We start from the raw sequence: 98,534 nt of genomic DNA on the forward strand, positions 1-98,534 counted from the left end.
AATTTAGGGAATGGAGAGGAAACATATATGGGAATTATTGAGAAAATGCGCTTGGACGGCAAGAAGATCTTTGTTACAGGTGGCGCAAGGGGAATTGGTAAAAGTGTTGCAATCGCTTTCGCTGAAGCAGGAGCGGATCTGGCCATCGTGGACCTGGATATTGCTGAAGCGGAGAAGACTGCTGCAGAGCTTGAGCAGAACCATGGGATTAAAGCGATTGCGATCCAGACGGATGTAACGAAACCGGAAGATGTCGAGGCCATGATCGAGAAGATTCTGCATGTGTTTGGACGTCTGGATGTTGCCTTCTGCAATGCGGGGATATGCTTGAATATTCCGGCTGAAGAGATGACCTATGAGCAGTGGAAGAAAGTGATTGACATCAATCTGACCGGCGTATTCCTGACGGCGCAGGCGGCAGGCAAAGTAATGCTGAAGCAAGGCGGCGGCTCCATTATCAATACAGCCTCCATGTCCGGACATATCGTCAATGTTCCGCAGCCGCAGAGCTCGTACAACGCCTCTAAAGCCGGAGTTATCCAGTTGACGAAATCGCTGGCTGTTGAATGGGCTACCCGTAATGTGCGTGTGAATTGCATAAGCCCCGGTTATATCGGTACCGAGCTTACGCTGAATTCGCCCAGCCTGAAGCCGCTCATTGCGCAGTGGAACGAGATGGCCCCGCTCGGACGGATGGGAAGACCGGAAGAACTGCAATCGATCTGCGTGTATCTTGCGGGCGACACCAGCAGTTTTACAACAGGAGCCGACTTTGTGGTGGATGGAGCGTTTACTTGCATTTAACCGCGCAGCAACCGACGTTGTGCACATAAACAGGAGGACAACTCGATGAATTATTTACTTGGAACAGATATTGGCACGTCCGGCACCAAGACCATTCTGATGGATGTGGAGGGCAATCTCATCGCTCAGGATCTTCAGGAGTATGATGTGTTGACACCTAAACCGCTGTGGGCCGAGCAGTGGCCGGATGTTTGGCTCCAGGCAGCCAAAGCCTCGATTAAAAACACCGTTAGAAAATCACGCATCCCGCCAGAACACATTCGCGGCATCGCCATCAGCGGCCTGTACGGCGGCTCGGGCATTCCGCTGGATGAGAACATGGAGCCGGTGAGACCGTGCATGATCTGGATGGACCGGAGAGCTGAAAAGGAAGCGCAGTGGGTTCTTGACCATATCGGCGAGGAGAAGCTGCGCCGGATTACGCATAATGGAGCCGATCCTTACTATGGCTTTACCAAGATGCTGTGGATGAAAAACAATGAGCCTGATCATTGGAACAAAACGAAGCTGTTCTTGCCTCCGAATGATTATGTCATCTACAAACTGACCGGAGAGGTCGCCATCGATTATTCATCGGCTGGCAATATTGGCGGCATCTTTGATATGAATACGAGAACCTGGTCGTCCGAGATGATGGAGGCGATGGGCATTCCGCGGTCGATGATGCCGGACAGACTGGTGGAATCGACTGACGTGGTAGGCGGCTTGACGAAGGAAGCGGCAGCCGAATTGGGGCTGGCTCCAGGCATGCCGGTAGTCGCCAGCGGGATTGACTGCGGCGCAGCCAACATTGGGCTGGGCGTGTTCGAATCCGGCGTCTACGCGGCGGCCATCGGGACATCGATGTGCGCGGCGCTGATCTCCGACAAGCCGGTGAAGGGCAAGGACCTGATCGCCTGGCCTTATCTGTACGATGCGAAGCGTCTCTCTTATTATTTTGCAGGGGGAGCGACTGCCGGGGCGATTGTGAAATGGTTCCGCCAAACGATGTGCCAATTTGAGCTGGAAGCTGAACAGGCAGGCGGAAAAAAAGCGTACGACGTGCTGAATGAGCAGGCCGCTGCCATTAAGGCAGGAAGTGAAGGGCTGATTGTGCTCCCTTATTTTATGGGAGAGCGAAGTCCAATCTGGGATTCGGATGCCAAGGGAACGATTGTCGGGCTGTCGCTGGCCCATACGAAAGCGCATATCTACAGAGCCTTCATGGAAGCGGTTGCCTACTCCTTGCGCGATGCGATGGAAGCGACTGCGGAAGATCTGGGCGAGTATATTCTACTTGCTGGCGGGGTCACGAAATCGAGGCTGTGGAGACAGATTTTTGCCGATGTGACGGGTTATCCGATTGTATGTCCCGTGCACGATGTGGAGGCGAATATGGGGGATGTGATGCTGGCCGGTATCGGCACAGGGCTGCTGACCTACGAGGACGTGAAGAAGTGGCAGGTGCTGGATGAGAAGATCATGCCGGATCCGCACAATCATGATCAATACAATGAATATTACCAGGTGTATAAATCGGTTTACAATAATTTGAAGCTGGATATGAAGGCGTTGACGCGGCTGGCTTGATCGACTGATCACAGACCAATCGCTTCAGGAGGGAACCAAATTTGCTGGAAAAGGATATGTGAGCAGATGAACAAATGGAAGAAAAGAATCGGTTATGGTGTTGGTGATTTGGGCTGCAACCTTGTATTTAGCACTATGGCGTCTTATTTGATGTTTTTTTATACCGATGTGTTTGGCATTACTGCAGCCGCCGCCGGAACTTTAATGCTGGTAACCAAAATCTTTGATGCGATAACGGATACCGGCATGGGGCTACTGGTTGACCGGACGAAGACCAGATGGGGGCAAGGAAGGCCGTACTTTCTGATCGGCGCGCTCCCTTTTGCCGTGTTCACGGTGCTGACGTTTATCGTCCCTGATTTCAGCATGACGGGAAAAGTGATCTGGGCTTATGTGACGTATACGCTGTTATGCACGGCCTATACGGTGGTGAATATTCCGTTAAACACGATTGTGCCGCGGCTCACTTCGGATGTGCATGAGCGGAACTGGCTCGTCTCCACAAGAATGATCTGCGCATTGATTGGAACCGCTTTAGTGATGTCGATCACGATGCCGCTTGTTGAGTTTTTTGGCAAGGGAAATACCCAGCAGGGCTTCCTCATTACGATGTCGCTCTATGGTGTGATCGCGATGCTGATCTTTGTGTTCACCTTTATGAATACGGAAGAGGTTGTCCCTCCGTCCGTCAAGCGCACGAAATCGTCATTCCGTGAGGACTTTAAAGGTTTAACGGATCAGGCGTGGATCTTCTTTATCTTGAATTTTCTGTACTTTGCCTTGTTTGTTATCCGGAACACAACGGTCATCTATTATTTCACATACAATCTCGGGCGGACGGATTGGCTGACGTTTGTCGGACTGTTCGGCATTCTGTCCGGGCTGCCTATGCTGCTTGTGCTGCCTTGGCTGCAAAGAAGGATGTCGAAGAAACATGTGCTGCTGTTAAGCGCAGCCATTTATATTGTCGGTGATTTCATCATCTATTTCGGAAAAACATCACCTGTGATGCTTATTGCAGGGCTGGCGATCACCGGTCTTGGCATTTACGGGATATTCGGCACCACCTTTGCCATTCAGCCGGACGTGATCGACTATTCAGAGTATAAAAAGAAAAAGAGCATCTCTGGCATGATCGCGGCCTTCCAAGGCTTCTTCGTCAAAGGGAGCATGGGGCTTGCCAGCGCGCTGGTCGGCGCTTTCCTGAATATGGGCGGCTATGTCCCGAATATGACACAAACCGCTACCGCGTTAACGTATATTGAAATTTCGTTTATATGGGTTCCTTTGATGCTGTGCGTGCTGATCGGGATTACGACGCTCTTCTATAAGCTCGACCCGATGCGCTCGGAAATGGATGCAGAGCTTGAAGGAAGGCGCGCTGCCGTTAGCGGCCACGCGGTGAATATGTAATTGACCAAACGACAGCCCGTCTCGGCTGTCGTTTGTTGCTGTTGTGGGCCAGGACGCCGCGTTGGCGCTCCTGGCTTCTTTGTCCGAGGAACCGGAGCTTCCGTGTAATAAATTCCATATAATTCAATTAAATGAATTTATTTTACATGATGAGTACATCGGAAAAGCGTTATTGTAAATTTTTTCCGATAGTATATATAAGGATTCAGTCGCATGTTCTGCCGTAATAGACTTGTCAATTTTGACTTGCGATAGAATTGTCCGCTTCAAGCAACCGCAGACGAATCAGTTTCATCTCGAAGATATGGACACCGTCAGGTGCTCAGGATTCATGTGGATTGTTGTCACTTAGACGACGCGGATGGCGAATCGTGCAAGTGCAAATCGTAGTCAGAATGATGGGCATGTGAAGAAGCTTATGTAGCAGCAGTCCAGTTTGGATATTTGGAGAGGGGGGTGGAGAGAAGGGGATTCGAACGGGAAATGAACATGTTCCAGGTGCAGAACTTAACGGCTGAAGCGAACCGTGGGAAAAGATCCATAAATCGGCAAGTATGCTGCATTCGGCATGATGTCGAACGTTCCAAACCTTCCATTTCTCGTATCGCAATTTCTGTACCGTGGAACATCAACTTCCTCCCTCCCGAACTGTTCCTTTTAGAATGCTGCATTAGGATTATCGCAGTCAGTTTCGAGATTGCGCTCTGGAAATTTGAGAGAGTTTTGGCCACTGGCGGGTACCTTCATTGCTGGTGCTCGGGTTACACTGCTCGCTCGTGTCTTCACGGGGATCTTAAGTCGAAGTAGAGCGCTATACCCTCCTTGCCAATAAATGCAATGCTAACCGGACTGTGTTTATGCTCACTGAGAGTCAGGGAGGGACTGATGAAGGGACACAATCTTGATTATTGACAGGATCATCATGTCATGGCAAGGCTGGGATGTGAAATGATGCAAGGTGAGTGATGGTGAGGGCTAGGGAAGGCAAGCTATGAACGTGAATCTATAATGAAATGGGGTGGGTCTTTCAAATGTCTCAGTCCAATATTCCTAATATTACACCTGTCATTACTGTTAGCAGAGACGATGCAATCAATCTCCTTCTGTCATCAATTGCGATGGAGGAGCTTGGGCTCAGCCATATTATTAATGCAGAGGGAGAAAAACTGCAGTATGTGCTCGGCACTTTACCGGGATTAACAGGACCTGGTGCCACGCTTAGCGATCTTCTTTTAATGAATGAAAGTGTAAGGAGCACCCTTCAGGACTTGACGAAAAAAGAATGGCTGCTGTAGAGCAAACTGGAGAGCATTCTGTCAACTCCGATCTCTGTCGGGCCGCCTGGACCAACAGGTCCTACAGGATCGACGGGAGGACTTGAACCGGGTGCTTCTTTATTCACCGTTCAGGGAACAACGGGAGCAGCAACGATCGGGGTGGGGGACAGCTTTATTTTTCAGTCAGACACACTTGATGTATCGGTATCAAGCGGGTCTGCAATTGTGCAAATTGAAAACGTGTCATCTATAACCGGGGCCACGGGAATAACAGGGGCAACCGGAGTAACTGGTGAGCCGGGAGTGACTGGAGCTACCGGAGCCACTGGGGCTACGGGTGCAACCGGAGGGACCGGGGCGACAGGCGAAGCTGGAGTGACTGGTGAGACAGGAGCGACCGGGGCAACGGGAGTAACTGGGGTGACCGGAGAGACGGGAGCGACCGGAGCCACAGGAGAAGCTGGAGTGACTGGCGAGACCGGAGCGACCGGGGCTACAGGAGAAGCAGGAGTGACTGGCGAAACAGGAGCGACCGGGGCTACAGGAGAAGCAGGGGTGACTGGTGAGACAGGAGCGACCGGTGCCACGGGAGCAACTGGGGTGACCGGAGAAACGGGAGCGACCGGAGCCACAGGAGAAGCTGGAGTGACTGGCGAGACCGGAGCGACTGGGGCCACAGGAGAAGCTGGGGCGACTGGTGAAACGGGAGCGACTGGGGCAACTGGTGAAGCCGGGGTGACTGGCGAAACAGGAGCCACCGGAGCCACAGGAGAAGCTGGAGTGACTGGCGAGACAGGAGCGACCGGGGCCACAGGTGAAACCGGCCCAACAGGTCCGCCAGGACCGACAGGAGCACTTGAACCGGGCGCTACTTTATTCAGTGTTCAGGGTACAACAGGAGAAGCCACCATTGGCATGGGAGAGAGTTTTATTTTTGAGTCAGAAACACTCGATGTTTCAGTAACCAGCGGCTCAGCAGTGATACAGATTGAAAATATTTCTTCGATCACCGGAGCCACCGGAACGACCGGTGCTACAGGCGAGACGGGGGTCACGGGAGTGACCGGAGCAACAGGCGCTACAGGAGCAACAGGAGCAACTGGAGTAACTGGTGCTACCGGAGCGACCGGAGCCACTGGAACGACGGGAGCGACCGGCGTGGCTGGCCCGACTGGACCAGTTTTGGGGGTTGATGGGTTCTCGGCACTAGCAAGTGCTCCGACAATAGCGGATCGACGCAGTTAACTGGCTTTACCGTCACCAGTCCTTTTTATAACAATGGCACCTTCAATCCAGCAACCGGAAACTTTACCGTGCCGACCACCGGCAGGTACTCCGTTAAAGCGACCATCAATTATGCAACGACGGCAGCTCTGACGGTATCTTTAGGGACGGGAATCAACCCGGCATTTGTGATCCGCCGGACTTCGGCTCCTGTCACGAATTTATTGAATGGGCTTTTCCCGGTATTGAATGTGAATATTGCTCTAGTCTTATCCCTACGGGCTATTCTTGGGAGCGGCACAGTGACATTAGGGGGAGATGTGGAGCTGAATGCCGGCGATGTGATCGGATTGTTTTATGAAGCAAACGGCTTGACAATTCCGCTGAATATCGGCGGTCCGACCCCGGGCATTGTGTGGTCCATGCACCGAATTGTATGATGCATTCGTGTAGTTTGTAGATCTTAATGTAATCAGGTCGACCTCCATGGGACTGGAAGCCTTTGGGGGTCGATATTTTTGATCGTGAAGGATGTCTCCTGCGATCCTGCATTGAGCTGAGCATATGTCATTTCATAGAGAATTGGAACATTTTGTCGTAGCCGCAACCAACCTATTTTGATAAATTGGAACTATATGGATCAAATGGTTGAAAGTATGGGTTGGAAGATGCGGAGGGGACTGAAGAGGATGAGGAACGAAGTTTTGTCGATACGGGATTTACGGATGAAGTTTAATCAGCGTTATGTGCTGAATGGCATTGATCTGGATGTGAGGGAAGGGGAGATGATTGGCTATATCGGGCCGAACGGAGCTGGGAAGAGTACCACAGTAAAAATATTGCTCGGCTTGACGAAGGGATATACGGGGACGGTGCGTGTCTTCGGTGAAGATATTGATGCGGGAAGTTACGAATATAAGCGCAGAATCGGCTATGTTCCGGAGGTCGCAGAGCTGTATGATCAGTTGACCGCTTCAGAATATTTGACGTTTACCGGGGAGCTGTACGGGCTGTCGGCAGATGATGCGGATTCTAAGGCTCGACAGTTGATGGAATGCTTTGAACTGGAAAAGGTCTACCATTCCAGGATCGCTACGTTCTCCAAAGGGATGCGGCAGAAGGTGCTGCTCATTTCCAGCCTGCTGCATGACCCGGATCTGTTGTTTCTGGACGAGCCGCTAAGCGGGCTTGATGCCAATAGTGTGATGGTGGTGAAGGAGATTTTGGCGCTATTGTCAGCTCAGGGAAAAACGATCTTTTACTCCTCTCATATTATGGATGTAGTAGAGAAGATCAGCAGCCGGATCATTCTGCTTGCTGATGGCCGGATTGCGGCCGATGGCACCTTTCAGGAATTGCAGCAGCAATCCTCGGAGGGGACGCTGGAGGAAGTGTTCAATCAGTTGACCGGATTCCATGAACACGCCTCCATTGCCCAGCGGTTTGTTTCGATTGTTCGGGAGGGTGATTAATATGCGGGAAGCGGATCAACAGTTTCGAATCTTGCGTCTGCTGGACCGGCTTCAACCTCTTCTAAGGACAACCGGCATCCATTATCCGACCCTGCGCCGGATCCTTCAGGTAAAATTGCTGATGGATCGGCGAAGAGTTCCCACCCTCTTGTCGAACCGAAACCGGAGCGAGGACGAGGAAGTTAATTATTTTGTGCGTTCCTTGTGGTTGTATGCTCTGCTCGGCTTGATGCTTGTTCTGTTTATGATGCTGGAAACCCAATATATGCTGCTAATGAGTCTGGTAATGGGAATCCTGATGTTCTTCATCATGATGTCTATGATTTCGGATTTCTCAGCTGTCATGCTTGATGTAAGGGACCGAAGCATTATTATGACCCGGCCGGTTGATGGCAGAACTGTCGGCATGGCAAGGGCTATACATACCGCTATCTATTTGTTGATGCTAACAGGTTCACTGGCCGCTGCTTCGCTTGTTGCGGGGCTCATCAAGCACGGCGTTCTCTTTTTTGTTATATACGTTATCGAATTGGTGTTGGTGAATCTTCTGATTCTGGTTGTGACTTCGGTGACTTATCTGCTGCTGATGAAGTATTTAAATGGAGAGAAACTGAAGGACATTATTAATTATGTGCAAATCGGGCTGACGGTTGTCCTCGCGGTTGGCTATCAGTTTGTTATCCGATCTTTTAATTTTGCGGGGATGGATATGGCTTTTGAACCGGTTTGGTGGCAGCTGTTCCTTCCGCCTGTATGGTATGCAGCTCCGTATGAATGGCTGATAGGAAGCGGAGGCAGCGCATGGCTGTACTTGTTGTCAGCGCTGGCTTTGATTGTCCCGATTATTTTATTGATGCTGTATGTTCGGTTAATGGCCTCTTTCGAGCAGCATCTCGAAAAGCTGGCGCATAGCGATGCGGGAAGGGGGCGTCCCCGTGATCGCTTTGACCGCATGCTGTCCAAATTGGTCTGCCGGACGGAAGAGGAAAGATCCTGCTTTCGATTCTCCGCCATTATGCTGCGGACGGAGCGGGAGTTTAAGCTCAAGGTTTACCCGTCACTGGGGATGGCGCTTTTCTTCCCATACCTTTTTCTCTTTTCTATGTCGAATTCAGGGTCAGCTTGGTCGGAGGTTCGGGAAAGCAGCTTTTTCTATTTCCTGTACATGATGCCGCTGATGATCATTTCGGCTGTTTTCATGCTTAAATATTCAGGGAAATCAAAAGCGTTCTGGCTGTTTGGGGCAGCGCCTTTTTCGAATCTTGATCCGCTGTACAAAGGAGCACTTAAAGCATTCGTGGTCAAAATATACCTGCCGCTCTATTTCGTGAATGCCACCGTGTTTGCATTTATATTTGGATCTCGGATTATACCGGATCTGCTCGGTATTTTACTGGTTGGAACAGCTGTTGTACCGTTGTTTGGCAAGGTCATGCTCAGTGATCCGCCATTTTCGCGATCATTCTCCATGGCCAATCAGAGCGGCGGAGGAATGGTATTTGCCGCAATGTTCGTTCTTGGAGCGGTGGTGGCGATTCATATCGCGAGCCGCATCCATGTACTAGGCATGGCGGCCTTCATTCTCGCGCTGCTCATCATCAATGTATGGGGATGGAAGAGAACGTATAGCTCGGCTAAGTAATTAAGTTAGGATATTACTGAAGTTAAATTATATAATTGACATACAGTAAATTAATCCCAACGATTAACTTTACCTTCCATTTCGTGTTTCTTTTTTGTTACAACTGATAATATTCAAAATTGATTATCCCACAACTGTATTTATTTACCTGTGATAATCATGTTCAAGCCCTATATAATCGTTCTAGAATTATATAGAGGATGGTGTTTCGCTTGAATTTGGACTTACTAGGGTTCATGGTTTTTTCTTCCATCGAGGCGTTATCCTTGTACGTGCTGATTATGGCTTTATTCAGGTTGAAAGCCACGAGTTATGCTTGGCAGGCTGTTACCCTGGTTTTGTTAATTAATATACAAAGTTTTATTTTAAGAAGTGAGTTTGCCTTATCCGATCTCGTTCCGGTGATCAGCATTTTAATGTTCGTTTTTTTCTTCTCCGTTGTTGTGAAGATGCCGTTTGTATGGGCAGTGCTTGCTACAATACTCGGATACGTTATTTTTGCTGTGATACAGACAAGCATTATTGTTATGGTGTATGGATCAACAAACGAGATCCAGACATATGCGATAAAAGGTTACTTTCTTCAGGTGCTGAGTTCGGCGATCATGATTTTAATATCATGGTTATTGAAAGCAAGGAATCTGGGGTTTGCATTTGATATGGAGGTTTTAAGGTTTAAATTTGAGGATTATCTGGTCATGATATTTATCCTTATTTTTATAGGAGCAATTGCACTTTTTTTATACATAAATCAAACATGGCTTACCTTGTTGTTCTTCATTGTCAATGCAGGTTTTCTTCTTTTTTACGCCATCCGAAAGGAGAAAGTAAATGATTGATTCTCTATCACTAAAATTGGCTGAAGGAATTAAGAAATATGTGCCTGATCATAAGGCCTCCATACCTGTGCTTAAGCGCGGATTAGATGTCATTATCAATACCGTGGGCATAATTACGATATCGGTGGGTGTTTCTTTCCTAACAGGAAAAACTAAAGAAGTGATTATTCTCCTTATATCATTCGGTTTGCTCAGGCAATTGTCCGGAGGGTTCCATCTAAAGTCTAATATCGGATGCATCCTTTTATCTTCGCTTATGTTCACATCCTTGTCTTTTCTACATCCTGGGCAAGGAGTAACTGTCTTTCTTACTGGAATAAGTATTCTGCTTGTACTTCTCTTCGCACCATCGGGTATAACGGGATCTACACGAATTCGTCCCCAATATTATCCGGTCCTGCGTATAGCATCTGCTATCTTAGTTGCCGTCAATTTGATTATAATGTCGCCGATTCTAGCTGTTAGTTTCTTTGCCCAATCATTAACGCTTATTAACAAGAAAGGAGGTGAATCAAGAAATGGTTAATATCGCTCGTAAGCTTAATCACTCGGTTATGTCTGCTCTGGCTTCAGTTATCGCTTCCATTGCGGTTTTATCCGTAAGCACGGCCAGCATTCTGTTCGTTTATAAGGGAGAAGTGCCTGAGGAACTGCTCCGGAAGGAGGAGTAGGGAGATAGTCCTTTGCACCGCCATCTTACGTTTTATATCCATCGTGAAGGGGTCGTATTCGGCTCCTTCGTTTTTTTACTCATCGAATTCTATTGATTGGTAGTAAGTAACAAAGAAAAGAACCCTTGCTACGCAAGGGCTCTCGGCGATGATCTGTAGTGGGCTCGAACCACTGACCCCCACCCTGTCAAGATGGTGCTCTCCCAGCTGAGCTAACAGATCATGAATAATTTTCAAATGTATTAATTATATTAACACCCGTTTTGCCTGATGTCAATTGCTTTTCGTTATAAAAAATCGCTGTTCAGTCCAGAATAGATAAAGTATGATTTTTCCGGACAGGAGCGTGCTGAACACAGTGAAGATCAAGCGAGCAAGCCGTAGAAGCAGAACGATCAGTACTCTTGTACTATCGGCGCTACTTTGTAGCGGATGTAGCATAGCTGAAAGGACGTCCGTTGAGCTGGTTCCTCTTCATTCGCCTGCTGGGGCGGTGATGCTGGATGTGTATGATCGTTCGGTGGACAGTGAGGTATATTCTTCTCCGAAAATTGAAACCCTCGAAGAGGAAGAAACATTAAAGCCAGCAGATGACTGGGATACGCTGAAGCGCGTTCGATAATCGAGAGCTAGATTTTGATTCCCGTTGTAGATGGCAAAGGTCCAGAACCGCCTGCCTTCCAGCGCTGGCGGTTCTCCATAGTGAGGTGCTATTCTTCTTCATCCCACTTGCGGGAATATCCTTTTTTAATTGCGTAGAAGACAGGATAGATGATGGCGACCGAAATGATCACGGCCCAAAATATCGTGCTTCCCATGCTGCCGCTTTCCATGCAGGTACCCCTTTCCGATAGATGTCTGCTTACACTATACAGGAAATCGAATATTTTGTATAATATTGCGACCTGGTTTCTATATGAGACTGCGAACTTTTTACATAAAGAGGTGTTGTCCCATGGCGGCAGAGATTATTAATGTAACGACAGAAGAACAGTTGCAGCAGGCTCTGGACATTCGGAAGGATGTATTTGTGCTTGAACAGAAGGTTCCTATCGAGCTTGAAATTGATGAATACGACAGTCTGGAGGCCGATGCTCATCATATTCTGATCAAATCAGAAGGGCAGTACGCCGCAACCGGGCGGGTAACTTATTATAATAAAGATTCTGCTAAAATGCAGCGCATTGCCGTTCGTAAGCCGTTTCGCTCCAAAGGCATCGGAAGAGTGCTCATGATGGCTCTGGAATCGCAAGCACGAGAGCTGAAGCTGAAGTATGCCGTCCTGGATGCCCAGTGTCAAGCGGAAGAGTTTTATCAAAAGCTCGGATATGTTACCATTTCGGAGGAGCCGTTTGATGATGCAGGTATTCCACATGTTCGAATGAAGAAAGAACTTTAGTATCTACACGAGAAAGCTCCCCGAAGCATGATGGCTGCGGGGAGCTTCTGTGTCAGAATGTCGGAAGATTGTCCAGGTTGTTGCTCGGATCACCGTCAGCGTTGGAACGCAGGTGTTCGTCACCATCCCGGCCGCGGAAGACATTCAGGTTTTTGATCTCTTTATTTTTAACCATTGCTTGTGCCGTTTTGTAATCCACCACTGAACCGGAATCAAGCTGAAGTTCCACAATATCGCCGTCGCTATTTTTACGAACGGCCACAACCTCGGATTGCTGCATTTCATTTGCCATAGTCTATCGCCTCCCTGGGGATAGTGTTCCCATGGCAGCTTGCAGCCTATTCATCCCGATCCTTTATAGCACTATAATTCATATATCTTTTGCTGCTCAACAAACTCCATCTCGCCGGTTTTACCTACAAAGTCTTGCACATCATCACTGTAATGCATAAGGTATGTACGCTGCTGGATATGTTCAGGCAGGCTGAGCAGCTCTTGAAGCGTCGTATGAACTTCGCCGGGCCCCTGGAGCTGGCATTCATGTAATATCAGTTCACATTCCCGTTCATTCACCAGCTTGTTCAGCAGTTCGGGGTCAAACACCATATCGGCGCTATAAAAGATGCGGTCGTTCAAATAGAGGGAATAGCTGTCCTTGCCCGGAATATGGCGGGTCTGGATCAACTCGACCGTGATCCCTTTGGAAATGTCGGCCTTCACGCCGGGCTTCAGCGGACGAACATCAAAGATATCTTCCAGGCAAGAAATCTCTCCCTGTTGATACAAACCGCCCCGCAGCGTATGATCCCACAACGGGGCAGCCAGTGCCTCGCCGATGTACAGCGGGATTCTCCGCTTGAACTTCATCTTCATCATAAACGCAAGCTCTTCCAGCCCGCCCACGTGGTCGGCATGGATGTGGGTGATCAGGACAGCATCAATATCGTTGAGGGAGCGTCCCATTTCATGGAGCGCCAGAGGAGCTGTACTTCCACAATCAATGAGCAGGGTGAAATCATCGTCTAAGAGCAGTGCGTTGTTGTTATAGTATTTCTTGGCAAACGCACTGCCCGTGCCAAGCATTTGCAATTTCAAACTCAAGTTGGGCGACCTCCTGATGATGGTGTTGTAAAAATCCGTTAAGCCTACTATATTTTAAACGAAAACGCTCGCGATTACACGAGTTTATGCGAGATTGCGCATAGGACTACAGGCGGGTTTTGTCCGAATTTTCGCCATAAAGTCCGGTTTGGGGCGCAACTTGTGATGAGGCTTGTAGTATACACATATAACAACATGTGATTCGATGGAGGGACGCTTTCAATTATGAAATGGAAAAAGGTGCTGGTATGTGTACTTGTGCTATCTTTAATCGGAGGAAGCGGACTGTTATTTGCGGATTCCATTAATGATCGTGTGCGTGTATGGCTGAACGGACGTGAGTTGAAGGATGGGGGTTACTTGATTAATGGCACGACTTATGTGCCGGTTCGTGAATTTGATGGTGCGGTCCAATGGGATTCCAGAACGGGGAATGTTCAGGTCATCAAGCCGAATGTGCATATATTTTTGTTCAAGGGAGACACTGTATTCGGTAACGTCAATAAAGGAAAGCTGAAGTTCAACGTATTCAGCCAGATTGACAGCCTCAACAATGAGATCTATGCCGTGAAAGTTGCGATCGAAGATCCTGCGGGGAACATTAAGGACATTCAGTCACAGGTGATCAGAGACCCGAGCAAGGATAATTTCTGGTTCAGGACCTACGACTTCACCTACGATTTTAATACGGCAGGAAAATACTCGGTCGGATTCTACATCAGGACCAGTGCCAATGCCAGCTTTGTCAAGGTGGCGGAGAAGGTGATCACCGCACTGGATTAAGCGCTCGGCTTCCAGGCGGCAAATTGACCTGACAGATGCTTCCGTGATACGATACGGGAGTATGAATAATTTTAACCGAAGTGAGGTTTTCTTAATGAGCGAACATAACCATGAGCACGGCGAAGCATGCGGCTGTGGACATGATCACGACCATGATCATGAGCATGAGGAGTTTGTCCTGACTTTGACGGATGAGCAGGGAAAAGAAGTAGAAATGGTGCTCGTGGAGACATTTGATGTCGGCGAGAAGCTGTACGCCCTTCTGCTTGAGCGCGGCAATCCGGAAGCAGACGGTGTCATTTTGCGTATGGAAGAAGAGAACGAGGAAATGGTTCTTTACAATATCGAAGATGAAGACGAATGGAATGAAGTCGAAGCGGCTTATAACGAGCTTGTAGCGGCAGCATCCCAGGAGTAAACGGACGAACGAACAAGAGGTCAAGGAATGAAGGGAATTCATTCTTTGGCTTCTTTTTTTGCTTTTGTATAGAAAAAGTGCCCCTATCGCCAAACAGCTCAGGGACACTTTCTTGATGCGTACAACCGGCTTCACTGCAAGCGGTCAGAAGATCGGATTGGCCTCAACGATCACTTTGACGTTCTGGATGCTGCGGTCCTCCGGACCCTTCACCGGCAATCCGACATCGACATGATCAATAATGTAATCGATATTTTGCTGGGAGATAACCTCGCCCGGAAGGAGAATTGGGATCCCCGGCGGGTATACATAAATGAATTCTGCGATGATCCGCCCGGCAGACTCCTTGAACGGTACGACCTCCGTATCCCCGTAGAACGCATCGCGCGGGATGAGGGACAGCTGCGGAATCTCCGGTATTTTCACAATAAGCTCATTGCTTTCGTTCACATCCTTGTACTTCTCGGCCAGCTCGCGCAGCGCATGCAGCAGCGTTTCGATGGTCTCGGGAGTATCTCCCGGTGTAATCAGGCACAGGATGTTGTACATGTCGCTAAGCTCAACTTCGATATTGTAATGTTCGCGAAGCCAGTTCTCCGTCTCATATCCAGTAATCCCCAAATGGCGGACATGAATCGTCACCTTGGTCGGATCATAGGAATAGGTCGCTTCCGTACCCAAGATATCTTCCCCGAAGCAAACCAATCTTGGAATCTCGTTGATTTTCTTGCGGGCATACTGTGCCATGTCTATCGCTCTTTGGGCCATAGCTCGTCCGTTCAAAGCCAGGTTGCGGCGGGACGCATCTAGTGATGCAAGCAAGATATACGAGGTGGACGTCGTGGTCAGCATGCTGATAATCGTCTGCACCCGGTAAGGATTAATGTACCCGTTCTTGGTATTGAGATTAAGCACCGAACTCTGGGTCATTGAGCCGCCGAGCTTGTGAACGCTCGTTGCCGCCATATCCGCTCCGGCCTCCATCGCCGACATCGGAAGGTCCTCGTGAAAATGGATGAGCACGCCATGCGCTTCGTCAACGAGCACAGGGACGTTATAGCTGTGTGCCAGATCGACGATGTCCTTGAGATTGGTGCTCACGCCGAAATATGTCGGATTAATGACGAGCACGGCCTTTACATCCGGATGGCGCTTAAGCGCTTTTCGAACCGAACTGATTGTAATGCCGTGATCGATGCCGAAATTCTCATCTTGGGCAGGGGAAACAAACACCGGCTTGGCTCCTGTAAAAATGATGGCAGACAAGACCGATTTATGCACATTGCGCGGGACGATAATTTTCTCCCCGGGTCCGCAGACGGACATGATCATCGTCATGATGGCGCCGCTGGTCCCTTGCACGCTGAAAAACGTATAATCTGCTCCGAATGCGTCTGCCGCCAGCTTCTGGGCTTCCTCAATCACGCCTGTCGGCTGATGCAGGTCATCCAGCGGTGCAATGTTGATCAGGTCTATGGAAAGGGCATTATCCCCGATAAATTCACGAAATTCCGCATCGGTACCGAGACCCTTCTTGTGTCCCGGGATGTGAAATTGCACCGGGTTTTTGGCCGCATGTTCCTTCAGTGCGGTGAAGAGCGGTGTACGGCTATGGTCCATGGACATTTGTCACAACCTTTCTTGGTATGAGATCGAATTTTAGCTTTGCGTTTCATCCAAATGTATATTTTGCGAAAATCGAGCGGCTGCTTCCACATCGGACAATATATCGAGCCCAAACGGTTTGATCCATCTCCACCGACGTTGTCAGGGAGCGGAAAAAATCGAATTTTGCAAAAATCTGAAACAAAATTGAGTATAGCAAAATAGGTGGGGAATGCAAGCACATAATCTGCGGTTCCTCCCCGCCGGGCAGATCAGCCATCGCATGAAGTGAAGGGGGAAGAAGCTTGCGCCGCTGTTTCAGTATGAACGACGGGCGCCTGGAATATGCCGCTGACACCATGAAAAAGGAGCCTGCGTGATGATTCACACAAGCTCCCTGGAGGTTCATGGCTGCCGCTATCGGCCTGATCGATCGCAGGCAGATTCATAGCAGGCACGGGTTTCTCGGTCTCCTCGGATACGTGCACGAGTGGCCTCCCTCGCCTCTGCTGAAACGACTTGCAGTTATCTGACAGGATGCGGCGGTCCCGCGTCCGGTTAAAATGCCAACCGATATAGCGGCAGCAGCGTTTCGAATGTCTTCTGAATGGTTTCGATCAGTTCATCTCCGCTCAGCTTGACCGCTTCTTCACGCGGAATCTGCAAGCCGCACATCACTTCGGACTTCTTGACTTGTTGAAGCTTGCCGATCAGCGTCTGGAAGTCTTCCTTGTTCATCGCTTTGTGCGGTGTGCCCTGCGGACTCATGTGGTCCATGGACCAGTAGAAGGTATCGGGCAGCGCCTTGATCGTCTTGCTGAGCTGGCGCTCCAGATTCGCGGCGAACACGGTTTTGTTCGGGCTTTCATATATGATTGCAAAGATGATAAACAGATGGGACCCGAACATGCCGACCTCAAAATGGGGCAGCGCCTTGTATCCCCGCTTGTTGGCCGCCCAGGCGACCCAGGTGTCGATCGGCGGATTCACCGTTCTCCGGGCATGCTTGGCCACGTGAACATGCATTTCCTCCCCGGCCAAAGCGGATACATACGGTGCGAGCTCGGCGCCGAGCGTCTCCAGCTTCGGTCTGACCCGCTCGATCAGTGCCTCCATGCGCCCCTCAAGCCCCGGAACCGAGAATACGTCAAAATCCTGCTCGTTAAATCCGTTGAAATTCATCTATGTACAGCCTCCCTGTCTTCGTGAGCATATGATGCGCGTTTAGTGTACCCATTATACCATAGCGGAAATTGAAATAATGAGATGCTAGAACCACCTTCATGCGATATTCATGCAAGCAAAAATAGTCAATAAACCAAGTTACCCTTACATAAGATGGAGTATAAGATATAGATAAGACAACGTCAAAATCCAAGCATCCTCACCGCCGTTTTGAGATCGCTAGCAAACCAGAGGAGGGAGTGCCGTGAATAAGAGCGAGGAAGTGGAATATTGTAACCTGGAGCTCCGGTTTGACCGTCGGCATATCCAGGATCTGATCAAAGAGCTGATTCAGGAAGGGTATTCGCTGTACTGGAACGAGAATGAAGCTCAGTTTGTCATTTCAATCCGGACGGGGCGCAAGCTGGTGAAACTTCGGTTTCAGCGCACGGGTACCGGATATAAGCTGGTTGGCGATTACATGATCCGCGACCCGAAGCTGGCCGAGTGGATGGAGAAGCTGATTGAGAACACGCGGGGGCATGCGGTTGTCAAACGCTTTAAGGACCGCCAGATATTGATTGAGAATATTTTGTTCGGAGAGGTCATCCGTCTTGTTGAGATTTCGGGGTACCGGCAGCGGGTGCTGTTCCAGAAGGGGACGCCGATGACGGAGCAGGAGATGGTCAAATTATTCGAGTCAAGCGAGGGCGAGCGGCGGCTTCTGCTGTGCAGACTGGAAACCGATGATGAGCTGGAGAAGCTGCATGCCGCGATGCAGCGCGGTGATCAGGAAGAGATAGGCGCATGCAAACGAAAACTTGAAGAGCTGTGGCTCGAGCTGATGAGGCTTGAGTGGTGAGAACCATACAACATAGGGAGCACGAACAACACTCCGTTTCTAAAGGGGTGTTTTCGCGCGGTCTGATTTTGGGGCAGGGGTTCACTTCTATGCGGAAAAACGTTAATATAAGAGTATTGTAAATCATCTCGGTGCGAGGTGAGTTACTTACAAAAATATAATGGAGCAAAGGATGGAGAACCAGATGGCAAAACAACAAATTGGTGTCATTGGCCTTGCTGTAATGGGCAAAAACTTGGCCCTGAACATTGAGAGTAAAGGTTTTACCGTTTCCGTATATAACCGCTCTCCGCAAAAAACGGAAGAAATGCTCAAGGAAGCAGAAGGAAAGCAGGTTAAGGGAACGTTTTCGATTGAAGAGTTTGTCGATTCTCTGGAAACGCCTCGCAAAATTCTGATCATGGTTCAAGCCGGACAAGCTACCGACGCTACGATTGAGCAGCTTATTCCGCATTTGGACAAGGGCGACATCATCATCGACGGCGGCAACGCTTACTTCCCGGACACCCAGCGTCGCAGCAAACAGCTGGCAGACCTGGGCTTTAACTTTATCGGAGCCGGCGTATCCGGCGGCGAAGAAGGCGCACTGAAGGGCCCTTCCATCATGCCTGGCGGACAGGAAAGTGCCTACAAGCTGGTTGAGCCGATTCTGACAGCGATCTCTGCCAAAGTAAACGACGAGCCTTGCTGTACATATATTGGTCCGGACGGCGCGGGTCATTACGTGAAGATGGTTCACAACGGCATCGAATACGGCGACATGCAGCTCATCTGCGAAGCGTACCAACTGCTCAAGGATGTGCTTGGCCTGGATGCCAAGGAGCTTCATGAAATTTTCTCCGAATGGAATAAAGGTGAGCTTGACAGCTACCTGATCGAGATCACGGCAGACATCTTCTCCAAGTATGATGAGGAGACCGGCAAGCCGATGGTTGACGTTATTCTCGATACGGCCGGGCAGAAGGGCACAGGCAAATGGACAAGCCAAAGCTCCCTTGATCTGGGCGTGCCGCTGTCCATGATTACCGAGTCGGTATTCTCCCGCTTCCTCTCTGCACTGAAAGAAGAGCGCGTAGCAGCAAGCAAAATTTTGAACGGACCGAAAACGGCGTCTTTCGACGGCGACCGTGCGGAGTTCATCGAGAATGTGCGCAAAGCGCTCTTTGCGAGCAAAATCGTGTCTTACGCTCAAGGCTTCGCGCAACTGCGCGTGGCGTCCGATGAGTACGACTGGAACCTGCAATACGGCAAGCTGGCAAAAATCTGGCGCGGAGGCTGCATCATTCGTTCCCGCTTCCTGCAGAACATTACAGATGCCTACGAGAACAATCCGGAGCTGAAAAACCTGCTGCTGGATCCGTTCTTCAAGGACATTATCGAATCCTACCAGGACGCATGGCGTAAAGTCGTTGCCTCTGCGGTGACGCTCGGCATTCCGGTTCCGGGCTTTGCAAGCGCGCTGGCATACTACGACAGCTATCGCTCCGCTAACCTTCCTGCGAACCTGCTGCAGGCGCAGCGCGATTACTTTGGCGCGCATACGTTCCAGCGGGTGGACAAGGAAGGCACGTTCCACTTTAACTGGATGGGATAATCCGGTTCTGCTCCCTGATCTCAGGGGAAGCTTCCGGCGGTATGGCGGTCGCGCAGCCCGGGAGGCTGCGCTGTCCGTCCACCAGCCCATGCATCGCCTCAAGCAGGCAAGCGCGAAGATCATCGCTTCGGGTATGACAGTAGCCGCCGCTTCCGAGCAGGAGCAGGGCGGCTTCACAGTAACTGCTGAAGTTTTGCAGCAGACGTGGCTTGGAAAGGTCCAGCAAGGCCGGATCTTTCCGGGCCACTTTTTTTTGTACATAATGGAGCACCCACACAATATCCTCCCGGCATAGCGGATAAGACGGGTCCATAATCCGGCTGAGCCGCTTGGGGATGGGGAGACGGCTATCGTCCTCGCAGGAGACAGACATGCGCCCTCCTCCTTTCTTATAATCTCTCACTATGTAGCATATGAGTGTGGATGTTAAGATAGACATCGCATTTCGGGTCGCGACAAGCTTGCGGTGTCCTTTAGGCACGGCTGAACTGAAGCGACATGCATTGTCGAAAGATTTCTGCCTGTGGTATGATATGTTCAATCTAATTCCGGTGAAGGCAAACACCAGCCCTATCGGAAAGCATAAGAGGGGTGTAGGATTGAATCAGGTAAGCCAGAACATCATTCTGATCGGGATGATGGGGACGGGAAAGACCACCGTCGGTCGTCTCGTTGCAGAGCGGCTCGGCTTTCAGCTGCTCGACCTTGATGCCGAGATTGAGCGGATGGAGGGACGGACGATCCCCGAGATGTTTGCAGAGGAAGGCGAGGCTTATTTCCGCAAGGCGGAATCCAGAGCGCTTCATAACGTGCTTGCTGCCAAGCGGCTTGTCATCGCAACGGGCGGGGGAGCCGTCCTGAATCCAGACAATTGCGCAGCGATGAAGCAGGGCGGATGGGTAGCTGCTTTGACGGCGGATGCGGAGACCATTATCGAGCGGGTGCGGGGAGATGCGAATCGCCCATTGCTTGCGGGCGATGTGGAGGAGCGGGTGCGCCGGATTATGGCGGAGAGAGAAGACAAATATCGTTTCGCCGATGTGACCATCGATACGGTAGGGCGAAGCGCGGATGAAGTCGCGACCGAGATTTTAACGCATTACCGCGGCTAAGCTTGTTAGCAGATGTGATGCGTGGATCAGGGACTGTCGCTCCCGTATAGGCTTTCGGATGCAGTGAGGTGAGGCAGGCGTTCGGATGACAGTCACAGATTGGCACGGATTCCCGTGCTTGTACGAACATAAAAAAAAAGGCGGGGAACCGCAGTTCCCTCGCCTCAATCGCCGATGGCGGGCATCTTATTCTTCGTCAGCCGCCCACTGCAGCATGCCGCCCTTCATGTTCACCACATTGGCATGGCCTTGGTGGCTCAAATATTCGCACACATGCTGGCTGCGGCCGCCGCTGCGGCAGATGAAGATCACTTCCTGATCCTTCGGAATTTCGTTCAGTCTGGCGGGAATTTCCCCCATCGGGATGTGCTTGGCGCCGCTGATCATGCCTGCGGCCACTTCTTCATCCTCGCGGACGTCGATCATATAGATGTTCTCGCCGTTTTGCAGTCTCTCTCGAAGCTCTGAAGTTTCAATTTGAGGGATCGGTTTCATAAAGGTTGCCTCTTTTCTGAAGAAATATGTTTTGTATACTAAATTTTAGAATGGACTACAAGTTACATAGTCTATGATAACGAAGCGGCGTTTTCCCTGTCAATTTAAAGAAGAAACGCCTGCTCGGCAGCGGGGATTCATGCCCTATTCCAACCTAAAAGGAGCGTTACCAATCATGGATGTTATCGTAAGACCTACTGAGAAACTAAGCGGCGAAATTGGAGCCCTGTCTTCGAAAAATTACACGACACGCTATTTGCTGGTGGCCGCGCTCGCCGAAGGAACCAGCACGATCTATTATCCGGCCCACAGTGAGGACAGCGATGCGATGAGAAGATGCATCCAAGATCTCGGGGCGACGATTGTCGAGGATGACGAGAAGGCGGTCATCACCGGTTTTGGCAGCGCGCCTCGTGACGTTGCGGAACTGAACGTGGGCAATGCCGGTGCTGTGCTGCGATTCCTAATGGGCATTGCTGCCTTGTCTTCGGAAGTGAAGTTTGTCAACACATATCCGGATTCGCTCGGGAAGCGGCCGCATGACGACTTGATCGATGCGCTTGAGCAGCTCGGAGTGCAGGTGGAGCACCATAATGGGCGCCTGCCAATCACCATTCGCGGAGGGAAACCGAAGGGCGGTCGCATTACTGTCTCCGGTGAAGTCAGCTCCCAATATTTGAGCGCGCTGTTGTTCCTGACGCCGCTGCTGCCGGAGGACAGTGAAATTACGGTCACCGGTGACCTGAAATCCAAGGTGGTCGTTGGCCAGACGCTGGAAGTGCTGGCGCAGGCCGGTATTACGATCGAGGCTGCGGATGATTACACCTCCTTCCGCGTGCCTGGCCAACAGTCTTATAAAGCGCAGGTCTATACCGTGCAAGGCGATTACCCGGGCTCGGCGGCGGTGCTGGCGGCAGCGGCCGTGACGCAGTCGGATGTGACGATCCGGAACCTGTCCGAGGACAGCAAGCAAGGAGAGCGCGCCATTATCGATGTGCTTCGCACGATGGAGGTGCCGCTCACGCACGAGAATGGCAACGTTCGCGTGCAGGGCAACGGCAAGCTGAAAGCGCTGGAGTTTGACGGGGATACCGCCACGGATGCGGTGCTGGCGATGGTAGCCGCAGCTGTCTTTGCCGAAGGGACCTCCCGCTTCTACAATGTGGAGAATCTTCGTTATAAGGAATGCGACCGCATCACCGATTACTTGACGGAGCTTGCCAAGGCCGGAGCCCAGGTGGAGGAACGTCAGGCGGAGATCATCGTGCATGGGCGTCCGGAAGGGGTCGAGGGCGGCGTAGAGATCAACGCGCATTATGACCATCGCGTGATCATGGCTCTGACCGTTGTCGGCCTTCGCTCCCGGCAGCCGATCCGCATTAAAGATGCGCATCATGTAGCCAAATCGTACCCGCAATATTTTGATCATTTGCAGGCGCTTGGCGCCGATGTGGAATGGGTAAAATAAACAGACAGCAGGGAAATTGCTTGCTCAGTTTGATACAATGAGCCGAAAGGTGGGGTTTAACATGGCATTTGAAAATCCAAGCCGGGAACAAATTGCGGACATTTTGCGCAGTGCAGGCAACATCGCGGTTGTCGGGCTGTCCGACAAGCCGGAACGGACGTCTCACATGGTTGCCGGTGCAATGAAGGAGCGGGGCTACCGCATCATCCCGGTAAATCCCGGTGCGTCTGAAATTTTAGGGGAGAAAAGCTATCCGACCTTGAAGGATATCCCTGAGCCGGTGGACATCGTGAACGTGTTCAGAAGAAGCGAGTACTGCGCCGATGTGGCGCGTGAAGCGGTGGAGATTGGCGCTAAGGTGCTGTGGCTCCAGCAGGGAATCGTGAGCGAGGAGGCCGCGGCCATCGCGCAGGAGCATGGACTGACAGTCATCATGGACCGGTGCATCAAGGTCGAGGATGCCATCGCGCTTGCCGGAGGCAAATCGTAACGATATGTGAGGAAGGATGATCAGCAGGCCCTTGCCGATAATGCGGGTGGCGGATCGCGCGTGCCTTGACGAACAAGGCGGCAGAGCGTCCCGTGCAGGCACAGGGCTTGTTTTTTTCTGTATTTCTTTGACAAAAAACAAGGTTATCGCGTACCATCAAGGATAGAGAAAGGAGGGCTCGCCTTGAATTGGTTGGGATCATTACAGCAGCTGGGCAGAGCGGTTATGCTCCCTACGATGGCGCTACCTGCGGCAGCTCTCCTGCTTAGCATCGGGAGTTTGCCTTGGGCGGCGTGGGGGCTGGAATCCGTGGGCTCGGTTGCTCAGGCTGCCGGACATGGCGTGTTCTATTACATGCCCTATCTGTTTGCGATCGGAGTAGCCTGGGGGCTGTCAAATCAGGGGGGGCCGGCAGGACTTGCCGCGCTCGCGGGCATGTTCATCTATGATCAGGTTATTACCCGGTTGGGGGATGGCAGTGTACAGCCCTCGACCTTGGTCGGTATCATCTTCGGAATGCTATCCGGTTATGTATATAACCGGTTTAAACATATAAAGCTCCCGGAGGCTATCCAGTTTTTCGGCGGCTCCAGATTTGTGCTGCTGATTATGGGCCTGTTCTCGGCCTTGTTCGCCTGGATGATGCTGGGGGTGGCGCCGTTTGTCCAGAAGGGGCTTGATTCCTTTTACGTCCTCACGCTGGAGATGGGCGCATTCGGTCTGTTTTTATACGGTATCCTCTACCGGGTTTTGACCGCTTTCGGTCTGCATCATCTGCTAAACAATGTGTATTGGTTTCAGCTAGGTACATATGAGACGGAGGATGGGACGATCGTTCAGGGGGACCTGCCGCGTTTCTTTGCGGGGGATCCGACGGCGGGCGACTTTATGGCCGGTCTGTTTCCGATTATGATGTTCGCGCTGCCGGCGATTGCATTTGCCATCATTCAGGAGGCCCGTGAAGATCTGAAGCCCAAGGTGAAAAAAACGTTTATGCGGTCTGCGCTCGTCTGTTTTTTGACCGGGGTATCGGAGCAGATTGAGTTCGCGTTTTTGTTCGCTTCCCCGTTCCTGTATGTCGTGCATGCGTTGATGGCCGGATTTGCGATGGTGCTGACGTATATGCTGGACATTCACCACGGGTTTTCCTATTCCGCCGGATTTATCGATTTTGTGCTCAACTACCATCTGTCCCAAAATGCATGGATGCTGATTCCGATCGGGGTCGGCTATGGCCTGGTGTATTATTTTCTGTTCCGCTGGGCCATCCGTACCTTCGAAATACCGACCCCAGGCCGCGAGGAAGGCTCCGCGCTGGAAGGATGGGCCGGGGATATTCCTTACCAGGCGCCGCTTATTCTTGAGGCTCTGGGGGGCAAGGACAACATCGTCCAGGTGCAGTCCTGCATGACACGCCTGCGATTGACGGTACATAATGACCGTCAGATTGATTCCGACGCGCTCAAGCTTCTGGGCTCGGCAGGGATCATCAAGCTGGGCGGAGGCAATGTGCAGGTGGTGTTCGGCACGTATTCCGAGCTGATTCGGGAGGAGATCAACAAGCTGATGCAGCGCGATTTGCCGCGCGTATTGTTCAGTGCGCCTGTACAGGGGCGGATGATGCCGATTGATGAGGTGCCGGATGATATTTTTGCAGCCAAACTGGTCGGTAACGGGGTCGCCTTCCTTCCGGACAAGGGCGAACTGGTATCTCCGGTATACGGCACGGTGATGCATGTGTATCCGACGATGCATGCCATCGGCATTTCCACACCGGAAGGGCTCGAGGTGCTGATCCACATCGGTATTGATACTTCACAATTAAAAGGGCCGTTCACCGCGGTTGTCAGCGAAGGGGATGAAGTCGAGCCCGGGCAGCTGCTGGTGAAGTTTGATCTGGCGTATTTGAAGACACATGCCGCTTCATTGGCAACGCCGATGGTGATCACGAATCCGGACAAGGTTAGATCCTGGAGCTTCGCTCCGTTCAAGTCGGTCAAAAAAGGGCAGTCTTCCGTCATGTCCGTTGTTTTAAATGAGAGTCACGCTGGGGGTAGAGAATCATGATACAAGGCATTGGCGCAGCAGCAGGTGTCGCAATCGGAAAGGCTTTTGTGCTGCCGCACTGGGAACTGGATCTTCCGGATTCCGAGATGAATGCAGTCGATTTGGCCAAGGAGTTTGAGCGCCTTTATGAGGGCATCCGAACCTCCAAAAATGAAATCGAATATATCAAAAACGAATTCAAGGAGATGGTGGGGCCTGAGGAGTCTCAAATTTTCGATGCGCATCTGGCCATCCTTGAGGACCCTGTGTTCATGAATGAAATACAGGGCATTATCGAGCGTCAGTACAAGGCAGCCGAGGTGGCGGTCAAGGAAGCGATCGACCATTTTGTGTCCATGTTCGACCTGCTTGACGATGAGTACATGAAAGAACGTGCGCTTGATATCAAGGATGTCGGGAACCGGCTGCTCAAGCATTTGCTGGGTGCGCCGGAGGTGAAGCTGCCGGCCGATACGCAGCCCTATATTCTCGTGGCCAAGGAGCTCTCGCCATCACAGCTTGTGCATCTTAATCCCTCCCATGTGCTGGGGATCGTCACGATGAGCGGAGGCAAGACGTCCCACTCGGCCATTATGGCGCGTGCGCTTGGCATTCCGCTCGTCTCCGGGATCGAGAACAAGCTGGAACATCCGATACAGACCGGGGAGAAGCTGATCGTGGACGGGGATCAGGGGCTATTGTATCTGAATCCGGACGCGGCGGTGCTTGAACGCTATGAATTGATCCGCGACCAGCTGCTGAAGAAGAAGGAGCAGCTGCAGCTGCTCGCTTCAGTGGATGCAGTCACGAAGGACGGCGTGTATTTTAATCTGGCAGCGAACATGAACTCGATCAAGGAGCTGGATATCGCCCTGCAAAATGGTGCCAAGGGCGTCGGACTGTTCCGGACGGAGTTTCTGTATATGGATCGCCACAGCTTCCCGAGCGAGGAGGAGCAGTTCGAGGTTTACCGCCAAGTCGCAGAGAAGGCGGGCGGCTCATCGGTCGTCATCCGCACGCTCGATATCGGCGGCGACAAGCAGCTCGACTACTTCTCTCTGCCGGAGGAGGATAATCCATTTCTCGGCTACCGGGCAATCAGAATCAGCCTGGACCGGACGGAGCTGTTCCAGACGCAGCTGACCGCGATTCTTCGGGCCAGCGCATATGGCAACGTCAAGATTATGTATCCGATGATCTCCTCGGTGGAGGAGATCAGACAGGCCAACGTCATTCTGGCCCGGGCCAAAGCGGAGCTGGATCGCCGCGGCATCGACTACAACAAAGAGATCCAGGTCGGCATCATGATTGAGGTGCCGGCAGCCGTTACGATCTCGGATCTGCTCGCGGAAGAGGCGGATTTCTTCAGCATCGGCACCAATGATCTCGTACAGTATGTGCTCGCTGTAGACCGGATGAACGAACAGATTGCACATATGTATCATCCGTTTCATCCGGCCGTGCTGCGCATGCTGCGAACGACCGTGGAAGCAGCGAAGCAGGCGGGCATCCCTGTTAGCGTATGCGGCGAATTGGCCGGGGATGAGCGGGCGATTCCGTTGTGGCTGGAGCTTGGCGTGCATGATTTGAGCATGTCTACCCAGTCGCTGCTCCGGGTGAAGCATCGGATACTGAACACGAAGGCGTCTGAAGCGAAGGTGGAGGCAGCGGCCTGCTACAAGCTCCGGACCAGCTCGGCGGTCGAAGAGCGGCTGACGGCGTTTGCCCAGCGGAGCAGCTTTCAGTCCGGGGGCAATGGCACGGATTATTCCGCATCGTAATGTCTGCGGCTCTTGTGTGGACTGACGTGGCTTGTATCCTATACAGCTAAACGAAACTGCCAGTGGACCTATGGCGCCTATGTAGGCTATGCCGACTTGGGCTGCCGGACAGCATGGTGTGAAGCTTCCTCGGCGAGACGATGTAGAAGCCGAGTGTGCTGAGCTTCACTGTCGTTTATGCTGCTAGGAGCGAATCGATTGGATTGATGTTTTTATGATGCAGCTTCTTTGTCATAAGGACAAGCCTTGCACGACAAAGCGCGGCACAGCGAAAAGGCCGCCCTCGCAAAGGGAGAGGAAGATCCTCTTCTTATATGCGAGGGCGGCCTTTCTTGGTCTTGGTTCGCGCAATAGATAGGATGCAGTTTACCAGGCTGCGACCGTACCGTCGGTCCGGGACTCGGTTCCGCCACACAGCACGCCTGTGGATGGATCCCGCCATATGATCTGTCCCCGGCCGAAGGACCCGGAATCGAGGGTGACCCGGATATCATGGCCCCGGCGCGCCAGCGCCTGTGCTATAGCATTCGGGAATGAAGGCTCCACATGCACCGTTTTTCCGCTGGTCCATTGCCATCTAGGCGCATCCAGGGCAGCTTGCGGATGCAGTCCGTAATCAATGGTATTCATGACCACCTGCAGATGGCCTTGCGGCTGCATGTAGCCGCCCATGACGCCAAACGGCCCGACAGGCTGGCCATCTTTAGTCAGGAAGCCCGGGATAATCGTATGATAAGTCCGTTTCCCCGGCTCCAGGCGATTGTCGTGGCTCTCATCCAGCGAGAAGTCGCTGCCCCGGTTCTGGAGTGAAACTCCGGTTCCAGGCACAACCAGCCCTGATCCAAAGCCCATGTAGTTGCTTTGGATGAATGACACCATATTGCCCTCGCCATCGGCTGCGGCCAAATAGACGGTGCCGCTGCCGCTTGGATCGCCGGCCTCCGGCATGATGGCGGTATCGCCGATCTTCTGCCTGCGAATCGAAGCATACTCCTCGGACAGCATGCGGCCTAGATCCGCCTTCATATGGCGGCTGTCCGTAATATAGCGCTGTCCATCGGCAAAAGCGAGCTTCATCGCCTCAATCTGACGATGATAGTCGATGACGCTGTCTTTGCTCTGCGTATCAAAGCCCTTCATCATATTAAGCGCCATCAGGGTGACGAGGCCTTGCCCGTTTGGCGGAATTTCCCATACGTCATACCCGCGGTAGGACACGCTGATCGGCTGTACCCATTCAGGCTTGAAAGCAGCCAGATCGTCGGCCTCCAGGTAGCCGCCGGCTTCCTTGACATAAGAAGCGATTCGCTCCGCGAGCTCGCCGCGATAGAAAATCTCAGCGCCGGTCTCGCCGATGCTTGCCAGGGTGCGGGCATGATCCGGCAGCCGGAACAGCTCGCCCGGCCGAGGCGCACGGCCTGCGGGGGCAAACGTATCGAACCAGCCCTGGTAACAGTCTTCCTTGAAAATCTCTTTAAAGCGGGCGTAGGCCTTCTCCCAGAAAAAAGCCACCGTAGGCGACAGGGGGAAGCCTTCCTCCGCATATGTAATCGCCGGCTTCAATGTTTCCGCTAAGGGCAGGCGGCCAAATCTGCGAGACAGTTCGGCCCATGCAGCCGGAACCCCAGGGACGGTAACGGGTAAAGCGCCGAAGGTCGGCATTTTCTCATGGCCGGCTTCCTTCACCGCCTGAATTGATATCGAACGCGGGGCCGGTCCGCTGGCATTAAGCCCGTGAAGCGAGCCGCCCGTCCAGACGAGGGCAAAGGCGTCGCCCCCGATGCCGTTGGCATTGGGCTCCACGACGGTCAGCGCAGCAGCTGCCGCGATCGCCGCATCAATGGCGTTGCCGCCTTGCTTGAGGACATCAAGCCCGGCTTGAGCCGCGAGCGGCTGTGAAGTGGCCACCATGCCTTTGGCGGCATATACGGGCATTCGGTAGGATGGATAAGGATGATAATAGGAATCAAACAACAGAGGCAGCCTCCTTCCGCACATGGCGCAAATGTATTATTACTGGAATGACCTTTCTTTAAAAAAGGGGGTGAGGCGTAGAGCCTCACCTATGATTTGGACTGAGCAAGCGCATCGCAGAATGCGAGGCCGTATGGCGGAAGATCGGGAGGACGCCGCGCCGAGATGATGTGTCCATCAACCACGACAGCCTCATCCTTCCAAATGGCGCCGGCATTCTCCATGTCATCCCGGATTCCCGGTGTGGATGTGACGGTAGCGCCTTCCAAAATTTTAGCCGAAATTAGCACCCAGCCGGCGTGGCAGATTTGCCCGATCGGCTTCTTGGCTTCATGCATCTCTCGAACAAGCTCCAGCACCTTGTCATAGCGCCGCAGCTTGTCCGGCGCCCAGCCGCCCGGCACGAGAATGCCATCATAATCCTCGCTGCGCAGCTCCTCGAAGGAATACTCGGCCAGCGCGGGCACCCCGTATTTGCCGATATAGGTTTTGCCTTTTTCATAGCCGGCGAGATGAACCTCGGCGCCCTCTTCACGAACTCGGTATACCGGGTACCATAACTCTAAATCCTCGAATTCTTCGTCAACCAGAGCGATTACTTTTTTCCCTGAAAGTCTCATTCGTAAGATCAGCTCCTTTCTATACTCAAGAGCAGGCGTAATGTGAATACCACTCTTCTAAACGAGCTTATTGTAACAAAAAAACAAACGAAATTCATTTTTTGCGTGTTAGATAAAATAGATGGACCCAATGACCGAAGTATTATATATCTGGTAAATAAAGCATTCACCCAATTTTGGGACATTCTTTGTTATGATAGTCGGAGAGAACTAGTGCTTGATAGGTGTATCGAAGGCTTGTTGGGACTAAAGACAATACGCAATGAATTTGGGGTGGGCGATTTGTTCAAAGGTAGTCATTGTACTTGTGGGCAGAAGATGAATCTGGAATTGAGAATGTTAATCCACCAGAAGAAAACGAGAATCTACGATGTGCCGGTTTACGTATGTGAACATTGTGAACATTACGAAGTTTTGAAACCGGTAAAGCCTTACGTTGTTCAGTACATAGCAGCCATCGATGGCAGTCTCGAGCATGCCGACGTATCCTTGGCGGAGATGAATGAGTCGGTGCATGTCCTTTACAGCGTTCTCCAGGGAGCTGATCAAGAGACGGAAGCCGAAGTTTTTGCACGCTTCAAGGAGGCTTTTGACGACCGTGTCAATATGCTGCTGGATTTATTCGGCTGTGCCCGGAAGATGAAAGATGACGATTGGATGCGGGAAATCCAGGAACGACTGGAACAATTAAGTGAATTCGCAGTATTACTCCCTGAAAACTCGAACTTTTATGCCAGATAATTTTCAGAAAATTTTCGCGGTTGTTGGATTTTTCACGCACTTTTTGTTAGGATATAGGTAAGGTTAAGAACTTCAATACTGAAGGGAATGTATATTGAGTGGCGACCTTGACGAAAATGACTACTACCGAACAGCTGAACAACGCACTTGAAGCATCGGTACATAGACCGCTGCTGCTGTTCAAACACAGCACCAGATGTCCCATTAGTGCAGCCGCGTATAAGGAAGTAGTCTCGTATCTGAACGACCAGCCGAATGAGCGGGCAGATTACGCAATCATTGACGTTATCGCCGACCGCCCGGTGTCCAATCAGGCGGCAGACATCCTGGGCATTCGGCATGAATCGCCGCAGGTCATCCTGGTAACAAACGGAGTGCCAATCTGGCATGACTCCCATTCCCATATTACGATTGAAGCGCTAAAGGAACAAGTGGACGGCATTTGAGGCCGCGTGTTTGCACAAAGCAATATTTTGTCGTATCATATTTTCAATTAGTATTGAGCGAATAAAATCTATTGGCAATGGAGAGAAGGAATTTGACGGTAACCATTTACGATGTAGCGCGTGAAGCAGGCGTTTCCATGGCAACGGTTTCGCGGGTTGTTAACAATAACCCCAATGTTAAGCCCCAAACCCGGAAGAAAGTGTATGAAGCGATAGAGCGGTTGGGATATCGTCCGAATGCGGTGGCCAGAGGTCTGGCCAGCAAGAAGACAACCACTGTCGGGGTCGTCATCCCGGACATCTCGAACTCGATTTTTGCGGAAATTGCCCGCGGCATCGAGGATATCGCGAACATGTATCACTACAACATTATTTTGTGTAATGCGGACAAGCGCAAGGAGAAGGAGATTCGTGTCATCAACACCCTGCTTGAGAAGCAGGTGGACGGGCTTCTTTTCATGGGCGGTACGGTTACGGAGGAGCATATCCAGGCGTTCCAGACCTCGGCTGTGCCTATCGTATTGTGCGCAACGCGTGACGAGCAGGGCAACTATCCGTCTGTTGATATCGACCATGAGCAGGCGGCATTCGATGCGGTGAGCACGCTCATTCGTCACGGACATCGGGAAATTGCGATGATCAGTGGTACGCTGCAGGATCCGGCGAATGGTTATTCCCGTTTCCAGGGATACAAGCGTGCGCTTGAAGCGGCGGGCATCGAATATCAGGAGGATCTGGTGCGCATCGGCAACTATCGCTACGAGTCCGGTGTGGAAGCAATGAAGTATTTCCTCGGTCTGAAGAAGAAGCCGACGGCCATCTTCTCGGCAACCGATGAAATGGCGATCGGCGCGATCCACAGCATTCAGGATGAAGGCTATAAAGTGCCGGATGATTTCTCGATTATTAGTGTAGACAACATCCGCATGGCTTCGATGGTGCGTCCGCAGCTTACGACCGTGGCCCAACCGATGTATGATCTGGGAGCGGTGGCGATGCGTCTGTTGACCAAGCTGATGAAGAAGGAGAATGTGGACAACCCGCGGGTTATTTTGCCGCATGAAACGATCCTTCGCCTCTCGGTCAGCCATGTTAACGAATAGGCTGAATGCTGAAGGGTACAGTTGTATTCATACATGATGGAAATGAAGAAGGCTCCTTTTTAGAAGGAGCTTTTTTTCTGGGATTTGATGCGATCATCGCTGTACATTAACGGAATAACAGAAAGGGATGGATGATAGTGACAGAGCCGGTCATTGGGCTGATTGGGGCTATGGATGCAGAGATTGAGCTGCTGCTCGGGCAGCTGGAGAACCAGGAACAGATCGTGAAAGCGGGAATCTCTTATTTAACAGGCAGCATTCAAGGAAAGCGGGTCGTTGTATGCAAATCCGGTGTGGGCAAGGTGAATGCAGCGGTAACGACGCAGATTCTGATCGACACCTTTGGCGTGTCCAAAGTGGTGTTCACCGGCGTGGCAGGGGCGCTTCATCCGCAGCTGGATATCGGGGACATCGTCATTTCGGCGTCCTGTCTGCAGCATGATATGGATGTTTCGCCGCTCGGGTTTGCCCGTGGCGTCATTCCATATCAGGAGGTATCGGATTTTCCTGCGGATGCGGCATTGGTTCAGCTGGCTGAGGAAGCGTGCAAGGCGTTGTCTGTGGAGCGGTATGTAGTTGGCAAAGTGCTGTCCGGCGACCAGTTTATAGCCAGCAGAGACACAGTGAAGCTGCTGCATGAGCAGCTGGACGGGGCATGTGCCGAGATGGAAGGGGCTGCCGTGGCCCAGGTATGCTATATGAACGATGTGCCTTATGTTGTCATCCGTTCGATGTCCGATAAAGCCGACGGGTCGGCGCATATCAATTTTCCGGAATTTACGGCGAAAGCCTCTGAACGTTCCTACGACATTGTATATTATATGCTGAACCGGCTATAGATAATGCCAAAATCCCCGAGTCTCTCTTCATTGCAGAGCCCGGGGATTTACTGTTATTTAGACACTGTACGTTTCGAACGTTTCGAATATCCTTGACCGTGTTTATTCAATACATGAATCGTTGCCGGAAGCGCAGTCGGTCGAATTGCTCCTGGGAAGCTAAGGGGACTCTACTGCCGATCCGGACCATGAGGCAGTTGGCTGGATGCGAGCATATTTCCGGATCGTCGGTCGCGTACCACTCCATGTCGACAACTTTCATGAGCCGCTCCATCATTTTGCGGTACTCCCATACGTTCAAGCCGCTTCCCTTCAGATCCCAATGCCAATAATATTCCGTCGTAAACACAATGTATCGTTCCATCTGACCTTGCTCGAACGCGGTTCGAATCATCTGCTGACCAAGTCCGAGAGAACGGTATTCTGCAGCGACTTCGATGGCACCTAGCTCAATTAAATCTTCCATCTGGCCCTCCGACCATCGTTCCTGCTCATCGGGATAATGGAAGGTGACATAACCTACAATTTGGTTGCGATCGCGTGTGATAATAATTCTACCTTCCGGAAGAGCTGCGATTTCGATCAGCGCTTCATGCTGCTCTGCCGGACGGCGAAAAGCATGGAGGCCGGGATGAAAATCGAGCTGGGACAACTGCTCGGGGGGGACGGGTCCTTCAATGACGAGGTTCTGGTTCTCCGGAAACAGCACATGAGATTGGTACAGCTTGCAGTGTTCCATCCGTCAGACTCCTTTCAGTTCCATACCCTACTTATAGCAAAAAAATAAAAAAATGAAAAGCAATGACAGATAAACGCGTCCTATGATATAATCACTTCGACATAAATTTTTCACATTTTTTCCGTTGACAACAGGTGTCTGCTCCCTAAATAAAAGGGTTAAAGATTCGCCGCATGACTGAAGCTTCGGAATAACCCGGGATTTGGTGTGAAGTAGGTTTCATTCAATCATTTTGTAAGCGCTGTCCACCTATAAGGAGAACGATTGAAGAATGAGGAGGATGTAAACGATGAATCAAACGCATAGCGAAATATTGCCAAGTGAAGTTTCTTACTCCAATATGGGCCAATATGAGCAGGCGCGTTCCCAATTTTCCTGGGATGAGATCGAGCGGCACTTCACCTGGTACGAGACCGGCAAGGTGAACATGGCTTATGAAGCGATTGACCGGCATGTAGCCGAGGGAAGAGGAGACAAGGTTGCGTTGATGTACAGTGATGCTTCGCGCAATGAATCTCTTACCTATGCCCAGCTTAAGGAGCAGTCCGACAAGTTCGGGAATGTGCTTCGCAAGTACGGAATTGGAAAAGGCGACCGGGTATTTATATTCATGCCGCGCGGTCCGGAGCTTTATGTCAGCTTGCTGGGCATATTGAAAATCGGTGCCGTTGTCGGTCCATTGTTCGAAGCGTTCATGGAAACGGCGGTTAAGGACCGGCTGGAGGACAGCGGAGCCGTCGCATTGGTAACTACGCCTGCGCTCTTGCCGCGTGTAAAAAGAGACGAGCTGCCTGAACTGAAACATGTCATTGTGGTCGGTGATACGGAGCCGCTGAACGATTCATCGCTGATCGATTATTTCTCCGAGATGGAAGCTGCTTCATCAGAGCTGGAGCTGGAATGGCTGGGGCGCGAAGATGGACTGATCATGCACTACACTTCCGGTTCCACCGGCAAGCCCAAAGGCGTCTATCATGTTCAAAATGCGATGATTCAGCATTATTATACGGGCAAAGCGGTACTAGACTTGCAGGAGGATGACATCTACTGGTGCACAGCGGATCCGGGCTGGGTGACGGGTACCTCCTACGGCATATTCGCGCCTTGGCTGAACGGGGTGACGAATGTCGTTCGGGGCGGAAGATTCAGCCCGCAGGATTGGTACAGCACGCTTGAGAAGAATAAGGTAACGGTATGGTACAGTGCACCAACCGCGTTCCGGATGCTGATGGGGGCCGGCTCTGATCTGATCGATCAGTACAATTTGAGCTCCCTGCGGCATGTTCTCTCCGTCGGTGAACCTTTGAATCCAGAAGTGGTGCGCTGGGGGTATAAGGCCTATAAACAGCGGATTCACGATACGTGGTGGATGACGGAGACGGGCGGTCAATTGATCTGTAATTATCCGGGCATGGCAATCAAGCCGGGCTCCATGGGACGTCCGCTGCCAGGCATTACCGCTGCGATCCTCGACGATCAAGGGCGTGAGCTGCCGCCGAACACGATGGGCAACCTGGCGATCAAGACGCCGTGGCCATCCATGATGCGGGCGATCTGGAACAATGAAGCCAAGTATGAGGAGTATTTCCGCATCCCGGGCTGGTATATATCCGGTGACTCAGCTTACATGGATGAAGAGGGCTACTTCTGGTTCCAGGGCCGAATCGATGATGTAATCAATTCCTCTGGAGAGCGTATCGGTCCGTTTGAGGTCGAGAGCAAGCTTGTGGAGCATCCGGCGGTGGCAGAAGCCGGCGTTATCGGGAAGCCGGACGTTACCCGCGGCGAAATTATCAAAGCCTTTATCTCGCTGCGCGAAGGCTATGCTCCTTCCGATGAGCTTAAGGAAGAGATCTACCGGTTCGTGAAGGAAGGTCTGTCTGCACATGCTGCTCCGCGCGAGATTGAATTCAAGGATAAGCTGCCGAAGACCCGTTCCGGTAAAATCATGCGCCGCGTGTTGAAAGCATGGGAGCTGGATTTGCCGACAGGGGATCTGTCTACTATCGAGGACTAAGGATAACCAAAAGCCTTCCTTGCTGCGTATGGAAACATCGTTTCCATACGGCAAGGAAGGCTTTTTCTGTGCATCGTGAGGAGTGAGGAGTGAAGGCTACAGTTGGCGAGATTAAATTGAAGAGAGGGTGTGCCTGGCGAATACCGGGCACACCCTCGTGTTCATTATGGTTCAATTATTCACTCTTTTCGAAGAATACCGCGGAAGATGGCGATGATTCACCATAGGCATTCACGGCCGTAATTCGGAAGTAGCCACTGATCGGATTGCCGCTTGTGTAGTAGAACTCTGTGGAATGGCTAGATCCGATCTGCTGAAAATTGCCGTTGTCCGGACTGAAGTATACGTTGTAGCGAATCACTTCTTCCTGTCCGGCATTGCCCGGCCAAGTGGCGCTGAACCCTTCCGGTGTTGCCGACAACGTCGGTTGTCCCGGAGGGCTCGGCGGGATCATGGTATCCGCCTGGCCGCCTGTAGCCGGGTCCGTTATTTCTTCGCCGTCGGACTCCCCAGGTGTATCATCGGGGAAGGAGTCCAAATCCTCTTCATCGTCGCCTGGCATCGGCATGTGAATGCCGAGTGGACCAACAATTGCGCTTGGCTCGGATGTTTTGCCGACCACATCGACGGCCACCACGTAGTAGGCTGTAAATGGACTATCTGAGCCAAGGCCGGTAAATACCGTCGTTTCATCGGCCAGCACAACGCGATCCTGCACGAAGGCGCCGCCGTTTAGCGATTTGAAGAGGCGATAACCGACGACATCCGGTGATCCGCTAGGCGAGAAGCTGATGCTTCCTGCCGAGTAACTCACATTCTTCGGTGGTGTCGGCGCTTTGCCGTCATCAGTTCTCGGATCGATCTTAGTCGGCACTCCGGATTTGGCGTCAGCCGGCAAGTAGGATTCAAGCGATCCTTTCTCGCCCTTCATCACCCGCAGCGCTTCTTCCAGCTCTCTGATCAATTCATCGATCGGCTTAGGGCGCTTGATGACATTTTGTTCTTTGAGCATGTCTTCCGGCGTTTCCTCTCGCGGAATGTAGTTGACGCCTCGGTACGTAATGTACTTGGCTTTGACAATGCCGTCATCCACTTCGGTTGGCACATACTTCTGGTTGAACAGGTCTGTTACAAATCTGTCCGTCAAGCTTGAAGGCAGCTTGCCGCTGTATGCGGACACCGTCTTCGACACGATTCCTTCCGGTCTTTCGAAAGCGCTGGTCGGGAACAAGTCTGGTTTGGCATCTGTAACCTCGTTCATAATCCGGGCCCAAATCGCCTGTGCATGTCTTCGCTGATCACCAACCAGCGTATGGATCGGCTTCTCATAGCCCACCCAAACACCGAGTGTGATATCAGGGGAGTATCCCATGAACCAGACGTCGCCGTAGTTTTGCGTGGAGCCTGTTTTGCCGACAACCGGAATTTCATTAAATTTCTTGTAAGTATCGCGCACTTTGCTGCCTGTACCGTTCGTGATGACGGTGCGAAGCATATCGGTCATCAGATAAGCAGTCTGCTCGGAAAATACCTGTACAGGCTCCGCTTCGTGCTTATACACGATGTTGCCTTTGGAATCGACGATCTTCTCAATCATATAGGCATCGTTGAATTTGCCCTGATTTCCGATCGCACTATAGGCGTTGGTCAGCTCCTCGACCGTTACCCCGGTGCTAAGACCGCCCAGAACGCCGGTCGACGCCGCATAATCGCTCTCCTTCAGCGTGTTGATGCCCAGCTTCTTGGAGAACTCCCAAGCGTTCTCTATGCCGATGGTCTCGTTAAACAGCTTCAGCGCCACCGTATTGGTAGAATCGTTCAACGCCTGACGGGCGGTCATCAATCCTCTGTATCCGCTGTAAGAGTTCTTTGGAATATGATATACCTTGGAATAATCCTTCAAAATAATCGGCGAGTCATCCACGATGCTTGCAGGCTGAAGCGCACCTGATTCCAGCGCCGGCAGATAGGCGGCTACGGGCTTCATCGCCGAGCCTGGCTGTCTTTCCATCTGCGTAGCGTAGTTCATCTGCTCCTTGTAGAAATCGCGGCCTTCAATCATGCCGAGAATGGCGCCGGTCTTATTGTCAATCATCATCGCGGCCGTCTGCTCCATCCCTTTTTCCTCGCTGTCAGGGAAGAAGTTGCTGTCATCCTCGGCGATCGCGCGCATCGTCCGGTACACCGTCCGGTCGATGGTTGTATAGACTTTATAACCGCCGGTGCTTAATTGCACCAATGCGGCTTCCTTGGCAGCCTTGCTGTCTTCGTCGGCAGAGTCGTTCTCGGCGAGCTCCATCAAAATTTTGGATGCCTGACGCTCGACTTCTATCATCAGATATGGATAGGTAACATAAGCCTTCTGAGTTTTCGGAGCCAGCGAGCTTTTGATATCAAAGGCTTTGGCTTCTTCATACTCCGCTTGCGTAATCTTGCCTTCCTGCAGCATGCTGGCCAGCACTCGGGACTGACGGTTCAACGCTCGCTTGAACGCTTCCTCATCGAAATTGCCCTGCCCGTTATAGGCCGAGTAGGCTGAAGGAAGCTGAGGCAGACCCGCCAAATAGGCGGCTTGGGCAATGTTCAGCTCATTCAGATCGTTGATGTTAAAGATTCCTCGGGCTGCGGCTTTAATGCCGAATACTTGATAGCCGCTGGAGCCGTTGCCGAATGGAACTTTATTCAAATACCCGGTAACAATCTGCTCTTTCGTCAGAAAGCGCTCCATGCGCATGGACAGCAGAATCTCCTTGACCTTACGGTTGTCCGTCCGATCCCGGCTTAGAAATGTGAGCCTAGCCAACTGTTGGGTCAGCGTACTTCCCCCGGTTTGGGTAGGTTCGTTCAAGAGGCGCTCCTTCACCGCGCGGGCAGTTCCTCTGAAATCCACCCCTTTATGGGTAAAAAAGCGATTATCCTCGATTGAAACGATGGCATCTATGACGATCTGCGGAATATCCTCATAATTGACAGGACGTCTGTCTTCATCGGTCCTGAGCTGTCCGATAGGGGAGCCATCCCTGAAGTAGGCGAAGCCGGTTATGGCGTTTTCGTTGATCGTCTGTTCGATGACAGATCTCGATCTTACAGGTTCCTCCTTAACGATGGAGGTGACGTAGCCGCCAACGGCTCCTCCGACGAACAAGACGCCCATCATCCCCAGCACGAAGAGCCATCCGAAAACCGAACCCATGATCCGCCAAAAGGATCTTTTGGTCGGGGCTTTTTTCTTCTTAGCAGGCCCCTGTTTTTTCTCCTCAACCATGAAATGTTACTCCTCCTTTTAACGCACCTATTATAGCATAAATCGAAGGTTTTGAATCATATGTTCGTCTTTAGCATGTCCTTTTTTGCAGAAGATTGACTTTTCCGAAACGCTTGTGTTATAAATAATTGCAAAAGTTTCATACCGTTGAAAAGCGTTGAAGGACCTCAGTAAAAGGGCGAGCAAGCGTTGGCAGAGAGTCGGTGGCTGGTGCAAACCGATAACGATTCCCCTTTGAATTACCGTCCTGAGCTGGCCGTGGGAACCGTGCAATGGGCTTTAGGCTCACTTGCGCGCAGTAGTTCGGTACCGGGATTACATTCCCGTTATGGCAATGAAGTGAAAGTCTGTTCGCTGCAGGCTGGGATCAACCCTTTTTTGCAGCTGCCGGATTTTAACTAGGGTGGTAACGCGAGCGCTCCTTCTCGTCCCTTGGGATGAGAAGGAGCTTTTTTGTGCGCATAGCGATGGAAAACCAATCCGTTTAGAGAGGAAGTGTTGTTGGATGAAATGGGAAGAACTTACAGATGGGCAGCAACAGGAGGTTCAGCGTCAGCTTGACATCATCTCGCGCGGTGTCGTGGAGATCATTCCGGAAGAGGAGCTGAAGCAGAAGCTGGCGAAATCGGTGGTGACCGGTGAGCCGCTGCGCGTGAAGCTGGGTATGGACCCGTCCGCGCCGGATCTTCACCTCGGCCATACGGTTGTGCTGCAGAAACTGCGTCAATTCCAGAAGCTGGGGCACCAGGTTCAGCTCATTATCGGTGACTTTACCGGCCGGATCGGGGATCCGACAGGCAAATCGGAGACGCGGAAACAGCTGACCGAAGAAGATGTGAAACGAAATGCCGAAACTTACCAGAAACAGATCTACAAAATTCTGGATCCGGAGAAGACGAAGGTCTACTACAATTCCGAATGGCTTGCGCCGATGAGCTTTGCCGATGTCGTCAACCTGTCGGCGAAGGTGACGGTTGCGCGCATGCTGGAGCGGGATGACTTTACGAAGCGTTACCAGAGCGGACAGCCGATCAGCATCCATGAATTCTTCTACCCGCTCATGCAGGGGATGGACTCCGTGGCGCTGAAGACTGACATCGAGCTGGGCGGAACGGATCAGAAGTTCAACCTGCTGATGGGCCGCACGCTCCAGAAGGAATACGGTGTCGACACGCAAATAACGATTACGATGCCGCTTATCGAGGGGCTCGATGGCGTGCAGAAGATGAGCAAAAGCCTGGGCAACTACATCGGGATCGATGAGGAGCCGAATGAGATTTACGGAAAGTCGATGTCCATCCCGGATGAACTTATGATGAAGTACTACAGCTTGGCGACGGACCTCGACAATGAAGCGCTGAAGGCGCTGGAAGAAGGCTTGAAGGACGGCAGCGTTCATCCCCGGGATGCCAAAATGCGCCTCGCGCACACCTTCGTGCGGATGTACCATGGGGTGGAAGCAGCCGATGCGGCTCAGCAGCATTTTGTTACCGTCTTTCAGCAGCGGGCTTTGCCTGACGACATTCAGGAGTACCAGATCCCGGCAGAGGAGCTTGACCAGGGCGCTATTCGCCTGATCCGGCTGTTGACCTTGCTTGGCTTTGCATCTTCCAACGGGGAAGCGAGACGGAGCATTCAGCAGGGCGCTGTGAAATGGAATGAGGATAAAATAACGGACGTCAACGCGGACATTACGCCGCAGGAGGGGGATATTATTCAGGTCGGCAAACGCAAATTTGCCAAGCTGAAGCTGTCCTGATCGGGGCACCTATGAACAAGACGGGCTTCCTAGCTGAAGCCAACTGGCCTTAAGGCAACAGCCAGTTGACATTCGGCTTGCGGAGCCCGTTTTCACGTATGGGGAGTGGAGTGCCCCTATACCGATGCGCCGGGGCAACAGGGCGGTCAACTCGCCAGACACAATAAGAAAACCCGGAGGCCAAAAGGCCTTCCGGGTTTCTTATTGTGGATCTTAACGGTTGTAGAACTCGACGATTTGCTTCTCGTCGATATCTTGAGAAAGCTCGGAACGCTCTGGAAGACGGATGTATTTCCCTTCCATTGCCGTTTCGTCGAACTCAAGGTAAGCCGGGAGATGCACGCGGTTAGCCAAAGCTTCCTTGATGGAAGAAAGGCTGCGGCTTCTCTCGCGAAGACCGATAACATCGCCAGGGTTTACGGAGTAAGAAGCGATGTCTACTTTTTTGCCGTTCACAGTCACGTGACCGTGTGCTACCAGCTGGCGAGCACCTGCACGGGAGTTGCTGAAGCCAAGACGATAAACGAGGTTGTCCAGACGGCTCTCAAGCAGGAACATGAAGTTCTCACCCGCAATACCTTTCATGCCGGTTGCTTTCGCAAACAGGGTGCGGAATTGCTTCTCGCCCAAGCCGTACATGTGACGGAGCTTTTGCTTTTCTTGAAGCTGCATACCATAGTTGCTCATTTTTCTCCGTTGGTTAGGACCATGTTGGCCTGGAGGAAAAGGACGTTTCAATTCTTTGCCAGTGCCGCTCAAGGAAATTCCAAGACGACGGCTCAATTTAAATTTAGGACCGGTGTAACGTGCCATTGTTATATAGACTCCTTTTTTAGTAAAGTTTCATTAGGGCTCTATTTGCGCCGTATTTGTCTCTATTCCATCCGTTCAATGCCGGAAAGAATCTGACGGGAAAGTTCAGCCGCTGTCCTGTCAGTAACAAATGACGTGAGGGTGACACAACGATTCCGCCCAAATTCATTGAATGCATTGCATTCTGACTCAACAATAAATATTATATGAAGTAATGATATAAAGTCAAGTTCAAGGTTTACATAAGTTTGTCTAAATTTGTCGATAGGACTATAGAACTAAAAAATATTGGGAATAACGCAAGAAATATAATGCAATCGTGGGTAAAACAGATTAAGATAAGAATAGTATATTTAGTCGCAAATAGCTACTCTACATGATTTGATTTGGTATGTAGCCTGTTTATGTCCGGTGTTAATACGTTGTTTTAGGCAGCATGCGCATCAACCGGAAGCATCTTCAAGCCGGAGTTCATGTCCGTAAGCTTGAGAAAAGGCTTTATCATGGTGCAAAGGAGCGCCCATTATGTCAGAGGAACAACGTGAAGTGTATAAGGGCTATATCGGTCCTGCGATTATCGATGACGAGATGCCGCTAAGAGGGGCTTCTTCCATTCTGCAAAATCTGGATATTACCCCTTACGATTTCACTTACCTGCACCCGCTGATTGAGGACAGTTATATGGAGTGGCTGCAAGAGTGCTCACAGATTGAAGCGCTCAAGCCGTTTCGGTGGGCTGTCCTTTCTCATGACGGAGCTTGGCTGGCCGGAGCGGAAGAGCTGAGAGCATATTTTGCCGCGGGAGATGACGATGCGGTAGCGCAGGCGCTTAGGTACAGCAAGCCGGTATGCAGCAGAAGCATGGAAAGGCTCGGCGGCCAGGTGATCTGCGCGGTCCCGCTCTTGAGCCGGGTGTACGGCGACCTGTTCGCGATCATGATCAGCGTGTCGCCGCCGGATGAACCGGGTAAGGACAGGGCGCTGCTGCTAACGGAGCCTTATGCGCTGCTTTACCGTGCCAATTTCTACCGCCGATTTGAGCATCTGTTTGTGAAGGATCTGGAAGAAGTTCACGTCAAGGCCGAGCGCGAAGCGTCCCGCCGTTCTCTTCTGTTTCAGTATGTGAAACGGATGCATGTCCAGATTAACGTTGACAGCGTCATTACGGAGGCGATCGAGAGTGTCCTCTCCCTGTATCCCGACGTAAAGGTCGAGCTGTACATGTCCCAGGATCATGAGAGCGCGCATCCCTTGGTTCGCCAGCTGCTGCTGCGGCACTGGCAGGAGGAGGTTTTTGTCCGCACCTTTATGGAGGGCAAAATGACCATACATAAGCAAGAAGATCCGGATGCCCTGGTGGAAGTCGGAATTCCGATGGGAGGAAGGCAGGGCGTATACGGCGTGTTCCATCTGGAGGCTGCCCCTTCGGTGTTCTCGGAGATGGATCTAGAGCTGCTGAGCATGATGGCGGATGCGGCGGGAACGTCTTTTGAGAATGCCAAGCTGTACGAGCAGTCCAATCTGATGATTCATGAACTGCGGATGATGAATGAGCTTACGCGGAGACTGAACAAAAGCCTGCATCTGGTCGAGATTTTTAAATTTGCCAATCAGGAGCTGCTGAGCATGCTCGGGGCAGACTACTGCTGCATTCTGATCTACAATGCGGAGTTGGACGGGCTTGAGGTCGTGTCCAGCAATGCGGAGTGGATGCTGAAGGAAGTGCATGATATCAGCTACGGACTTGGCGGGCTGGTGTACCGGTCCAAGGAGGCGCTCATTCTGGCGGACTATGAGGAGGAGCGTCCGGCAGAATCGAGGTTGATGGAAAGCACAGGCTCCCGATCGCTCGTTGCAACTCCGCTGCTGATCAACGGGGAAGTGGGCGGGGTTGTGCTGTTGACTCACCATAAGCCTCATTATTTCTCATACGACAGCTATCGGCTGTTGCAGGCGCTTACGAGCCATATCGGCCTGGCCATCGGCAATGCCTTCCTTCACGCCGAGGTGCGGAGAATGGCCAATCGGGACATGCTGACAGGGCTGTATGCGCGCCACTATCTCGACGATCTCATCCAGGAATGCCAGAATCGGGACGTATGCGGCTCGCTGATCGTGATTGATATCGACCAGTTCAAGCAGGTGAATGATACCTTCGGGCATCAGCGAGGGGATAACATATTGAAGCAGGTAAGCGGAATTGTGAAATCTGCGATCCGGCACAATGATATCCCTGCCCGATGGGGCGGCGAGGAGCTGGCCGTCTATTTGCCCGGGCTCGGTGTGATGCAGGCGGTGCGGGTGGCAGAGCGAATTCGCTCCCGGGTTGCGGAGGAGACGGACCCTAGAGTCACCGTGTCCTGCGGCATATCGGAGTGGAGCTGGACGGACGAGAAGGTGAGTGTAGAATCCCTATTTTACCGGGCGGATATGGCCTTGTATGAAGCGAAGAACGGGGGCCGGAACCGGATCGTGGTCGAGAAGTCACAGACAGAATAATACGGTAGCTGAAGAAGCCTCAAGGTGCATGCCTGGGGGCTTCTTTCTTGTGGTTCTAAACATCCGCACCGATGACAGACAGGCTGCCCAGCTTGCTGGTGATGAAGGGTATAAACAGGCACAGGTCGGACAGTCTAAAATCAAGAACGAATGGAAAGAGGCGGGATGCATGTTCAACAAGCTCAAATGGCGACATATGCGGCTGTTTATAGGATGTCTGCTCGTGCTGGCAGCGGGAGGAGCCTCGGGATGCGCATGGGACAATCCGCTGCCGCCGGAGGAGGCGCTGAACCGGGCGATTGCCGGTCTGTCGGGGGTGGATAATCTGGCCTTCAAAGGCAACGCAGCGATTCGCAGCGGCGAGGAGGGCATTTTTGAGCAAAATCTGGCCTTTGAGGGCGAGCTGAAACAGCATAACCAGTTAATCCTTTCCTCTAAGACGGAAAAAAATCAGAAGCTGGCACACCATGATATGCCGGCAGCGCGCCCTTGGATGGCGAGCGGGCATAAGGTGACGCTCAAGCGGAAGCAGGGGCAATGGAGCATGCTGTCGCCCGGCCATACAGAGGACATGTGGATGTCGCGGCTGAATCCGCTTGAACAGCTTGAATATGTAGGCAGGGCGGAGAAACGGGTTGCCGATGAGTCTGGAGCGGCCCGGGGCACGCGCGTGCTTCGGGTGGAGCTTACTGCCGAAGCGGCCTCACGGATGACGCGGGAAGCTTTGAATGAGCAGATGGAGGCCATCGGAAGAAGAATTGAGCAGAAGGGTGACCCGCTCTACAGCGACAATCCGTCTGTCCGGAAGCAGCTGAAGGCGTTGTGGCAAAAGGAAAATGACGAGCTTGCCAAACTGCTGCAGCAGGCGGAGGTGAACGCGGTGTATCATGTGACGATAAACAAGCGTTCCCAGCTGCCGACGAGGCTGACGATGGAACGGCAGTTATCCTTGCCGGACGGCGCAGGCGGGAGGCGGACCGAAACGCTTGTGTCGGATATTACGTTTGCCGAACCGTAAGGGCTGAAGCGTTTATTTTTGCAGCTGGGCGCTGACGCCGGAGTCTCTCCCGTGCTACAATAGGCTATGAATTTACCGCTGTTCAATTTGTTGGCAACATAGTGACAGCATCAGAGGAGGACTAGACAGATGCGTGACCCAAGAATACAGAAGCTGGCTGAAAATCTCGTGAACTACTCGATTGATATGCAGCCTGGCGAGAATGTGCTCATCGAGATGATCGGTTCCGAGCGCGATCTCCTCAACGCCATCGTCGAGGAGGTTTCCAATAAGGGAGGACGGCCGTTCGTTCAACTGACGGATCGGACGGTTCAGCGGGCTATGTTGAAAAATGCAACCCGTGAGCAGCTAGCGCTTTGGGCAGAGCTGGATTTGAACCGGATGAAGCAGATGGATTGTTACATCGGCATCCGCGCAGGCGAGAATGTGAATGATCTGGCGGATGTGCCGGAAGAGAAGATGAAGATGTACAATTCCATTTATTCACATCCTGTACATAGCGAGCAGCGTGTCAAGCATACGAAATGGGTTGTTCTGCGCTATCCGAACGCGAGTATGGCCCAGCTTGCCAATACAAGCACGGAGGCGTTCGAGGACTTCTATTTCGATGTGTGCAATCTTGACTATTCCAAAATGGACCGTGCGCAGGATCCGCTGGCCGAGCTTATGAGAAACACGGATAAGGTGCGGATCGTTGGCCCGGGGACAGATCTCAGCTTCTCGATCAAAGGCATCGGGGCCGAGAAATGCTCCGGCCAGAAAAACATCCCGGACGGAGAGGTATACACCGCGCCGGTGCGCGATTCCGTCAATGGTATGATCACGTACAATACGCCAACCTTATATAACGGCGTAACGTTCGAGAACATCAAATTTGTGTTTGAGAACGGTAAAATTGTCGAAGCGACAGGCAGCGACACGAAGCGCTTGAACGAAATTTTAGATTCCGATGAAGGCGCGCGTTATATCGGAGAATTTGCGATCGGCTTCAACCCGTACATTCTCACGCCGATGAAGGACATTTTGTTTGACGAGAAAATCGCCGGCAGCCTGCACTTTACGCCTGGCCAGGCTTACGAAGTGACAGACAACGGCAACCGCTCATCCATCCACTGGGATCTCGTGCTGATTCAGCGCCAGGAATACGGCGGCGGCGAAATTTATTTTGACGATGTTCTGATCCGGAAAGACGGTCTCTTTGTTTTGCCGGAACTGGAAGCATTGAACCCGGAAAATCTTAAATAGATTGGAAAATATGTTGCAAAAGAAAACGGATTCAATGTATCATGAAGGAGCAATGATGAGCAATCAGAGATCCTAAAGTTACGGAGGGATTCGTATGTCCAATAAGAACAATGAGGCCGTTGTCGAAATTTCGCAAACTGCCAGTCAATTTTCATCCTCCATTGTTCTGCAGGCCGAGAACAAGTACATCGATGTAAAGAGCATCCTAGGCTTGTTCACGACACTGGTAAGCAACCAAAGCTATGAGCTTCATGTCCATGGGCCTGATGCAGAAGAAGCGAAGAAGGCGCTGCTGGAAGTGTTTGATAAGCACGGCCTGAACGTCAAAGTAATTGAATAGACATTGGAGAGGCGCCCTTCATCCTTTTGTGGGATGAGGGGTGCTTTTTTACGCGGATGAAGCATACGATTTTGAGGATAGTAGATATTGTAATTTTACAGCGGCGATGAAGACGTCTATAATGCAAGAAACTGCTGTTAACAGGATAAGGTGTTCCGGAGCACGCACACCGATAGACGTTTTTATGATCTAGTCCTTGTATTGATTTGTGATTTCGACTAATATTAATGATAGTAGTTATCACTTGTTACTTGTTGTGATATTGACATAGGGGGGAAGATCATGACTTCATCTGATTTGCAGGAACAGCTGAATCTTAAAGCGATCAGTCTTCTACATGAAGATGCAGATAAAATTCTAAAGCTCATTGAAGTACAGATGGAGAATCTGGCAACCCGTTACTGCCCTCTCTATGAGGAAGTGCTGGATACTCAAATGTACGGTTTTTCCAAGGAAGTTGACTTTGCCGTTCGTGCGGGCCTTCTGCCGGAGAGTACGGGAAAACAGCTGATCAGCAAGTTGGAACGCAATCTGGCGCTCCTGTACGAAGCCATGAATCAACAAGCCGAATAGCCTGTCCTCGTACAGGCGGCATACATAGAAATAAGGCTATCCCCGATCTGCCGGGGATGGCCTTTTTATGTTCAGCTTGGATTCACAGCTTAAATTATTGATATAAACTAAAAACTGTTGTATTTAAAGCGCTTCCAATCATCCATACAATGAACACATGAAACAACATCATTCAGCATGAAGGAGGGAATGTCCATGAATCGGGTTTCATGGAAGGGAAAATCGCTAATGACGGTGCTGGCACTTTTATTGGTGATTACAGGCTGCAGCGGAGAGGTGCAGAAGGAGGGCAGCACTGCGGAAGAGGGGGGCATCGATCGGGAGAGCCCGGTGCTCACAAACCCCAAAGATTTCAAATTTGATCCGCCGGTCACTGTTTCGACCGGAATACGCTGGTCTGCACAGGGGGAGAACGAATTCAAGGAAGGGGAAACGATCCAGGATAATTTCCACACCAGATGGATGAGCGACTCCATGGGCATTAACCTTACCTTTGACTTTGTCGTTCCCAACCTGGAGGATTACCAGACGAAGCTGAGACTGATGATGGCGGGAAACCAGAAGCTGCCGGATGTGTTCACAACGAAAGTAGAGATGGCCAATGACCTTATCTCGGCCGGAAAGGTGCAGCCTCTTAATGATTACATCGATCAGTATTTGTCCGATAATCTGAAAGCGATTTATGAGAAATATCCGGAGGTGCTATACCCTGTCACTAGAGACGGGCAAATCTACGGCCTTCCGAATATGTTTGCGATGGATGAAGGCACCGTGATGTGGGTCCGAGAGGATTGGCTTAACGCGCTGGGCCTCGAGGCGCCAACCACGATTGATGAGATGACGGAGGTGCTGAGAGCTTTCACTGAGGATGATCCGGATGGCAACGGCAAGGATGATACGCTCGGACTCGCGGTTTCGCTGAAGGAAGGACCCTATAACTGGATGTCCTCGGCGGACGGTTTGGTCGGAGCTTTCGGCAACCATATGCCTTCCAAATATATATGGGAATATTGGAATCCGGACGAGAGCGGACAGTTGGTATACAACGGTATCCAGCCTGGAATCAAGGACTTCCTAGCGCAGATGAGAGACTGGATGTCCAACGGCTATGTCGATCCTGAAGCAGGCATCAAGGACGCTGCCAAGGCAGGGGAGATCGCTGCGAGCGGTGAGGCGGGCATTATTTTCGGACCTCCCTGGATGGATGGGTACCCGCTTGGAGGTGTAGAAGGGTTTAAGGCGTATCCGCTTCCAGCTGGACCTGGCGGGCAGCAGGCGCGCGCCGAAAAATCGATGGTCAGGGATTATCTTGTGTTCAACAAGGACTTCAATAATGTTGACGCCATGATGGGCTATATTAACAAGATCTATGCCGCAAGTTTCGGTGAAGAAGATCCATACTTCGATGAGGCGCTGCGAAACGGATGGATGGAAGGCTATGATTATGTGCTGCATGAAGGGAACGTGTACCGGGGCAATTTTGATGAGCATGGGATACCAAGTGATAAATGGCCGAACCCAGCCGACGCCAACGTCACCTATGACTTGACATTACCGTTCATGAACGGCATCATCCCATTCCAAAGCGACAGCGCATTCCAGAAATTCCTTTCCGACCCGGATGCAGACCCGGACAACATGGCGGAGATCAGTGTATCGAAGGCAAAGCCGCGCATGCTGGAGGCTGGGATTGTGCGAGTGTCCCAGAACGATAATGTGATTGTGAACTATTTCAACGGTCCGCCTACCAAAACGATGGTCTCCAAAGGCGAGCTGCTGATCAAGCTGATGACGGAGAGCTATTTGAAGATCATTTATGGCGACGAGCCTGTAGATTATTTTGATACCTTCGTCGAGGAATGGAAGAAGAACGGAGGGGATCAGATGACAGAGGAAGTTAATGAATGGTACGAAAATGTCAAGCAGTAACCACCACAGAATCATGAAAGGAAGGAGGGGAGTGTATGACCGAACCGGTATTCAATACCGATAAGAAGGCGCTGCGTCTCCCTACGAGAGGCTGGCGGGCGTATTTACAAAAGACATGGCCCCTTCATGTCCTTCTGCTTCCAGCCGTCCTCCTTGCTCTTGTCTATAATTACATTCCGATTATGGGCATTGTGATCGCTTTTCAGGATTACAAACCGTGGCTCGGCTTTGGAGGCTCCCCGTGGGTGGGGCTCGATCATTTTCGGTATTTGTTCGAATACCCCGACAGCATGCAGATTATCCGCAATACCCTGATCATTGCATTTGCGAAAATAATGACCAATATGTTTGTGCCGGTTATCTTCGCCCTATTGCTGAATGAGATACGCATCAAGTGGTTTAAACGAACGGCGCAAACGCTGGTTTACCTGCCGCACTTTTTGTCCTGGGTCATTTTGGGCGGGATATTTGTTGATATTCTATCTATCCGCGGCGGGATTGTGAACCGTTTCCTCGGCACGCTGGGAATCGATCCGATTGCATTTCTCTCGAACGGGGACTGGTTCAGATTTACAGTCATTGTGACCGATGCGTGGAAAGACTTTGGTTTCTCGGCGATCATCTTCCTTGCGGCGATTGCAGGCACGAACCCATCTCTGTACGAAGCTGCTGAAATCGATGGCGCAAACCGCTGGCAGCAGGTCCTTCACGTTACTCTGCCCGCCATAGCCCCGATCTTCATCGTTGTGGCGACGCTGTCGCTGGGCAGGGTGCTGGACGCTGGATTCGATCAGATCTTTAATCTGTATAATCCGCTTGTCTACAGCAAAGGAGATATCATTGACACATTTGTATACCGGGTCGGCCTCCTGGGCAGTCAATACAGCTTCGCAACGGCCATTGGTTTCTTTAAATCGTTAATCGGCTTCATCATGATCGTGATCAGCTATCGGCTGGCATACAAATGGGCCGGGTACCGGATATTCTAGGGTTGTAGAGAGGCCGCTTGCAAGAAGCTTTTTCTTAAGGATAGGAGGTGTGGAATGCGATTTTACTCTAAGACTTATAAGACGTTCCAGTTTTTCAATTATACATGTATCGCTCTGCTCAGTCTTGCCTGTATTTTACCGTTAATTCATATTCTCGCGGTGTCGTTCAGCTCCCGGGATGCGGCTACGGCCAATATCGTCAATTTTATTCCCATTGACTTCACTACAGCCGCATACAAGGAAACCCTCGGCAACAATAACTTCATTCGGGCGCTGTTGATCGGGGTGCAGCGGACGGTGCTAGGTACAGTGCTATCCCTGATCGTGACGATGATGGCCGCTTATTCGCTGTCAAAGGAGCAGCATCGGTTCCGCGGCAGAAACATCTACTCCTGGTACTTTATCATCATCATGCTATTTCATGGCGGGCTGATCCCCACCTATCTGGTGGTGAGCGGCACTGGTCTGATGGACTCGATCTGGGCCTTGGTGATTCCTTCGGCTGTCAATGTATGGAATATGATTCTGATGCTCAATTTCTTCAGGAATTTGCCGCAGGAGCTGGAGGAGGCTCCACTGATGGACGGTGCGGGACATTTCCGGACGCTGTTCTCCATCTTCATACCGGTTTCGATGCCCTCTGTGGCCACCATTATGCTCTTTACGATGGTCGTGCACTGGAATTCCTGGTTTGACGGCATTCTGTATATGACCAAGGTTGAGGATTATCCGTTGGCTTCATTTCTTCATACGATTGTGGTCAAGGAGAACTTCTCGGAGGTTGGTGTCGATTTGGCAGCACTTCATCAGATTTCGAACAGAACTGTCAAATCATCTCAAATCTTTATCGGAGCACTGCCTATCTTGCTGGTGTACCCGTTCTTGCAAAAATATTTTGTTAAAGGAATTGTGCTGGGCTCGGTAAAAGGTTAAAACAGACCGTTCTTCATTGATTTCATGTAAACTGACATTGAGACATCCTTTGAAGAGCGGAGGCGAATATGAAGCGGCTGAATACCTTTCAGAAAATCATTGTCCTGCTGTCGATCCTGCTGGTACCGGTCATCCTGATTTACACCTATTCCAATCGGGTTAGTATGAGCATTATTCAACAGGAGTTGATTCAGCTCACGCTGAACCAACAGAACTTTCTGACGGAGCAGCTCGATATGATTAGTGAGCAGCTGTGGAAATCGGCTTATATTACGATGTCCGATCCGAATGCGTTAATGCTGCAGCATCCTTCGATTACAAAACCGGGCTACGATACGTTTAAAACGATCGAGGCGCTGGAGCATCACCTGCGGCTGCAGAGCACATCGTACAGTTGGCAATATGAGCTTACCCTTTTTTCCCCCGTCACTGGCATGTATATTACTACCGATTCGAACCGGCAATTTGATAACGCTTACTTTAGTGAGCATTTTTATACGAATTGGTCATATGTCAAGCTCGATTCGGGTGCTGGCCAGCAATATTATTTTGTGCGCCATATGACCAAACCGTTCACGCTCGATGATCATCCGGAGGAGCTGAGCCTGATCCTGGAGGCGGCCATCCCTGCCAGTAACATTGCGCAAATGATGGAGCAATTTGCTGCGGGCAGGTCCGGGGAACCGATGTTTTACCATCCGGACTACGGAGGCATTACCCGCCATCTTGCCGATTTCGAAGGGACGGATCATCTCCAGGGTTTGCTCAGCGATTATCCATTTGAAGGCAACGGCTACGAAATTGTAAGGTCTGGCGGGCAAAAGTATCTGATGAATTATACGGAATCCACATGGCCGGGATGGTATCTAGTTGACTTCGTCCCGCTCAAGACAGTTATCGCCTCCTTGAATCAAAGCTTGATGTGGTTCTACTTCATGATGGCGTTGCTGCTGCTCATCGGCATTGGTTTCGCGGTCATTATATACCGCAGCGTGCAGCGGCCGATGCTGCAGCTGATTAAGGGGGTACGCAGACTGAAGCAGGGGAATTATGCTTTTCGGCTTCCGGTGAACGGGCAGAGTGAATTTCATTATCTATTCTCCGAGTTCAACCGCATGAGTGAGGAGACGCAGGAGCTGATCGAGAAGGTGTATGTCAGCCAGCTCAGAATTAGGGACGCTACGCTGAAGCAACTGCAGTCCCAGATCAATCCGCACTTTTTGTATAACAACTTTGCCTTTATTCAGAGCATGACCCAGATGGGGAACCGGGAGGCAGTCATCGCTTTTACCCAGCATCTCAGCCAGTATTACCGGTATACGACCCGTACCGAAATGACAACAACCCGCCTTGATGAAGAACTTGAGTTGATTCAAAGCTATCTGGAAATTCACAGGATGCAGATTCCAAGGTTGGACTATGACATCGATGTGCCTAGACATCTTCGGTGTTGGTCCATTCCAAGGCTCATTATTCAGCCGGTTGTGGAAAACGCGATTGTGCACGGCATCGAGAATTCGCTCAACGATGGGCTCATACGCGTAACCGGCCGCATGGAAGAGACACATGCGGTTATCACCGTGGAGGATAACGGGGGAGGAATCAGAGCCGAGGATCTTGAGCATCTTCGGAGCAGGATGAACCGTACGATGGATGAGAACATGGGATGCGGCCTGTGGAACATTCACCAGCGTCTGCTGCTGTATAACGAGGACGGGAATGGTCTTAGCTTTGCCCCCTCCGAACTGGGAGGATTGAAGGTAGTGCTCCGCTTCCGTGTTCAAGAAGAGAAATCGCTTAACAAGCACAAGCATTCGGAGGGATCAGAATGATATCGCTGCTTATCGTAGATGATCACCCGCATCAGGCCGACGGAATCGCCCATATTGTGACGGAGTCAGGGCTTCCGTTTATAGGAGCGGTTTATAAAGCATATTCCGCGAAGGAGGCGCTCGAGTGTTTTGCTGCCCACCGGGTTGACATTGTCATTACGGATATTCGGATGCCGGAGATGAGCGGGATTGAACTGATCAGCCGGATAAGGGAGAGCTCCAGACAGGTAAAATGCGTGCTGCTTTCCGGTTACGCCGAGTTCGAGTATGCCCAGCGGGCGATGGAATTACATGCTTCGAAATACCTCATGAAGCCGGTCAAAGATTCTGAGCTGCTGGATACGCTGCACAAGCTTCACGGTGAGATTATGACGGAGGCGAATCGGACCCAGATGTACCAGCAAGCAGTTCACGCAATGCGGGTGCATACCCCCCTGATCAGGGAAGCGTTCCTTCGGGATCTTATCGAAGGCAAGGCGATTCTGCGACGTGACCTGGAGCGGCGGTTGCAGGCCCTTGAGCTTCCGTTTACCGCCGGAGATGAGGTGTTGTTTTTTGCCATCCAGCTCGAGGATGACCTGTCGGGCTACAACGGGCATGACAAGGCATTGATCAGTTACGCAGTCGGCAATATCGGAGAAGAACTGCTGCAGGATTCATTTGATGTCTGGTATACGGCCATGAATGATCGGATCATCGCATTTGTGCTCAAGCCGAGGGAGAATAAAGGGCTGCACGCCGCAGACAGACTGGAGCGCAGGGCCAAGGAATTTCAGCGCAGCGTCTATCGGTATCTGAAACACATGATCTCGGTAGGGATTGTAAGCAGCCCGGTAGCTTTCCCCGATGAACTGAACGAGGCCTCTCACAAAAGCCGTCTGTTGTTCCGCAACCGGGAGGATAAAGTGGCTGGCCTGTTCGCTATCATCAGTGAACTTCCGCAGCCGAAGCTGTCGGGACTGATTGATTCCCTATACCAGCCGCCATCCCTCTCCAATCTGATGGAGATCGGGCGCTGGGAAGAAGCGTACGAGAAGCTTCGGGATATTTTTGCCGAGCTTGAACATAAATGGACGGATTCGCCAGAATATGCCCAGGAAGCATTTTTTGTCATCGCTGGTTCCTTCCAGTTTGTCTCGCATAAGGAAGGCAAGCAGCTGGTCGATATGATCGGCCCTTTATATGCCTCGATGCTGGAGAAGCATACGACCTGGGATTTGCGGAGCTTTCGCGACTGGGCTTTCAAGTCGCTTCAGTGCATAGCAGAGCTAGCCGAAGAACAGAAGCCGGGATACAGAAGCACGACACTTTCTCTTGCCCAGCGCATCCAGCAATATATTGAGCGTCACTTGAACGAGGACTTATCTCTGCCGCTTATTGCAGAGGAGCTTGGGTTTCACCCGGCCTATCTCTCTAAAGTGTATAAATCGGAAACAGGGCAGACGCTAAGCGATTACTTGCTGAAACGACGGATGGAGCATGCCGCTGTCCTTCTGCGAAAGACGGATTCCAAAATATACGAGGTGGCCGAACAGACAGGCTACCAAACGGCGCATTACTTTATCAAGCTGTTCAAAAATTACTACGGCGTTACCCCGCAGCAATTCCGCCAGGGCCAAAGCGGTAAAAGATAGGCCAACAAGTCAACAAGAAAGGAGTGGCTGTTATATGACATGGTGGAGCAGCAACAGGCTCAGGCTGATCCAGAATAATCTGCGTGAAGTCGACGCGAATATGGACGTTGATGCGCTCATCCATCAGCTTAAGCAACTGGAAGCCAATGTACTGATGATGAATGCAGGCGGCATATTTGCCTTCTATCCGTCCCGACTTCGCTATCATTATGTAACTCCCTACTTGAAAAAGGATCTGCTAGGCGAAGCGATAGCCAAAGCTCACGCGAACGGGATTCGCTTCATTGCCCGGTTCGACTTCAGCAAGGCGCATGAGTCGGTGTTCAGGCAGAGACCGGAATGGTTCTACCGTACTAGGGAAGGACGGGAGGTGAACTATTACGGCATCGTTCACACCTGTCTGAACGGGGGCTATCAGCAGCGTTATTCCCTTGATATTTTGACAGAAGTGTTAAGCAGCTATGATGTGGACGGCGTATTCTTTAATATGTTTGGTTATCAAAACTGGGATTACAGCGGGAATCATTACGGCATCTGTTATTGCGACAACTGCAGGACGCGTTTTCGGGAAATGTATGGTCTTCAGCTTCCGGAGCCAGAGCAGCAAGATGACTTCGTGTACAGGAAGTATCGCGAATTCCAAGAGATCACCGCAATGGAAATGCTGGATACCATCCACGATCATATCAAGGCGTTGAATCCGCAGACAGCGATCAGTACCTATCATCCACATAAGGTGGATATCGTTAGGCATGAGTCGGCTACCGCATTAAATCGCGCTTCTTCGAAATGGTTGTATTCGGCTGCGGAGAACGTGATGCCGATTTCCGGCAGCTATGATGACAAGCTGTCAAGCAACTGCTCCATTAACGCCATCGACCTGACCTACAGGTTCACAGGGGTATCGCGATATGAAACCGAGATTAGGCTGTACGAAAATTTGGTGAATGGTTCGGGGCTGGATTTTTGCATTATCGGTGTTTTCGAAGATTATCCGGACATGGACAATATGGATAGCGTCGCGAAGGTTTTTCGGTTTCACAAGAAGCACGAGCATCTGTTTGGCAGCTTCTCCTCCATGGCTGACGTTGTGCTCGTGAAGCCGCCGGCCTCCGAGCGGGATTCATATACAGAATACCTGGGACTATTCAAGATGCTGAAGGAGTCCCATATCCTCTTTGATGTGATCTCACAGAATCGATTGGAGCAGCTCCGCAGAAGCAGGGCCAGGGTGGTGGTGCTGCCGGGAATCACAAGGACGACAGCGGAGGAGCTGGATGTTCTGCTGGAAGCAAGGGATGGCGGCAAGCATATTCTGGCAACGGGAGCGGCCTTGTCCGCTCAAACGACCGCGCTTTCGCGCCTGTTCGGGACTTCGGTGGATACGATCATCGCCGACACGACGGCCTCCTATATGGTCGTGGATGATAAGGCCATGTACCCTGAGCTTGAGCGAAAGCAGTGGGTTATCGTCCAAGGTCCTTTTGCAGTCCTTCACCCCGGAAGCCAGGCATCCGCAAAACTCCCCTATATGGCGCCATCCAGCTTCGGACCGCCGGAGCGGGCGTACGGGCATGAGCTTACGGACCGCTATGGTCTCGTTCTATTCGGGAATACAACGGATAGCAAGGGGATGGGGGCGTACATGGGCTGGAACGTTGGCCGTTTGTACCATGACCACGGTTTTGCGGACCATAAATATATCGTATGCGGGGCGATACGACACTTGTTGAACGGAACTGCGACACTGCGCGCCAGAGCTCATCCCAGCGTGGAGATCAACCTCCACCGGTTGCCGGATGAATCCTATATGCTGCAATTGTTGAATTTATCGGGCTTTAATGGATCGACCTATGAAGCGCCGATTGATATGCATGATATTGAGATTCAATTGCGAGGAATCGGCCAGGTTGACCATGTGGAAGCTTTGGTTGATGGTCAGACGGCTGAGCTTCAAAGGGACGAAAACTTGATCGCCCTCAAGATTCCCAAGCTTGGGGTCTATGCCGCCTATCATCTGCAGGGTAACACGTAGGGCACAGTTGTCACAAAAAGGAGGAACTTATTCATGTCCGCTAACGAATGGTGGTGGCATCAGCCGCTTCGCATCATCCAGCCCAACATGCAGGTGAAGGACACGGCGCGGATTGACCCTGAGCGGCTGGCCAAACAACTGAAAGAGATGTGTGCCAATACGGTTGTTTTTAATGTGGGCGGGATATACGCCTGGTACAGGAGCGAGGTTCCGTTTCACCACGTGAATGAATTTCTGCCGGATCAGGGGGATCTGCTGCAGGAGATGATTGAGTGCTTTCATCGGGAGGGCTTGCGGTTTGTGGCAAGATACGATTTCAGCAAGGCGGATGACTTCGTATATCAGCATCGGCCAGAGTGGTTTGTGCGAAGCAAGGACGGAGAACCGGAGATCATCGGAGCCAAGCGGCCGGGGAATTGGTCGCTATTGATGTCCACCTGCATCAATACCGGATATCGCAACGAAGCGCTGGCTGTGCCGGTACTGCGGGAAACGCTGAATCAATATGATATCGACGGCGTTTTTTTCAATAATCCGGGTACGATTCCTTGCTTGTGCGGAAATTGCCAGGACAAATACCAGGAGCTGTACGGATATCCGATGCCGGAGAATCAAGCCGAGCTGGACCGAACCTGGGGCTCGATATGTCTTCGCCACAATATGGAGCTGCTGAACGGCACGATCAAGGAGATCCGGAAGGAGGTGCCGGTACTCGGGTATTATAATCTGTTTCATGAAAGCTTAGAGGATCGGAAGGCCGGAAGCGATCTGCTATGCACAGAGCCGCAAAATGTCCTTTCTCGCGGGTATCGCCATATCCCGGAATTTTGGAAGCCTGCGCTGAGCATTAAGCTGGGCCGGGGCAAGGCACTCGCCGCTCCGCCGCTCGGCATTGTTCATTCCTGCCCCGGGATGGATTGGAGGCATACCGGGATGCCGCCGGCTGAATACGCGTTCTGGTTGGCACAAATTCCGGCATATGGGGGCCAGATTTGGCATTCGTTGACCGGAATTCCTGACACGATTACGGATAAGCGTATTCTGAGAACGGTAAAGGCTCATAACTCCCGGGAAGAGAAGTTGGCAGAAGAGATGCATGAAGTAGAAGCTCTGGCGGAGACAGCCCTGCTATGGCATTCAGGCAGGTCGGTAGGGGGCTGGGCGGACGGGCTTGTCAGCCGCCAAATTCCGTTTGACATCCTGCCGCAGGAAGAAGCCGGCCTGGTGACGTTGAAACGGTATCGCACTGTAATCGTTCCGGAATTGTATCCGATCGGCCAGAGGGAACTGTCCTCGTGGCGGGCATATGTAGAGCAAGGCGGAAACCTCGTGGTGGAGGGGAGATTAAGCAGCGGCCCGTTCAGGAAGGAGCTTGCCGACCTGCTTGGCATTGAGCCTGCCATGACGGTCAGCGAGCATTTGACGGCAAGCTACCTGCGGTTCGAAGGAACCGCAAATCCGCTGCAGAAGGGGATGGAGGATACACAGCTGATTCCCCATAGGGGGCATGTTGTTTACTGCAAGCCATCCCCTGACGCTCACGTTCTGGCCACGCTGGTGCCGCCGTTTTCTCCGCTGGAAAGTGTCGGAGCTCCGCCGGAGAGAGCCTCTCTATCCGTGCCCAGAACCGATATTCCACTCGTGGTAAGGCATGAGAAGGGTCTGGGGAGTGTGCTGTTCCTAACGTTTTCGCTCAGTGAATTAATTGATGAATTTAAACTAGGAGAGCATTATCAGCTGCTGGACAATCTGATCGATTTAAGTAACCGGGGGGAACGGCTGCTGCGCGTTGCGCCGAATGCCGGACTTCAGGCTACAATATACCGCAACCGGAACGGCTTCCTGCTTCATTTTGTCAACGGAACGGGAAGAAGACCGCTAGCCCAGCCGGTTCCGCTTCATCATCTTGAGGTGAGGCTTCCTCTCTCGTTAACAGGCGGGATCGCGGAAGTGAATGGCCTGCTGGAGAACGGGAAGCTTCCCTTTACGACAGACGGCGCTGAGCTGCGGTTTACCGTGCCGCAGGTTCAAGTTTGGGAAGCTGTGAAAATCACCTGCGGGCATAAGGAACCCGAGCAGGCACGCTGACAATCGTTCGAATAGCAGGGGCACCTTAGATAGAGGCGGATAATCCTGGAAACCAAGATCAGATTCTATATATGGCAGGAGAGGGGAACAGAAGAATGACTGTACAATTGGACAACGCAAGAATCGGTTTTATCGGAACGGGCGTTATGGGAAGCAGCATGGCCAAGCATTTACAGCAGGGAGGATACAAGCTTTCCATTTATACACGGACCAAAGCGAAAGCACAGGAGCTGCTTGATCTGGGGATGGAATGGAAGGCCTCCCCGGGAGAGCTGGCTGCCGAATGCGACGTCGTGATCACGATGGTGGGTTATCCAAGTGATGTTAGAGCTCTTTATCTGGGTGAGGACAGAGTGATTGATCATGCACGGCCAGGGACATACCTCATCGATATGACAACATCAAGCCCGCTTCTGGCCAAGCAAATTTATGAATCGGCCTGCTTAAAGGGGCTGCATGCGTTGGATGCCCCTGTATCAGGGGGAGATGTTGGGGCAAGGAATGGGACGCTATCCATCATGGTGGGAGGAGATGACCAAGCGTTCAACACCGTCCTCCCGATCTTTGAACAGATGGGCAACCGCATCGTACTGCAGGGAGGTCCTGGAGCCGGTCAACACACGAAGATGGTGAATCAGATCGCCATAGCTTCCAATATGGTTGGGGTATGCGAAGCGCTTGTGTATGCTGCGGAGGCGGGTCTGGATCTGAAAAAGGTGCTGAGCAGCATTGAGACAGGCGCTGCCGGGAGCTGGTCTTTGAGCAACCTTGCCCCTAGGATCATCGAGGGAGACTTCGAGCCTGGCTTTTATGTGAAGCATTTCATCAAGGACATGGAAATTGCGCTGCAGGTGGCGGATGACATGAAGATTGAGCTTCCAGGCCTATCGCTGGCTCGTCAGTTATATGCCCGGATCGCTGAAGCCGGGTTAACCGAGAAGGGAACGCATGCGCTTTATCTGGCTTGGGATAAGAATGAAGGTGCACAAGGGGGCGAAGGAGGGCGTTATCATCCATGAGGCACTTAAAGATAGGTGCCCTAATCAAGGGTGTCTACGCGGAGGAAGTTATTCCCTATTACCTGGATCATGGCTTTGAAAGCTTTGGCATCACTTACTGGCAGACGACAGGCGACATCGATCTTAAAGAGCAAGCCAAGCGAGTTCGCGAGCTGCTGGGCGGCAGCGGAGCTGTTGTGTCCAGCCTGACGGTTTTTGGCAATCCCCTAACCGGTACCGGCGATAATGCCGACACCTTGGCAAGCTGGGAGCGCGCGATCGACCATGCCGCCGCATTCGGCTGCGACGTGGTATCCGGATTTACAGGACGGATTCCGGACGAACCGATCCCGGCTTCTTTGCCGAAGTTCAAGCAGGTATTCGGCGAGCTTGCCCGCAGGGCAGAGGATCGCGGAGTCCGCTTGGCCTTTGAAAACTGCGATATGCACGGCACATGGGACAAGGGCGACTGGAACATCGCCCACAACCCGACTGCATGGGAGCTTATGTTTGACGCGCTGCCGAATGACAACCTGGGACTGCAGTGGGAGCCGTGCCATCAGATGGTCAGCCTGATCGATCCGATTGCCCAGCTAAGGAGATGGGCATCCAAGATTTTTCATGTACACGGCAAGGATGCCACCATCGCATGGGATGTCATTCGGGAGCATGGCATCCATGGTCCTCATCCGTTTGTGTGGCACCGGACGCCTGGCTTCGGGGATACGAACTGGACGGATGTAGTGACGATACTGATGCAACAAGGCTATGAAGGCAGCATCGACATCGAAGGCAGGCATGACCCGGTCTTCAAGGACGAGCTGGAGATGAGCGCGCAGGTAAGCTCGCTTCAATATTTGAAACGATGCCGGGGCGGTGAATATGTCACGAATCCACGGATTTCATACGGCAGCGGAAAGCTGTAGCGGGGAGTGAGGCGTTTGAAATACAAGACGGTATTGGCCGGATGCGGCAGCATGGGGACACGCTGGCTGGAATACGCGCTGAAGCGAAACGATGTGGACCTCGTTGCCCTCGTGGATGTTCAGCCGGAGAAGGCCCTTGAGGCTATGCAGCGCTTCGGCCTGAAGCTGCCGGTGTATGAAGCGGTGGCCGAAGCAGTTGCTTCCGAGGGAGTCGATCTGCTGCTGGACACTTCCATCCCGGAAGCGCATGCCGCCAATGCCATTACGGCAATGGAGCATGGCGCGAACGTGATGATGGAGAAGCCGATGGCACTTTCCATGGAAGATGCCGTTCGTTTGATCAACGTGTCGGATCGTACTGGACGAAGCTGTGCAGTGATGCAAAATCGACGCTATACCAAGGAGATCAGAGCTTTGAAGGCGGAGCTTGACACCGGCCGGATCGGTCCTCCGGGCTTTGTGACAGCCGATTTTTTTCTCGGTCCGCGATTTGGCGGCTTTCGGGAAATGATGGCACACCCTCTGCTCATTGATATGGCGATCCACACGTTTGATGCAGCAAGATATTTAATCGGGTCGGATCCCATGGCCGTGTATTGTCACGAATTTAATCCGGACGGCTCCTGGTATCAGGGTAATTCGTCAGCTGTCTGCATATTCGAGTTCAGCTGCGGAGCGGTATTTTCATACAACGGAAGCTGGAGCGCGGTAGGGCATTCCACCTCCTGGGAGGGAGCATGGCGGCTTGTCGGACCCAAGGGAACGATGCTGTGGGACGGCGATCATGAGCCAGTGTATGAAGGAGCGGATGCATTGGAATCAGCCTCGGCTGCCGGGAGGCAGGGTTCGTGGTATGGGCCAGAACGAAGAGAGGCATGTCTTGACGAGATGTTTGATTCATTGAAGTCCGGCAAACGCTCGGAAACGGATATCAGTCACAATATTCACAGCTTGGCGATGACGCTGGGCGCTGTCGAAAGCGCAAAGCGGCAGGCGAAGGTATGGCTGCCTGAACTAAGCTGTATGTAGGCCGCCGGGACGGGATCATCCATTGTTGCTGATCGTTAGCTTGTGAAGCGAAAGACTAAAAACGAAAGCGACTGGCAGGCCCTAACAAGGTGCCCGTGGCCAGTCGCTTGTTCCTTTTAGACGAGAAAGAAAGAAACACCCAAAATAATATAAACCGCTAGAAGCAGCAGTCCCTCATACCAGTTGGAATCGCCGTCCTGCGTAATGGAGCGGGCGATAAACACGGCTACGCCGATCGCTAACAGCTCCAGGGTCGTAAATACGATATCCATCGTATTGCCGAGGAAGAAGCTGATAAACACAAGCACAGGGGCTACAAACAGGGCGATTTGCAGACTGCTGCCGACGGCGATCTCAACGGCCGCTCCGATTTTGTTCTTCATCGCCAGCATGATCGCTGCGCTATGCTCGGCGGCATTGCCGATGATGGCAACGAGGAAGGCGCCCACAAACAGCTCGCTGAGACCGTATTGATGGCTAATCGGCTCCAGCACCCCGACAAGCCATTCACTGACAAAGGCGACCATCACTGTTGCAATGACGAGATAAACGATCGAGCGCTTTTTGGACCAGGCCGGCTCATGCTCATGCGCAAGCGCATCTTCATCGTTGCTGTCGCTGACATCTGCCAAGTATTCCTTATGTGTAATCATGGAGAACACGAGCCACGCTAAGTAAGCGACAATCAATATGCCGGCGACAATCAGACTGAGCATCTTGATGCCTTCGGTTGTGATGGAATGGGTGTTCAGAAACACAGCCGGGATAAACAAGGCGATGATGGACAGCGTCATCAGGGAGCCGTTAAGGCTTGCCAGCGTGGCGTTGTATCTCTGGATTTTAAATTTCAGCCCGCCCATGAACAGGCTCAGCCCGAGCACCAGCAGCAGATTGCCGATGATGGAGCCGGTGATGCTCGCTTTGACCATGTCGTACAGCCCTTCTCTAATCAGCAGGATCGCAATGATCAGCTCTGCTGCGTTGCCGAAGGTGGCGTTCAGAAAGCCGCCCAGGCGCTGTCCGGCGTAGTGGGCTACGCTCTCGGTCGCCCGGCCGAGAAACCCGGCTACAAAGATGACCGCAATCGCGGACAGCAGAAATTGAACGGTTGTGTTCCAGCCGGCAAAGTGTCCGGCCGCGCTCAGCAGGAAGGTCAGGATGAGCAAGATCGGCTTCAACCGCTTTTTTATCATCGTATGCACCCCGAATCCGATGGTTTTGTAGTAATTTGTCTAAGCTTCGCTGGAGGAAGATGTCGTTCGGTACCATATCCTTCATGTAATATACCCATTTTTTTCGAAAAATTAATGATTCATCTGCGCTTGGCATTTGCTTTTTGGGCCTGTTAGGATTTACAATAACTGATAATGAGGTGAAGGAGGATATGGCATGACGGAACAACTTCAACTGGATAGCGGTTTGATTCGGATATCGGATGATGTCGTCTCGAAAATTGCCGGACTGGCGGCGCTGGAAACACCCGGAATTGCAGCCATGTCAGGCGGATTATCCGAAGGATGGGCCAAGCGGCTGAGCGGAAAGAATGTGCAAAAAGGTGTTACGGTGGAGGTAGGTCAGCTTGAGGCGGCCATCGATCTTCGGATTATCGTGCTCTATGAGACGCCGATTCATGAAGTCTGCCGTATGCTTCAGCAGAATGTCCGCGAAGCGGTGGAAAGCATGACCGGACTTCGAGTCGTCGAGGTGAATGTCAAGGTCGAGGGCGTTGCCTTCAAGGATGACATCATGGATGATGTGCCGCAAAGAACGAAATAGTCATCGGGGAGTACATACCCTTCCCGAAGCATAAAAAAAGACTACACGGATGTCCGGTAGTCTTTTTTTACTACAGATTTTACCTGTTCCTCTTTGACAGGGCGGTTGCTGTCCCTTGAAATGCTCAGCATAATGCCCATGCTCAGCATCATGACAAGCAGGGAAGAGCCGCCGTAACTGATGAACGGAAGGGTAACCCCTGTGATCGGAATCGTATTGGTGACTCCGCCGATATTAATAAAGGATTGAATCGCAATCAGTCCCATAATGCCGACCCCGGTCAATGTGCCGAACGGGTCGGAGCAGCGAAGCGCGATAATGATGCCCCGCAATATAAAATACAGATACACCAGCAGGAAGATGCAGGTGCCGATAAAGCCGAACTCCTCGCCGATGACGGAGAAGATAAAGTCGTTATAAGGGTTCGGCAGATAGTGCAGCTTCTGGATGCTCTCGCCGTAGCCCGCGCCTGTAATGCCGCCTTGGCCAATCGCGATCAAGGATTGAACGAGATTGTAGCCTGTGTTGGACTCGTCCTGGAACGGGTCCAGAAACGCCTCGATTCGGCCGACCTTATAATCTTTAGATGCCTCGTCGGAGGGGCCGCTCGAATCGAACAGGGAGCCGACTCCGAGTGTAAGCACCAATCCTAGAACGACGAGGGATATACAGCCGAGAATATGCTTCAGGCTTGCTCCGCCTGCGTAGATCACCAGGCCGCACGTAGCGACCAGGATGAAGCAGGAGCCCAGATCGGGCTGCAGCATAATTAAACCTGCCACGACGCCAACGATGATCAGCACCGGGAAAAATCCGCCTTTCCATTGACGGATCCGCTCCCCTTTTTTGGATATCAGCGCGGCCAAGTATACAATGGTGGCGATTTTCGCAAGCTCGGTAGGCTGGATTCCCAGGCTGAACATGTTAAACCAGCTCCGGGCGCCGTTGGTAGCCGATCCGATGATGATCAGCAAGATGAGCAGAATCAGTGTTAGGAAAAACACCGGAATAAACAATTTTTTGTATATCTTGTAATTGATGTTCATTGCGACCAGCATCACGAGCAATCCAAGAGCGGCAAATACCCCCTGCCTCTTGGTGAAATAGAGCGGGTCGTAATTAAATTTCTCGTTGAAGACGGCCAAGCTTGAGCTGGAACTGAATACCATGATCAGTCCGAATCCGACCAGCAGCAGGGTAAGAATAAGCAATTGAAAATCTGGCGTCCCTCTTTTGGTCTGGGGCTGGGGATTGGTCGTTTTCATCATAAGATGTTACCACTTACGCTTCCAGGAGAGCCTTGAGCTCCTGCAGCTTTTTGTTGGCGATGTTCATCACCGGAGACGGTGCCATCGTTTCATACTCAAGGCCGTGCGGGAATGTCGCTCTGCCCATGTATACGGCTTCAATCTTAAGGATGGTGTCCGGCTTCTCCAGCTTTCCTTCAACCACGCGGGTATTGAAGCGGAGGAAGTACTCATCGTTATTTTTTTTATCTTCAATTTTCAAATCATATGTAGCGCGGTAGTATTCCCACTGCCAACGAATAAAGCCGACCTTCTCGGCGCATTCGTCGAGATAAGCCAAATCGCTTTGCATACCGTCCAAGCCTGTATTTTCAAAAATCATGCGGCGTTAACCCCCTTAATATTCCACTAGCAAAGTTCTTTAATATGATAGTATGTTTCAGGAACTTGTGCAAGCCTGAAGCTCTTGTGAGCCTTCAATTTGCAGCCCTTTTATCCGAAGGGTGTTTTCGTGTAGGACAGATCTCTATCTTTTCTGTTAGAATAAAAGTAATTTTCCAGCCCGATCCGTTTGCTGCTTCCCGCTCCGGCAGGGGTATATATTTCATGATGCCCAAATAACTGACGGAAAAGAGGGAAGTCCGATGAATCGAATCGTGTATGATACGGAGTATTATGCGGTGGAGGAGCATGACGGGAAGGAGATCGCGGTGATTGACCATATGCCGGAATCGGCGGCGGTGGTAGTCATTCATGAAGGCTGCCTGCTCATGGTTCGCCAGCACCGGGAGGCGGTGTCAGCGTCGACATGGGAGCTGCCGGGCGGAACGATCCGGCATGACGAGGACAAGGTCACGGCTGTTCAGCGGGAGCTTGCCGAGGAGACCGGCGTGCTGTGCAATGAACTTACATATATGGGAGAGGCTTACCCTGCAGCCTCGCTGACCAATCGCAAGGTGCATTTTTATTATACCGATGACATCAAGAGAGCGGCAGAGCCGGAGCCAGACGATGGAGAGGATGTGGCTGCCATCTGGGTTCCTTTACGTGAGGCCTGTCATACGATCAAGGAGGGAGGCCAAGTGGATCAGATGGTAGGACACGGGCTGTTTCTCTCCATGCTGCATGGCTTGCTGCCGACGAACACCAGCCGATAGGCTAAAGGAAGGATGATCAGAGATGAAGGAAGTGTTCTGGGAGCAGTGGTTCCCGACAATGGTCGCCTGGCGGCGGCATCTACATAGCCATCCGGAGCTGTCTTTTCACGAGCGGGAGACGGCGGCATATGTCGCCGAACGGTTGAGGGAGATCGGCATCGAGGTGAGAACAGGCGTCGGCGGTCACGGTGTGATCGGCAGCCTCAAGGGCGGAAAGCCGGGCAAAACGGTGGTGCTTCGCGCGGATATGGACGCCCTTGCGATTCAGGATGAGAAGGATTGCGAGTATGCATCGAAGGTTCCGGGCGCCATGCATGCCTGCGGGCATGACGGCCACACCTCCATGCTGCTGGGCGCAGCGGCTTATTTTGCATCCCGGCCGGAGGAAGTGGAGGGCGAGATCCGGTTTCTGTTCCAGCCTGCGGAGGAGGTGTGCCCGGGCGGGGCCATCGAGATGATCCGGGATGGCGCGCTTGAAGGAGCTGACGTCATATACGGGCTTCACCTCTGGACCCCGCTGCCGGTCGGCCAGGTGGCGAGCGCTCCGGGGCCATTGATGGCATCGGCGGATGAATTTTTTATCGATATCACCGGGCGCGGCGGTCACGGGGGCATGCCTCATGTCACATCAGACGCCCTTGTTGCCGGAGCGGCGCTGGTCATGCAGCTGCAGACGATTGTCAGCCGCTCGGTGGATCCGCTTCAGCCTGCGGTGGTCACCGTAGGCACGTTCCAGGCCGGCACCGCGCAGAACGTGATTGCCGGCACAAGCCGGATCACCGGCACGGTGCGCACCTTTGACGAGGAGACGCGTCTGATGGTCCGCAGGAAGATTGAGGCGATGGCGGCATCGGTAGCGGAAACCTATGGTGCGCAGGCGTCGGTATCCTATCTGATGGGCTATCCGCCGCTGGTGAATGATGAGGCGGAGACCGCGCGCTTTTTCCGCACCGCACCGAAGGTGTTTGAGCCGGGCGCCATCAAGGAGTCGACCAAGCTGATGCCGGCAGAGGACTTCTCCTACTACCTTCGCGAAATCCCGGGCTGCTTCATATTTATCGGGGCGGGCAACGAGGAGAAGCAGGCGGTATATCCGCATCACCATCCGAAGTTTGATTTCGATGAGGATGCGATGCTCTATGGAGCGAGGCTGCTGACCGAGCTTGTCCGCGCTTATCAGCGTGGGGAATAAGGGAGGAGCCAGCAGCGGAAACGGTCCGGACCCGGACCGATGCATGAACCTTGGCAATTGGGAAATAATATGACATCATAACCGGAAGTTCAGATCCAGCTTAAATGGATGTGAGCTTCTTTTTTTAGCCAAGGAGGTCATCGATGTGGAACAGAAGCCTTGTATTGTCCAGCGGGACCGGACCGTGCTGCTGGAAACAGCTCACCCGTCCTTCCAGAAGGCCCGGGCAGAGCTGGCGCAATACGCCGATCTGGTCAAAAGTCCGGCCGCATACCATACATATCGCATTACCCCACTATCCTTGTGGAACGCCGCTGCCGCAGGACTGACCGCAGATCACATATGCATAAGTCTCCGGTCGCTTTCCCGGTGGGAGCTGCCTGCGGCGCTGGAGGAAGACATTCGGCGTCTCGTTGCCAGATATGGACAGCTGACGCTGAAGATGCATCCGGCGCGTGATGGCCGGCTGCTGCTTCAGAGCCGGAGTGCATCCGTCCTGGCGGAGCTGAAGGGGTATCCTTCACTGGCCAGCAGCGGTCTCGTCATCCTAAGTGAACTGGAAGCGGAGGCGCCCTCTCGGCTAAGAGGGCTGCTGAAGCAGGAATTGACCCGGCTGGGGTACCCTGTGCTCGATCATGTCGGATATCAGGACGGGCAGTTTCTGCCGCTGGACTGGCGGGACGGGGATCGAAGCGCGTCCGGACAAAGGGAACCGGAGCGGCAGGAGCCGCTGTCGGAGCAGACGGGCACTCCCCGGGCCATATCCGCTGCGGCTTCTGCTCAATCAAGTGGGCAGAAAGGCCGCTCTGCAGAGCAAGAAGGCGCGGAGCGGGTCGTCGACGGGATTCTGGCTGGCAGTGTAGCCGCTCCGAAAGGCAGTTTACGGCTGCGCGACTACCAGAGGGCGGCGGTGGACGCCTTCAAGGAGTCGGGCGGTGAGGGAGGCAGCGGCGTGCTGGTCCTGCCCTGCGGAGCCGGGAAGACGATCATCGGGCTCGCTGCGATGCGCGAACTCCAGTGCGAGACGCTGATTCTGACCTCAAATGCCACGTCGGTCACACAATGGATTAGCGAGCTGCTGGATAAAACGACGCTGCTGCCGGAGCAGATTGGAGAGTATACGGGCGAGCATAAGGCGGTTCGTCCGGTGACGGTGGCTACGTATCAGATTCTGACCCATCGCCACCGGAAAGAGGAGGAGCAGTTTCATATGAAGCTGTTCAACGAGCGCCGCTGGGGGCTGATCATCTATGACGAGGTTCATTTGCTGCCTGCACCGGTTTTCCGGGCTACGGCGGATATTCAGGCTACGCGGCGGCTCGGACTGACCGCGACGCTTGTGCGGGAGGATGGCCGGGAGGCGGATGTGTTCTCGCTGATCGGGCCCAAGCGATACGAGATGCCGTGGAAAGCGCTGGAGGAGCAGGGCTGGATTGCGGCTGTCCGCTGTATCGAGGTGAAGGTGCCGCTGCCGGGTCCGATCAAGGAAAGATGCCGGTACAGCGGCAAGCGGGAGCAGTACCGGCTGGCTGCCGAGAATCCAGCCAAGCTGGAGCTGATCAAAGCGCTTGTCCGGCGCCATCCAGGCGCTCAAATTCTGATTATCGGCCAATATCTGAATCAGCTGACCGCCATTGCCGAGCAGCTGCAGGTTCCGCTCATATCAGGCCAAATGCCACAGCAGCGGCGCCATGAGCTGTATGCCTCCTTCCGCCGGGGAGAGACGCCGGTCCTGGTCGTATCCAAGGTGGCCAATTTTGCCGTTGACCTGCCTGATGCGTCCGTGGCGATCGAAGTGTCCGGGACCTTCGGCTCCCGCCAGGAAGAGGCGCAGCGGCTGGGGCGGATTCTGCGGCCGAAGAGCGGTGAGAACCGAGCCTACTTCTATACGCTCGTGTCCAGCGACAGCCGTGAGGAGATGTTTGCCATGCGGCGCCAGCTGTTCCTTGTCGAGCAGGGCTACGTCTATGAGGCGATGTCGATCCCCCTGGCTGAAGAACAGGGACGGAAGCCGGGCCAGATTGGCGCTGCTGCGGAAAGGGAGGTATCAGGCCAGCGATGACCATACGATCAACGGATCACGAAACGATTGCCGGGCTTAAGCCGCGGCAGCGCGCTGTGCTGGATCAGATATGGCGCACATTCGCCGGCACCGGCTTTGATGATGGCAAGCTCCGTGCGCTTCAGGTACAGCGCATGAGCGGGGCTGAAGTCCGGGCGGTCTTTGCCGAGCTGCGCCAGCTTGGATGGGTCCAAGCGGTCATCAAAGCCTGGGGGGAGCGGCTGTATTACATCCCTTTCGACAGGCTGGTCCAGCTTGCGTCGCTTTACGGCGGGCTGGCGGATCGTCCGGATCTGACATCGTCTGTCAGTCTGATCCAGGAGGGAAGGGCCGGCATAGCAACAGATCTGTTCAATGCTTTGGTGTATGCGTCCTTGCATGAGCTGTCACTCACCGCCAAAGGGGTGCTGCACAAGAAGCATATCCAGCGGCTGTCGCAGGTGCTGTCCTTATCCTCTGACGATGTGAGAGGGCTTGAGCTGCCTTACGAACATATTGAAGCGTACCCACCCCATGTGGCTGTTATGTTGGATTTGCTGCTGGCGCTGGGGCTTCTGCGGCTGGACACAGAAGCGCTTGTCCTGCACAGGCCTTCACTGGACGCATGGCTGAAGCTGCCCCGAGCGGCGATGGAGAAGCGGCTGTTGCAGTGTCTGATGCAGCGTTATATGAAAAGTGAGCCGGAATTTCAGCACGCGGCATGGCTGCTGTGCAGTCCTCGGCTAGCGGCCGGAGTGTGGCATGCCGACACCCAGCTGCTGCAGCAGCTGGAGGAGAAGCGGCTGCTGCCTGAAGCGAACCGGAGCCGGCTGCTTCAGGCACTGAAGGCGTGGCTTCAGTTGCTGAGCGGAGCGGGCTGGCTGGATCTTGGCGAGAACGAGCGCGGAGACACGCTGTTCCGCTGGCGCATGCGGACAGGCGCACAGCTCTTGGCTGAGGATATCCCTTGGATGGAGGCGGAGGGAGAACCTGCTACGCTGATCGTACAGCCGGATTTCGAAGTGCTGATTCCGCCGGATACGCCGTACACGGTCCGGTATACGGCGGCCCGGCTTGCTGAACGGGTGGCCGATGACCATATGTCGGTTTACCGTCTTTCCCGGGAAGCGCTGGCTATGGCTGCGGACGCGGACCTAAGTCCCGGCCAGGCCATTTCCTTTCTGGAGGCGCATGCGGCCGGGGGCATCCCGGACAATGTGGCTGCGGCTCTGCGGCAGTGGTCGGCGGAGATCGGGCGAACGGCCTTTATGGAGCTGACCGTGCTGGCCTGCACGACTTCGGACGAAGCAGATCTGATCGAGAATCATCCTCGGCTCAAGGACGATATCAAGCGACTCGGCCCTCTGTATTTTGCCGTCCAGGCGGACAAGGTCTCGGACATCCGCAAGCTGCTGACGGCAGCAGGACTGCCGCCAAGACGCGGCATGGCGACACTGGAAACGATGGAGCAAGCGGCTGGGATGGCGCATATGAGCCCTATCAGCCCGCCTGTCCCGGCAGTCACCGACAAATATGGCAGCGAAGCGGTGAAAGCGGGCAATGAGAGAGCAGATGACCGCCCTTCCGCGCCTTCTTCCGGTCTTATCCGCATGTCTCATCCTGCGTTGCTGTACAGGCCGGATGAGGCCGAGCTGAAGGAAGACAACAGCCCGGACCTGGCCCAGCTTCCGGTGATGTGGACGCGGGATTACCGTGCATACCATCTGTCTACGGCCAAACAAATAATGGAACAGGCGGTACAGCTGGCCCTCAAGGTCGAAATTTCGCTCGAAGGCAAGAGAAGGGAGTTTATTCCGGTACAGCTGCTGCGGAGCCCGTGGAGGGTCGCTGGCGTCCTCTACGAGCCGGATGCGGATTCCCCTGGCGCCGATGTTCAGCTTGGCGAGGGGCAATGGCAGGAGATGAGGCTGATTGTTCCATAGCAGGCATTGGATTTCCCCCTTCTTAATAGACGTGCGTTATGCTATGATAAAAGAGTCCACCCACCGGGCGGACCAATCTAATAAAGAAGCGGGATGAGTTCATGAGCGTATCGGAAATCAATACGGTCGATATGGCCGAGGTGCTCACCTATGCCTATGAATTGGGCGATATGATCAATGCTTCCGTCGAAGTGGCGGATTATCTATATTGGAAGCAGGCGGTACAGAACGATCCGGAGATTCAGGCTCTGGTCAGAAAGCTTGAGCAGAAGAAAGAGCTGTTCGAAGAGACACAGCGCTTTGGCCATTTCCATCCGAACTACCATTCGGCGAAGGAAGAAGTAGGCGCGGTCGAAGCTGAGCTGGAGGCCTTCGAGGCTGTCAAGCGCTTCAAGCTGGCCGAGAAGAATCTGGACGATCTCCTGCATACCATGTCGGAGAAAATTGCCTACTCCGTATCAGACAGCATCAAGGTTCCAGGCAATGATCCACTGCCGAAGAAGGGCTGCGGAAGCGGCGGCGGGTGTCAGTGCGGCTAGTGCATCTGGCCGGATGACCGAGACGAAAGTGAAGCGAGGGGAAGAGGATGCTGGCGGAACGCACCGGTTACATCATATGGGTAAGCGACGTTAAGGCTGCGAGAAATCTGGAGAAATACGGCAGCGTACATTATATTTCGCGCAGAATGCATTATGTCGTCATGTACGTCAATGCAGACCGTGCTGAAGAGATTATGAAGAATATCCGGAGGCTTTCCTATGTTCGCAAAATTGAACGATCCTACCGGAATGAGATCAAGACGGAATACAGCAGCAAAGTTCCTGACAAGACCAAATATTTCGGACCGTAATCTGAACGGTTGTCTACGGTTCGCCGCGTCCCATCAGGAATGATGCCAAGCTCGCACGAGCGGCCGAAAGGCCGCTTGTTTTTTTATGCGTCATTTTTTTATCGTGTATTCACCGGTGACTGGCATAATTTGCATTCTAGCGCGATAAAATGATAGAGACACTGGATAAAAATGCAGAAGATTCTAAATTTTACTCAATTGTTCACATCATGTCATGTTTCAATCTTGTGAATATAAGTGGAATGATGTAATATGTTGGGTATATATACTTAGATATAAAGACCCATTTGGTGGAGAGTGATATTCCATGCGCGACAAAGGGACGGAGCGGTGGAGCACCTACGAGCCGTTTTATATAACACTCAATGATAAAAAGGTAGCCGACATCGTCATAACGAACCACGCGAAGAATCGATATACAGACCGGGTGAAGGGCGTTACCACATCGCATGAGGAGATTGGCTCCTGGATGTGGGAGTGCCTGAAGCAGGACCGGATTGTGCCTTACTACCGGAATGAACAGGACGTCTATCTGATCGATGACGACCTGGTCGTTGTGGCCGAATTCGCCGAACTGGAGGAAGAGCGGGATCTGATCGGAAATCCGCTGCACCGGATGATTATTATTACCTTTTTGGGACGGATGTCGGAAACGATTGAGCTTCGTGATCTGAAATCCTATTATTCCTGGCTGCGTCATTCCCGGCGGATGACGTTGATTAAGAACAGCCGCAAACGGAAATAAGGAGCCGCATCAGGGTCATCACCTAAGCGGAATTTAAGCGTAACATATAGGAATCGACATGCGAGCGAAAGCGCGGATGTCTTTTTTGAATGCGCTTGTATGGTAGAATAAACGGTATAGAGGCAGCGAGAGGGGATTGCAGTTATGAATTTTCATCAGCTACATATTTTTTACACGGTGGCGACAGCGGGAAGCTTCTCGGCGGCGGCCCAGGCGCTTCATATGAGCCAGCCTGCGGTGACGATGCAGGTTCAGGCGCTGGAGGAATACTTCGGCACCAAGCTGCTGCATCGCTCCACCAAGCATATGGAGCTGTCCGAAGCGGGGAGGACGCTGCTGCCTTTTGCGCGCAGAAGCTTGGAGCTGTCCCGGGAGACGGATGCGGCGATGGCCGCTTTTTCCAGCAGCTTGCAGGGAAGGCTTCAGCTCGGTGCCAGCCTGACGATCGGAGAATATGTGCTTCCGCGTCTGCTCGGTCCGTTCGGCCGGGAGTATCCGGATATTTCGATCATGCTGAAAGTGATGAACACCACGCAGATTTTGGATGAGATCGCCAGCCATCAGCTGAACTTCGGCCTGATCGAAGCGCCGGTGGATCATCCTGATATGATGCTTGATGCGGTGATGGAGGACGAGCTGAAGCTTATCGTTCCTGCCGATCATCCACTGGCGCAGCAAGGTGGCGAGGTCATGCTGGAGGATGTGCTGGCGTATCCTTTTGTGCTGCGGGAGAAAGGTTCCGGAACCCGCCAGGTGATGGAGGATGTTCTGCATGAGCGAGGCATCGATCCCGGCAGCGTCCGCACCGTTATGGAGCTTGGAAGCACCGGCGCGGTCAAATCGGCGGTCGAGGAAGGGCTGGGGATTACGATGCTGTCCACCTCGACGGTCAAGCATGAGACGGCGCTCGGTCTGGTCAAAATGATTGATATCGCTGATGCATCCTTCAAGCGGAAGTTTTATGCCATTCAGCTGAAATCGGCGCTGCTGCCGATGTCGGCGATGACGTTTTTGTCTTATCTTCGCAAGCGGCAGTGGACTTAATAAGAGAATCAGAACAATCCATAAGAGAGGTAGCTTGAGCGATGAATATACAGGATGAGATAAATCAAAGGGAATGTGATCTGCATACCCACACCCGTGCATCGGACGGGATGAACACGCCGGAAGAGAATGTGCGGCTGGCGCGGGAACGCGGCCTTGCCGCGCTCGCGATTACGGATCATGATACGGTGGCCGGGATCGAGGAAGCGCTCCTTGCCGGAGAACGTGACGGCCTGACCGTCGTTCCGGGCGTAGAGATCAGCACGATGGCTGGAGGCCAGGACATTCATGTTCTCGGCTATTATGTCGATCACCGGGATGAGACGCTGCTTGCGCGGCTGTCCGAACTTCGTCAGACCCGGGAGCGGCGCAACGACCAGATCATCGCCAACCTGCAGCAGCTCGGGATCGATATAACGATGGAAGAGGTGATCGGCGGTCTTGGCCGACCGCTCAAACCGGACGAAAGCATCGGCCGTCCGCATATCGCCGACGCGCTGGTGCGCAAAGGATATGCGGAGACGATGCGCGATGCATTCGACCGCTATCTGGCCAAGGGAGCCGCTGCCTATGCATCCCAGCCACGCATATCGCCGCAGGAAGCCTGCGCCTGGATTCGCGAGGCTGGCGGCGCCCCTGTGCTTGCCCATCCGGGGTTATATGAAGACGATGAGCTTGTGCGCAGCATCATTGAGCAGGCCAAGCCGGCCGGCATTAAAGTGTACCATTCCGATCACGGGCCGGAGGAAGAAGCACGCTACCTGGCGCTGGCCAAGGAGTTCGGCCTGATCGTTACCGCCGGATCGGATTATCACGGCGTCCGGCAGGGGCAGGTGTTTCACGGTGACATTGGCAGCCGCCGGATTTCGATAGACGTACTGGACCGGCTGCGACAAGCATGCCGAACGACCGGTCTGTAGCGGTTGGCGGCTGTTTTCGTTGTTTCCGCTAGAAGGAGAAGGCAGCTCTATCCTAGCCGCGCATCTGCTGGCGGAGCAGCCGCGAGCTGCCTGGGCGCGAAGGCAGGGACGAAGCCTTTTGAAATACAACGTCCCATTGGAACATAACGAACAGACGTGGAATGCACAGGCGTGAAACGCACAGACATGGAATACACAGACGTGGAATACACAGACGTGGAACGAAACAAACAGCCCGGACAAGGTCAGAGCCTTGCCGGGCTGTTTGTTGTGGGGACGCAAGATTTGAACTATAAGCCTGGAACACGCTAGCATATTCTCTCGCTATATAAGACAAGCGCAGCATTTACCCGAGTGTCCATGGCAGATTATGGCTGCGAACACCCGGCGTTAGTTCCGGTTGTTTCTGATTACGTTAGGCAGCTGCTTGATCCGCTCCTCGTCCGGGGTCACAAACAGCGTTTTCTGATTGTCGTAGATGACAAACCCCGGCTTGGCACCGCTTGGCTTGCGGACATGCTTGATCAGCGTGTAATCGACCGGCACGCTGCTGGACTCCTTCGCCTGGCTGTAATAGGCAGCCAGCATTGCCGCTTCCTCCAGCGTAGCCTCGCCATATTGCGCGCTGCGGATGACCACGTGCGAGCCCGGAATGTCCTTCGTGTGAAGCCAGGTGTCCGCTGAAGCGGCCAGACGATTGGTCACATATTCGTTCTGGAGGTTGTTTTTGCCAACGTAAATCTCGATGCCTTCGGACGATGTGAAGACGTGCAGGGTCGGCTTGTCGTTCTTTTTCTTCTTTTTGACCTTTTTGCTGCGGTCTCGCAGATACCCTTGCTGGATCAGCTCATCCCGGATTTCGTCAATATCGTTCAGGGAGGCATGGGCAAGCTGCTGCAGCAGATTGTCGATATAACGGATTTCCTCGCGTGTCTTGCCAAGCTGTTCCTCGATGACGGCCAGGCTGTTTTTGTACTTGTTGTATTTCTTGAAATAGCGCTGGGCGTTATCCGATGGCGACAGCAGCGGATCAAGCGGGATCGTCACCTCGGCCTGATTCTCGTCGTAGAAATTCACGAGTCTCGCTTCACGGTCGCCTTTCGCTATGGCATGCAGGGAAGCGAACAACAGCTCGCCGAATATCCGGTACCGGTCCGCATCGTCGGCTTCAGCCAGATCCTCGTGAAGTTTGTCCAGCTTCTTAATGTTTTTCGTCCGCTCGTTCTGAAGGAAGCGAAGCAGATCGCTGACCTTCTGCTTGACCGCATCGCGCTGGGCCTTCTCGCCGTAGAAATTTTCCATGCATGCGCTGACCGATTCGAATGGCGTCGTTTCCCCGCCCAGCATCGTTAGCGGAATGACGGAAAACACCGATTTTCCTTTGGCATTCTCCCCGGATACCGGCGTGTATCGATGCTCTTTCACCTGCTGCATCACATCGTGAAAGGCGCTCCACAAGCTGCCGCAATCCTTCTCGCTTTCCTCCGCCGAATGGCCGCTGCCTTCGCCCGCGCGGTAGGCGATCTCCGATGCAACCAGCGGACTGAGTCCGCTGAACGCGCCGACAAGCCACGAGACGGCCGGCTGCGAATCGAGCAGGCAAGCATCCCGGAAGGACTCCCCATCCACTTCGAGCGGATTCAGCTTGTGCTGCTCGGGCGGCTCCGTGTAGCTGAAGCCGGGCATGACGACCCGATAGCTGCTGATGGCCGGGGTGACGTGATGGATGCCATCCAGAATCGTGCCCGCCGCCGGATCGACAAGGATGATGTTGCTGTGTCTGCCCATAAGTTCAATGATGATCTTCTTCAGGGACACGTCACCAAGCTCGTCGCGCTGCCGGATCGAGATGTGGATAATCCGTTCCATGCCAACCTGTTCGATGTCCTCAATGATGCCGCTCTCACAGTGCTTGCGCATCAGCATGCAGAACATCGGCGCTTCGGCCGGGTTGAGGAAGCTTTCCTGCGTCAGATGGACCCGGGGATAGGTCGGGTTCGCCGACAGCAGCAGCTTCGCATTTCCTTGCTGGGTGCGCAGATGAAGCACGATGTCGCGGTCGTTTGGCTGATATATTTTATTAATGCGGGAGCCTCTGCACATCTGAAGCTCATGCACAATGGCTCTTGTAACAATTCCGTCGAGTGCCATAATCATTCTCCTATCTTCTCGTTGCCCTTCGCTTGAGCACCTCTCTATGATGCCATAATTCCAGCAAAAACTTAAGGGCTATCGTGTGATAATTCAAGACCTGTCCGAATACATTTACGAATGAGAGGGTGGAAAAGCTGTCATCCGCCGGAACTTGCAATCAACCGGGAGGGAAGGGAAGCATGGAACAAAAGCAATGGCACCAGATGAAGACGGAGGAGCTCCAGCAGGCGCTGCAGCTTGATCCGGACCAGGGCCTCACGGAAGAAGAGGCCGGGGAAAGACGCAAAACGAGCGGATACAACGAGCTGTCCGAGGGCGTGAAAATTTCTCCGGTGGCCCTCTTTTTGAATCAATTCAAGGATTTTATGGTGTTGGTCCTCTTGGGAGCGACCTTGATCTCCGGTCTGCTGGGCGAGTACCTGGATGCCGTCACCATCGTGGCGATTATATTCATTAACGGGATCCTCGGATTTATCCAGGAGTTCAGAGCGGAACGGTCGCTGCGGGCGCTCAAGCAGCTGTCGGCGCCGACCACGAGGGTGGTGCGGGACGGCAAGGTGATTTACATTGCAGCCCGGGAGCTCGTTCCGGGGGATGTGGTGCTGGTCGAAAGCGGCGACCGTGTTCCGGCCGATGTGCGCTGGATCGAAACGAACAGCTGCAGCGTCGAGGAATCGGCCCTGACCGGGGAATCGATGCCGGTGAACAAGCATTCGGCCGAAATCCTTGAGGAGGATGTGCCGCTCGGGGATCAGAAGAACATCGGTTTCATGGGGACGATGGTGACAAGGGGGACGGCCCGAGGTGTCGTCATCCGGACCGGCATGGAGACGGAGATGGGCAAAATCGCCGATCTGATCCAAAATACGGAGTCCCAGGAAACCCCGCTGCAGCACCGGTTGGAGCAGCTTGGAAAGATTCTGATCGGCGTCTCCCTCGGCCTTACGATTCTCGTTGTTGTGGCGGGGATCCTGCATGGACAGCCGGTACCGGGCATGTTTCTTGCGGGCGTCAGCCTTGCCGTGGCGGCCATACCTGAAGGGCTGCCCGCCATCGTGACGATCGCGCTGGCCCTCGGCGTACAGCGGATGATCAAGCGCAAGGCGATCGTGCGCAAGCTGCCATCCGTGGAGACGCTTGGCTGCGCCTCCGTAATCTGCTCGGATAAAACGGGCACGCTCACCCAGAATAAAATGACGGTCACCCGGGTGTGGCTCGGGGGGCGTACGATGGAGGTGACCGGGCAAGGCTATGAGCCTGCCGGACAAATTCTGCTCAAAGGAAAACCGGTTGAGCTCCGTTCCGATCAGGCGCTGCGCCGCCTGCTCCAGGTCGGGGGGCTGTGCAACAACGCCGAGATTATAGAAACGGCGCAGGAGGAAAGCCGCAGCCGCCGCAAAGGGAAGGAAGCGGAGCCGGCAGCCGTCTGGGAGCTGAAGGGGGACCCGACGGAGGGCGCGCTGCTGACGCTGGCTTCGAAGATGGGACTAACCCAGACAAGCCTGGCGAACATGTACCAGCGGGACAAGGAATTCCCGTTTGATTCCACGCGCAAGCTGATGTCCGTCATCGTCAGCCATCAGGGAGGCCGCCTGCTGTGCACAAAGGGCGCCCCGGATGTGCTGCTGGATAAATGTACGTATATATTGTGGGACGGCAATGTCGTTCCGCTGACGCCAACGCTGCGTCAAAAAGTGCTCGGCGCCAATGAGAAGATGGCCTCCGAGGCGCTGCGGGTGCTCGGACTCGCTTACCGGGACCTGCGTCCGCATGATAGACCGGAGAGCGAGACGGAAGCGGAATGCCAGCTGATCTTTATCGGGCTCACCGGCATGATCGATCCGCCGCGCAAGGAAGTGCGCGACGCGATCTCCAAATGCCGCCGGGCAGGCATTAAGACGGTCATGATTACCGGCGACCATCGCACGACGGCCGAGGCGATTGCGGCGCAGCTGGGCATCTTGCCGCGCAACGGACTGTCGATGACCGGCCAGGAGCTGGCCCGCCTGGATGACAAGGAGCTTGACGCCAGAGTTGATCAGACCTATGTGTACGCCCGGGTCTCGCCGGAGCACAAGCTGCGCATCGTCAAATCGCTGCAGCGCAAAGGGCATGTGGTGGCTATGACCGGCGACGGCGTCAATGATGCTCCGGCGATCAAGGCGGCCGACATCGGGATAGCGATGGGCATCACCGGCACGGATGTCAGCAAGGAAGCGTCGTCGCTCATCCTGAGCGATGACAACTTCTCCACTATTGTGGCGGCGATCGAGGAAGGGCGGAGCATCTATGAGAATATTCGCAAATTTATCCGCTATCTGCTTGCCTCGAACGTAGGTGAAATTTTGACGATGTTCTTTGCGATGATGATGGGACTTCCGCTGCCGCTCGCCCCGATTCAGATTCTGTGGGTGAACCTGGTGACCGACGGTTTGCCGGCGATGGCGCTCGGCGTGGATCAGCCGGAGAAGGATCTGATGGAGCAGAAGCCGCGCGGCGCCAAAGAGAACATATTTGCCAGACGTCTCGGCTGGAAAATTATTAGCCGCGGCTTCCTGATCGGACTCTGCACGCTCGGCGCGTTCTGGCTGACGCTCCGCATTGCCCCGAACGATCCGGCCCAACTGGCCAAAGCGCAGTCAGTGGCCTTTGCCACCCTTGTCATGGCGCAGCTGATTCATGTGTTTGACTGCCGCAGCTCGCGTTCGATCTTCCATCGCAACCCGCTGCAGAACAAGTCGCTGGTGCTGGCCGTCGCCTCCTCGGTGCTGCTGATGCTCGGCGTCATGTATATCGAGGCGCTTCAGCCGATCTTCAAAACGGTGCCGCTCGGCCTGAAGGAATGGGCGCTTACCCTTGTGGCCGCAGGCATTCCTACCTTCCTGATGGGCGCTGGCAGCGTGTGGGGCGGCAGACGCAACCGCCGCCGGAGCATGATGACGAAGAGTGCAAATATTTCGGCATAAAATGAATTGGATGTCCACTCGAATCTGCGGTATGCTAAGTCCATAAGCAGCAACCGCAGAGGAGATGGATGTAGGATGGAATTTACGAAAATGCATGGCTTGGGCAATGACTTTGTCGTTGTTTACGGTGAGAAGGAGCTTCCGCAGAATGCCTCCGACCTGGCTGTGAAATTATGCAATCGATTCTTCGGCATCGGTGCCGATGGGCTTGTCTATATATTGCCTTCCGAGAAGGCGGATTTCATGATGCGAATTATGAACTCGGACGGCTCCGAGGCGGAGCAGTGCGGCAACGCCATCCGCTGTGTCGCGAAGTACGTCTATGATCACGGGTTGACCACCCGCGAGGAGATTACAATCGAGACGATTGGCGCAGGGGTGCAGAAGCTGCAGCTGACCGTCAGCGGCGGCAAGGTAAGCAGCGTGCGCGTGGACATGGGCGAGCCGGTTCTCGATGGGCTGAGCGTGCCGACTACGGTGGATGCGAATCCTGTCGTCGACCATCCGGTCGAGGTGGACGGACGCGAATTCCGCTTTACCGCGGTTTCGATGGGCAACCCGCACTGTGTGATCTACGTTGACGATGCCGTCAACTTCGATCTGGCTGCGTGGGGGCCGAAGCTGGAGGTTCATCCGTTGTTCCCGAAGAAGATCAACGTGGAATTTGCGACGGTGAACGCGAAGGACCAGGTGGACATGCGGGTATGGGAGCGCGGAGCGGGGCCGACGCTGGCCTGCGGTACAGGCGCTTGCGCAACGCTGGTATCTTCCGTTCTGAACGGGAAGACGGATCGCTCGGCCACGATCTCGCTAAAGGGCGGGGATCTGTTCATCGAGTGGGACGAAAGCGACAATCACGTGTACATGACAGGGCCGGCTGAAATCGTATATAAAGGTACGGTAGCTGAGTAGAACGTGCCTTGCACGACATTTGTATAGAAGTCTTTCCTCGGCGTTGACGAGGATCGGCTCCCAAGCATGAGACAGGGGTCTCGCACCTCGCGCTGTTCTCATTCAGACAGGAGCGATCCATCAGGGCAGCTTCCGGGGAAGGGCTTCTTTTTCGTTATCGGTGGTTTCGGATCATGGGTGGAAAAGGCCTCAAGCAGGAGGGGAGCAGGCTTCGGTTTTTTCGCGTCCGAACTCGCTTTTGTCCCTTTATCTTTGGGAAGGTTTTATGATACATTATTGAAAATAACAATCAGTTGGAGGGGAATGCAGTGAAACCGGATCTGCGACAGGCATTGGAGAAAGAGGTACTGGTCGGCGACGGCGCGATGGGTACCTATTTGTATCAGCAAGGCTTCCCCGTCGGAATTTCTTATGAAGAGCTGAATCTGACCTCCCCGGAGGTCATCAGAAATGTTCATCGCCAATATATCGAAGCGGGGGCCCGGGTGATTGAGACGAACACCTTCTCCGCCAATTACGATAAATTGTCCAAATACGGTCTGGAATCCAAAGTGGCTGAAATTAACCGGGCCGGTGCCATGATTGCGCGCGAGGCAGCGGGCGAGCAGGTCTACGTCGTCGGCGCAATAGGCTCGATTCGCGCCGGGCGGCGGCGGGATCTGTCTTCATCGGAGCTGAAGCGGTATTTCGAACAGCAGCTGGACGTGCTGCTGTCGGAAGGGGTTGACGGCATTCTGCTCGAAACCTTCTATGATGTGGAAGAAATTCAGCTAGCTTTGAAGGAGATGCGCCGGCTGAGCAGCCTGCCGGTCATCTGTCAATTTGCTGTCGAGGATGTGGCGCGCACGCTGGACGGGTATACGATGCCGGAAGCTTGCCGTATACTCAGTGATGAGGGCGCAGATGTTATCGGATTCAACTGCCGCACTGGGCCTAACGGCATCAAGCGCGCTTTGGAGACGCTGGAAGGGGAACTGAATCTTCCGGCTTCGGTCTTTCCGAATGCCGGGATCGCCGATTACGTGGACGGGGAGTACCGCTATGGTGCCAGCCCTTCCTATTTCGGTAGCACGGCTGTTCCTTTTGCCGATCTGGGCGCCAGAATTATCGGCGGATGCTGCGGAACGACGCCGGCGCATATTTCGGAGATTGCCAAGGCGCTGTCCGGCTATACGCCTGTGCCGCTGCCGAAGCGGGATGAAGCTATTCCATCGCGAATTGTGGTACAGGAGCCGGGTTCAAGCGATGCCTCAAGGGGCGATGACCTGAATCAGAGCCCGAGCCTGGTGGATCTGGTCAAGGAGCGCCATACGGTCATCGTGGAGCTTGATCCGCCGCGCGACCTGGACATCACGAAGTTCATGAAGGGGGCAGAAGCGCTCAAAAAGGCCGGGGCCGATGCGCTGACGCTGGCGGACAACTCGCTGGCCGTCACCCGGATGAGCAACATGGCGCTTGGCCATCTGGTGCAGGAGCGGGTAGGGCTGCGGCCGCTTATTCACATTGCTTGCCGGGACCGGAATCTGATCGGCACCCAGTCTCATATGATGGGCTTTGATGCGCTTGGCATCGACCATGTGCTGGCTGTCACCGGCGATCCGGCACGGTTCGGCGATCTGCCGGGGGCAAGCTCGGTGTATGATATGACATCGTTTGAGATCATTCGGATGATCAAGCAGCTGAACGAAGGGATCGCCTTCTCCGGCAAGCCGCTCAAGCAGAAAGCGAAGTTCGTGGTTGGCGCTGCATTTAATCCGAATGTGAAGCATCTGGACAAGGCGGTTCAGCGGCTGGAGAAGAAGATTGCCTCTGGCGCGGACTACATTATGACCCAGCCCGTATATGATCCGGAGCTGATCGTGAAGCTGAAGGAAGCGACCGCGCATCTGGATATTCCGATCTTTATCGGCATCATGCCGCTGGCCAGCGGCCGCAACGCCGAATATCTTCATAACGAGGTGCCGGGCATTCAGCTGTCGGACGCCGTCCGTGAGCGCATGGCCGGGCTTGAAGGCGCTGAAGGCCGGGCGATGGGGGTTCAGATCGGCCAGGAGCTGCTGGAGGTAGCAATGGAGCATTTTAACGGTATTTATTTGATGACGCCGTTCATGTTCTATGAGATGAGTGTACAGTTGATGGAGCATGTATGGGAGAAGTCGGGAAGGCCGACCCCCCACTTGTTTCATTAATAATTTTCAATTACAATAGTGTAATGGATGTGATTTCCGATGTCATTGAGCATGACCGGATATGGCCAGTCCGTTATCGATTTTCAGGGCTATAGCGTGTCGTTTGAGGTGAAGTCTGTCAATCACAGATACTGTGAGGTTGTGTTCCGGATGCCCCGTGAATGGACATGCTTCGAGGACAGCTTCAGAAGGGCTGTTCAGTCCAGAATCGGGCGCGGTCGGGTGGATGTATTTATTAACAGGGAGCACAGCGGCGACAACGCCGATGCGGTGCTGAACCACGCCCGGGTCAAGGCCTATCTGCAGGCCGCCGAGGAGCTGAAAGCCTACGGTATCGAGGGAAGTCTGACGGCGAAGGATATTTTGTCGCTGCCCGACATTCTGGTCAGTCCAAGAGGCAGCCTGCCGATGGACGACAACGGCCAGGAAGCGTGGGAGAAGGCGCTGCTGGGCGGGCTGAACGAGGCGCTTGACGGACTGCTGCAGATGCGAAGCAGGGAAGGGGCGTTTCTGGCCGCGGATATCGAGCACAGGCTTGAACGCATTGAGGCGCTGCACCGTGAGATGACAGAGCTTGCACCGACGGTTCCGGAGGAATACCGGAAGCGTCTGCGACAGCGTATCGAGGCGCTGGATGACGGGTCACTGGCTGTAGATGAACATATATTTGGAATGGAAGTGGCTTTGTTTGCCGAACGCTCCAATGTTGACGAGGAGCTCACGCGTCTTCGGAGCCATCTGGAGCAGAGCAGGAAGCTGCTTCACCATGAAGGACCTGTCGGCCGAAAGCTGGATTTTCTAATTCAGGAAATGAACAGGGAAGTCAATACGATTGGATCGAAAGCCAATCATCTGACTCTGGTAAACCGTGTTGTCGAAATGAAAGCGGAACTGGAGAAGATTCGTGAACAAGCCGCCAACGTGGAATGAGCTCGGCTTGAATCGGCAATAGAGTCAAATGTATAGGGGGAACAACCGCAAAATGGCAATCAAACTCATTAATATTGGCTTCGGAAATATCGTATCGGCCAACCGAATCATTTCTATCGTGAGCCCGGAGTCGGCTCCGATCAAACGGATTATTCAAGAAGCACGAGATCGTCATATGCTGATTGATGCTACATATGGCCGCAGGACTAGAGCTGTTATTATCACCGATAGCGATCATGTGATTTTATCGGCGGTACAGCCTGAGACGGTAGCACACCGTCTGTCCAGCAAAGATGACGACAACGACGAATAGAATGAGGAGTATTATGTCTAAGGGATTATTGATTGTATTGTCCGGTCCGTCCGGAGTTGGTAAAGGAACCGTATGCACGGCGCTGCGCAGCCAGGTTCCGGATCTGGTGTATTCTGTATCGGCCACGACGCGTTCTCCGCGTGCGGGGGAAGTGGATGGCGTCAACTACTTCTTCAAGACGCGCGAGCAGTTCCTTGAGATGATCGAACATGATCAGCTGCTGGAATATGCTGAATATGTCGGGAACTATTACGGAACTCCCCGTGATTTTGTGGAGAAGACGCTGGCTGAGGGCAAGGATATTATTCTGGAGATTGAGGTTCAAGGAGCACTGAAGGTGAAGGAGAAGTTTCCGGATGGAATCTTTGTATTCCTGATGCCGCCGTCTCTGGATGAACTGAAAGACCGGATCAAGGGCCGCGGAACAGAGAGCCAGGATACGATTGACCACCGGATGTCCGTCGCGGTTGACGAAATCAATCTGCTGCAGCATTATGATTATGCGGTAGTGAATGACAAGATTGAGCTGGCTTGTGAACGAATACAATCGATTATTACAGCCGAACATTGTAAAATAAGAAAGTAACCGCCGCTGACCATGTGCAGGGTGAGGTTTTTTTGTGGGTTAAAGAAAGCATGCTTCTCAAGAAGGAGCTGCGCTTTCTTTAATCGCAAGGTAACTTCGGTGTTAGGCGGTTTTGTTTTCCCTTACTTGGAATGAATGGACCTACCCCTCTCACAACGGGGACTTTAAGTATGATGAAAGAGGTGCTGTACTGTGTTATACCCTTCCATTGATGAAATGATGAACAAGGTTGACAGTAAATACTCGCTGGTTGTGGCTGCATCCCGCCGCGCGCGCCAGCTGCGTGAAGGGGCTCCGAGCGAACTGGAGGATCCGAAGTCTCACAAATTCGTAGGCGTTGCGCTTGAGGAGATTTACGGCGACTACATCAAGGTTGAACGGGGAGAAGCGTAAGCTTCCCCGATAGCTGAATAGGACGCTTGTATAAGCACAATGTGACAACCGAAAGGTTGTTATTTTTTTGAATTGAAGTTGTTTGGTATAGGACGGCAAGCTTGTTACGAACGAAAGCGGGGGATAGTTCATGTTAAGCGGAAAAGTGATCGTGGTTGGCGTTACTGGCGGCATTGCTGCCTATAAAGCGGCGACGTTATGCAGCAGGCTCGTCCAGAGAGGGGCGGATGTTCATGTCATCATGACGGAATCCGCGAAACAGTTCATCACAGAGCTGACGCTGCAAACTTTAACGAAAAACCCTGTATACAGCGATACATTTGATGAGAGAGATCCTGCGGTTGTCTCGCATATTCATCTGGCGGATATGGCCGACCTCGTGCTTGTAGCCCCTGCTACAGCCAATGTGATTGCCAAAATGGCCCATGGCCTCGCGGACGACATGCTGACGACGACATTGCTGGCTACAACAGCTCCAGTAATGATCTCGCCTGCGATGAATGTGCATATGTACACCCATCCGGCTGTCATGGCGAATATGGAGACGCTGGTATCCCGGGGCGTGCAGATGATTGAACCTGGCGATGGCCTGCTGGCCTGCGGCTATGTAGGAAAAGGCCGGATGGAAGAGCCTGAGACGATTGTTGAGGTTGTGGAGCAGTTTTTCAGGGACCGGGAGACGAGCCTGCAGGCCGACCAGGACGCTGTGGGAGCGCTCAACGCGGCATCTTCTGACATATTGAAAGGTAAAAAAGTGGTTGTAACCGCAGGAGGGACGATGGAGCGGATCGACCCGGTGCGTTATATCACCAACGATTCCTCCGGCAAAATGGGGTTTGCTATCGCCAAAGCGGCCCAAGCGCTGGGCGCTGATGTTCATCTGATCGCCGGCCATACCGATGAGCCGCCTCCGCAGGGGATCTCCGCCGAACAGGTGGAGTCTGCCGAGGAGATGTATCAGGCGGTGCTGCGCGTCTTTGACGACAGCGATATTGTGATTAAGTCGGCTGCCGTAGCCGATTACCGGCCTGCGCAAGTAGCTACGTCAAAAATTAAAAAGCGCGGGGATACGATGACGCTTGAGCTGGTCAAGACGACAGACATTCTGGAGAGCCTCGGCCAACGCAAAAGCTCTCAGTATCTGATCGGCTTCGCCGCCGAGACAGATTCGCTCGAGCAACATGCCAAGGATAAGCTGAAGCGCAAAAACTGTGATCTTATCGTAGCCAATGATGTGACAGCAGCGGGGGCGGGCTTCGGTACGGATACGAACCAGGTTCATATCTATGACGCGGAAGGTCTTGTGCTTGAGCTGCCGCTGATGTCCAAGGAGGAAGTTGCCCGCAGGCTGCTGCTGCTCGCCGCCGAGCGGATATCCGGGAGGTCTGTCTGATGGAAATGGCCAAAGTCATTGTGGACGTGCCGTCCAAGGATACGGACCGGCCGTTTGACTATTTGGTCCCTGCTTCGCTGCGGCCCTGGATTGAGGTAGGGAGCCGGGTCGGTGTTCCTTTCGGGCATCGGACCTTGCAGGGATTCGTTGTGTCGCTGCATCCCCGTCCCGAGATGGACACCTCGAAGATGAAGCCGATCCAGGAGGTGCTCGATGTGCTGCCGCCGCTGTCCCGGGAGCTGGTGCAGCTCGGGGAATGGATGAAGGAGCGGTATGCGTGCAGGCAGATTACAGCGCTGCAGTCGATGCTGCCGACCGCGCTGAAGGGGAAGGCTGAACGATACATTTCACTGCCGGAGCGTTCTGACACCCCTGATGAGACCGAAGGGCTGTTCTCTCTTCAGCCTGAAAGCGAAGAGGAGGAGCGGATTCTCGGCTTTGTCGGCCAACGGGGCGAGGTGACGATCCAGCAGCTGTCCCGCGCGTTTCCGGATCAGGCGGATGTGATCAAGACGCTGCTTGCGCGGGGAATGCTGAGCGAGCACCAGCAGATCAAGGACAAGCTGCAGAAGAAAACGATGAAGGCCGTCGAACTGGCGGTAGAGAAAGCGGCGGCGGAAGCGGCGCTGGGGGATTTCCCGGCGAAAGCCCAGCGCCAGAGAGAGGTGCTCTCTTACCTGCTGGAGATCGAGCCGCTGCTGCCGATCTCGCAGAAGGAATTGCTGCAGACGCTTGGCGTGACGGCAGGCACGGTGAAGGCGCTAGCGGATAAAGGACTCATTGCGATCAAGGATGTGGAAGTGTTCCGCGATCCGTATCGGGGCCGACATTTCAAGCCGAGCGAGCCGCTTGTTCTGACGGAGGAACAGCAGCGGGTATACGACAAGATCGTGCACAAGCTGGACGAGCGCCAGCACGGCGTGTTTCTGCTGCATGGCGTTACGGGCAGCGGCAAGACGGAAATCTATCTGCAGACGATCCAGCGCTGTCTTCAGCAGGAGCGTCAAGCGATTGTGCTCGTGCCCGAAATTTCGCTGACACCGCAGATGGTGGAGCGCTTTAAGGCCCGCTTCGGTGATCGGGTGGCGGTCATGCACAGCCGCCTCTCGGACGGAGAGCGGTATGACGAGTGGCGCAAAATCCGGGAAGGCAGAGCGTCGGTTGTGGTCGGCGCCAGATCGGCGGTCTTCGCGCCGTTTGACCGTCTTGGCCTCATCATTATGGATGAGGAGCACGAAACGTCGTACAAACAGGAAGAAACGCCGAAGTATCATGCAAGGGATGTGGCGATCCACAGGGCTGCTTTAAGCGGGGCTGCCGTCATACTCGGCTCGGCCACCCCTTCGCTGGAGAGCTATCATGCGGCCCGTTCCCAGGCCCAGGATGATTTTGCCCCTGTGCTGCTGGAGATGCATTCCCGCGCTTTGGGCAACCGGCTGCCGGAGGTTCGGGTTGTCGATATGAGGGAGCAGCTGCGCGAAGGGAATCGCTCTATGTTCAGCATCCCTCTTCATGAAGCGATTGCAGCGCGTCTTGAGCGAGGGGAGCAGACCGTTCTGCTGCTGAACCGGCGGGGCTATTCGACCTTTGTCATGTGCCGGAGCTGCGGCTATGTTGCAGGCTGCCCGGAGTGTGACATCTCGCTGACGTATCACCAGAAGTCGCATAATCTCAGATGCCATTATTGCGGTTATGCCGCTCCTTCGCCCGACGTTTGTCCGGATTGCGGAAGCGAGCATATCCGTTATTTCGGCACGGGTACGCAGCGGGTAGAGGAAGAGCTGGCCAAGCTGTTTCCGGGCATTCGGGTCATTCGGATGGATGTGGATACCACGACGGAAAAAGGGTCCCACGAGAAGCTGCTTCAGCAGTTTCGGGACAAAAAAGCGGACGTGCTTCTGGGCACGCAGATGGTCGCCAAAGGGCTTGACTTTCCGGATGTGACGCTGGTCGGCGTCATTACGGCCGATTCGGCCCTGAATCTCCCGGATTTCCGGGCGGCGGAGAAGACCTTCCAGCTTCTGACGCAGGTGGCCGGTCGAGCCGGCCGCCATCAGCTGCCCGGCGAGGTGGTTATCCAGTCTTATACGCCGGAGCACTATTCCATTATCCATGCGAGCGGGCATGATTATTTATCCTTTGTCAAAGATGAGCTCAAGCATCGGAAGGCGCTGCATTACCCGCCGTATTGCCGGCTCATTCTGGTGACCCTTTCCCATGAACAGCTGCCGCTGCTTGTGCGAACCGCTGAAAATTATGCCGCGATGGTGAAGAAAGAAGCAGACCGGCGGGGATGGTTCGGGAGCCTGGACCGATTCGCAGCCGATGCGCTGGATATTCTCGGGCCTGTCGCTTCCCCGATTCCCCGGCTTAAAAATAGATACAGATTTCAATGTATGATAAAATGGCGTGGGACGATGGATGCCGTCTCGCTGACCCGGGACGCTGCGGAGCAGCTGCAGGAATCGGTACGGGACAGCGGGCTCGCCATCAGCATCGACGTTGATCCGCAAATGTTAATGTAAATCCGCATATAATGTTGAAAAGTCCAAGGAAGGTGTGTAGCGTAAATGGCAATTCGTATTATCGTAAAGGAACCGGATGAGGTTCTTCACAAAAGAGCCAAGGAAGTAACGAAAATTACCCCGAACGTGCAGAAGCTGCTGGATGATATGGCAGACACGATGTATGACGCGGATGGTGTCGGACTGGCGGCTCCGCAGGTCGGCATTTTGAAGCGGTTGATCGTTGTTGATGCCGGGGACGAGAACGGATTGATCAAGATGATCAACCCCGAGATTATCGAGAGCGAGGGCGAGCAGTTTGGTCCGGAGGGCTGCCTTAGCATCCCGGGCTGGAACGGAGACGTGCGGCGCGCAGAGAAGGTTACTGTCAAGGGACTGGACCGCGACGGCAACGAGATTGTTGTAACGGGGACAGGACTGCTGGCCCGTGCCTTCCAGCATGAGATCGATCATCTGAACGGCGTGCTGTTCACCGATATCGCGGAACGGGTGTATGAATATACGCCGGAGCCGCCGAGAAGCGAGCTGGAGAACCGATGAACATCGTATTTATGGGAACGCCGGCTTTTGCCGTACCCAGCCTGGAGATGCTCCTGTCCGAAGGTTACCGCGTGGTTGCCGTCGTTACGCAGCCGGATCGACCGCAAGGGCGCAAGAAAGTGCTGACGCCTACACCGGTTAAGGAAGCGGCGCTTCGCCACGGCATCCCGGTGCTGCAGCCTCAGCGGCTGCGCAGTCCGGAGGCGGTGGCTGAACTGGCCAAGTATGAGCCGGATATGATCATCACGGCAGCTTACGGCCAGATTTTGCCGAAATCGGTGCTCGATATGCCGCGGCTTGGCTGTCTGAATGTGCACGGCTCGCTGCTCCCCGCCTATCGCGGGGGCGCGCCGATTCAGCGCTGCATTATCAACGGCGAGAAGGTCACCGGCATCACGCTGATGTATATGGCCGAGGGGCTGGATACCGGCGATATGATTGCGAAGCTTGAGGTCGCGATCGCGGAGGAGGATACGGCCGGAAGCCTGTTCGAGAAGCTGAGCGTTGCCGGGGCGGAACTGCTCAAGCAGCAGCTGCCCCGGCTCATGCAGGGTAAGGTGGAGGCGGAGCCTCAGAACGAAGCTGAGGCGACCTATGCGCCTAACCTGACCCGGGAGGATGAACGGATTGACTGGTCCCGCTCCTCGCGCGACATTTACAATCAAATTCGCGGACTGGTCCCGTTCTCCGGCGGATTTACCCTGTGGAACGGCGAGGTGTTCAAGGTGTGGGCCACCGCCAAGCCGGAGGGAGCGGCAGGACCGGCGGATGCAGCGCCAGGCACGGTGCTTGAGCTGACGGAGCAGGGCGTGGTGGTGAAGACCGGTGACGGGACGATCAAGCTGCTGACCGTGCAGCCAAGCGGGAAAAAGGCGATGACTGCCGAGCAGTTTGTCCGCGGGACAAGCATGACGGTCGGGACGGTACTCGGATGAGCGGCAGCGGCAAAGCTAAAGGGCGTCCGGCATCCCCAAGGGAGCTGGCGCTGAATGTGCTGACCGAAGTTGAGCAGGAGGGGGCTTACAGCAACCTGCTGCTCAACGCTGCCCTTCAGAAGGCTTCTCTAAGCCGCGCGGATGCCGGCCTGGCAACGGAGCTGGTGTACGGGACGATTTCGCGCCTGAACACGCTGGACTATTTTCTGGACAAGTTCGTGAACAAAGGGGTGGCGAAGCTCCAGCCGTGGGTAAGGGCGCTGCTTCGTCTCAGCCTTTATCAGCTCACGTACCTTGACCGGATTCCGGAGCATGCAGCGGTGAGCGAAGCGGTGAATCTGGCCAAGCGCCGGGGGCATCAGGGCATTTCCGGCATGGTCAACGGCGTGCTGCGCAGTGTACTGAGGCAAAAGGATGAGCTGAAGATTCCGGACGCTCTGCCTCCGGCCCGCCGGATCGCGCTGCGCCATTCTCACCCGGAATGGCTTGTTGAGCGCTGGATGCTGCAATATGGCGAGGCGACGGCCGAAGCGATATGCGCCGCCAACAACACCCCGCCTGCCGTCAGCGTCCGGGTGAACACCACGATGATCAGCCGGGATGCGATGCTGGAAGAGCTGCGGTCGCATGATCTGACAGCAGAACCCTCCGCGCTGAGCCCCTATGGCATCGTGGTGCAGGGCGGTGGCAATATGGCGCTCACCGAATGGTACCGCGAAGGAATGATCTCGATTCAGGATGAGAGCTCGATGCTCGTGGCCGAGGCAGTTGCGCCGGAGCCGGGCATGCGGGTGCTGGACTGCTGCGCCGCCCCGGGGGGGAAGACGGCTCACATGGCTGAGCTGATGAAGGATGAAGGCGAGATCGTTGCGAACGATATTCACACTCATAAAGGCAAGCTTATCCGTGAGCAGGTTGCCAGACTGGGTCTCGACTGTGTGACGACGATAACTGGCGATGCGCTGGAGCTGTCTTCCCGGTTCGAGCCGGCATCCTTCGACCGGATATTGCTGGATGCGCCGTGCTCGGGGCTTGGCGTCATCAGACGAAAGCCGGATCTGAAATGGGGCAAGTCGCCGGAGGATATCGCCGAGATCGCCGCTTTGCAGAGAAGGCTGCTTCATACCGCAGCCGAATTGCTGCGGCCAGGCGGGCTGCTCGTATACAGCACCTGTACGATCGAGCCTGCCGAGAACGAGGAGGCCGTGGCGGATTTCCTCGCGGATCGCGCGGACTTTGCCCTTGCCGAAGACGCTCTTGGCCCGCTTTCTCGCTTGCGTGAGGCGGCGCTCGTGCGAGGGGGAGGCATTCAGATTCTGCCGCAGCATTTTCATAGTGACGGATTCTATATTGCGAGACTCCGGAAGCTTCCCTAAGCGCTGGAGAGCGGTCCAAGAATCCTGTTATCCCGCCGCTTCGGCGGGTTTTCTCTTTTACGGTGCCTTTTATTTATGTTAAAATAGGAAGAATGAAAAAAGATGTGCATATGAATGAAATTAGACAGGTGTGGTGAAATGAAGCCTTTTATATACGACTATTCATTGGAAGAACTTCAAGCATGGGCTCAGGAACAGGGCGAGCCTGCGTTTCGGGGCTCCCAAATATTTGACTGGCTGTACGTGAAGCGTGTGAACGCCTTTGAGGAGATGACAAATCTGTCGAAGGAGCTTCGCCGCAAGCTTGAGGACGAGTTCAGCTTTGTGACGCTGTCGGAGATCACGCGGTTTGAGTCCAAGGACGGAACGGTCAAGTTTCTGTTCGGCCTTCACGACGATCACGCGATCGAAACGGTCATCATGAAGCATAACTACGGCAACAGCATCTGTGTTACGACACAGGTCGGCTGCCGTATCGGCTGCACGTTCTGCGCCTCTACGCTCGGCGGACTGAAGCGGAATCTGACCCCGGGAGAAATTGTGGCCCAGGTCGTTCAGGCTCAGAAGATTCTGGATCAGAGCGGCGAGAGGGTAAGCAGCATCGTGATCATGGGCTCCGGGGAGCCGTTTGAGAACTATGAGGCCACGATGAAGTTCCTGCGGATCATGATCCATGAGAAGGGGCTGAACATCGGGCAGCGTCACATTACCGTCTCGACCAGCGGCATTGTGCCTAACATTTATAAATTTGCCGATGAGGATACACAGATCAATCTGGCGATTTCCATCCACGCGCCGAACGACAAGCTTCGTTCGAAGCTGATGCCTGTCAACCGCAGATTCCCGTTTGATGATGTTATCGAGTCGCTTCGGTATTATCAAGCGAAGACCGGCCGCCGCATCACGTTTGAATATGCCCTGATCGGCGGGGTGAATGACCAGGTTGAACATGCGGAAGAACTGGCGGATGTCATTAAAGACATGAACTGTTTTGTCAACCTGATTCCGGTGAACCATGTGCCGGAGCGGAAATATGTCCGCACATCGCGAAATGATATTTTCAAATTTCAGCGCGCGCTTGCGGATAAAGGAGTCAACGTTACCATCCGGCGCGAGCAAGGCCACGATATCGCTGCCGCTTGCGGCCAGCTTCGGGCCAAGCATATGGAGTTGAGGTGAGAAAACATTGATCAAGACGGTTCATGTAAGCCATGTTGGACGGGTCCGTCCTGTAAACGAAGATTCAGTATTCGTTCGAAATATGGAGCATGGCTACACGCTTGGCGTTGTGGCCGACGGCATGGGCGGCCATCAGGCCGGCGATACCGCCAGCAGGCTCGCTGTTGACACCGTGGCCGAGGATTTGTCCTCCCTGGATCCGGACATGTCGATGGAAGGCGTTCGCGCCGCGCTCGGCGATGCGATACTGCATGCGAACGAGGTCATATACCAGGAGGCTGCTTCCGACGAGCGTCTGCACAATATGGGGACGACGATTGTCGCGGTGCTGTTCCGGGGGAACGAAGGGTATATCGGTCATATCGGCGACAGCCGGGCATATAAGGTTGCGCCTGAGCAGGTTATTCGACTGACCGAGGACCATACGCTGGTCAATGAGCTATATAAGAGCGGCCAGATTACGGAAGATGAACTGGAGACGCATCCCCGGAGGAATGTGTTAAGCCGGGCGCTCGGAACCGATATCGACGTATCGGTTGAACTGACTCCGGTGTCGCTCGGCGACGGGGAAGTGCTGCTGTTATGCAGCGACGGGCTTAGCAACCGCGTCAGCCGGGAACGAATCGGCCAAATTGCCGGCGCACTGGACATTCCTCTTGAGGAAAGAGCGGATCGGCTGCTTCAGCTCGCGCTTCTTGCCGGCGGTGAGGATAACATTACCGTGGCGATGTTTGAACATCAGGAAGAGGCCGCCGGGCAACGTATAAAGGGGTGGGATTCATGATCGGACATGAATTGGCTGGTCGTTACAAAATTATAGAGCGAATTGGCGGCGGCGGGATGGCGCTCGTCTATCAGGCGCAGGACATTTTGCTGAATCGTTATGTGGCGATCAAAGTTTTGCGGCAGCAGTTTGTGCATGACGAGGAATTTATCCGTCGTTTCAGGCGGGAAGCGCAGTCTGCGGCATCCCTATCGCATTCGAACGTGGTCAGCATCTATGATGTGGGCCAGGAAGACGACATTCATTATATTGTTATGGAGTATGTGGAAGGGAATAATCTTAACGAAATCATTAAAGAACGGGCGCCGCTGCAGGTCGAGGAAGCGGTCCGAATTGCTACGCAGATCTGCGATGCCCTTGGACACGCCCATCAGAATCAGATCATTCATCGCGATATCAAGCCGCACAACATTCTGATCGGCCGCAACGGCCGGGTGAAGGTGACGGACTTCGGTATTGCAAGAGCGGTCACCTCGACAACGATTACGCAGACGGGTTCGGTGGTCGGGTCGGTTCATTATTTCTCTCCGGAGCACGCCAAAGGGGTGGCCACAGGGGAGAAATCGGATCTGTACTCGCTTGGCATCGTACTGTATCAAATGCTGACCGGCCGGCTGCCGTTTCTCGGTGAAAGCCCGATCAGCGTTGCGTTGAAGCATCTGCAGGAGGAATTTGAGGAGCCGCGGGAAGTGAATCCGCTCATTCCTCAGAGCGTGGAGAACGTCATTCTGAAATCGATGCGCAAAAATCCGCAGGAGCGGTACCAGTCCGCCGAGGAAATGATGGAGGATCTGGAGACTTGCCTGCTGCCAAGCCGCATCAATGAACCGAAGATGGAATTTGAGGAAGATGAGGATTCCACGCTGGTTATGCCGGCGATCAAAAGCATGGAGCGCAGCAGCCGTCCGAGGGACGAGCCGGATGCGGAAGAGGACAGGCCGGATGAGAAAGCCGCCGGCAGACGTAAGCGCAAATGGGTGAAGCCGACGGTGATCATCGCTTCTGTACTGTTGTTCTTGGGGATTATGGCCGGGGTTGTTGCCTATGTTAACAAGATGCTTGAAGTGCCTGAGGTGACGGTGCCCGGCGTAGTGGATATGCCGGAAGAGGACGCGATTCGTCTGCTGGAGGAAAGCGGCCTTGCGGTTGATCCGGAAGTCATCCGGGAGTACAAGCCAGGGGTGGATGAAGGGATCGTATTTGGTCAGAGCAGACCTGAAGGCACTGTGGTGAAGAAGGATTCGCTGATCCAGCTGTCCGTAGGCGCGGCCAAGCCGCTCAGCGTCATGCCGGATTTAAGCGGCAAAACCTACGAAGAGGCGCTTGCGCTGCTGAAGGCGCAGAACGTGAATGAGGAGACGATCAAGCAGAACACCGAGCACAACGATGAGGTGGATGCAGACAAGATCATCCGGCAATCGCCAGCTGCTGGTGCGGAGTTCGATCCGGACCAGGTGGAGATTGTGCTGACGATCAGCCGCGGCAAGCAGACGGTGAATATGCCGAGTCTGATTGGCATGTCCAGGGACGAAGCTGTCAAGACGATTGAGTCGCTAGGCCTTGAAGTAGAGGCCGTGAAGGAGAAATCGAGCTACGATGTCGAGAGAGGCAAAGTAATGGAGCAGTGGCCGTTTGAAGCGAATGAAGCGGTATCTCCCGGAACGAAGATTACGATTACGGTAAGCTCCGGACTGCCGGATGACATCGTCAACTATCGTTATAACGTACCGGTTGCTCCTGCCTATGAGGGTGAGCCGAGCCGAATCCGGGTTGTATTCACAGATGCGCTTGGCGAGAACAAGGAAGCCGTGAACAAAACGATTACAACGATGGAGACGATACCGGTCGATCTTGTCCTCGCGCCAAACAAAGATGCGACCGTCATGGTTCACCGTGACGGGCGGGTCATTGACACTTATGTCGTATCCTATACGGATGCCAAGAACGGCACCGTGACGGAGCCTACGATTGAACCGCCGCCGGTGCGGGATGTTCCGGTTTCCGGAGGCGAAGGTGAGGGCGGTTCCGAGGAGGGCGGCTCTGAGGATGAAGGCGAAGGCCATGATAATGGCAATGGAAACGGCAATGGCAATGGTAACGGCAGAGGGAACGGTCGCGGAAATGACGACTAACGATGACTAGCCGAAGCTGCCATAACCGGCCGGACACTACAAGCACATGCTTTCGGATGAGTTCGTCTGTCCGGCATGTCGCTTGCGGTAGCCGGTTCTTGAACTTCATTATAAATCTAAATCCAACAGGAAAGGTGAGGCCTATTATATGCTAGAGGGACTGATCGTGAAGGCGCTAAGCGGATATTACTATGTCAAACCATTTCGAGATGACCGGTCGATATCCGGGGAAGACCAGGCGGTTCAATGCAGAGCCCGCGGCATTTTCAAAAAAAGAGGCATCTCTCCGCTCGTTGGAGACCATGTAAAGTACTCGCTAACTGAGAATGGGGAGGGGACCGTGGATGAAATTCTTCCACGGTCTTCCCAATTAATTCGTCCTCCGGTAGCGAATGTGAATCTGGCTGTGCTTCTGTTTTCTGTGAAGGAGCCGGATTTGAATCTGGTGCTGCTGGATAAATTTCTTGTACATATCGAACATTCCGGATTGGATGCGTTAATATGCCTGACTAAGCAGGACCTGGCTGACGAGAACGATACACAGGTTCAAGAGGTCAAGGCGCTGTATGAAAACATCGGTTACGAGGTGCTGATTACCAGCTCCTTGGAAGGGATTGGTGTTGAGCAGGTCAAGCAGCGGCTGGCGGGCGAAATCAGCGTGTTTGCCGGACAGTCCGGCGTAGGAAAGTCCTCGCTGCTGAATTCCCTCCAGCCAGGGCTGTCGCTGACGACAAGCGAGATTAGCATGCGTCTTGGACGGGGCCGGCATACGACGCGCCATGTGGAGCTGATTGAGCTGGATAATGGCGGATTCGTTGCCGATACGCCGGGTTTCAGCCAGCTTGATTTTCTGGAGCTGGGGGTTGAGGAGCTGTCGAGCTGCTTCCGCGAGTTCGTTCCTTATGCGGCGGATTGCAAGTTTCGTGGCTGCAGCCACATGCACGAGCCGGGCTGTGAAGTGATCCGGGCCAAGGCAGAGGGCCGCATTGCAGAAAGCCGCTATGTTCATTACACAGAGTTTTTTGCAGAAATGAAAGACAAGAAGCGGAGGTATTAATATGATCATAATAGCGCCATCGATATTGTCAGCTGATTTTGCCAAGCTGGGGCAAGAGGTGCGGGAGGTTGAGGCAGGCGGAGCCGACTGGATCCACGTCGATGTGATGGACGGGCACTTCGTCCCGAACATTACCTTGGGGCCGCCGATTGTGCAGGCCATCAGACCGCATACTTCGCTGCCGCTTGACGTTCATCTCATGATCGAGCGGCCGGAGCGTTATATCGCGGATTTCGTGAAGGCGGGAGCGGACTATGTTACCGTTCATGCTGAAGTCTGCCCTCATCTTCATCGTGTCGTTCATCAGATCAAGGAGCTTGGCGCGAAGGCAGGGGTAGCCATCAATCCGGGCACGCCGGCGCATGTGCTGCAGGAGGTGCTTCCGGATCTGGATCTGGTGCTTGTCATGACGGTGAATCCCGGATTTGGCGGACAAGCCTTTATTGAACGGACCGTGAACAAGATTCGTCAGATCCGCGAATGGGCGGAGCAGTCGGGCCAAGCCGATCTTCACATTGAGGTAGACGGGGGCATTACGGCGGAGACAGCGCCGCTGGTCGCTACAGCCGGGGCGAATGTGCTGGTGGCAGGAAGCGCTGTGTACGGCCAGGCCGATCGCGCTGCCGCAATCGCCGGCATTCGCAGCAGCGTATCCTAGGCCAGCAACGAGGCAACCTAACATGATTTTTGCTGATTGCACCACGTGCGCCCCTCACTGCGCGTGGTGTTTTTCTCAGGGAGCTGCCCGGTTTGACCACATGCGATGCATAGGGCGGGGCGTTACCGCATAAGTATGGTTACATGAGCTGGGTTCTCATGTAGCCTTTTTTTGTCTGTGTTCACATCTGTAGGCTTGGTGCATACGATATTATAGGAAGGCATGAGAATGATTGGGGAGGGTGAGACATGAAATTCTATACGTTCAAGCTGCCGAAGTTTTTGGGAGGTTTTGTGAAAGCCATTTTAAATACGTTTCACAAAGGCTGACAGCTTGTCACGGCCAACCAACCTTTCGACTGGGGCGGCACCGCCAGGGGTGCTTTACTGGATGAAGAACATAAGGAATCACGATGTGATGCGGGTATACCGGATAGGGGAGACATACCGAGGCCCCGCGGAAGGTTTTTCTTGTGATATAAGAGAGTGCTCGGGTGTAGCTGCAGCTGCTTTGGGGCTTTCTTATATCTGAAAAAGCACCTGGCTGCGCAAGGTGCTTTTTGTTTAGATATGTATGTATCCAAAAACAAGAAAAACTTCCTGCCCCGGACCGCTCCCCGAAAGGTGCTGGAGATTAAGAAGTTTTTCTTCATTATAACATGAGATGATTATACGCGAGTCACTTTACCGGATTTCAAAGCACGAGTGCTGACGTATACACGTTTTGGCTTGCCGTTCACGAGAATGCGGACTTTTTGAACGTTAACGCCCCAAGTGCGCTTGTTGTGGTTGTTTGCGTGGGAAACATGGTTTCCGCTGCTTGGTTTCTTGCCAGTTACATAACATTTGCGAGCCATTTATTACACCTCCTTGTTCACTAACCCTGCATAAAACAATACTTAAATATAATATCACAGTAAAAATTGCTCCGTCAACTGCCCTAAAAACATTTATTTCTCTTACTTCTTATAGTACAATGTTGTTT

General features: G+C 53.3%; 84 protein-coding genes, 1 tRNA gene, 1 pseudogene and 1 other annotated feature. Of the genes and pseudogenes, 68 read left to right on the forward strand and 18 right to left on the reverse strand.

Translation table 11 applies throughout. The features are described from left to right. The first annotated feature begins 27 nt into the window (after positions 1 to 27). The 9 genes and pseudogenes from CHH67_RS01670 (at position 28) to CHH67_RS01710 (ending at position 10,911) form a co-directional block, all read left to right on the forward strand. Entirely contained in the window at positions 28 to 804 is a 777-nt protein-coding gene (locus tag CHH67_RS01670) for an SDR family oxidoreductase (protein ID WP_095263316.1), read from the forward strand. A 45-nt stretch (positions 805 to 849) separates the two neighbouring features. Beyond that, positions 850 to 2,373, forward strand: a complete 1,524-nt coding sequence (locus tag CHH67_RS01675) for an FGGY-family carbohydrate kinase (protein ID WP_095263246.1) — start codon at positions 850 to 852, stop codon at positions 2,371 to 2,373. Positions 2,374 to 2,439: 66 nt separating this feature from the next. Beyond that, positions 2,440 to 3,786, forward strand: coding sequence for an MFS transporter (locus CHH67_RS01680; protein WP_095263247.1), 1,347 nt, complete (start codon positions 2,440 to 2,442; stop codon positions 3,784 to 3,786). Positions 3,787 to 4,817: 1,031 nt separating this feature from the next. After that, a pseudogene (locus CHH67_RS27010) lies at positions 4,818 to 6,727 on the forward strand (alpha-helical endospore appendage domain-containing protein). Positions 6,728 to 6,976: 249 nt separating this feature from the next. Beyond that, positions 6,977 to 7,759, forward strand: coding sequence for an ABC transporter ATP-binding protein (locus tag CHH67_RS01690; protein WP_095263248.1), 783 nt, complete (start codon positions 6,977 to 6,979; stop codon positions 7,757 to 7,759). A gap of 1 nt (position 7,760) precedes the next feature. Further along, positions 7,761 to 9,401: a hypothetical protein gene (locus tag CHH67_RS01695; RefSeq protein WP_095263249.1), complete on the forward strand. Its 1,641-nt coding sequence runs from the start codon at positions 7,761 to 7,763 to the stop codon at positions 9,399 to 9,401. Between the two features lie 212 nt (positions 9,402 to 9,613). After that, complete coding sequence (locus CHH67_RS01700) at positions 9,614 to 10,240, forward strand: hypothetical protein (RefSeq protein WP_095263250.1); 627 nt, start codon at positions 9,614 to 9,616, stop codon at positions 10,238 to 10,240. After that, positions 10,233 to 10,766 carry an accessory gene regulator ArgB-like protein gene (locus tag CHH67_RS01705; protein ID WP_095263251.1) on the forward strand — a complete coding sequence of 178 codons (534 nt, stop codon included), beginning with the start codon at positions 10,233 to 10,235 and terminating at the stop codon, positions 10,764 to 10,766. The genes CHH67_RS01700 and CHH67_RS01705 overlap by 8 nt, the downstream gene beginning before the upstream one ends. Further along, entirely contained in the window at positions 10,759 to 10,911 is a 153-nt protein-coding gene (locus CHH67_RS01710) for a cyclic lactone autoinducer peptide (protein ID WP_095263252.1), read from the forward strand. The genes CHH67_RS01705 and CHH67_RS01710 overlap by 8 nt, the downstream gene beginning before the upstream one ends. A gap of 149 nt (positions 10,912 to 11,060) precedes the next feature. Here the strand turns inward: CHH67_RS01710 and CHH67_RS01715 are convergent. Further along, positions 11,061 to 11,133, reverse strand: a tRNA-Val gene (locus CHH67_RS01715). Between the two features lie 488 nt (positions 11,134 to 11,621). Beyond that, positions 11,622 to 11,744 (reverse strand): hypothetical protein, encoded by a 123-nt coding sequence (locus CHH67_RS27015; RefSeq protein WP_255222950.1) that lies wholly within the window; start codon positions 11,742 to 11,744, stop codon positions 11,622 to 11,624. A 122-nt stretch (positions 11,745 to 11,866) separates the two neighbouring features. Between CHH67_RS27015 and CHH67_RS01720 the strand changes: the two genes are divergently transcribed. Then, positions 11,867 to 12,310, forward strand: a complete 444-nt coding sequence (locus CHH67_RS01720; protein WP_095263253.1) for a GNAT family N-acetyltransferase — start codon at positions 11,867 to 11,869, stop codon at positions 12,308 to 12,310. 52 nt (positions 12,311 to 12,362) lie between these two features. Here CHH67_RS01720 and CHH67_RS01725 read toward each other — a convergent pair whose 3' ends face one another. Both CHH67_RS01725 and CHH67_RS01730 read right to left on the reverse strand, forming a co-directional pair. Further along, on the reverse strand, positions 12,363 to 12,602 hold the full coding sequence (locus CHH67_RS01725) for a DUF3892 domain-containing protein (protein ID WP_230875547.1): 240 nt from the start codon (positions 12,600 to 12,602) through the stop codon (positions 12,363 to 12,365). Between the two features lie 71 nt (positions 12,603 to 12,673). Beyond that, positions 12,674 to 13,411 (reverse strand): MBL fold metallo-hydrolase, encoded by a 738-nt coding sequence (locus CHH67_RS01730; protein ID WP_095263254.1) that lies wholly within the window; start codon positions 13,409 to 13,411, stop codon positions 12,674 to 12,676. 225 nt (positions 13,412 to 13,636) lie between these two features. On the opposite strand from CHH67_RS01730, the gene CHH67_RS01735 reads away from it, so the two are divergent. Next, a complete protein-coding gene (locus tag CHH67_RS01735) occupies positions 13,637 to 14,194 on the forward strand; it encodes a stalk domain-containing protein (RefSeq protein ID WP_095263255.1) in 558 nt (185 codons plus the stop codon). Positions 14,195 to 14,288: 94 nt separating this feature from the next. Further along, positions 14,289 to 14,612 (forward strand): DUF1292 domain-containing protein, encoded by a 324-nt coding sequence (locus tag CHH67_RS01740; RefSeq protein ID WP_095263256.1) that lies wholly within the window; start codon positions 14,289 to 14,291, stop codon positions 14,610 to 14,612. 144 nt (positions 14,613 to 14,756) lie between these two features. Here CHH67_RS01740 and CHH67_RS01745 read toward each other — a convergent pair whose 3' ends face one another. Next, on the reverse strand, positions 14,757 to 16,232 hold the full coding sequence (locus tag CHH67_RS01745) for an aminotransferase class I/II-fold pyridoxal phosphate-dependent enzyme (RefSeq protein ID WP_095263318.1): 1,476 nt from the start codon (positions 16,230 to 16,232) through the stop codon (positions 14,757 to 14,759). Between the two features lie 543 nt (positions 16,233 to 16,775). Next, on the reverse strand, positions 16,776 to 17,399 hold the full coding sequence (locus tag CHH67_RS01750; protein WP_095263257.1) for a YktB family protein: 624 nt from the start codon (positions 17,397 to 17,399) through the stop codon (positions 16,776 to 16,778). A 247-nt stretch (positions 17,400 to 17,646) separates the two neighbouring features. On the opposite strand from CHH67_RS01750, the gene CHH67_RS01755 reads away from it, so the two are divergent. Both CHH67_RS01755 and gndA read left to right on the forward strand, forming a co-directional pair. After that, positions 17,647 to 18,243, forward strand: coding sequence for a hypothetical protein (locus CHH67_RS01755; RefSeq protein WP_095263258.1), 597 nt, complete (start codon positions 17,647 to 17,649; stop codon positions 18,241 to 18,243). 184 nt (positions 18,244 to 18,427) lie between these two features. Further along, positions 18,428 to 19,837, forward strand: a complete 1,410-nt coding sequence (gene gndA, locus CHH67_RS01760) for an NADP-dependent phosphogluconate dehydrogenase (protein ID WP_176475453.1) — start codon at positions 18,428 to 18,430, stop codon at positions 19,835 to 19,837. Here the strand turns inward: gndA and CHH67_RS01765 are convergent. Next, positions 19,821 to 20,210 carry a hypothetical protein gene (locus tag CHH67_RS01765; RefSeq protein WP_244908055.1) on the reverse strand — a complete coding sequence of 130 codons (390 nt, stop codon included), beginning with the start codon at positions 20,208 to 20,210 and terminating at the stop codon, positions 19,821 to 19,823. The genes gndA and CHH67_RS01765 overlap by 17 nt on opposite strands. A gap of 226 nt (positions 20,211 to 20,436) precedes the next feature. On the opposite strand from CHH67_RS01765, the gene CHH67_RS01770 reads away from it, so the two are divergent. Continuing rightward, positions 20,437 to 20,949: a shikimate kinase gene (locus CHH67_RS01770; RefSeq protein WP_255222951.1), complete on the forward strand. Its 513-nt coding sequence runs from the start codon at positions 20,437 to 20,439 to the stop codon at positions 20,947 to 20,949. 186 nt (positions 20,950 to 21,135) lie between these two features. On the opposite strand, the gene CHH67_RS01775 is transcribed toward CHH67_RS01770, so the two are convergent. Further along, complete coding sequence (locus tag CHH67_RS01775; protein WP_095263260.1) at positions 21,136 to 21,444, reverse strand: rhodanese-like domain-containing protein; 309 nt, start codon at positions 21,442 to 21,444, stop codon at positions 21,136 to 21,138. A gap of 175 nt (positions 21,445 to 21,619) precedes the next feature. Between CHH67_RS01775 and aroA the strand changes: the two genes are divergently transcribed. The 4 genes from aroA (at position 21,620) to ptsP (ending at position 27,229) form a co-directional block, all read left to right on the forward strand. Then, entirely contained in the window at positions 21,620 to 22,912 is a 1,293-nt protein-coding gene (aroA, locus tag CHH67_RS01780) for a 3-phosphoshikimate 1-carboxyvinyltransferase (protein ID WP_095263261.1), read from the forward strand. 61 nt (positions 22,913 to 22,973) lie between these two features. Further along, complete coding sequence (locus tag CHH67_RS01785; RefSeq protein WP_095263262.1) at positions 22,974 to 23,402, forward strand: CoA-binding protein; 429 nt, start codon at positions 22,974 to 22,976, stop codon at positions 23,400 to 23,402. A 183-nt stretch (positions 23,403 to 23,585) separates the two neighbouring features. Beyond that, positions 23,586 to 25,469 carry a glucose PTS transporter subunit IIA gene (locus CHH67_RS01790; protein ID WP_095263263.1) on the forward strand — a complete coding sequence of 628 codons (1,884 nt, stop codon included), beginning with the start codon at positions 23,586 to 23,588 and terminating at the stop codon, positions 25,467 to 25,469. After that, entirely contained in the window at positions 25,466 to 27,229 is a 1,764-nt protein-coding gene (gene ptsP / locus CHH67_RS01795) for a phosphoenolpyruvate--protein phosphotransferase (RefSeq protein WP_095263264.1), read from the forward strand. Before CHH67_RS01790 ends, ptsP begins: the two co-directional genes overlap by 4 nt. 366 nt (positions 27,230 to 27,595) lie before the next feature. Here ptsP and ggt read toward each other — a convergent pair whose 3' ends face one another. Both ggt and CHH67_RS01805 read right to left on the reverse strand, forming a co-directional pair. Further along, positions 27,596 to 29,227: a gamma-glutamyltransferase gene (gene ggt / locus CHH67_RS01800; RefSeq protein ID WP_095263265.1), complete on the reverse strand. Its 1,632-nt coding sequence runs from the start codon at positions 29,225 to 29,227 to the stop codon at positions 27,596 to 27,598. A gap of 65 nt (positions 29,228 to 29,292) precedes the next feature. Continuing rightward, the gene (locus CHH67_RS01805) at positions 29,293 to 29,823 is read right to left on the reverse strand and encodes a type 1 glutamine amidotransferase domain-containing protein (RefSeq protein WP_095263266.1); all 531 of its coding nucleotides are present in this window, start codon (positions 29,821 to 29,823) and stop codon (positions 29,293 to 29,295) included. 237 nt (positions 29,824 to 30,060) lie between these two features. On the opposite strand from CHH67_RS01805, the gene CHH67_RS01810 reads away from it, so the two are divergent. The 4 genes from CHH67_RS01810 to CHH67_RS01825 all read left to right on the forward strand — a co-directional run bounded on the left by CHH67_RS01810 (position 30,061) and on the right by CHH67_RS01825 (position 32,952). Then, positions 30,061 to 30,564: a hypothetical protein gene (locus CHH67_RS01810; RefSeq protein WP_155617321.1), complete on the forward strand. Its 504-nt coding sequence runs from the start codon at positions 30,061 to 30,063 to the stop codon at positions 30,562 to 30,564. Positions 30,565 to 30,662: 98 nt separating this feature from the next. Continuing rightward, positions 30,663 to 31,010, forward strand: a complete 348-nt coding sequence (gene ytxJ, locus CHH67_RS01815) for a bacillithiol system redox-active protein YtxJ (protein ID WP_095263267.1) — start codon at positions 30,663 to 30,665, stop codon at positions 31,008 to 31,010. A 92-nt stretch (positions 31,011 to 31,102) separates the two neighbouring features. After that, positions 31,103 to 32,113, forward strand: a complete 1,011-nt coding sequence (gene ccpA / locus CHH67_RS01820; RefSeq protein WP_095263268.1) for a catabolite control protein A — start codon at positions 31,103 to 31,105, stop codon at positions 32,111 to 32,113. 131 nt (positions 32,114 to 32,244) lie between these two features. Further along, a complete protein-coding gene (locus tag CHH67_RS01825) occupies positions 32,245 to 32,952 on the forward strand; it encodes a 5'-methylthioadenosine/adenosylhomocysteine nucleosidase (RefSeq protein WP_155617323.1) in 708 nt (235 codons plus the stop codon). A gap of 106 nt (positions 32,953 to 33,058) precedes the next feature. On the opposite strand, the gene CHH67_RS01830 is transcribed toward CHH67_RS01825, so the two are convergent. Then, positions 33,059 to 33,691, reverse strand: a complete 633-nt coding sequence (locus tag CHH67_RS01830) for a GNAT family N-acetyltransferase (protein WP_095263269.1) — start codon at positions 33,689 to 33,691, stop codon at positions 33,059 to 33,061. 289 nt (positions 33,692 to 33,980) lie between these two features. On the opposite strand from CHH67_RS01830, the gene acsA reads away from it, so the two are divergent. Further along, positions 33,981 to 35,708 (forward strand): acetate--CoA ligase, encoded by a 1,728-nt coding sequence (gene acsA / locus CHH67_RS01835; protein ID WP_095263270.1) that lies wholly within the window; start codon positions 33,981 to 33,983, stop codon positions 35,706 to 35,708. 175 nt (positions 35,709 to 35,883) lie between these two features. On the opposite strand, the gene CHH67_RS01840 is transcribed toward acsA, so the two are convergent. Beyond that, the gene (locus CHH67_RS01840; RefSeq protein WP_095263271.1) at positions 35,884 to 38,973 is read right to left on the reverse strand and encodes a transglycosylase domain-containing protein; all 3,090 of its coding nucleotides are present in this window, start codon (positions 38,971 to 38,973) and stop codon (positions 35,884 to 35,886) included. A 148-nt stretch (positions 38,974 to 39,121) separates the two neighbouring features. Beyond that, positions 39,122 to 39,409, forward strand: a binding site (T-box leader). Between the two features lie 69 nt (positions 39,410 to 39,478). On the opposite strand from CHH67_RS01840, the gene tyrS reads away from it, so the two are divergent. Further along, positions 39,479 to 40,732: a tyrosine--tRNA ligase gene (gene tyrS / locus CHH67_RS01845; RefSeq protein WP_095263272.1), complete on the forward strand. Its 1,254-nt coding sequence runs from the start codon at positions 39,479 to 39,481 to the stop codon at positions 40,730 to 40,732. 213 nt (positions 40,733 to 40,945) lie between these two features. Here tyrS and rpsD read toward each other — a convergent pair whose 3' ends face one another. Next, on the reverse strand, positions 40,946 to 41,545 hold the full coding sequence (rpsD, locus tag CHH67_RS01850; protein WP_095263273.1) for a 30S ribosomal protein S4: 600 nt from the start codon (positions 41,543 to 41,545) through the stop codon (positions 40,946 to 40,948). A gap of 525 nt (positions 41,546 to 42,070) precedes the next feature. On the opposite strand from rpsD, the gene CHH67_RS01855 reads away from it, so the two are divergent. The 15 genes from CHH67_RS01855 (at position 42,071) to CHH67_RS01925 (ending at position 61,613) form a co-directional block, all read left to right on the forward strand. Then, positions 42,071 to 44,044, forward strand: coding sequence for a sensor domain-containing diguanylate cyclase (locus CHH67_RS01855; RefSeq protein WP_095263274.1), 1,974 nt, complete (start codon positions 42,071 to 42,073; stop codon positions 44,042 to 44,044). 49 nt (positions 44,045 to 44,093) lie between these two features. Next, the gene (locus CHH67_RS01860) at positions 44,094 to 45,062 is read left to right on the forward strand and encodes a hypothetical protein (RefSeq protein ID WP_244908056.1); all 969 of its coding nucleotides are present in this window, start codon (positions 44,094 to 44,096) and stop codon (positions 45,060 to 45,062) included. 129 nt (positions 45,063 to 45,191) lie between these two features. Continuing rightward, complete coding sequence (locus tag CHH67_RS01865) at positions 45,192 to 46,307, forward strand: aminopeptidase (RefSeq protein WP_095263275.1); 1,116 nt, start codon at positions 45,192 to 45,194, stop codon at positions 46,305 to 46,307. A 94-nt stretch (positions 46,308 to 46,401) separates the two neighbouring features. After that, positions 46,402 to 46,647, forward strand: a complete 246-nt coding sequence (locus CHH67_RS01870) for an HPr family phosphocarrier protein (protein ID WP_095263276.1) — start codon at positions 46,402 to 46,404, stop codon at positions 46,645 to 46,647. Between the two features lie 282 nt (positions 46,648 to 46,929). After that, positions 46,930 to 47,220: an Fpa/YlaN family protein gene (locus CHH67_RS01875; protein ID WP_095263277.1), complete on the forward strand. Its 291-nt coding sequence runs from the start codon at positions 46,930 to 46,932 to the stop codon at positions 47,218 to 47,220. Between the two features lie 195 nt (positions 47,221 to 47,415). Further along, positions 47,416 to 49,149 carry an extracellular solute-binding protein gene (locus tag CHH67_RS01880; RefSeq protein WP_176475455.1) on the forward strand — a complete coding sequence of 578 codons (1,734 nt, stop codon included), beginning with the start codon at positions 47,416 to 47,418 and terminating at the stop codon, positions 49,147 to 49,149. A 35-nt stretch (positions 49,150 to 49,184) separates the two neighbouring features. Beyond that, on the forward strand, positions 49,185 to 50,138 hold the full coding sequence (locus CHH67_RS01885; RefSeq protein ID WP_095263279.1) for an ABC transporter permease: 954 nt from the start codon (positions 49,185 to 49,187) through the stop codon (positions 50,136 to 50,138). Between the two features lie 54 nt (positions 50,139 to 50,192). Then, the gene (locus tag CHH67_RS01890) at positions 50,193 to 51,071 is read left to right on the forward strand and encodes a carbohydrate ABC transporter permease (protein ID WP_095263280.1); all 879 of its coding nucleotides are present in this window, start codon (positions 50,193 to 50,195) and stop codon (positions 51,069 to 51,071) included. 68 nt (positions 51,072 to 51,139) lie between these two features. Beyond that, positions 51,140 to 52,903 (forward strand): sensor histidine kinase, encoded by a 1,764-nt coding sequence (locus tag CHH67_RS01895; protein WP_095263281.1) that lies wholly within the window; start codon positions 51,140 to 51,142, stop codon positions 52,901 to 52,903. Then, complete coding sequence (locus CHH67_RS01900) at positions 52,900 to 54,537, forward strand: response regulator transcription factor (RefSeq protein ID WP_095263282.1); 1,638 nt, start codon at positions 52,900 to 52,902, stop codon at positions 54,535 to 54,537. The genes CHH67_RS01895 and CHH67_RS01900 overlap by 4 nt, the downstream gene beginning before the upstream one ends. Before the next feature lie 34 nt (positions 54,538 to 54,571). Beyond that, positions 54,572 to 56,572, forward strand: coding sequence for an alpha-amylase family protein (locus CHH67_RS01905; RefSeq protein WP_095263283.1), 2,001 nt, complete (start codon positions 54,572 to 54,574; stop codon positions 56,570 to 56,572). Positions 56,573 to 56,605: 33 nt separating this feature from the next. Next, a complete protein-coding gene (locus CHH67_RS01910; RefSeq protein ID WP_095263284.1) occupies positions 56,606 to 58,660 on the forward strand; it encodes an alpha-amylase family protein in 2,055 nt (684 codons plus the stop codon). Between the two features lie 95 nt (positions 58,661 to 58,755). Further along, positions 58,756 to 59,679: an NAD(P)-dependent oxidoreductase gene (locus CHH67_RS01915; RefSeq protein ID WP_095263285.1), complete on the forward strand. Its 924-nt coding sequence runs from the start codon at positions 58,756 to 58,758 to the stop codon at positions 59,677 to 59,679. Further along, positions 59,676 to 60,584, forward strand: coding sequence for a sugar phosphate isomerase/epimerase family protein (locus tag CHH67_RS01920; protein WP_095263286.1), 909 nt, complete (start codon positions 59,676 to 59,678; stop codon positions 60,582 to 60,584). Before CHH67_RS01915 ends, CHH67_RS01920 begins: the two co-directional genes overlap by 4 nt. A gap of 6 nt (positions 60,585 to 60,590) precedes the next feature. After that, the gene (locus tag CHH67_RS01925) at positions 60,591 to 61,613 is read left to right on the forward strand and encodes a Gfo/Idh/MocA family protein (protein ID WP_095263287.1); all 1,023 of its coding nucleotides are present in this window, start codon (positions 60,591 to 60,593) and stop codon (positions 61,611 to 61,613) included. Between the two features lie 116 nt (positions 61,614 to 61,729). Here CHH67_RS01925 and cax read toward each other — a convergent pair whose 3' ends face one another. Then, positions 61,730 to 62,803, reverse strand: coding sequence for a calcium/proton exchanger (gene cax / locus CHH67_RS01930; protein ID WP_095263323.1), 1,074 nt, complete (start codon positions 62,801 to 62,803; stop codon positions 61,730 to 61,732). Between the two features lie 199 nt (positions 62,804 to 63,002). Here cax and CHH67_RS01935 point away from each other — a divergent pair, with 199 nt between their 5' ends. Continuing rightward, entirely contained in the window at positions 63,003 to 63,389 is a 387-nt protein-coding gene (locus CHH67_RS01935) for an Asp23/Gls24 family envelope stress response protein (RefSeq protein WP_095263288.1), read from the forward strand. Between the two features lie 41 nt (positions 63,390 to 63,430). Here CHH67_RS01935 and ftsW read toward each other — a convergent pair whose 3' ends face one another. Both ftsW and CHH67_RS01945 read right to left on the reverse strand, forming a co-directional pair. Then, positions 63,431 to 64,654 carry a putative lipid II flippase FtsW gene (ftsW, locus tag CHH67_RS01940; protein WP_095263324.1) on the reverse strand — a complete coding sequence of 408 codons (1,224 nt, stop codon included), beginning with the start codon at positions 64,652 to 64,654 and terminating at the stop codon, positions 63,431 to 63,433. Positions 64,655 to 64,670: 16 nt separating this feature from the next. Further along, a complete protein-coding gene (locus tag CHH67_RS01945) occupies positions 64,671 to 65,018 on the reverse strand; it encodes a YugN family protein (RefSeq protein WP_095263289.1) in 348 nt (115 codons plus the stop codon). Between the two features lie 262 nt (positions 65,019 to 65,280). On the opposite strand from CHH67_RS01945, the gene CHH67_RS01950 reads away from it, so the two are divergent. The 9 genes from CHH67_RS01950 to CHH67_RS01995 all read left to right on the forward strand — a co-directional run bounded on the left by CHH67_RS01950 (position 65,281) and on the right by CHH67_RS01995 (position 74,528). Further along, positions 65,281 to 65,793: an NUDIX hydrolase gene (locus tag CHH67_RS01950; protein WP_095263290.1), complete on the forward strand. Its 513-nt coding sequence runs from the start codon at positions 65,281 to 65,283 to the stop codon at positions 65,791 to 65,793. Positions 65,794 to 65,815: 22 nt separating this feature from the next. Next, on the forward strand, positions 65,816 to 66,985 hold the full coding sequence (locus tag CHH67_RS01955) for a M20 family metallopeptidase (protein WP_095263291.1): 1,170 nt from the start codon (positions 65,816 to 65,818) through the stop codon (positions 66,983 to 66,985). 145 nt (positions 66,986 to 67,130) lie between these two features. Further along, entirely contained in the window at positions 67,131 to 69,047 is a 1,917-nt protein-coding gene (locus tag CHH67_RS01965; protein WP_179292048.1) for a DNA repair helicase XPB, read from the forward strand. After that, the gene (locus tag CHH67_RS01970) at positions 69,044 to 70,969 is read left to right on the forward strand and encodes a helicase-associated domain-containing protein (protein WP_095263292.1); all 1,926 of its coding nucleotides are present in this window, start codon (positions 69,044 to 69,046) and stop codon (positions 70,967 to 70,969) included. Before CHH67_RS01965 ends, CHH67_RS01970 begins: the two co-directional genes overlap by 4 nt. Positions 70,970 to 71,070: 101 nt before the next feature. Next, positions 71,071 to 71,508 (forward strand): YlbF/YmcA family competence regulator, encoded by a 438-nt coding sequence (locus CHH67_RS01975; protein ID WP_095263293.1) that lies wholly within the window; start codon positions 71,071 to 71,073, stop codon positions 71,506 to 71,508. 47 nt (positions 71,509 to 71,555) lie between these two features. Beyond that, complete coding sequence (locus CHH67_RS01980) at positions 71,556 to 71,819, forward strand: YlbG family protein (RefSeq protein WP_095263294.1); 264 nt, start codon at positions 71,556 to 71,558, stop codon at positions 71,817 to 71,819. A 307-nt stretch (positions 71,820 to 72,126) separates the two neighbouring features. Next, positions 72,127 to 72,564, forward strand: a complete 438-nt coding sequence (locus CHH67_RS01985; RefSeq protein ID WP_095263295.1) for a hypothetical protein — start codon at positions 72,127 to 72,129, stop codon at positions 72,562 to 72,564. A 144-nt stretch (positions 72,565 to 72,708) separates the two neighbouring features. Next, a complete protein-coding gene (locus CHH67_RS01990) occupies positions 72,709 to 73,608 on the forward strand; it encodes a LysR family transcriptional regulator (protein WP_095263296.1) in 900 nt (299 codons plus the stop codon). Between the two features lie 47 nt (positions 73,609 to 73,655). Continuing rightward, entirely contained in the window at positions 73,656 to 74,528 is an 873-nt protein-coding gene (locus CHH67_RS01995; protein ID WP_095263325.1) for a PHP domain-containing protein, read from the forward strand. 390 nt (positions 74,529 to 74,918) lie between these two features. Here CHH67_RS01995 and CHH67_RS02000 read toward each other — a convergent pair whose 3' ends face one another. Then, positions 74,919 to 76,679: an Rqc2 family fibronectin-binding protein gene (locus CHH67_RS02000; RefSeq protein ID WP_095263297.1), complete on the reverse strand. Its 1,761-nt coding sequence runs from the start codon at positions 76,677 to 76,679 to the stop codon at positions 74,919 to 74,921. A 182-nt stretch (positions 76,680 to 76,861) separates the two neighbouring features. Here CHH67_RS02000 and CHH67_RS02005 point away from each other — a divergent pair, with 182 nt between their 5' ends. The 18 genes from CHH67_RS02005 to spoVM all read left to right on the forward strand — a co-directional run bounded on the left by CHH67_RS02005 (position 76,862) and on the right by spoVM (position 97,879). Further along, entirely contained in the window at positions 76,862 to 79,648 is a 2,787-nt protein-coding gene (locus CHH67_RS02005; protein WP_095263298.1) for a calcium-translocating P-type ATPase, SERCA-type, read from the forward strand. A 75-nt stretch (positions 79,649 to 79,723) separates the two neighbouring features. After that, positions 79,724 to 80,560, forward strand: a complete 837-nt coding sequence (dapF, locus tag CHH67_RS02010) for a diaminopimelate epimerase (RefSeq protein ID WP_095263299.1) — start codon at positions 79,724 to 79,726, stop codon at positions 80,558 to 80,560. Between the two features lie 308 nt (positions 80,561 to 80,868). After that, complete coding sequence (locus tag CHH67_RS02015) at positions 80,869 to 82,749, forward strand: bifunctional homocysteine S-methyltransferase/methylenetetrahydrofolate reductase (RefSeq protein WP_095263300.1); 1,881 nt, start codon at positions 80,869 to 80,871, stop codon at positions 82,747 to 82,749. Positions 82,750 to 82,788: 39 nt separating this feature from the next. Next, a complete protein-coding gene (locus CHH67_RS02020) occupies positions 82,789 to 83,679 on the forward strand; it encodes a YicC/YloC family endoribonuclease (RefSeq protein ID WP_095263301.1) in 891 nt (296 codons plus the stop codon). Between the two features lie 52 nt (positions 83,680 to 83,731). After that, the gene (gene remA / locus CHH67_RS02025; protein WP_006209218.1) at positions 83,732 to 83,992 is read left to right on the forward strand and encodes an extracellular matrix/biofilm regulator RemA; all 261 of its coding nucleotides are present in this window, start codon (positions 83,732 to 83,734) and stop codon (positions 83,990 to 83,992) included. A gap of 13 nt (positions 83,993 to 84,005) precedes the next feature. Further along, the gene (gmk, locus tag CHH67_RS02030; RefSeq protein ID WP_095263302.1) at positions 84,006 to 84,578 is read left to right on the forward strand and encodes a guanylate kinase; all 573 of its coding nucleotides are present in this window, start codon (positions 84,006 to 84,008) and stop codon (positions 84,576 to 84,578) included. 192 nt (positions 84,579 to 84,770) lie between these two features. Next, positions 84,771 to 84,971, forward strand: a complete 201-nt coding sequence (rpoZ, locus tag CHH67_RS02035; protein WP_095263303.1) for a DNA-directed RNA polymerase subunit omega — start codon at positions 84,771 to 84,773, stop codon at positions 84,969 to 84,971. A 130-nt stretch (positions 84,972 to 85,101) separates the two neighbouring features. Beyond that, a complete protein-coding gene (coaBC, locus tag CHH67_RS02040) occupies positions 85,102 to 86,364 on the forward strand; it encodes a bifunctional phosphopantothenoylcysteine decarboxylase/phosphopantothenate--cysteine ligase CoaBC (RefSeq protein ID WP_095263304.1) in 1,263 nt (420 codons plus the stop codon). After that, positions 86,364 to 88,889 (forward strand): primosomal protein N', encoded by a 2,526-nt coding sequence (gene priA / locus CHH67_RS02045; protein WP_095263305.1) that lies wholly within the window; start codon positions 86,364 to 86,366, stop codon positions 88,887 to 88,889. The genes coaBC and priA overlap by 1 nt, the downstream gene beginning before the upstream one ends. Positions 88,890 to 88,934: 45 nt before the next feature. Beyond that, a complete protein-coding gene (gene def / locus CHH67_RS02050; protein ID WP_095263306.1) occupies positions 88,935 to 89,429 on the forward strand; it encodes a peptide deformylase in 495 nt (164 codons plus the stop codon). Beyond that, positions 89,426 to 90,364 carry a methionyl-tRNA formyltransferase gene (fmt, locus tag CHH67_RS02055; protein ID WP_095263307.1) on the forward strand — a complete coding sequence of 313 codons (939 nt, stop codon included), beginning with the start codon at positions 89,426 to 89,428 and terminating at the stop codon, positions 90,362 to 90,364. Before def ends, fmt begins: the two co-directional genes overlap by 4 nt. Then, the gene (gene rsmB, locus CHH67_RS02060) at positions 90,361 to 91,740 is read left to right on the forward strand and encodes a 16S rRNA (cytosine(967)-C(5))-methyltransferase RsmB (protein ID WP_095263308.1); all 1,380 of its coding nucleotides are present in this window, start codon (positions 90,361 to 90,363) and stop codon (positions 91,738 to 91,740) included. Before fmt ends, rsmB begins: the two co-directional genes overlap by 4 nt. A 138-nt stretch (positions 91,741 to 91,878) precedes the next feature. Continuing rightward, a complete protein-coding gene (gene rlmN / locus CHH67_RS02065) occupies positions 91,879 to 92,919 on the forward strand; it encodes a dual-specificity RNA methyltransferase RlmN (protein ID WP_095263309.1) in 1,041 nt (346 codons plus the stop codon). Between the two features lie 7 nt (positions 92,920 to 92,926). Then, positions 92,927 to 93,703: a Stp1/IreP family PP2C-type Ser/Thr phosphatase gene (locus CHH67_RS02070; protein WP_095263310.1), complete on the forward strand. Its 777-nt coding sequence runs from the start codon at positions 92,927 to 92,929 to the stop codon at positions 93,701 to 93,703. Then, positions 93,700 to 95,835: a Stk1 family PASTA domain-containing Ser/Thr kinase gene (gene pknB, locus CHH67_RS02075; RefSeq protein WP_095263311.1), complete on the forward strand. Its 2,136-nt coding sequence runs from the start codon at positions 93,700 to 93,702 to the stop codon at positions 95,833 to 95,835. Before CHH67_RS02070 ends, pknB begins: the two co-directional genes overlap by 4 nt. A 148-nt stretch (positions 95,836 to 95,983) precedes the next feature. Continuing rightward, the gene (gene rsgA / locus CHH67_RS02080) at positions 95,984 to 96,892 is read left to right on the forward strand and encodes a ribosome small subunit-dependent GTPase A (protein ID WP_095263312.1); all 909 of its coding nucleotides are present in this window, start codon (positions 95,984 to 95,986) and stop codon (positions 96,890 to 96,892) included. A gap of 1 nt (position 96,893) precedes the next feature. Beyond that, complete coding sequence (rpe, locus tag CHH67_RS02085) at positions 96,894 to 97,550, forward strand: ribulose-phosphate 3-epimerase (protein ID WP_095263313.1); 657 nt, start codon at positions 96,894 to 96,896, stop codon at positions 97,548 to 97,550. 248 nt (positions 97,551 to 97,798) lie between these two features. Further along, positions 97,799 to 97,879, forward strand: coding sequence for a stage V sporulation protein SpoVM (gene spoVM, locus CHH67_RS02090; protein WP_095263314.1), 81 nt, complete (start codon positions 97,799 to 97,801; stop codon positions 97,877 to 97,879). A 338-nt stretch (positions 97,880 to 98,217) separates the two neighbouring features. Here the strand turns inward: spoVM and rpmB are convergent, their stop codons facing one another. After that, positions 98,218 to 98,406, reverse strand: a complete 189-nt coding sequence (rpmB, locus tag CHH67_RS02095) for a 50S ribosomal protein L28 (protein ID WP_095263315.1) — start codon at positions 98,404 to 98,406, stop codon at positions 98,218 to 98,220. Positions 98,407 to 98,534: the final 128 nt, after the last annotated feature.

The sequence above is a fragment of the Paenibacillus campinasensis genome, from assembly GCF_002272015.1.
GTDB lineage: Bacteria > Bacillota > Bacilli > Paenibacillales > Paenibacillaceae > Paenibacillus_AQ > Paenibacillus_AQ campinasensis.

What these genes read in the sequence shown, in the direction of transcription:
- CHH67_RS01670 (WP_095263316.1), top strand. Translation starts at nt 28, where the DNA reads ATGGGAATTATTGAGAAAATGCGCTTGGACGGCAAGAAGATCTTTGTT.
- CHH67_RS01675 (WP_095263246.1), top strand. Translation starts at nt 850, where the DNA reads ATGAATTATTTACTTGGAACAGATATTGGCACGTCCGGCACCAAGACC.
- CHH67_RS01680 (WP_095263247.1), top strand. Translation starts at nt 2,440, where the DNA reads ATGAACAAATGGAAGAAAAGAATCGGTTATGGTGTTGGTGATTTGGGC.
- CHH67_RS01690 (WP_095263248.1), top strand. Translation starts at nt 6,977, where the DNA reads ATGAGGAACGAAGTTTTGTCGATACGGGATTTACGGATGAAGTTTAAT.
- CHH67_RS01695 (WP_095263249.1), top strand. Translation starts at nt 7,761, where the DNA reads ATGCGGGAAGCGGATCAACAGTTTCGAATCTTGCGTCTGCTGGACCGG.
- CHH67_RS01705 (WP_095263251.1), top strand. Translation starts at nt 10,233, where the DNA reads ATGATTGATTCTCTATCACTAAAATTGGCTGAAGGAATTAAGAAATAT.
- CHH67_RS01710 (WP_095263252.1), top strand. Translation starts at nt 10,759, where the DNA reads ATGGTTAATATCGCTCGTAAGCTTAATCACTCGGTTATGTCTGCTCTG.
- CHH67_RS27015 (WP_255222950.1), bottom strand. Translation starts at nt 11,744, where the DNA reads ATGGAAAGCGGCAGCATGGGAAGCACGATATTTTGGGCCGTGATCATT.
- CHH67_RS01720 (WP_095263253.1), top strand. Translation starts at nt 11,867, where the DNA reads ATGGCGGCAGAGATTATTAATGTAACGACAGAAGAACAGTTGCAGCAG.
- CHH67_RS01725 (WP_230875547.1), bottom strand. Translation starts at nt 12,602, where the DNA reads ATGGCAAATGAAATGCAGCAATCCGAGGTTGTGGCCGTTCGTAAAAAT.
- CHH67_RS01735 (WP_095263255.1), top strand. Translation starts at nt 13,637, where the DNA reads ATGAAATGGAAAAAGGTGCTGGTATGTGTACTTGTGCTATCTTTAATC.
- CHH67_RS01740 (WP_095263256.1), top strand. Translation starts at nt 14,289, where the DNA reads ATGAGCGAACATAACCATGAGCACGGCGAAGCATGCGGCTGTGGACAT.
- CHH67_RS01745 (WP_095263318.1), bottom strand. Translation starts at nt 16,232, where the DNA reads ATGGACCATAGCCGTACACCGCTCTTCACCGCACTGAAGGAACATGCG.
- CHH67_RS01750 (WP_095263257.1), bottom strand. Translation starts at nt 17,399, where the DNA reads ATGAATTTCAACGGATTTAACGAGCAGGATTTTGACGTATTCTCGGTT.
- gndA (WP_176475453.1), top strand. Translation starts at nt 18,428, where the DNA reads ATGGCAAAACAACAAATTGGTGTCATTGGCCTTGCTGTAATGGGCAAA.
- CHH67_RS01765 (WP_244908055.1), bottom strand. Translation starts at nt 20,210, where the DNA reads ATGTCTGTCTCCTGCGAGGACGATAGCCGTCTCCCCATCCCCAAGCGG.
- CHH67_RS01775 (WP_095263260.1), bottom strand. Translation starts at nt 21,444, where the DNA reads ATGAAACCGATCCCTCAAATTGAAACTTCAGAGCTTCGAGAGAGACTG.
- aroA (WP_095263261.1), top strand. Translation starts at nt 21,620, where the DNA reads ATGGATGTTATCGTAAGACCTACTGAGAAACTAAGCGGCGAAATTGGA.
- CHH67_RS01785 (WP_095263262.1), top strand. Translation starts at nt 22,974, where the DNA reads ATGGCATTTGAAAATCCAAGCCGGGAACAAATTGCGGACATTTTGCGC.
- ptsP (WP_095263264.1), top strand. Translation starts at nt 25,466, where the DNA reads ATGATACAAGGCATTGGCGCAGCAGCAGGTGTCGCAATCGGAAAGGCT.
- ggt (WP_095263265.1), bottom strand. Translation starts at nt 29,227, where the DNA reads ATGTGCGGAAGGAGGCTGCCTCTGTTGTTTGATTCCTATTATCATCCT.
- CHH67_RS01805 (WP_095263266.1), bottom strand. Translation starts at nt 29,823, where the DNA reads ATGAGACTTTCAGGGAAAAAAGTAATCGCTCTGGTTGACGAAGAATTC.
- CHH67_RS01825 (WP_155617323.1), top strand. Translation starts at nt 32,245, where the DNA reads ATGATAGTGACAGAGCCGGTCATTGGGCTGATTGGGGCTATGGATGCA.
- CHH67_RS01830 (WP_095263269.1), bottom strand. Translation starts at nt 33,691, where the DNA reads ATGGAACACTGCAAGCTGTACCAATCTCATGTGCTGTTTCCGGAGAAC.
- acsA (WP_095263270.1), top strand. Translation starts at nt 33,981, where the DNA reads ATGAATCAAACGCATAGCGAAATATTGCCAAGTGAAGTTTCTTACTCC.
- CHH67_RS01840 (WP_095263271.1), bottom strand. Translation starts at nt 38,973, where the DNA reads ATGGTTGAGGAGAAAAAACAGGGGCCTGCTAAGAAGAAAAAAGCCCCG.
- tyrS (WP_095263272.1), top strand. Translation starts at nt 39,479, where the DNA reads ATGAAATGGGAAGAACTTACAGATGGGCAGCAACAGGAGGTTCAGCGT.
- rpsD (WP_095263273.1), bottom strand. Translation starts at nt 41,545, where the DNA reads ATGGCACGTTACACCGGTCCTAAATTTAAATTGAGCCGTCGTCTTGGA.
- CHH67_RS01855 (WP_095263274.1), top strand. Translation starts at nt 42,071, where the DNA reads ATGTCAGAGGAACAACGTGAAGTGTATAAGGGCTATATCGGTCCTGCG.
- CHH67_RS01865 (WP_095263275.1), top strand. Translation starts at nt 45,192, where the DNA reads ATGCGTGACCCAAGAATACAGAAGCTGGCTGAAAATCTCGTGAACTAC.
- CHH67_RS01870 (WP_095263276.1), top strand. Translation starts at nt 46,402, where the DNA reads ATGTCCAATAAGAACAATGAGGCCGTTGTCGAAATTTCGCAAACTGCC.
- CHH67_RS01875 (WP_095263277.1), top strand. Translation starts at nt 46,930, where the DNA reads ATGACTTCATCTGATTTGCAGGAACAGCTGAATCTTAAAGCGATCAGT.
- CHH67_RS01880 (WP_176475455.1), top strand. Translation starts at nt 47,416, where the DNA reads ATGAATCGGGTTTCATGGAAGGGAAAATCGCTAATGACGGTGCTGGCA.
- CHH67_RS01885 (WP_095263279.1), top strand. Translation starts at nt 49,185, where the DNA reads ATGACCGAACCGGTATTCAATACCGATAAGAAGGCGCTGCGTCTCCCT.
- CHH67_RS01890 (WP_095263280.1), top strand. Translation starts at nt 50,193, where the DNA reads ATGCGATTTTACTCTAAGACTTATAAGACGTTCCAGTTTTTCAATTAT.
- CHH67_RS01895 (WP_095263281.1), top strand. Translation starts at nt 51,140, where the DNA reads ATGAAGCGGCTGAATACCTTTCAGAAAATCATTGTCCTGCTGTCGATC.
- CHH67_RS01900 (WP_095263282.1), top strand. Translation starts at nt 52,900, where the DNA reads ATGATATCGCTGCTTATCGTAGATGATCACCCGCATCAGGCCGACGGA.
- CHH67_RS01905 (WP_095263283.1), top strand. Translation starts at nt 54,572, where the DNA reads ATGACATGGTGGAGCAGCAACAGGCTCAGGCTGATCCAGAATAATCTG.
- CHH67_RS01910 (WP_095263284.1), top strand. Translation starts at nt 56,606, where the DNA reads ATGTCCGCTAACGAATGGTGGTGGCATCAGCCGCTTCGCATCATCCAG.
- CHH67_RS01915 (WP_095263285.1), top strand. Translation starts at nt 58,756, where the DNA reads ATGACTGTACAATTGGACAACGCAAGAATCGGTTTTATCGGAACGGGC.
- CHH67_RS01920 (WP_095263286.1), top strand. Translation starts at nt 59,676, where the DNA reads ATGAGGCACTTAAAGATAGGTGCCCTAATCAAGGGTGTCTACGCGGAG.
- CHH67_RS01935 (WP_095263288.1), top strand. Translation starts at nt 63,003, where the DNA reads ATGACGGAACAACTTCAACTGGATAGCGGTTTGATTCGGATATCGGAT.
- ftsW (WP_095263324.1), bottom strand. Translation starts at nt 64,654, where the DNA reads ATGAAAACGACCAATCCCCAGCCCCAGACCAAAAGAGGGACGCCAGAT.
- CHH67_RS01945 (WP_095263289.1), bottom strand. Translation starts at nt 65,018, where the DNA reads ATGATTTTTGAAAATACAGGCTTGGACGGTATGCAAAGCGATTTGGCT.
- CHH67_RS01950 (WP_095263290.1), top strand. Translation starts at nt 65,281, where the DNA reads ATGAATCGAATCGTGTATGATACGGAGTATTATGCGGTGGAGGAGCAT.
- CHH67_RS01955 (WP_095263291.1), top strand. Translation starts at nt 65,816, where the DNA reads ATGAAGGAAGTGTTCTGGGAGCAGTGGTTCCCGACAATGGTCGCCTGG.
- CHH67_RS01970 (WP_095263292.1), top strand. Translation starts at nt 69,044, where the DNA reads ATGACCATACGATCAACGGATCACGAAACGATTGCCGGGCTTAAGCCG.
- CHH67_RS01975 (WP_095263293.1), top strand. Translation starts at nt 71,071, where the DNA reads ATGAGCGTATCGGAAATCAATACGGTCGATATGGCCGAGGTGCTCACC.
- CHH67_RS01980 (WP_095263294.1), top strand. Translation starts at nt 71,556, where the DNA reads ATGCTGGCGGAACGCACCGGTTACATCATATGGGTAAGCGACGTTAAG.
- CHH67_RS01985 (WP_095263295.1), top strand. Translation starts at nt 72,127, where the DNA reads ATGCGCGACAAAGGGACGGAGCGGTGGAGCACCTACGAGCCGTTTTAT.
- CHH67_RS01990 (WP_095263296.1), top strand. Translation starts at nt 72,709, where the DNA reads ATGAATTTTCATCAGCTACATATTTTTTACACGGTGGCGACAGCGGGA.
- CHH67_RS02000 (WP_095263297.1), bottom strand. Translation starts at nt 76,679, where the DNA reads ATGGCACTCGACGGAATTGTTACAAGAGCCATTGTGCATGAGCTTCAG.
- CHH67_RS02005 (WP_095263298.1), top strand. Translation starts at nt 76,862, where the DNA reads ATGGAACAAAAGCAATGGCACCAGATGAAGACGGAGGAGCTCCAGCAG.
- dapF (WP_095263299.1), top strand. Translation starts at nt 79,724, where the DNA reads ATGGAATTTACGAAAATGCATGGCTTGGGCAATGACTTTGTCGTTGTT.
- CHH67_RS02020 (WP_095263301.1), top strand. Translation starts at nt 82,789, where the DNA reads ATGTCATTGAGCATGACCGGATATGGCCAGTCCGTTATCGATTTTCAG.
- remA (WP_006209218.1), top strand. Translation starts at nt 83,732, where the DNA reads ATGGCAATCAAACTCATTAATATTGGCTTCGGAAATATCGTATCGGCC.
- gmk (WP_095263302.1), top strand. Translation starts at nt 84,006, where the DNA reads ATGTCTAAGGGATTATTGATTGTATTGTCCGGTCCGTCCGGAGTTGGT.
- coaBC (WP_095263304.1), top strand. Translation starts at nt 85,102, where the DNA reads ATGTTAAGCGGAAAAGTGATCGTGGTTGGCGTTACTGGCGGCATTGCT.
- priA (WP_095263305.1), top strand. Translation starts at nt 86,364, where the DNA reads ATGGAAATGGCCAAAGTCATTGTGGACGTGCCGTCCAAGGATACGGAC.
- def (WP_095263306.1), top strand. Translation starts at nt 88,935, where the DNA reads ATGGCAATTCGTATTATCGTAAAGGAACCGGATGAGGTTCTTCACAAA.
- fmt (WP_095263307.1), top strand. Translation starts at nt 89,426, where the DNA reads ATGAACATCGTATTTATGGGAACGCCGGCTTTTGCCGTACCCAGCCTG.
- rsmB (WP_095263308.1), top strand. Translation starts at nt 90,361, where the DNA reads ATGAGCGGCAGCGGCAAAGCTAAAGGGCGTCCGGCATCCCCAAGGGAG.
- rlmN (WP_095263309.1), top strand. Translation starts at nt 91,879, where the DNA reads ATGAAGCCTTTTATATACGACTATTCATTGGAAGAACTTCAAGCATGG.
- pknB (WP_095263311.1), top strand. Translation starts at nt 93,700, where the DNA reads ATGATCGGACATGAATTGGCTGGTCGTTACAAAATTATAGAGCGAATT.
- rsgA (WP_095263312.1), top strand. Translation starts at nt 95,984, where the DNA reads ATGCTAGAGGGACTGATCGTGAAGGCGCTAAGCGGATATTACTATGTC.
- rpe (WP_095263313.1), top strand. Translation starts at nt 96,894, where the DNA reads ATGATCATAATAGCGCCATCGATATTGTCAGCTGATTTTGCCAAGCTG.
- spoVM (WP_095263314.1), top strand. Translation starts at nt 97,799, where the DNA reads ATGAAATTCTATACGTTCAAGCTGCCGAAGTTTTTGGGAGGTTTTGTG.
- rpmB (WP_095263315.1), bottom strand. Translation starts at nt 98,406, where the DNA reads ATGGCTCGCAAATGTTATGTAACTGGCAAGAAACCAAGCAGCGGAAAC.